The organism is Streptomyces sp. 35G-GA-8 (genome assembly GCF_023534745.1).
In the GTDB taxonomy this organism is placed as follows: domain Bacteria; phylum Actinomycetota; class Actinomycetes; order Streptomycetales; family Streptomycetaceae; genus Streptomyces.
Window position 1 is genome coordinate 1 of record NZ_JAMHJQ010000019.1, and the last position, 115,343, is coordinate 115,343.

Sequence of the window (115,343 nt, forward strand, 5' to 3'; positions counted from 1 at the left end):
CCGATCCCCATCACGCAACGCCGCACCCAACGACTTCACCACCACCGTCACCACACCCTCCCCCGGCACAAACCCATCCGCACCCGCATCAAACGGCCGCAGGGCATTGGAGGGGGAGAACGACCGGAGTCGCGCGCCCAGTTGGAAGTACTGCGGTGACATCGCCAGGTGCACGCCGGCGACGATGGCCTGCTCGCACTCGCCGTCACGGATGCTCCGCACCGCCGTGTGCAACGCGACCAGCGACGACGAACACAACGTGTCGATCGTCATGCTCGGCCCATGCAGATCCAGAAAGAAACTCACCCGGTTGGCAAGGATGGCGTTGTGGTTGCCCAGCCCCGCCGCCGTCTGTACGACGTCCCCGACCACCATGTCGCGGTAGTGCTGGTAGCTGGCGCCCACGAACACACCGGTGGACCGCTGGGTGTCACCCGCCAGGCCGGCGTCCTCCATGGCCCGCCAGGCGGACTGGACGAGATGGCGCTGCTGGGGGTCGATCCACTCCGCCTCGGCGGGCGACAGCCGGAAGAACCCGGCGTCGAAGTCGGTCAGCCCTTCGACGAAGCCGGCTCGCCTGAGATAGACGGTGCCGGGCTTGCCCTCCGTGCCGTAGTACGAGTCGATGTCCCAGCGGGACGCGGGTACCTCGCTCAGGCAGTCGACGCCCTCCAGCAGTACCCGCCACAGCTCGTCGATGTTCGCGGCGTTCGGAAACACCCCGTCGAAGCCGATGACTGCGATGTCGTGCAGGTCCTCGTCACCGCGCACCGGGGCGACGGGCGGCTCGACCACCTGCGCCTGCGCCTGGGCAGGGCCCCGAGCCGCGTCCAGGGCCCGCGCCGGCTCCGGGGCCGAGGCGGGCTCGGGGTGTTCCTCGGGTGTGGCGGCCCGCGGAGCACCGTCGGTGCCCGGGGAGCTCGGGCCCTGGAAACTCGCGTCCGTGGAAGCCGCGTCCGGGGAACTCGCGTCCGGGGAAACCTCGTCGGCGGGCGCCGCGGTGACCTCGTACTCCTCCTTCAGCTCGGCCGCCAGGCGATCGACCGTGCCGACCTCCAGGACCAGCGTCACAGGGATGTCCACATCCAGCTTGGCCCGGATGTCCTGGGCCAGCGAGACCGCGAGCATCGAATCGAGCCCCTGCTCCTGAAGCGGCCGGTCCGTCTCCAGCTCGTCGACGTCCAACTCCAGGGCGGCTGCGACCCACTGGGCAAGGGCCCCGTCGAGACCTCCGGCCGCCGGGCGGCCGGGGGCCGGTACGGGACGAGCCCCGTTGGACCCGCGCGCCGGGGTCGGGGCCGGGGCCAGGGCCGGCGATGAAGCCGTCGGGGCACGGTGACCGTTGCGCGAGTCGCCTCCCGTGGCCTCCGACGACGGCGCCGGGGAGAGCCGCTTCCAGGTGATGCCGCGGGCTTCCAGTACGGGTTCGTCGCCGTCGAGGACCACCAGGCTCGCAGTCAGCAGACCGGAGTCCGGCCCGGTGTCCCGGTCCCGCCGGGCGTACACCCGGGCGGTGTCCGGAATCGGGCCGAGGACGGTGAGCCGCTCGATGGTGAACGGTACGTACAGTCCCTGGGCGCCGCACGCGGCGAGCGCGATCTGGAAGGCACCGTCGAGGAGCCGGGCGTCCACCACTTCGGCGGTCCGCCTGTCCACCGCGTCGGCGGTCCGCGCGTCGGCGCGCAGCACGCCCATCGCCTGCCCGGCCGCCACGGACAGTGTGGACACGGTCCGGAAGCCGGCGCCGTAACTGAGTCCGGCGCGCTCGAACGCCGCGTACATCGCGTCGAGGGCGACGGCGGTGAGGCCGTCGGTGGTGGCCGGAGGGGTGAGTGTCGACTGCTCGGGCCCGGTCACCTCGCCGGTGCAGACGAGGGCGCCGGTGCCGTCGCGGAAGGCGACCGCGGCGTTGTCGCGTTCGCCCGTGAGGGTCGCGGGGGCCTCGACAGCCGCCCGGAAGGTGAGATCCCGCAGGCCGAACCGGTCCTGGCCGATGAGCTCGGCCACCTTGCCGGGGTACCCGGCGCCCGGCAGTGTCGGCTTGCCGAGCACCACGTGCTCGGCGGCCTCGGGGTGTTCCGTCCACATGCTCTTCGTACGGCCGGACGCGCCGTCGTGCACGGGCGCGTCCGGCTGCTCGGCGGGTTCCAGCCAGAGGTACTTCTCCGCGTGCGGCGCGGTCGGGAACCGTACGCCCGCCCGGCGCCGCCGCCCGGCGGGCAGGGTCGCCCCGGCGACGAAAGCGCGGGCGGCCTCGGCGAGAGTCTCCCTGCTCGCTCCGGCGTCGATCGGCTCCGTGGCACCGGTCGCGGACGCCACCCCCACGTGCAGGGAGCGAATGTCGGTGACCCCGGCCAGGAACAGCCGCAGCTTGTCCTCCAACTGCTCGACGCTGTCCGCGACACAGGCCAGCCGGTGTGCCGCGGCGGGCCGTCGCCGGCTCGCCTCGCTCAGCTCGTCCAGGGACGGGCAGTACGCGGAGCGCAGCATCAGCACGAGCCGCTGGGCCAGGGTGCGCAGCGCCTCGTCCGATCCCGCCGAGAGGATCAGCAGCCGCGGACCGGGCTCCGTACCGTCCGGTGCGCCGACGGGTCCCGCCTCGACCACCGCGTGGGCGTTCGCCCCACCGAAGCCGAAGCTGCTGATGCCCGCGACGCGCGGGCCGCTGCCCCACGGCAGCGGCCGGTCGGCCACGAACAGGGGCGAGCCGTCGAAGTCGAAGGACTGGTTCGGGGTGCTGAAGTTCAACGACGGCGGGATGTGTCCCGCCTGGAGCACCAGGATCGTCTTGATCAGTCCGGCGATGCCCGCGGCGGGCTCCAGATGACCGATGTTGGTCTTCACCGAGCCCACCGCGACCGGCCGTCGGCCGGCCGGCTCGCCCAGGACCGCGTGCAGGGCTTCGAGTTCGACGAGGTCGCCCAGCTGCGTTCCGGTGCCGTGCGCCTCGACGTAACCGATGTCGGCCGCCGTACGCCCGGAGCCGGCCAGCGCCTTGCGAAGCACCGCTTCCTGGGCCGGTCTGCTGGGTGCCGTGAGGAAGCCGGCGCTTCCCCCTGTGTGGTTGACGGCGGTGCCTCGGATCACGGCGAGGACGGGGTCGCCGTCGCGTTCGGCGTCGGCGAGCCGCTTGAGGACGACGGCGCCGGCGCCCTCTCCTCGTACATAGCCGTCGGCGGCGTCGTCGAAGGCGCGGCACGCGCCCTGCGGGGACAGCATCCCGTTGCGGGCGAAGGAGCGCGTCTTGGTCGGGGTGAGAACCAGGTTCGCGGCCCCGACCACGGCGGCGTCCACGTCGCCCGCCCGCAGATGCATGGCGGCTTGGTGCAGGGCGACGAGGGAGGACGAGCAGGCCGTGTCGACGGTGAAGCTCGGCCCCGACCAGTCGAAGACGTGCGAGAGCCGGTTGGCGATCATGGAGGCGGCCGTGCCCGTGGCCACGTGCGGGTCGCGGTACCCGATGCTCCGCGCCACGATCTCCGGGAAGTCGCTCGCGATGGCGCCGATGAAGACACCGGTGGCGGCGCCGAGGGACATGTGGTCGTGGCCGCAGCTCTCCAGGGCCTCGGCCGTCACACTGAGCATGGTCCGCTGCAAGGGGTCCATGCGGCGGGCCTCGCGGTCGTTCAGTCCGAAGCGGGCGGCGTCGAAGTACTCGACACCGTCCACCCAGGCCATCGGCACATCGTCGGCGGCGCCTTCGGACCACAGGTGGGCCCAGCCGCGCCTGCCGTCCGGGGCGTGCCGGACACTGGACACCCCGCCGACGAGGTTCTGCCAGAACTCGTCCGGTGTGGCGGCGTCGGGGAACCGGCACGCCATGCCGATGACGGCCAGGGCGCCGTCGTCGGCCGGCCGGGCGGACGCCGCGGGCACGGACTCGGTCGGCGCGGACTCCGTCGAGACGGGCTCCGCGAACGTCGACGCAACGGGGATCGAAACGGCAGAGGTCGACACGCCAGGGGTCGACACGCCAGGGGTCGACACGGCAGGCGTCGACACGGCAGGCGTCGGTTCGGCGGGCGTCGGTTCGGTGGGCGTCGGTTCGGCGGAGACGGTCACCACGGGCTCGGGATCGGCCGACGCCCGTACGGTGACGGCGTCCTCGGTCCCCGGGTCGAGCAGCCGTACCACGCCCTCCGCACCCAGCAGCCGGGCCAGCTTCACCGGGGTACCGGAGGCGAAGATCGACGGGGCGGTGAGGGTCGCACCCAGCTCACGGCCGAGCTGTACCGCGGCCAATGTGACGTTGACCGAATCGCCGCCCAGGTCGAAGAAGTTGGCGTGCACGTCGAAGGCGGGGTGGCCCAGCGTCGCCGCGAACACCTCCGCGATCGACTCCGCCAACGCCTCCACCGTCACACCGGTCACCGACGACTCCGAGGGCTCCACGGACTGGGCCGGTGTCGCGGCGGGCCCGGGAGCAGAGCGGATGATGGTGTCCCTCGTCGGCAGCGGCAGCTTGGCGCGCGCCACCTTGCCGTTGTCGGTCAACGGCAAGGCGTCGAGGGCGACATAGGCGTCGGGCACCATGTAGCCGGGCAGGTTGCCGCCGACGAACGCGTCGAGCCCGGACTTGGTCGGCGTACCGTCGCCCACCAGGTAGGCGGTCAGCCTCGGTTCGCCGCGTCCCTCGAACCGCGCCGCGACGACCACGGCCGCGGTGACGCCCTCGAACGTCTCCAGCACCCGCTCGATCTCCGCGGGCTCGATGCGATTGCCGCGCACCTTCATCTGGGCGTCGCCGCGCCCGAGCCACTCGATCGCGCCGTCCGCGTGCAGACGTACCTCGTCACCGGTCCGGTAGAGCCGGGCGCCGGTCACCGGGTGGACGATGAAGACGTCCTCCGTCAGATCCGGCCGGCCGGCGTAGCCACGGGCGAGTCCGGTGCCCGAGAGGTACAGCTCGCCGGTCGCTCCCGCCGGGCACCGCTCCAACTCCGCGTTCAGGACGTGGAGTTCCATGTTCGGCAGGGGTTCGCCCAGCGGCAGGAAGGTGCCGACCGAGGTGACCTCGTGGCACGAGGCCCAGATCGTCGCCTCGGTCGGGCCGTACAGGTTCCACAGCGCACGGGCCGGTCCGTGCAGACGCTCGGCGGTGGCCGGCGGCAGGGCCTCGCCGCCGGAGAGCACGGTGAGCTCCGCGTGCGGGGTCCAGCCGGTGCCCAGGAGCAGCCGCCACAGACTCGGTGTCGCCTGGGCCATGGTCACAACGCCGGTGAGTTCGGCCAGTCGGGACGGGTCGCCCGCTGTCTCACGGGACGCCAGGACCACCGTCGCGCCGACCGTCAGCCCGAGGAACAGCTCCAGCAGGGAGATGTCGAAGGCCACGGTGGTGTGTGCGAGCACGGTGTCGTCGGGCGAGACGCCGAGGCGTTCGCCGATCCCGGTGAGGAAGTTGGCCAGCGCCCCGTGCTCGACCTCCACGCCCTTCGGGCTGCCGGTCGATCCGCTGGTGAAGAGAAGATAGGCCAGGTCGGAGGCGTTGACCTGGGGCGGCAGCGCCTGCGCCGAACCGTCCGGCTCGGGCACGCTACGCGCGTCGCCGAGCGACATGCCGAGGGCATGCGTACGGGCGTCGGTGAGGATCAGGTCGCACCGCGAGACCTCCACGTACCGCCGCAGCCGCTCCACGGGGTATCCCGGGTCCAGGGGCAGGAAGGCCGCCCCGGCCCGCAGGATTCCGAGCATGGCGGGGAGCAGTGGGAGGTCCCGCTCCATCAGTACGCCGACCACAGAACCGGACTCGATGCCCTGGTCGTGCAGGTGGGCGGCGATGGCGTCCGCCCAGGCGTCCAGGCGGGCGTAGTCCAGCGCCCGGGCGCCGCTGCGGACGGCGGTGGCACCCGGTCGGTGGGCCACCGTGGCCGCGAACAGGTCCAGTACCGTCCCGGCCGCCGACCCGGTGGCGGAGCCGTCCGGCCGCGCCGTGACCGGCTCCGGGGAGCGCCCCTCGGGACGTGTCGCGGGGTCCGGATCGGAGTGGGGCTTCTCGACGTCGGGCTCGACGTGGGGCACGGCCTGGGACTTCTCGGCGTCGGGCTCCTCGGCGTGGGGCTCCTCGCCGTAGAGCAGGGCCGTCAGGACCAGGTCCTCGACCTGCTCGGTGAACTCCAGCGCCTCGTCCTCGCCCATCGCGGTCTCGCGTACGAACACGGTGGGCGGACCGTCCCGCAGGCACAGCAGTGCGATCTCGGTGTGCGGTTCGGCGGACGCCTCTTCCCCCGCGCCGCGGTCCAGCACCATGACGCGGGTGAAGCTCGGCTCGTCGGAGCCGAGCGGGCGGCCGGCCAGGCCGAGCCGGAGTTCGAGGTCGCCGGCATAACCCCGGCGGACGGCCGCCTCGTCCAGCTTGTCCCGCAGGGACCGGGTGGTGTCGCCGTCGAACCGTACGGGGAAACGCGCGGCCGCGATGCCATGGGTCCGCTCCGCGAGGACCCGCGCGGCAGCGGGCGACCAGGCGAAGTCGAAGGTCCGCTCGCCGGTGCGCTCGGCCACGACGGTGAGGAAGGCGCGGACGACCGCGACGGCCTCCTCCCGCGAGCCGGGGGTGAAGGCCAGCTCATAGCGGCCGTAGTGGGCCGCGGCGGCGGAGAAGTCATCGGCGGGCAGCGGGGCGGGGCGCAGCCCCTCCAGCCGTGCGCGCCACCACGGTTCGTGTACCCGCAGCGCCTTCTGGGCGGCGGCGATGTCCGCCAGCCGCTCCGCCGAGACGGCGGGCAGCGGCGAGCCCGGGGTGATGCCGAGCCGCTGCGCGGCGGCCTGGCCGCTCAGCGCGCTCCCGTCGACGGCGGTGCAGTCGCTCAGCACGAGGTCGGCGTCCGGCGCGGCCAGGGTGATGGCCGACGTGGTCACCGACAGCACGGTCGTCTCGGTACGGGGGTCCTCGCGCGGGATCAGCCTGACCTGCCGGGTGAAGACCGCGCCCTGCTCGGTGACGAGGGTCGGCACCCCGAGCGGGTTCGGGAAGGAGCCGTAGTCAAGGGCCTTGGAGAGCCGAACGGCCTCGACGGCTGAGGTGCCGGCGTGGATGAGTCCGCCGGACGCCATCCGGGCGGACCGCCGGTAGAAGCGCCGCTCGCGGTCGCTCGTGTCGACCGGCTCGGGCAGGGTTCGCGCCACCACATGCGGTACGAGATCGGCGAAGAGCGCCACGCCCACCTCGGCCGTCTCGTACGTCAGCGACAGGGCGGTGGAGTGGTCGCGTACCGGGAACCAGCGCTCCAGCAGCACACTGCCCGCGTCCACGGCCTCCGTCATCCGGTGCCAGGTCGCCGCGTGCCGGGACGCGCCCTCGTACAGCGCCCAGGCGGGAACGTGGCTTCCGGAGTAGCGGGGCAGCGGCCCGTCGTGGAAGTTGATCGCGGCCGTTGTCGGCAGGTCGAGGATCGCGGCGGGCAGGATCCGGAAGTTGACCATGCTGAAGAGGTAGTCGAACGGCTGCGCCGAGAGCGTCGCCGACAGATCGCCGCCCGGGTCGAGTACGGGTATCGCGTGCACGTCCGCCCAGGCCGCCACGGCCGGGTCGTCGCTGAGGACTCCCTCGATCCGGACGCCCGCGTCGAGGAGTTGTGCGGCGCACTGGGTGAGGACCCGGGTGCCGCCGATGATGAAGCAGTTGGCCGCCATGCTCACCTCGTGACCTTCCCGGTCTCGGAGGTGTGCGTGCCGTTCTCGGTGCTCGCGGCGGTGTCCGGGCTCTCCGCCGTCTCGGCGGAGACCCAGGAGTCGATCTGCGAGACGACCTCCTCGTCGAGCGAGAGCTGCCCGGGGGTCCAGAGCGGGTTGGACAGGCCGCGGTGGGTCCGCTCGCACATCTCCCAGTCCTCGTAGTTCGCCTTGTCCCACAGCGCGAACACCGCCTCGTGGGAGAAGTCGGTCTTGGCGGTCTCGGAGGGGTGGAAGAGCCAGAAGTGCCGGACGAAGCAGGTGCCGGGGCTTTCGGGCCAGACCCACTGCATCATCACGTAGTCGGCCGTGAACCCGAACAGCAGATTGGGCAGGATCGTGATCCAGTTGATCTTCTGCCGGTCCGCTTCGGGGACCAGCCCCATCGGTGTCCGGTCGCTGCGTCCCGTCATGGAGACGGAGTTGTAGGCGTTGCGGATCGACTGCCACGCCCCGACGATGTCGCCCTTGAGGTCGTAGGTGCCGGCGTCGTCGAAGTCGGTGATGCGGTGCAGGTCCTTGTGGGCCGTGGGGAAGTGCAGGCTCTCGTTGACGTTGTGCGCGACGAGCTTCCAGTTCGAGGCGACCGGGTAGTCCTTCGCCTCGACACACTCCAGATCGGCGAGCTCATAGACGCGCGCGAACTCGCCGAACTCGCCGAGTGAGGCGTCGAGATCGGGGGCGTCGTCGGACAGGGCGATGAACACGACCCCGAACCGGATCTCGGTCCGCACCGGCAGCAGACCGTTCTTCTCCTTCTCGAAGAAGTGGTCCAGGTAGGTGCCGTTGAGGCTCTTGAGCTTGCCGTTCCGGTCGTACACCCAGCAGTGGTAGAGGCAGACCAGGCTCTGCCGCTTGCCGGTGGCCTCCTCCACGAGCTTGTAGCCCCGGTGCCGGCAGTAGTTGTGATACGCCTGGATCCCGTCGTCCCCGTGGATGATCAGAATGGACCCGGTGCCGATGTTCAGTGTGACGTAGGCGCCCTTCTCCTTCAGCCGGGAGACATGGTCCACCGGGAGCCAGCGTCGGCCATAGATACGGGACATCTCCCGGCGGTACTGCTCCTCACCGGTGTAGAACTCGTGCGACCTGCCGATGCCACCCGTCTCGAAGTACGGCCTTTCATCGCCCTGGTCACTGATGAGATCGAACATGCTGGACGCACGCGTCATCTTCTGGTCTCCCTCAGAGGGTCAAGCGCCTGGAATGCGGTGCGGGGATTACCGAGGGCGTCGGGGCCCGCGAAAGGCCGCGCCGAGCCCCGAGAACGGTGGGACTGCGTGATGGGTGATGGCGGAGAAGCGATACCGGGCCGGCCCGGGTGAGGCGCGGGGGCCCGGCAGACGAGCGGGCGGCTGCCGAACGGATACGGACAAGCGAGCCGTTCGTCTTCGAAGGGACTTCGGGGACGACGCACGCGGAGCGCGCACGACTCTCCGGGTGAGGGGTGCGCGAAGCACCGGTGTGGGGCCGGTGACGGCACGCTCAACTCACTGCGCCAGGCGCGGTGCCCTGGCCGGGGCAGGTGCGGCGGGAACCGCCGGCCGCTATCCGGCCGGGTCGTAGATCCGTTTGTCCTCCGGCACACCGGCGGAGTCGTAGAGCCGCTCAAGGGCGTCCGGCGCGTAGACCTCGTAGTCCGGTACGACTCCGCCGATCAGGCCGAGCATCTTGTTGGTCCACTCCTGGGTGGCGCTCATCGCGGACATCGTCGCCTCGAAGAACGGCGGGAGTTCGGTGAGTTCGCCGAGCGTCGTCGTGAAGTCGTAGACGCCCGCGCTCTCCTCGTCGCGCAGCTTGTTGTACTCGGCCAGCGCCTCTTCCATCGGCCGCTCGCCGGCGAGGCCCTGGTGGACGCGCTCGGCGAGGAGTTCACCGTGGATGAAGGCGTCGGAGATGCCCCACCCGGTGTAGGGGTCCTTGTGATAGCCGGCATCGCCGACCAGCGCCCAACCGGGGCCGTGGGAGCGGCGATAGTAGTTGTCCGGGTAGCGCATGGGCTTGAAGGCCTCTTCACGCCTGCCCTGCTCGCGCAGTTGCGCGCCCATCTCCGGTGCGACGTCGTCGAACACACGCTGGAAGCAGGCCTCGACGTCCTGGCGGAACTCCTTGAGCTGGCGCTTGGTGCAGATGACGGCGAGCATGTTCACATCGCCGTTCGTCGGCCAGGTGCCGAACCATCTCTCGTTGAAACCGGTCTTGTGGTGCAGACCCCAGTCGAGACCGGTGTAGTACGAGTAGTAGATGAAGCCCGCGGCGGGGCGGACGTTGTACAGCTCCGCGCCGACCTTCTTGGCGACCGTGGAGTGAAAGCCGTCGGCGCCTATGACGACGGTGGCACGGAACTCCCGCTCCGGCCCGTCCCCTTCACGCCCGCGGATGCCCGTCACACGGCCGTCGGTGAAGACCAGATCGGAGACGGTGAACCCTTCGATCACCTCGGCGCCGGCCCGGCGGGAGGCGTTGACGAGGATCTCGTCCAGCACGTTGCGGCGCGGGCAGTAGATGGCGTCGATGCCGTCCACCGGGTCGGCGAACCCGTTGAGTTCTATGCCTCGGTAGGAATAGTTCATCTTCCGCAGCGCCGGGGTCTTGGCCGCGATGATCTCGTCGAGCAGACCCCACTCCTGGAGCCGCAACAGTCCCGCTTGGTGGATGTAGTGGGTCGACACCGCGTCGCTGGGGAATGAGGCCCGATCCACCACGAGGACGCGGTGCCCCTGTCTCGCCAACAGCATCGCAACCGGCGATCCGGCGCAGCGTCCGCCCACAACGATGACGTCGTACATACGATCCCCCATCAAATTAGGTGTGAAGTACTGACGCACCGCGGTCAGCGGCAAGAACACGATGCGGAGGGTATGAAAATCGACAGATGAAGGTCAAGTACTGGCAATGATGGGGCAATGCGCGAGCATCGACATCTCGCCAGTCGAATGATCCATTCCGCCCAACTACCGCCCTGTGTAACCCATTTCGCCCCCCTTCATCCGATCAAAAGTGTGGCGTGCATCACACCCCTATAGGGGTTCGATTCCGGCCAGCCACTGCAAAGGATTCAGCCCTTCCGGTAAAGCAAAGTTTTAGTGCTGAACTAAAATAACGACCCGGGCGTGAGCGGCTTCCTGAATAATTGACAAGGCCGTAGGTTTCATGAGCATGGCCACGTGAATTCCCACGCCACGGCCATGTGCCACCGCGCCCACACCCCACTGCCCCTGCCGCGGCCGAGGCGGCGTCGGCCATACACACCGCGCGTCCGCGGACCGCGAGGCTCCCCGGTGGCCGGAATTTCCTCCACGAGCCCGTTGGCGACCGCGAACACGGCTCCGTGGCCGGCTAGGGCGTGTTGTGCCCCCATGGACGCAGCTTCTCCGGGTTGCGGACCGCCCAGATCCGGGTGACGCGCCCGTCGGAGACATCGAACGAGGCTACGGTCATGACGGCGCCGGCACGAAGAGCCACCAGGCCGGGCACACCGTTGACCGACCGCTCCAGGAGTTCGAGTCCCGGAGCCTTGTCGGCGATGGCGACCATGTACTCGGCGATGCGCACGCCGCCCTCGACCGGGCGCAGGACGGTGCCGACCATCCCGCCGCCGTCGGCGGTCATCACGGCGGCCGGGTTGAGGAGACCGACGAGGGCCGCGATGTCCTTGGTCTCCCATGCCGCTTTGACGTGCCTCACCACATCGGCACGGCCGGCCGCCGTCACCGGAGCGCGCGCCATGCCCAACCGCCGCCGGGCGGAGGACGCCAGCTGCTTGCAGGCCGCGGGGGTCCGGTCGAGAACGGCGGCGATCTCGGCGAACGAATACCGGAAGACGTCGTGCAGGACGAACGCCACCCGCTCGGCGGGCGTCATCGACTCCAGGACGACGAGGAAGGCCATGGTCACCGACTCGTCCAGGACGATCTGGTCGGCGGGGTCCACGGCGCCGGCGGGGTCGGCGCCGCCCGCGTGGTCCCACTCGGTACGGTCGGGCAGTGGCTCGGGCAGCCACGCGCCGACATAGCGTTCACGGCGGGCCCGCGCCGAGCCGAGCAGGTCCAGGCAGATGCGGCCGGTCACCGTCGTCAGCCAGGCCCCGGGGGACAGGATCTCCTCCCGCCGGCTCCGCGGCAGCGCGTACCAGCGTGCGTAGGCGTCCTGTACGGCGTCCTCGGCCTCGGTCACCGAACCGAGCAACCGGTAGGCGACATTGATCAGTTGGCGTTGCTCACCGGCTATGTGCTCCGCGCCGGCCCCGACAGTGCCCATGATTCCGGCCGCCCCTCGCCTTACCTTTCGCAGGCCCGCGTCGTCGGGCTGGTGAGACCTTATCGATCTACTGCCCGAGGGCGGACAAGGGGATTGTGACATGGCCACTCAGGAGACAGTGACGGCGGGCGCGCGGGGCGGCTCCTCGTTCCTGCGGATCGCGATCGCCCTGCAGACCCTGACCCTCTTCCTTCAGGCGGTCTCCGCCGGACTGCTGCTCGCCTCGTCCTACGGAGAGACACTGCACAGTGCCGGAGCCCGTGTGATGTACGGGGCGTCGATGCTGTACGTGCTCGCGGCGGTGTTGGCGTGGAAGCCGGGCGGCGGCTCGCCCCGGCCCGTCCTGCACGCGTCGGGTTTCCTCGTACTCGCCTCGGTCCAGGTCGTGCTCGGCATCGCGCATGTCCCATCGGTCCATGTTCCCCTGGGTGTCCTGATGTTCGGACTGAGCGTGCTGGCGCTGGCCCGGCGCTGAGGTCCGACACGGCGCCCGCCCGGATCGGCTCGGCCGCTTCCCGCGAAGCAGCCGGGCTTCGGTGCCGCCCGCCCGGCCACGTAACCCACCTGGTTTGAGGGAAACTTGCGCAGGCTCCGAAGCCTCTGGATGAACAATCGCGTCCCGCCGTTGAACATTCACTGACCAGCCTTTTCGCCGGGCCCGCCGGTCCCGACCATGGGAAGTCGTCCATCTCCACGACCTCCTAACGAAGGACCGCCGTGCCCCGCCTGAGACCCGTTCTGGCCACCCTGCTGGCCGCGTTCGTGGGGAGCGCCTCGCTGCTCCTCGCCCCGCCCGCACAGGCCGCCCCCAGCGACGCCGACCTGGCCTACCGCTGGGCTCCCGTGCACTACCAGGACAGTTCGGCGAACTACTACACCGCCGACTACCTGGCGCCGGTGAACTACGACGGCGACTGGAACACCCTCAACAACTGGGACAACCTCGACGCCAACACCACCCGGCTGACCGGCACCGTGTACTACTCGGTGGCGGAAACCGCGACGCACTGGTACATCACATACGCGTTCTTCCACCCCCGGGACTGGAAGGACTACCCGCTGAACCTCTTCTCGCACGAGAACGACATGGAGGGCCAGGTGGAGGTCGTCCGCAAGGACGGCGGTCAGTACGGCACCCTCCAGGCCGTCGTGACGCTCGCCCACGACAACTTCTACTCGTACACCCCGCCCGGCAGCCCCTTCACCAGCGGCCGCGAGAGCATCGACGGCTCCGTGGTCATGCAGAACCACGACGGTGCGGCGCACCCGACGAGCTTCCAGGAGGCGCGCGGTCACGGTGCCTACGCCTGGAACGGCGGCGAGTTCCCCGGCGGCGACGGCATCGTCTACAAGCCGAGCCGCACCGGGGGCTCGGTCCCGACGGGCGGCAACGACCGCGACGCGCGGTACGGACTGGTCGATCTGACCGCCTCCGACAGCCTCTGGGGCCGTCGCAACAACGCGGAGACATACGCCTCGTGGGGCGTGTTCCGGGGCGACAACGGCAAGGACAACTCGGCGCGCGCTCCGTGGACCTGGGACGACATGAACGATGGCAGTGACCTCCAGGCGGGCGCGCTGGTGACGGACCCCGCGTACCTGGTCTCCAAGTACTTCGGCAACACGGGCGATCTGAGCCTGACGTACCTGCGCAACCCCTACCGCGGCTGATCCCCGGCGAGACGGTCGGCGGGCGAACCGCCAGGAACAACGACGGGCGACGGGGCGTGAATCCGTCCCGTCGCCCGTCGGCATTCCTCCGATGTCCCGCGCCGTCCTCTGCCGTCCGGCGGTCCGTCGGCGGCCATCACCGGGCGGCCTTGACGAGCGGCCATCAGGACGTGTGGCCGGGTGGCGTACCGAGCCAGCGGTGATAGGCGTCCACGTCGACGTTACCGCCGCACACGATGGTGACGACATGCCGGCCGGCGAAGCGGTCACGGTCTTCGAGGACCGCCGCGATACCGAGCGCGGCCGATGGTTCCACGACGAGGCCGGCATGGTCGAGGAGCATCCGCATACCGGCGATGATGGATGCCTCCTGGACCAGGACGGCGTCATCAGCGACCAGGAGGAGGTCGTCCAGGACGGCCGGGATGGGACGCCGGCCGGCGACGCCGTCGGCGATGGTGTCGGTCGATTCGGTGGTGACGACACGCCGCCCGCGCCACGAGCGCGTCATCGCCGGTGCGCCCAGCGGCTGAACGCAGATCACCTCGACGTCGGGTGCCGATGTCTTCAGCACATGCCCGACGCCGGTGGCCAGCGCCCCACCGCCGAGAGCGATCAGCACGGTGTCGAACGACGGTGCGGTGCCGACGAGTTCCAGGCCGATGGTCGCCGCGCCCTCGCAGGTCTCGATGTCCAGGCTGTCTTCGAACAGCCGGACACCGTCGTACCGCGCGATGGCCGCCGCCCGCTCACGGGCCATCTCATGGTCGCCGTCCACCAGCTCCAACCTGGCGCCCAACGCGCGGATACGGTCGAGCTTGACGGCGGGCGCGGAGCGGGATGCCACGACGGTCACCTCAAGCCCCCGTCCGCGACCAGACCAGGCGAGTGCCTGGCCGAGGTTGCCCGCGCTGGCGCACACCACGTCACGCGAACCACTGTCGGCGAGCAGGCTCGCGAACAGCTCGGTACCGCGAGCCTTGAAGCTGCGCACCGGGTTCGCCGTTTCGAGCTTGATGCTCACCGCGCACCCGAGACCGGGCTCCAGCGCCTCGCAGCGGTACAGCGGTGTGTCGAGGAAAACCGGGTCGATCACCCGGCGGGCCGCCCGGATCCGAGCAGTGTCAAGACGCGTCTCCAGCACAGCCGGCAGTCTACGCCCTGTCTGACAAATCCCGCCTGGCTCGCGACGCCTGGCACGCGCGCTCGCTGCGTTGTCGGGTCACCCCAGTACGTCCAGTACTGGGGAGACCCTCCGCCTTGCGATCGCACGCACCAGACGCCGCCGGGCCCGCCCTCCGGGCGGACGGCGCTATTTGTCAGACAGGGCCTAGGCCCTGTCTTCAAAGTCCCGCCTTCCTGGCGACAGGGAACCCCGCCGTACGGAAGACCCGCTGCCCCTCGTCCACCGCGAACACCTCGCAGCCCTCCCTCGACGCCGCCCATTCGATGCCCTCCGCGCCCATCGCGAACGCCGCCGTCGCGGTGGCGTCCGCCTCGGTCAGCGACGCGGCCACGACGGTCAGGCTGAGCAGACCGGTGACCGGTCGGCCGGTGCGGCCGTCGAGGATATGGTCGCCGCGCTCGTAGCGGGCGGAGGTGGCCACCGCGCCGTCCGCGATGTCCAGTACCGCGCACAGCCGGTCCGCGCGTTCGGGGTGGCGCACACCGACGCGCCAGGGGCCGCCGGCCGCGACGACATCACCTCCGGCGTTCACGCAGAACCTGGTGGCCCCGGCGGCCGACAGCACTTCCGCCGCCTTCTGCACCGACCAGCCCTTCACCACCGCGCAGGGGTCGAGGCCGCGCCCGGGCAGACGGACGTCGAAGGCGCCGCGAGTCGCTACCCGGTAGTGCTCGCACAGGCCCAGGATCTCCGACAGCTCCGGGCTGAGCTCATCGGCCGGCGTCTCTCCCCGGTCCAGCCGGGACACCTCACTGCCGGGCCTGAACGGACTGAATCTCAGGTCGACTTGGCGCAGCCACGCGAACACCTCGGCCACGGCGGTCTCCGGGTCGGCGGCCCCCGCGTCGACGCGCACCGAGACGGGAAAGCCCATGACGTGCTCAACTCGCAGCACTCAGGCGCCCTTCGCGTCGATCGCGGCCTGAAGCGACTCCCGGTATCCGTCGCTGGTGATCGTGGCACCGGAGACCGTGTCGATGTCGGCGCTCTGCGCGGCGAGGGTGTCCTCGATCAGTCGCGGTACGGCGGCCGTGGTCTGCGGATGGTCGGGCTGCCGGAGCATGCGTACGGTGCTGATCTCGTCCCCCGCGAAGGTCACCTCGACCTGCACGGGGCCCTTCTCGGTGTTGACGGTGGCCCCCTGGACGGTCTTCGCCGGGGTGCCGCCGGGCGACGGCGCCGTATCGGGCGAGGAGGCCGGCGGGGGCGGCGGCGAGGGGGCGGCCTCGACCGATGTCGTTGTGCCGAGGGTCGGTTCGTAGCGCCACAGCGGTATCAGTGCGGCTGCGGTGAGCGCCAGGACGGGCAGTGCTCGCTTCATCGTGTTCGTTCCCCCTTTATCCGGCCAGGCTGAAGCGCTCGGCGTGGATCTGTGGTTTGGGCACGCCCAGTTGGCGCAGGGTGCGCAGCACGGCGGTGGTCATGCCGGGCGGTCCGCAGACGTAGACGTCCCGCTCGGTGACGTCGGGTACGAGGCGCCCGAGCTCGTGCGGGGCCAGTTTGTCCGGGGTGGACGGTCCGGTGATCAGATGCAGCTGGGCGCCCTTGGCGTGGGCCAGTTCGGTCAACTCGTCATAGAGGACGGCGTCCTGGTCGGTGGCCACCCGGTAGATGAGCACGACATGGCCGTGCAGTTCTTCGAGAAGCGCGCGGACAGGGGTGATACCGACGCCTCCGGCGATGAGCAGAGTGTCCGGGCGAGTACGGTGCATCGTGGTGAAGGCGCCGTACGGGCCTTCCGCGAACACCCTGGTACCTACCGCGAGTTGGCGCAGCGCCGCCGTGCCGTCGCCCGCGGTCTTGGCGGTGAGCCTGAGCCGGTTGCCGTCGGGGGCGGCCGAGAGCGAGAAGGGGTTCGCCTGCCACCAGCGGTCCCTGGTCAGGAACCGCCAGAGGAAGAACTGTCCGGCGCGGGCGGGCAGCCGGTCCAGGTCACGGCCGGAGACATAGACCGAGACGACATGGTCGGACTCGGGCACGACGGCCGTCACCCGCAGCTGGTGACGCAGGTTGCGACGGAGCGGAAGCACCACACGGCCGACGAGGACCGAGGCGAGGGCGGCGCCCCACAGCGTGTACCAGTACGCCGTGGCCGTGGGCGACGCGGTGAACGTCGAGCCCGCCGCGATCTGGTGGGTGAAGGCCAGCACCACCGCGAGGTAGGTGTAGAGGTGGATGAAGTGCCATGTCTCGTAGGCCAGTCGGCGGCGGGCGGACCGGGCCGAGACGGCGCCGACCATGATGATCAGGGCCAGTGCGACAACGGCGCGCAGCACGCCTTCGACGGTCTCCGCGAGATCGACGAGCTGGTCGACCGGGCCCATCGACGATCCCTGGGCGTAGCCGAAGACGATGAACACGCCGTGCGCGAGCAGCAGCCACAGGAGGCCGAAGCCGACCCAGCGGTGCCAGGAGGTCAGCCGGTCCATGCCGATACGGCGGTCGAAGAACGGAAGCCGGGCGACGAGCAGCAGTTGGAAGGCCATGAGCAGGGCGGCGTAGAGCCCGGTCAGGCGCCCCATCACGATGAGTGCGTTCGAGGCGAACCCGGCCTGGAGGAAGAACACGGTCACCACGGCCACGTTCGCCGCGAGCAGGACGTACAGCCCGGCGCGGGCCACCGCTGTGGGGCGGACCGCCGTTGGGGGTGGCTGGACACGGTGAAGGGTCGTCACGGACTGCAACTCCTTGATCGGCGCCTGGGTACTCCGAGCCTGCCTGCCCGGAGCTGTCGTTTTCCTGTCGCTCGACTTTCAAGTGCTTATCGATGTGGCCCCGGGCCCGACCGCCCGTATGGCGTCGGCAGGCGCGTACAGCACTATGGACGGGTGGAAAAAGTGCGCCTTCTCGTCGTCGACGACGACCCGCCCATCGCCGACCTCGTGGCGACCGTCGCCCGCTACGAGGGCTGGGAGGCGGTCACCGCGCACTCCGGCGAGGAGGCGTTGCGCCGGGCAGCGGAGTTCCAGCCGGACATCGTGGTGCTCGACCTGATGCTCCCCGGCCTGGACGGCTTCGCCGTGCTGGACCGGCTCCGCTCGTCGGGGACGATGGTGCCGGTCGTGTTCCTCACGGCGCGTGACGGCGTCTCCGACCGGGTCGCGGGCCTCACCCGGGGCGGCGACGACTACCTGGTCAAGCCGTTCGCGGTGGAGGAGCTGATGGCCCGGCTGCGGACCGTGCTGCGCCGCAGCGCCGGGCCGGGGTTTCAGCGCTCCGTGCTGCGGGTGGCGGATCTGACGATGAACGAGGACACCCGCGAGGTGCGCCGCGGTGACCGGCTCCTTACGCTCACCCCCACCGAGTACGAGGTACTGCGCTATCTGATGCGCAAGTCGCCGACCGTACTGACCAAGGCGCAGATCCTCGATCATGTGTGGGAGTACGGTTTCGGAGGCCGCTCCAACGTCGTGGAACTGGTCATCAGCCGGCTGCGCCGCAAGCTCGACGAGCCGGACGACGGCGGCGGACCGCTGATCCACACCGTGCGGGGCGTCGGATACGTGGTGCGGCAGGTCGCCGGGTGATCCGCCGTATCGCGCGCGGGTACCGCGGACTGCGCCTGGGCACCCGGCTCGCGCTGGGCCTCGGCGCGCTCGCGCTGATCGTGTTCGCCATCGTCGGCACCGCGTTGTCGACGTATATGCGGGACTATCTGGAGCACCAGCTCAACAACCAGATGGAGCTGGTCCAGGGCACCCAGGCGCAGGACGCCAAGGCCCATGGAACGGTGGAGCGGCAGCCCTATTACCGCTGGTACACCGCGGTGTTCGACGTCTCGGACGACCGGGCCGTGCTGCGCAGGCCCAGTGACGTACCGACCGACGCCGGAAAACTCTCCGCCGTCGCCGAAGTACAGCGCGACTCGGGGGAGAAGGAGGTCTTCCGCACCGCGTACATCGAGGGACAGGGCGCGTACCGGCTGCGTGCGTGTGAGGTCAGCCCCGGGGTGGTCCTGGTCACCGCGGCCCCTCTGGAGGACATCGAGAAGACCATGGACCAGCTGATCACGGTCCAGCTCATCGGTTTCTCGCTCGCCCTGGTGGGGCTTGTGGTGCTGGGCCGTGCGCTGCTGCGGCGCGGACTCAAACCGCTCAGCGACATGGCGCGCACCGCCCACGACATCACCTCGCACGATTTCACCGAGTCGGCACGGCTGCCGGTGCGTGTCGATTCCGACGACGGCGGTCCGGAGGTCGGGGAGTTGCGCACCGCGTTCAACACCATGCTGGAGCACATCGACGATTCGCTCGCCGTGCGCACCGAGGCGGAACGGCGCTTGCGCCGGTTCGTGGCGGACGCGTCGCACGAGCTGCGTACACCGCTGATGTCGGTACGCGGCTACGCCGACCTGTTCCAGTACGCGGCGGCCAACGAACCCGCCGAACGGGACAGGCACTTGAGGCGTCTGCGCGCCGAGGCGGCCAGGATGGGTCTCCTCCTCGACGATCTGCTGCTGCTCGCCCGCCTGGACGCCGCCGACGCGGAGACCCCGCTGCGGCTTGAGGAGACGGACCTTGCGGAGCTGCTGAACCAGGCGGCGGACGCGTTCCGCACCGTACGGCCGGAGCATCCGCTGTCCGTGAGGGGCGACGGCGAACCGGTGCGCATGCGTCTCGATCCCCTCCGTATGCGACAGGTCCTGGACAATCTGCTCACCAACGCGGCCGTGCACACCCCTGCCCGCACGCGGGTGTCGCTGGAGCTGTCCGTCTGTCCGGACGCCGCGGTGATCCGGGTCGCCGACTCCGGTCCCGGAATCCCGGCCGCCGACCAGGAGCGGGTCTTCGACCGCTTCTACCGCGTGGACAAGGCCCGCACGCGCGATCGCGGCGGCAGCGGACTGGGACTGGCGGTCGCGCGGTCACTGATAGAGGCTCACCACGGCACCACCGAGCTTGTCAGCCGCCCGGGTTCGACGGTCTTCACCCTCCGGATCCCCCGCCGGACTCAACGGATCGCTCCCTGACTCGCTGCCTTGTCCTTGATGCCCGGGATTCCGCGTATCGCGGGCGTTCTCTGTATCGCGGGCGTATCGAAAATCGCATACGCCACCGCAACGGCACTCCGTATCCAATGGGCGCATGAACCACAACGCATCCCTGTCGGCACTGCCCCGCCGCACGCGCGGGATCATGCTTCTCGGCCTGGCGATCCTCGGCTTGGCGAGCGCCGTGTTCGTCCTGCGGCGGCCACTGATGATGTCCGCTCCGATGTGCGTGGCCGGGCGGTGGCACGGCTGCTTCGACACGTTCAACGGTGTGGTGCTCATGACGTTGGTCACTCTGCCGCTGGCCGCGCTGGTGGCGTGGGCTCTGGCGCACCGTCGGCGTGCCGCCGGTGTCACATCGGCGTGGCGGATGTCGCTGGCCGAGGTGGGCATGGTCCACGGGACGGTGCCGTTCATCTGGCTGACCATGATGCCGGGCGCCGGGGCCGGCACCGTCCCCGGCCGGGTGAGCCTGGTGCCGCTGCGGGATCTGGTCACGATGGGGCCGGGCGGGATCGTCGGCAATCTGCTGATCTTCGCGGCGCTGGGGTTCTCGGCCCCGATACGGTTCGCGGCGCTGGCGTCCGTGCCGCGGATCCTGGCGCTCGGGGCGGGCTGCTCGGTCCTGATCGAGACCGCGCAGTACGTCCTGCGGCTGGACCGGGTGTCCTCCGTGGACGACGTACTGGTCAACGCCTCCGGCGCCGTGCTGGCCGCGCTGGCGTCACGCCGCTGGTGGCGCACCACGGCGGACGCGTCTGCCCACACGCCTTCGCATACGTCGGCGATACGTCGTGCTGCTTAGGCTTCGGACATGCGCGTACTGATCGTGGAGGACGAGCCCTACCTGGCCGAAGCCGTACGGGACGGTCTGCGGCTGGAGGCGATCGCCGCCGACATCGCGGGCGATGGCGACTGCGCCCTGGAACTGCTCGGCGTCAACTCCTATGACCTCGCGGTCCTCGACCGCGACATCCCCGGCCCCTCCGGCGACGAGGTCGCCCGGCGCATCGTCGCCTCCGGCAGTGGCATCCCGATCCTCATGCTCACCGCTGCCGACCGGATCGACGACAAGGCTTCCGGGTTCGGGCTCGGCGCCGACGACTACCTCACCAAACCGTTCGAGCTACGGGAGCTCGTCATGCGGCTGAGGGCGCTCGACCGCAGGCGCGCGTACGCCCGGCCCCCGGTCCGGGAGATCGGGGGCCTGCGGCTCGACCCCTTCCGCCGGGAGGTCTTCCGCGACGGACGCTACGTCGCGCTCACCCGCAAACAGTTCGCCGTGCTGGACGTCCTTCTCGCCGCCGAGGGCGGTGTCGTCAGCGCCGAGGAGCTGCTGGAACGGGCCTGGGACGAGAACGCCAACCCCCTCACCAACGCCGTGCGCATCACCGTCTCCGCACTGCGCAAACGGCTCGGCGAACCGTGGATCATCGCCACGGTGCCCGGCGTCGGCTACCGTATCGACACCGCTACGGACACCGTCACCCCCGGCGGGGACACCACTGACTCCGGCGGTACGCATGCGTAGACGCCCAGGGCTCAGCGCCCGGCTGAAACTCACCCTCAGCTACGCCGGGTTCCTCGCCGTCGTCGGCACTCTCCTGCTGACCGTGGTGTGGCTGTACCTGCTGCGCTACGTACCCGACAACCCCAAGGGCCTTCTCGGGATCTCGCCCAATCGCTACCTCCTTGTGCGCACCTTCGCCCCCGCCGCGGCCACAAGCCTGGTCTTCCTGCTCGTCTTCGGCCTGCTGGGAGGATGGATCCTCGCCGGCCGGATGCTCGCGCCCCTCACACAGATCACGGATGCGGCACGGATGGCGGGGAACGGCTCGCTGTCCCACCGGATCCGTATGAAGGGCCGCCACGACGAGTTCCGTGAACTCTCCGACGCGTTCGACTCGATGCTCGGACAGCTTGAGTCCCACGTCGCCGAGCAGCGGAGATTCGCCGCGAACGCCTCCCACGAACTGCGCACCCCGCTGGCGATCTCGCGAACGCTCCTCGACGTCGCCCGCAAGGACCCCACACGGGCCCGGGGCGAACTCATCGAGCGCCTGCACACCGTCAATACGCGGGCGATCGACCTCACCGAGGCCCTCCTGCTGCTCAGCCGCGGCGACCGCGGAAACTTCACCCGCGAGAGCGTCGACCTCTCCCTCAGCGCCGAGGAAGCCGCCGAAACGCTCCTACCGCTCGCCGAACAGCGCCGGATCACCCTCGACGTCACCGGCGGAGCGGCCCGGACCAACGGCTCCCCGGAGCTCCTGCTGCGGATGGTGACGAACCTCGTGCAGAACGCCATCGTCCACAACCTCCCCGCCGGCGGCACCGTGACGGTCCACACCGAGGCGCACGGCGACGCGAGCGTGCTGCGCGTCGAGAACACGGGCCACCGGCTGCCACCGGAACTGATACCGACCCTCACCGAACCCTTCCAGCGCGGAACGGAACGCGTACGCACCGACGAGCACGCCGGTGTGGGTCTCGGCCTGGCCATCGTGCACAGCATCGTCCGCGCCCACGACGGAACCCTCGACCTCGCCCCCCGCCCCGCCGGCGGCCTCCTCGTCACGGTCCGGCTGCCCGGCACACCGCGGGATCAGATGAACGCCGGATCGTAGGCGCCGTACCCCCTTCGCTCGGGGTCGAGGGCGAAGCCGAAGTAGTTCTTGTAGAAGGTGAAATGCCTGCTGAAGCGGGTGTTGACACGCATCAGCGGGCGAGGCGCCCCGTCAGGCTCCGCGTAGGTGCCGATCAGGCCGCCGAAGGTCTTCCGCCCTGAGGCGACCGCCAGTACATGGCTGTAGGAGGCCAGGATCTGTCTGCGGAAGTAGAGCTTCAGCTCGCCGAAGGTGATCTCCACCTTCCGGTGGTCGGGGAAGGTGGTGCCCAGCATCGCGCTGAGGTTGTCGACGTTCGCCCGGGTGAGGTTGCGGAAGACCAGGACCTTGGTGTCGGGCAGGCCCGCGGAGCGGTAGTCGGGGTGGTGCTCCAGCTTGTGCAGGATCTCGTTGACTTCGTACTCGAAGGCGCATCCCCAGCTCCAGTTGTAGCCGTCGGGATGGTAGGCCGCCCGGAAGGCGGCGAACTCCGCGGGCCGCATGTTCACCTCGTGGAAGTCCTTCACGCGCGGGTCCTTGTCGTCGGGGTCACGTCGGTTGCCCAGACGCAGGAAGAGGGTCTTGACTCCGGCGGAGTTGAGCCGCTCCGCCTGTTCGTCGTCGAAACTGTTCACCAGGACCGGGCCGCCGGCGAAGCCGTGGGAGAGGAAGCTCAGCTCCATCAGAGTGCCGGGGGCGCGGACTCCGATCGTCTGGACCGCCGCGTAGACGTCCACGACCGACATCACGCCGTCCTGGCCGTCCTTGAAGGCGTTCCCGTCGTAGTGGGCGCGGGTGACCCGGTCGTAGGAACGGACCGCGGCGACCGACTCGGTCCGCGTGCCCCCCGGGTAGGTGAACGTACGGACGACGACTTCCCCGCTGCCCACATCGAAGATCTGGAAGACCAGATCCTCCTTGGCCCTGTTGGCCGCGACATGCTGCCGGACCCGGTTCTCGCAGTACGCCCGGAACGGGAGGTTCTTGGGCGGCTGTTCGTATCCGGCCACCAGGACGAAGTGCTTCATCGGTTCAGTCCTCAGTCCTCAGTCCTCAGTCCTCAGTCCTCGACCCACTCGCCGTCGGCGTTCTGCACCCAGCGCGGCAGGTCGTCGTCGGCGCGGAGCCGTACCAGGTTGGTGGGGATGCGTACGGTCCACTGCTCGCCCTGGGGGATCTCGTCGCCGGGGCGGTCGAGACGTTCGGCGATCTCGTCGGCGATCGGCAGGAAGAGGGGGCTGGAGACGGTCGGGAGGGGGCCGCCGTTCCACAGCTCGCCGAAGTTCATGAAGTGGTCGATGGCGCCTTCGAAACCGAGGCGGGCGGGGACCGAGACCCGGCAGTACCCGGCCTTGAGGAACTGGTTGAACAGCGGGTCGGGGTCGTCGTAGGCGAGTCGCTCGTCCCATTGGCTCTTGCGGCCCCAGAAGTACGGATACGCGACCCACGTCAGGTGCTCCCACTCGAAGGCCTGCTCGAAGAAGCGGACATAGGCGCCCTCGGCCGCCGCCTCGTCGATGTCCATCTGCGGGGCCTTGCCGGTGCGTTCGCGCATCGCGTCGAAGAGGTCGAAGTGCTGCTTGGTCAGGATACTGACGCAGTTCTTCCGCAGTTCCTGGGCGATCAGCTCCTGGTTGGCCAGTGGGTTGCGGCCCTCGATGGCGACACCGGCCTCCAGGGTGAGCGCGGCGACCTTCTCCTCGTAGTCCGCGAGGCGGGCGCGGTAGGCGGTGGTCAGCTTGGCGTGGGTCTCCGCCCGCCATTTGTCCAGCGCGCGCTCGGTGCGCCGGCACCTGATCTCGACGGCGACCGCCACCTGCGAGAGGCGGAAGGTGTCGACGGCGACGGGGATCGAGCCCTGCTCCTCGTCCAGCATGGTGATCCACACCCAGTCGCTGTCCGGGCCGAACCGGTGGGTCCTGCGGCCCACGGCGACATCCAGGGAGTACTGGCCCTCCCAGATGTTGCAGAGGTGGGCGACGGACCCCTGGAACGCCTGGTAGCCCTCGTCGATGGTGACCTGACCGGAGTGGTTGTAGTTGGTCTTGCTGTCCCCGCCGCCCGCCTTGAAGTCGAAGGACTTGGTCAGATACATCTCGGGCGGCGGTGTGACGTCCGTCGCCTGGTAGAGCCGCACCCAGTAGTGGTAGTTCGTCGCGTCGATCTGATTCGCCTGGAGGGTGAAGGCCGGCGGCTTGTCCAGCTGGACGGCGCCCGCGTGGGACGACTGGAGGGTGTGGATGAGGAACGCGGCGGGTTCCGGGATCATGAAGTCGAACATGGTACGCAGCCCGTAGTTGAACATCTGCGCCCGGTAGACCTTGTTCACCCACTGGTAGACGCCGGAGATGTGCTTGATGCCGGGGCTGTTGTCGAGAGTGTGGGTGTTCTTCTCGGTGACCTCGGTGGTGATCCGCAAGGTGGTGCGCTGCAGCACCCGCTCGGAGATCTTACTGGCGCTGCGCTGAGTCACGTCCTGGGAGAAGGTGGACGCCGACTTGGTCGCCTCCTCCTTCGACCGGGAGGCGGAGCCTTCCGCGGAGGCCGAGAACTCCACCGTGGGGCCGTACTTGCCGGTGACGGTGAGTCCGGCCTTCAGCTCCGCGTCCTCCTTGATGACGGCGCTCGCCTCCCGGCTCATCTCGAAGCGGTCGGTCGACTCAAGCTCGCGTTCCTCGGAGGTGATCGTCTCCGTTTCGGTCACGGTGGTCTGTTCGGTCTCCTCCCGCCTGGTGTGCTCGCGCAGTTTGGTCTCGCCCTTGAGTACGTTCTCGATATGGGCGATGTCGGCGCCCTCGTAGCCGATCAACTGCTGGCGGACCACGAGGAGGTCGGCGACGCCGGACGGCTTCACGCTGCCCCGGGTGGTCGGGATACGGCCCGCCTCCAGCGGGATCTCCTCGATCGGATCCAGGTCCCCGATGGTGATCGCGTTCCACACGGAGGGCAGCGGTGTGGCGGTGGTGACCAGCGTGTCGCCGATGCGCCGCACACTGCGCCTGACGGGTTTGCCGAACAGTTTCTCCAGCTCCGCGGCCGTGCGGTCGACCTCGCTCTGGAGGAGGGCGACGATCCGGTCCAGCGGCTGGGCCGACACGATGATGCCGCGTGCCGTCAGCAGGGCACGGGTGGCCTCCGACACCTGCCGTACTGCGTCGGGCCCGAGCCGGAAACCCAATGCGTTCAGGACCGCCGGGACGAAACCGGGGCTGCCGGCGAGCAGGTCCGGCCTGGCCCCGAAGACCTGCCCGGCGAGTTCCGCGGCGCCGGCCACGGGAAGCTCCGGTGTGGGGGGTTCCTCGGCCGCGGCGCCGGGGACGGCGCCAGGGGCGGTGCCGCCGCCAGTGCCCCCGCCGGTGCCGCCGCCTGATCCGGTACCACCGGCGAGGGCCCGCAGGTTGGCCTCCGAGAGACGGCTGTGGAAGCTGATCTGCCGGGCCAGTTCGGCATGCGGGGTGTATTCGGTGGGCGGGATAACCTGCTCCGACCCGTGCTGCGGGGAGACAGTGAAGTGCTCACCGCCCAGACCGGTGAGTTCGCCGATCGCCGTACGCAACTGCTGGTAGAGGCGGAGCAGTTGCTCGGCGCGCTCGCGCCGGACCCTGGCGGCCTCGGCCTCCTTCTCCCGCCGCACACGCTCGGCCTCGATGGTGGAGGTCACGGGTCCGAGGCCCGTCTCGTTCGGCAGCCGCAGGGGGCGTCTGCGGGCCCGCCGCAACTCCTGCGCGCCGGAAGGGAAAACGGTGTGTGTCACCAGCCGGGCGACGATCTCCAGGTGGCGCAACTGGCGGACGAGTTCCTCCAGGGCGCGGGTGTGCTCGGCGGGCAGGTACTTGATGGCCAGCACGCTGTCCCGGAGGCGGGCGACAGCGGCCTTGTACGCGGCGCTCTGCACGACGTCCGCGGGTACGGCTCCGTACGCGTCCCGAACGGCGGCGATCACGGTGTCCCGCAGTGAGGGCGGGAAGGGCGGGGCGGCGCCCGGGCGGGCGGCGGGTGCCGCTCGCCCGGGAGGCGGCGCGGGCAGCCGATCCAGCGCGGCCACGAACCTGGCCGTCTCCTTGGCCAGCGGAGTCTGGTCGGGTCCGGCGATGAACAGCGCGCCCGCGACGTACCCGCCCACCACCCGCCGCAGTTCGGTCCGGGGGTCCGCCGCACTCGAAGCGGCGGCCAACGCCTGCTGGAAGTCCGTCTGCTGGGCCAGTTCGACACTCGGGTTGTCGGGGTCCTGCGCGACCGCGGGCCGCAGCAGGGCGAGGCGGAAGAGCGGCTCCATGGTGAGACTCCTGTGGGGGCGGCAGTACGGGCGGCGTCCCGATCCCGCGCGCCGCCCGCTCCTTCACTATGAGGGCGAACTGCCGTGGCCGGAACCGACGTTCACTCTCCTGAGTGGTTCCCCGTACGAAGAGGCCCGCTTCCCTTGACAGGTCTGCATCAATCCGCCCCCCAGGCGCTCATGGGTGCGCCCTCCTCGGGATCCGGTGGATCCGGGTGATCCCGCCGGAGCCCGGGGAGGGCGTCGATTACTCGCTCGGGGAGGCCGCGTGGCTCAGATCGTCGCCGTGTCGATCACAAAGCGATAGCGCACGTCCGAGGCGAGCACACGTTCATACGCCTCGTTGATCTGGCTCGCCTCGATCAGCTCGATCTCGGCGCCGAGGCCGTGCTCGGCGCAGAAGTCGAGCATTTCCTGGGTCTCGGCGATGCCGCCGATCGCCGAACCGGCGAGCGTCTTGTTGCCACCGATCAAGGAGAACAGGTTCAGGGCGACAGGCTCCTCGGGGGCACCGACGTTCACCAGGGCACCGCCGGTCTTCAGCAGGCTCAGATACGCGCCGAAGTCCAGGGGCGCCGACACCGTGGAGAGGATGATGTCGAAGGCGCCGGCCAGGTTCTCGAAGGTGGCCGGGTCGCTGGTGGCGTAGTAATGGTCGGCGCCCAGCTTCAGGCCGTCGTCCTTCTTGCGCAGCGACTGGGAGAGGACCGTGACCTCGGCGCCGAGGGCGTGCGCGATCTTGACGGCCATGTGGCCGAGGCCGCCCAGGCCGATCACGGCGACCCTCTTGCCGGGGGCCGCTCCCCAGTGCTTGAGCGGGGAGTACGTGGTGATGCCCGCGCAGAGCAGCGGCGCGGCCACGTCCAGTGACAGCCCGTCCGGGATGCGGACGGTGAAGTTCTCGTCGACGACGACCTTCTGTGAGTAGCCGCCGTAGGTGGGCTCGCCATCGTGGCCGATGGCGTTGTACGTGCCGACGTTCCCGCGCAGGCAGTGCTGCTCCTGCCCGGCCAGGCAGTTCTCGCACTCGCGGCAGGAGTCGACCATGCAGCCGACGCCGACCCTGTCGCCGATCTTGAATTTCGTCACGCCGGGACCGACCTCGGCGACGACGCCTGCGATCTCGTGACCGGGCACCATCGGGAAGATGGCCTCGCCCCAGCCCTCGCGTGCCTGGTGAATGTCGGAGTGGCAGATGCCGGCGAACTCGATGTCGATCAGAACGTCGAACTCACCGACCGTGCGGCGCTCAATCGTGGTGCGCTCCAGCGGTGCCTTGGCGCTGGGTGCGGCGTATGCGGCAACAGTCGTGGTCATGTCTTCGAGAGTGCCTTCTCGCGGCGTGTTCACCCAGGTCACCGCTTTGCGTACGTCCAGTGGTCCTACTACTGGCGGGGTCAGGCTCCTGGTCGTACGAAGGGGAATACTGGAGAACATGGACGACACTCCCTCCGCGAACGGCCTCTCTGCGGATGATCGCTCCGCGGACGACGGACAGGCAGCCCTCCCCGACGTGCTCGACGGCCGGGCCGAACTCAGCGAGTTCCTGCGCACCCGGCGGGCTCGGCTCAAGCCGGAGGACGTGGGAATCCCCTCGCACGGGCGGCACAGGCGGGTGCCGGGGCTGCGGCGGGAGGAGCTGGCGCAGCTGGCCGGGGTCTCGGTGGCGTACTACACACGCCTGGAGCAGGGCAACGGGCGCAATGTGTCGGCGGAAGTACTCGGCTCGATCGCGCGAGCCCTGCGTCTGACCGACGCCGAGCACGCGCACCTCACCCATCTCACCAAGCCGAAGCAGCAGCGGAGGAAGTACCGCGCGCCCAGGCGGCAGCAGGTGCGGGTGGCGCTGCGGCAGCTGCTGGAGTCGATGGAGGGCGTGCCCGCGTATGTCGGCGGGGCGCGCTCGGAGATCCTTGCCTGGAACCGAATGGCGGCGGCGCTCTTCGGCGACTGGGGCAAGCTGCCGCCCGCGGAGCGCAACTGGGCGCGGCTGACGTTCCTCTCCCCCGACTACCGTGAGCTGTTCCTGGAGTGGGACTCCAAGGCATCCGACATGGTCAGCTATCTCAGGCTGTACGCGGGCCAGCACCCGCAGGACCCGGAGCTGTCGGCGCTCGTGGGGGAACTCTCCGTCAAGAGCGAGGAGTTCAGGCGGCTCTGGGCCACGCACGATGTGAAGGAGAAGGGCCACGGCGTGAAGCGGATGCGGCATCCGCTGGTCGGTGACCTCACCCTCGCGTACGAGACGTTGTCTCTCCCGGACGACCACGAACAGTATCTGTGCGTGTACCACGCGGAGCCGGGCTCCGCGTCGGCCGAGGCTCTGCGCATCCTCGCGAGCTGGGGCACGGACACGGTCCGCGCGGAGAGCTGGACATCAGGGCCCTGAAACCACGCGGCGAACGGGCCGGCTCGGGCCCCGGCCGGGTTGCCCGCGGGTCTCGTGTCGGATCTCCTCCCGGATCCCGTCCCGGATGCGGTCCCGGGGCCCGCGGTCTCGCGTTCGGCGTCGGCAGCGGTCACACTCGACAGTCATGGACGCAGGATTAGCCGCGGTCTGCGGCGCGTTGGCCGCTACGGTCGCCACCATAGGAGCCGCGTTCGCCACCGGCCGCTCCCAGCGCGAGACGGCCCGGATCGCGGCCCACACCGAACACCACAGACAGCGCCGTGAACCACGCCTCGCGGTCTACCGGGCCTTCATCGCCGCGACGGAGGGGCTGCGGAAGGCGATCGGACAGCGGGAACCCGGGCCCCACGCACTCGCCGATTTCACGAGCGCCTATGTGCGTGGCTGCCGGGACCGGGCGTCGGACATGAAATCCGTATGGTTCGACATCGCCCTGGCAGGTCCCAAGCATGTGTCGACGCTCGCGGAGGAACTGGCCCAGTCCGCCGACGTGATCTCTTCCCTCTGTGTGGAGCTGGGACATATCAGAGAAGATCACGAGGAGGATCCGGCCGCGAAACTGCCACCGCACACCGATGCCCTGCTCATCTCGTTCGAGCAGACGGTTCAACCTCTGATGGAGAGCCTGTCGGCATTCATCGAGGCCGCCCGGGACGCCCTGGACGACAATGGACTGAGGGACCTCCACCCCCCTTCCGGCCGGTGACGTCGGCGCCTGATCCGTCAAGTTTCGGGTCCTCCGCGACGGGGTTACGGTGAAGGCTGTACGTCATGTCGAATGCGGGCGGCGGCCAGAGCGCCCTGTGCCCCGAAGCCCTTTCGCATCTGACTGCGCGTCAGGAGTACACGAGGAACCGGAGACGCGGAACCGCGCGGAGTCAAGCGGCCGGCGCCGGACCAGGCCACCCGGGCGGGATGAGGAGGCCGTGGTGGAGAAAGCCGTGGGGAACGTGCGGGAAACCGCGGTGACCGGCCGGCCGCTCAATCGCGTCGACGGCCCGCTGAAGGTCACCGGCCGCGCCACCTATGTGTACGAGGAGTGGGAAGCTCAGCAGCGCCAGGAAGCCGGGCCGACGCTCTACGGGTACATCGTCGGCGCGACCATCGGCAAGGGCCGGATCACACGCATCGACACCGCGTGCGCCGAACGCCTCCCCGGCGTACGTATGGTGATGACCCATCACAACGCCCCGCCGCAGGGCGTCTGGAACGACTCCACGTTCCTGGAGTTTCCGCGCGCCTTTCCCGCCCTGACCAGCCCCGATATCCACTTCCACGGTGAACCCGTGGCGCTCGTCGTCGCGACCACCCTCGAACAGGCGCGGGCGGCGGCCGGCGCTGTCGACGTCTCGTACGCCGTCGAGCGGGGACACTACGATCTCGCCGCGCGTCTGGATCAGGCCCACCCGCCGCACAAGATGAAGATCGGCCTCGCGGCCGACACGGCGGTGGGTGATATCGAGAGCGGGTTCGCCGCCGCGGAGGTCAGGATCGATCGGTACTACACGACGTCGTGCCAGTCCGCCCAGCCCCTGGAGCCGCACGCGTGTCTCGTCGTGCCGCGCGGCGAGGATCTGATCGTCCACACCAGTGTCCAGATCGTGGAGTCGGCCCGTACGTCCATCGCCACCACGCTGCTGATGGACGAGGAGCGGATCCATATCGCCAGCCCGTATGTCGGCGGGGGATTCGGTTCCAAGCTGCGTGTCCACTACGAGACGATCCTGGCGGCGATCGCCGCCCGCGCGCTGGGCCGGCCGGTCAAGATCGCGCTGACCCGGCAGCAGACCTTCCCCCTCGTCGGGGTGCGCCCCGCGTCGCACCAGCATGTCCGCCTCGGCTCGGGGCGGGACGGCAGGCTGGTCGCGATCGCCCACGACATCACGATCCAGACCAACCCCGACGTGGAGTACGCGGAGCAGATCGCCGCCACGACGCGCAGCCTCTACGCGGCCCCCGACCGGGCGACGAGCCACCGGCTGACATCGCTCGATCTGCCCCGGGGGGAGGACGTACGCGCCCCTGGTCACGGGCCGGGGCTGCTGGCGGTCGAGTCGGCGATGGACGAACTGGCGCATGAGCTGTCGATGGACCCGGTGGAGCTGCGCATTTGTAACGAGCCGGAGCTCGATCCCGAGCGAGGCGTGCCGTTCAGCGAACGTCATCTCGTGGACTGTCTGCGCGAAGGGGAGCGCCGCTTCGGCTGGAAGCACCGCGCGGCGAAGCCGGCGAGCCTGCGGGAGGGTCAGTGGCTGGTCGGTTACGGCGTCGCCTGCGCGATCCGTCCGCATCCTCAGGCGGCGACGAGGGTACGGGTCCGCGTGGCGGCGGACGGCAGCGCCCTCGTGCTGTCGGACATGACAGACCTGGGCACGGGGACGTACACGGCGCTGACCCAGGTCGCCGCCGACGGGCTGGGCCTGCCGCCCGAGCGGGTACGGGTGGAGCTGGGGCGTTCCGAGTTCCCTGTCAGCGCGGGGTCCGGCGGCTCGTGGGGCGCGGGCAATTCGAGCACCGCGGTCTTCCACGCGTGCGCGGCCCTGCGCGCGAAGCTGCTGGCCGCGGCGTGCGGCGACGAGCGTTCCCCGCTGTACGGCCGGGACCCGTCGGCCGCGGTGTTCGCGGACGGCAGGGCGCGTATCGATGGTGTGTCGGAGGGGCTGGGCGAGATCGTGGCGCGTGTGCGGCCGGGGGGTGGGGACATGGAGGCGGAGGGCGTGACGCCGTCCGCGAGGGAGGATCCGCACTACGCGGCCTACTCGATCAACACCTACGGAGCCCAGTTCGCGGAAGTCGGCGTCGATGTCGACACGGCCGAGATCCGGCTCCGCCGGATGCTGGGCGTCTTCTCGGTGGGCCGCGTCCTCAACGCCAAGACGGCACACTCGCAGCTCATGGGCGGGATGATCTGGGGGCTGGGGATGGCCCTTGAGGAAGCGTTGGTCGTCGACGTACGCTCCGGCGCGTTCGTCAACCGGGATCTCGCGCAGTACCTGGTGCCCGTCCACGCCGATGTCCCCGAGATCGACGCCGTCATCCTCGAAGGCTCCGACGACAAGGCCAACCCCCTCGGTGCCAAGGGCGTCGGCGAACTGGGCATCTGCGGCGCGGGCGCGGCGGTCGCCAACGCGGTGTTCAACGCGACGGGTGTGCGCGTCCGGCACTTCCCCGTCACGCTGGAACAACTCCTGCCGAGCCTGCCGCCGCAGGACGGGTGAGCCGGCGCGTTCGGCCGACCGGCCGGCCCGCCTCCGTCCGCCCCCCGCCCTGCCGCTCAAGCCCGTCCGTCAGCCTCCGGCCGATTCAGGCCAGCGCCTTCTTCAGAGCGCTGATGGCGAGTTCACGGGCCACATTGGTGGCGTGGCACCCCCGGAGGCTGTCGAGCATCATGAAGTCGTGGACGATGCCCTCCACACGCACCGCGGTCACGTCGACACCGGCCTCGCGGAGCTTCGCCGCGTAGGCCTCGCCCTCGTCGCGCAGGACGTCGGCCTCGTCGGTGATGACAAGGGCCGGTGGCAGGCCCTTGAGCTGGCCGGCGCTCGCCCGCAGCGGGGAGGCGTAGGGCTCTGCCCGCTGTTTCGGGTCGGTCGTGTACTGGTCCCAGAACCAGATCATGCCGTCCCGCGTCAGGTAGTAGCCGTCCGCGAACTGGAGGTACGACGCCGTGTCGAAGCCGGCGTTGGTGACCGGGTACAGCAGCACCTGCGCCCTCAAGCCCACGTCACCGCGGTCCTTGGCCATGAGGGCGAAGACCGCGGCCATGTTGCCGCCCACCGAGTCACCGCAGACCGCGATGCGGGAGGCGTCGAGACCATGCTCGGCACCGTGCTTCACGACCCACTCGCCGACGGCCCAGTTCTGCTCGATCTGGGTCGGGTACTTGGCCTCGGGTGCCCGGTCGTAGACGGGGAAGACCGCGGCGGCGTTCGCTCCGGTGGCGAGTTCCCGTACGAGACGGTCGTGGGTGTTCTCGTCGCCGAAGACCCAGCCGGCCCCGTGGATATAGAGGATGACCGGCAGATCCCCGGCGGCGCCCTTGGGACGGACGATCCGGGTGCGGACCCTGCCGTACTCGCCCGCCTCGACCGTCACCCACTCCTCGTCGATCTCCGGCTTGTCGACGCCTTTGCCGGTCTGGAGCCCGGCGAGGATGTCCCTGCCCTGCTCCGGGGGGACCTCGTAGATCCTCGGATGCGGCGATGTGGCCTCGGTGAGCTCCTTCGCGGCGGGTTCGAGGACTGGGGTGGGCGGAGGGGGCAGCTCGGCCATGACGGTCTCCTGTGTGGTCGCGCGAACGGATGGTGAGGAAGCCCGGCTCACCGGCCGCCACCGATGGGCGGGGCCCATGGCACGAGGATCACGCGGCCGACGTCGGAAATTCGCTCCTCTCGCCATGTTCCAGGGGGCCACGCCCCGCGCAACTCGAACGCGCCGGGCGTGGCCCGGCCCGGAGAACCACCCGCCGTGGCGGGGCTCCGGCTCCCCAGGCGAGCCCCGGCCCGGCGGGTGGTTCTCCGGGCCGGGCCCCGCCCCGCGCAACGCGCCCGCGCCGGGCGGGCCCCGGCCCGGAGAACCACCCGCCGGGCCGGGGCTCGCCTGTGGAGCCCGAGCCCCGGCACGGCGGTTTGGTCAGATGCCGAACGGTGCGGCGGTTTGGTCAGATGCCGAACGGTGCGGCGTAGTGGACGGTTCCGCCGGGCAGCGGGTGGTCGGCGTCGAGGGTGAGGGCCATCATGGCCTCGTCCGGGACGTCGATGCTGAGTCCGATGCCGTACGTGGACGCGCGGGTGAAGCCGAACCGCGGGTAGTACTCCGGGTGCCCGAGGACAGTGACGAAGTGTTCGCCCAACTGCTCGGCGGCCCGCAATGACGCGCGGATCGCCGCGGAGCCCGCGCCGGTCCTCTGGTACTCGGGCCGAACGGCGACAGGACCCAGACACAGGGCCGGGGTGTCGTCGATGTGGCAGCGGGTCAGCAGCGCGTGGCCGATGAGAGCGCCGTCGTGGTCGGTGGCGACGATGGACAGACCATCGATCCACGAGGGGTCGGCGCGCAGGGCCTCGACGAGGTCCGCCTCCAACGGAGTGTCGAACGCGGCGAGGTTGATCTCGCGAATGGCCGGGATGTCGGCGCTGGTCTCAGCGCGTGTGATCCAGTTGATGCTCACGGTGGATGGAGATCCGTTTCATGGTGGGTTCGTATGGGTACCGCCCCGCGAGCTCACGCTCCCAGCGGGACGAATCCGGATGAGGGTCAGGCCAGGGCCCGGGACGTGAGGACGGTCCGGGCGGAGCGCATGGCACCGGTGGCCTTGAGCGCGGTCATCAACCCCACCTCCCCGCTTCCTCGATCTGGATCCAATACGAACGCGGGTAACCATATCATCGGGGCATTGGGCCCCTGTGAACGGGCGGTCCGCTACCCACTGTTGCGCCGCATGACCCACGGGCACACCCGTCGGCCGCGGGGGGACACTGGCCGACGGTGCCGAGCAGTTCGCGCGGCAGCTCGCCTCGGCCGCCGAGCCGGGGCTGATCCCCGACCCGGACGCGCACAGGACCTGACCTCCTATTCCGTGCGCAGGGCCGTGGCGGTACGGGTCCTGGCGGCCCAGCCGGCGGGCAGGAGTGCGCCCAGGGTGGCGATGAGCAGGCCGCCGAACGCGAGCGACAGCAGTTCGGCACCCTGGTAGACGGCCATGACGGAACCGGGGAGGCGGAGCCCCACACTCTCGCCCATCGCGGGGAGGACCCAGCCGTGCAGCGCCACGCCGAGCGGCACGCCCAGCGCGCCCGCGACCAGTCCGGTCACCACGACAGAGGTGAGGATCATCGCGACGGTCTGCCGGGGGGTCATGCCGAGCGCCTTGTGGACTCCGATCTCCCGGACGCGCTCGCGGGTGTCGAGCAGCACACCGTTCAGAACGCCGAGCGCGGCGACGGCGACGAGCATCAGCGTGAGGATCGCGGACAGCGCGTTGAGCGTGACGACCATGTCGCCGCCCGCGTCGAGCCCGCCGGCCCGGGCCGTGGCCCCGAGCGGTGCCAGATCCTTGTTCAGCGCGTCGACGTAGCCGGTCACGTCGGTGCCCGACGTGACCGCGATGTGATGGCTCGTCTCCGTCAGGTCGGGATCCGCGGCGGTGAGGGTCGAGGCGTCGGTGAAGACCTGCATGCCGTCGTTACGGGGGTCGAGGACCTCACCGACGATCCGGACCGTGACCGGCTCGGACAGGCCGTTCAGGGTGACGGTGTCGCCGACGCGGGTGCCGGTGGCGGTCAGGAAAGGGGTGGGGACCACGCCCTCGCCCGGCCTGTCGATCCAGCGGCCCGAGACCATCGTGTAGCCGCCCCAGGAGGCGTCGCCGGTGAAGGCGATCACGTCGATGGTGCCGGACAGGCCGGACACGGTCGTCCGTACCGTCGCGGCGCTGTAGTACTTCCCGGTTCCGGCGGCGGCCTCGACGGCCGCGGCGACCGCCGTGGGATCGGCCTTGGGCTGCTTCTCGGGGCGAGGGCCTTGGAGTCCGAAGTCGGGAAAGGGTGCCGGCACGACGACATCGGCGACGTCGTGGGCCCTGGCTTTCATCACCTGGCCGAGCGAGGCGCTCATTCCCACGGTGAACGTGACGGCGATGGCGCCGAACAGGATCGCCGTGCCCGCTGCCAGCGCGCGGGCGGGCCGAGCGAAGGGCCGGGCCAGGCCCAGAGCGACCGGCCGCGGCAGCGGCAGCCGTCCGGCCAGCCGGGCCGCCCATCGGCCGCGCCCCGTGGCAGCGGTACGCCCGACGGCGAGCGCGTCCACCGTGCGCAGCCGCCCGGCCCGCCAGGCACTCGCCCACCCGGTCGCCGCCACCAGTGCGAGCACCCCGCCGATCACCGTCAGATCGACCCAGGGGGCGACGGCCAGGGACGAGGTGCCGTAGACCTCCTCGGTCTCGGCCAGTACGGGGACGGCGAGCAGATGACCGGCGAGGACACCGAGGGCCGTGCCGACGGCGGCCGGGATCAGCGCCTGCCCCACGTAGGCCCGCACGACCTGGGCCGGGGTGAGTCCGATGGCCTTGAGAACGCCGATGCGCCGCGTGCTCGTGCCGACGGCCGACGCGACCACGTTGCCGACGATGAGCACCGACATGACCAGGCCGAGGGCGCCGAACGCGATGAGGAACGGGACGTAGAGGGCGGTGTCGCGCTCGGCGGTCTTCTTGACGGCGAGCCATGACTGTTTGCCGAGGGTCGATCCCGGCGGCAGCTGTTCCGTCACGGCCTTGCCGCCCGCGGTGATCCGCGCGGCGGTGTCCGCGTCGGTGAAGCGGTAGAGCATCTGGTAGCCGCCGCTGCCGGGCGCGGTGAGCGCCGGCATCTGGGACGGAACCACCCAGGCGTCGGCGGTCCGCGTGACCGAGCGGGCCACACCGACCACCGTCAGTGTGGGACCGCCGGCCAGATCGGGGAAGTCGATCTCCATGCCCATGGTCGGGAAGAGCGAGGAGTCGGCGGACAGCACGATCTCGCCGGGGCGCGTGGGCCATCGCCCTTCGAGCAGTGCCACCTCGTCCACGTCCCGGCCGGGATCGCCCCTGCCGACCACGGTCATCATCGGCCCCCCGGGGCCCGCCCCGTTCGCTCGCGGGGCGACCGTCGCCGTACGGAACGGTCCGGCCGCATCGCTCACCCCTTCGGCTTCCTTGGACTTCGACAACTGACCGGCACTCACCTTGCTCGCGTCGAACCGCATGGACAGATGCGCGCCGTGCTGCTTGGCGAAGGCGTCGTCGAAGGGCGCGCCCGACACCACGAGCAGCGTTCCGCCGAGAACGGAGGCGGCCACCGCCATCATCGTGGCGAGCCCGATCACCAGCGTCTGCACCCTGCGCCGGCTCACCCCCGAGCGCACCACCTTGCCGAGCGCGCTCATCGGACGGCCTCCGAGGTGACGGCCCCCGGCCGGGTGTCCTCGGTGATCCGGCCGTCGGCGATCCGGACCGTACGGTTCGTGCAGGACCGGGCCAGAGCCAGGTCGTGGGTGACCACGACGATGGTCTGTCCCTCGGCGTTGAGTTCGGTGAGCAGCCTGCTGACGTCCTGTCCGGCGGCCGTGTCCAGGGCCCCGGTCGGCTCGTCGGCCAGGAGCAGCGCCGGCCGGTTCATCAACGCCCGGGCCACCGCGACGCGCTGCCGCTCACCGCCGGACAGCCGCCCCGGGTAGGCGCGGGCGTGCCGGTCCATGCCGAGCAGTTCCAGGAGTTCCGCCGTCCGGCGTTCCGCCTCGCCACGTGCCATACCGGCGAGGCGCGCGGGAAGGGCGACATTGTCGGTGACGGTCAGATCGTCGAGCAGGTTGAAGAACTGGAAGACCATCCCGATCTTCGACCGCCGGTAGAGCGCGGAGCCGGCTTCGCCCAGCTGATCCACCCGTACCCCGTCCACGGTGACGGCCCCCGTGTCGGGCCGGTCCAGGCCCGCGATCAGATTGAGCAGCGTGGACTTGCCGCTGCCGGAAGGGCCGAGGATCGCGACGGCCTCGCCGGGCCGCACGCTCAGCGACGCCTCGTGCAGAGCGGGCGGGCCGTCGTCGTACCGGCGGCTCACCTCACGCAGTTCGATCAACGACATGGTCATAAAAGGCTCCTTGGACAGGGGCGGTTGGCTGCGTGAACGCTAGGAGCGGGCCCGGCCCGCACGCGTCGCCCGCCCGGACCCTTTGCGGTACCGCGCTGGGATGAGCCACGGAAACGTCATCCCTGCGATGTACGCGGGTGATGTATCCGGGGCGGTGGGAATGGCCACCGGGACGGACGCCGCGGGTCCGCGCGGCGGCGACAATGAACCGGTGATGGACGTGAGTACGACGCTGGAGCGGCTGCGGGAAGCCGCCCGCCGGACGGTCCGCGACGCCGGGCTGCCGAGCGCTCCACCGCTACGACCCGCCCGGCGCGCCTGGCAGTTCGACACGCTGGTGGCACTGGCGCTCGGAATCGCCACCGTCTACTACGGCATCGACAACGCCGACAACGTCGTGATCCGTGAGATCGCGCCCGGCGTGCTGCGCGTCGTGCCGCGCCCGTCCGGCCACGGCGGCATGGCCTTCATGGTGACCCTCGCGGTCATCGCCTCGGGCGCGCTGGCGCTGCGCCGCCGCTACCCGCTCGCCGTGCTGTGCGTCGTGACGGCCGCGACACTGGCGACACCGCAGAGCGTTCTGCGGCTGACCTTCTACGCGTTCGTCATCACCGTCTACAGCGCCGCCGTGTACAGCCCGTACCGGGTGGCGACCCTGGCGGCACTGCCGGTGTCGGTCATCCTGGTCGGCACCTCGGGGAACTCGGTGACACCGATCGTCCCCAACGAATACATCGCCCTGCTGATCCTGGTCCCGATGGCCGTGGCCGCCGTCGGCCTGCGTACGTGGAAACTCCGGACCGACGAGGGCCGCACCCGGCTCTCCGCCCTGGAACGCGAACAGGCCGAGGCGCTGCGCCGGGCCGTCGAGCATGAGCGGGCCAGGATCGCCCGTGAACTGCACGACGTCGTCACACACAACGTCAGCGTGATGATCATCCAGGCGGGGGCCGCCCGCAAGATCATGGGCACCTCCCCCGAGCAGGCCGGCGAGGCGCTGCTCGCCGTCGAGGCGGGCGGGCGGGCCGCCATGACCGAGCTGCGCCATGTCATGGGACTGCTCACCATGGCCGACGAGGGCGCGGAGACGGACGGAAGCGCGGACCTGGCCGCCAGGGAGGCGGAGTTGACCCCGCAACCCGGCCTGGGCCAGCTGGAAACGCTGGTCGGGCGGGTCCGGGACACCGGACTGCCCGTCGATCTGACCGTGACCGGCCCGCCCCGTCCTCTTCCGCCCGGCCTCGAACTCGCCGCCTACCGCGTGATCCAGGAAGCGCTGACCAACACCGTGAAGCACGCGTCCGGCGCCAGCGCCGCCGTGACCGTCGAATTCGGCCCGGAACGGCTCCGGGTGGAAGTCACCGACACCGGTGGACAGCCGGGCACGGGCGCGCCCAGCGGTAACGGCCGGGGTCTGATCGGCCTGCGCGAGCGTCTCGCCGTCTACGACGGAATCCTGAACACCGGCCGACGCGTGACCGGTGGCTACCGTGTGGAAGCACTGATCCCCCTGGAGGCCCCGTGACCGAGCCGCTGCGTGTGCTCCTCGCCGACGACCAGACACTGGTCCGTACCGGATTCCGGATGATCCTCAACGCCGACGGCGTGGACGTCGTCGGCGAGGCGGCCAACGGAGCCGAAGCCGTCGAAGCGGTCCGCCGCGGCCGGCCCGATGTGGTCCTGATGGATGTCCGGATGCCCGAGATGGACGGCTTGGAGGCCACCCGCCGCATCCTCACCGGCGCCCCGGGCGAACCCCGGGTCATCATCCTGACGACCTTCGACCTCGACCGGTATGTCTACGCGGCACTGTCCGCCGGGGCCAGCGGCTTCCTCCTCAAGGACGTCACCCCCGAGCAGCTGACCGCGGCCGTCCGCACGGTGCGTACCGGCGACGCTCTCCTCGCGCCCGCCATCACGCGCCGCCTCGTGCAGCGGTTCACCCAGCGCGGCGGCGAGACCGCCGCCCTCCACCGCAACCTCGCCACGCTCACCCCGCGCGAACTGGAGGTCCTCGGCCTGCTCGCCCGAGGACTGAGCAACGCCGAACTCGCCACGCGCCTCCACCTGGCCGAGGCGACCGTGAAAACGCACGTCGCCCGCATCCTCGCCAAACTCGGGCTCCGTGACCGTGTTCAGGCCGTCATCGTCGCCTACGAGACAGGGCTGGTCAGCGCCGGCGCACACGAGGCCGCCCAGCGGTCGACGGAGCAGACATAGACCCGAGCGGACGTGGACCCGAGCAAGACGTGGACCGAAACCGAGACGGACGATGTTCCTCCTGGACACCCGGAGCCGGTCGCGTACGACCGCTTGCCCCGTCCCGTACGAACTGACCGCGGCCGAACAGGTTCCGGAGAAAGCCGTGTTCCCGCATGATGTCCAAGGCGAGGCACGACGGACGGCACGTGGCCGACGGCGCCGGCCCGGTACAACCGCATACCGAGGGAGCAGGCACGAATCATGGGTGCGCTCAACGAACAGTCCGCCGTCCGCTCACTCACGCTGGGCGATACCCGCCTCACCTATGTCGTCGACGGGGCAATGGGCATACTGCCGGAGAGCTTCTTCCCCTCGATACCCGCGGAATACTGGCAGGAGCATCCGGAGACGCTCGACGAGCACGGCTTCGTCGCCATGTCGGCGGGAGGACTGCTCGTGGAGCGCGACGGCCGCCGTCTGCTCATCGACGCCGGTCTCGGACCGGTGTCCGGGCCGACCAGGGTCTCCGGAGAGCCTGTCGGACACACGAATTCCGGCGCGCTCCCGGAAACCCTTGCCGCGCTGGGTGTCGCCCCGCAGGACATCGAGAGCGTCGCCTTCACCCACCTGCACGTCGATCACACCGGCTGGGCCTTCACACCACGGAAATTCTTCCCCAACGCGCGGTATCTCGTCGCCGCCGAAGAGTGGGCTCCGCACGGCCGTGGCGAGACAGTTCCCGGCGCACCGGCGCAGGAGACCATCGAGCCGATGAAGAACGGCCACGCCCTGATCTCCCACGGTGACGAGATCTTTGATGGCGTGCATGCCCTGGTGACGCCGGGACATTCTCCCGGCCACACCTCGTATGTGATCACCGCCGGGGACGAGCGGGTCGTGGTCTTCGGCGATGTCTTCCACATCCCGGCGCAGATCGCGCATCCGCACTGGGGGTCGCGCCCCGACTCCGACGCCGCCGCGGTCATAACGGCGCGCGAGCGCATCGCCGGGGAACTCGCGCGGTCAGGGACGATCGGCTTCGCCTTCCACTTCGGTGACCAGGCGTTCGGGCGCCTGATCGGCACGCAGTGGGTGCCCGTTGAGACAGAGACAGTGCTGCCCACCCCCAGAGCACTCGCATGAGGCCCGTCTCACGGACGGAGCCCCCCACGAGTCCGGCGGGCCATGGCGAGGCCGCCGCCGGCTGATCCGCGCAGAGCGACCGGATACGCCTCAGCCGCCCGCGATCACGGCCTTGAGCTCGTCCAGCGACTCCCGCATCACCTGCGCCATCTCCCGTTTCTCGGCCGGCATGATCCAACGTTCGAAGCCCACCTTGAAGACGGCGACCCCCGCCTCTGCGGCCAGGCTCGCGGCCGGCTCCGCGACACCGCGTCGGCGCAGGGTGTCGCCGAGCGCGGCCGAAATCGACGCGAGCTTGATCAACTCGCGCTCCAGGAGCTCCGCGTTCGCCACGATGACGGCCTGGCGCTTCCGCGCGAACTCACGGCGGTCGACGAATACCCCGGAGACCGCGTCAAGTCCCAGCGCCAGCGCGTCGATCGGCGCCGCGGACTCCGGGGCGTCGGCGACCGCCCGCACGAACAGTTCCCGCAACTCGCCGGAGCCCGCGAACAGCACCTCACGCTTGTCCGCGTAGTGCCGGAAGAAGGTCCGCTCCGTGAGCCCCGCCCGTTTGGCGATCTCCGCCACGGTGGTCTGCTCGAACCCATGCTCGCTGTAGAGCCCCAACGCCGCTTCCGCCAGGCGCCCCCGTGCGTTCGGCTCCCATCTGCCCATGCGGAGATCCTACGCGATGACAGTGGATGACATCAGGTGTACCGTCGATGACAGCAACTGACATCAACAGTTTGGGGCTCCTCCCATGCGTATCTTCATGACGGGCGCGTCCGGCTTCATCGGCTCCGCCGTCGTACCCGAGCTCATCGACGCGGGGCACCAGGTCGTCGGGCTCGCCCGTTCCGACGCCTCCGCCGCCGCGCTCACCGCCGCCGGGGCGGAGGCCGTCCGCGGCACCGTCGACGACCTCGGGGTCCTGCGGGACGCGGCCACCGCGTCCGACGGGGTGATTCACCTCGCCTTCAAGCACGACATCGCCTTCACCGGCGACTTCCAGGGCGCCGCCGAGGCCGACCGTCGGGCCGTCGACACCTTCGGCGACGCGCTCGCCGGCACCGACCGTCCCTTCGTCGTCGCCTCCGGCGTGGGCGGCGTCACGCCCGGACGCCTGGCGACCGAGCGGGACATGCCCGCCCTCGACGGCTCACCGGTCTCGCTGCGCGCGGCCACCGCCCAGGCGGTGCTCGCGCTCGCGCCGCGCGGCGTGCGCTCATCCGTGGTGCGGCTGTCCCCGACCTGCCACGGCGAAGGGGACCAGGGCTTCATCGCGACCCTCGTCGCCATCGCCCGCGCCACAGGCGTCTCCGGCTACATCGGCGACGGCGCCAACCGCTGGCCTGCCGTCCACCGCCTTGACGCGGCACGGCTGTTCCGTCAGGCCGTCGAGAAGGCCCCCGCCGGATCGGTGCTGCACGGTGTCGCGGAGGAGGGCGTCGCGATCCGCGATATCGCCGAGGTGATCGGCCGCCACCTCGACGTGCCGGTGACCTCCGTGACCCCCCGGGCCTCGGCCGAGCACTTCACCTGGCTGAGCGCCTTCGTCGGCCTTGACACCCCGGCGTCCAACACCCTGACCCGCGAACTGCTGGACTGGCGGCCGACCCGACCCGGCCTCCTCGAAGATCTCGACAAGGGCCACTACTTCCACACCCCGGCCACCGCCACCTGACCGGCGGCGAGGACACACCACGTCGGGGCGGCTGCTCGGCCGTGGTGACGGAGACCCGGACCCGCCTGGCGGAGGGGCCGGGACAGGACGGCTTCACCCCTCCCCCGGCCCCCTCGGGGCGTCACGCGCCGATGGAGACCTCACTGACAGCCCAGAACCAGTTGTTGCCGCCGGTGTAGCGGAAGTGGACGCGCGCGCTGGTGGCGCCCGCCGGGACCCGGAGAGCGATCCTCTCGACGCGTGAGGTCGCGTCGGCGGTGTACGTCCTCACGGAGACGGGGGCGCCGCCGTCGTAGGACACGAGCACATCGCCCTTCTGGGGTGCCTCGTGCCGATAGAAGGTCGTGTACGTGAGTGTGGCGGTGGCGCCGCCGTCGACCGGGTACGCCCGGCTGATCAGGGTGGAGTCGAAGGTGCCGGAGACCGCTTTGTCGGACCACTCGTCGCCGTCGGCGACCGCGAAGACGTTCCGCGCCCGGACATGGCACTCGCGCTGCTGATCGCGTTGTGTCGCGGTCCAGAACTCGTCGGTGGTGAAGGACCAGCCGCGCCACTCGGTCACCCCGCCCGTGCCCATCCTGGAGTTGTCGATGGACCAGCCGCTGGGCGGCGTATGGGTGTAACCGAGGACGTCCGCCCCGATGCCGGTCTCGTCCGTACGCGTGCGGAGCGAGCCGCGCAGTGCGGCGAAGTCGTCGGGGCCGGGCTGCTGGAGGGGGCGCCCGTCCAGGTCCCAGGCGGGGTCGATGGCGATGCCGAGGTGGGCCAGCGCGCTGGCCGCGACATCGGGCATCCGGATGTCGTGGCGCGTGGAACCCGCCGTGATCGTCGGTCCGGTGGCGATCAGGAAGGTCTCGCGCTCGGGCCGGCTCGACCCGCCGTGGCCGCCCGCGTCGGTGTGTCCGTGATCCGTGGTGACCATGATCAGCCAGTCCTCGGAGCCGTACGTCGACCGGCCCTCGACCGCGGCCAGCAGCTGGCCGATCTGGCTGTCCACGCCGTGGATGGCGTCCAGATACTGCCGGCTGGCGGCACCGTACGAATGGCCCGCGTGGTCGACGTTGTCGAGTTGTACGAACACGGCGTCCGGATTACCGGAGCCGAGTTCGGCGACGACGCGTGACGTGGTGCCGGTGTCGTACTCCGCTCCCGGGGTGGAGATACGGGTGTCGACCTTCGACGAGAAGACGGTGTCGGTGAGAGGCGCCCAGGACGAGACGGCGCAGGTGCGCAGGGCGGGGCGGGCGGTCTCGATGCGGGTGAGGAAGTCGGGGTACCGGGCGAACTGCTGCCCGGTGAAATTGTTGTCCTTGACCTTGTGCTTGTCGGGCCAGACACCGGTGGTGATCGTGGACCAGCCGGGGCCGGACATCGTGGGAGCCATGGGGTTGGCGTAAAGGGCGCTCGGCGCGGTGAGGCCGGTGGCCATGAGCCTGTCCAGGTTCGGCGCGTCGGCGTCCTTGATTCTGCTCAGCAGCGCGCCGTCGACGCCGATGACCAGGACCTTGGGGGTCTTGGCGGCAGCGCGGGCGACGGCCGGGAGCGGCCCCGCGAGGGCGGCCAGGGTGGCGGCGCCGATCAGCACCGAGCGACGGGAGACGCCCGAGGTCCTGGGTGAGGTCGTAGGAGAGGTCGTAGGAGAGGTCGTAGGTGAGGTCACGGGAGAGGTCACGGATTCCTCCGGAATGAGGGAAGTCGGGGGGAAGAGCCGACGGGCGTAGGCCCGCCGGGCGCGTCCGGCCGGAACCGAACCTGGGAACGGTGCGTACGCGCCACCCAGGCCCGGCCCCAGCACTTGGGTCCAGACCCGTTATCTTTCCGTCATGCGCGGCCGAGTTGCCAGAGCGCTCCGGTGAACTCCGGTGGGCTCCAGTGAACTCCCTTCGACCGCAGGTGAATTCTCGGACCGCACCGTGAACTTCCGGCCTACGAAGGCCGACGCTCCGCGGCCGGTGCCACCGTCGGCCACGCGACGGTGGCACCGTAAGGCCCTCAGCAGGCGCAGTGGGCGGCCCCGACCGGCGTCGTCAACGGATCGGCCGCGCGCCGGATCACACCGCTCTCACCCTCGACCGGGAATCCCTCGCGGATCCAGTACTCGACCCCACCGATCATCTCCTTGACGTGGTAGCCGAGTTGGGCGAGGGCGAGCGCCGCGCGGGTCGCGCCGTCGCATCCCGGACCCCAGCAGTAGACGATGACGGGAACCGCGGCGTCCAACAGGTCCGGGGCGCGCTCCGGAATCTCGGCGGTCGGCAGGTGCACCGCACCGGGCACATGCCCCTGCGCCCAGGCTTCGTCCCCGCGTGAGTCGACGAGCACGAAGCCCGGATCGCCGGACTCCAGCGAGGAGTGGACATCGGACACGTCCGCCTGGAAGGCGAGGCGTGCGGCGAAAAAGTCGGCTGCGTCGGCCGGCGCTGCGGGCGGGACCCGCAGGGCGGCGCTGATCTGGGTCTTGGTCATGCCCTGGACACTAGGCTTCTCGCCCGTACCTCAGAACCCGAGATCAACGGCTTCTCCTTCCGATCGCCGTGGAACTCGTGGTATCACTCCAATATGGCCGCTGATTCCCTTGACACCACCGATATACGCATCATGGAAGCCCTGCAACACAACGGGCGTGCCAGCTACGCCGAGTTGGCCCGTAGCGTCTCCATGTCCCCGAGTGCCGTCACGGAACGCGTCCGACGGCTGGAGGAGTGCGGCGTCATCTCCGGCTACTCGGCCACCGTGAGCCCCGAGGCCCTGGGGCTCGACATCCTGGCTTTCGTCCGCCTCCGCTACCCCACGGGCAACTACAAGCCGTTCCACGACCTGCTCGACACCACACCTGAGATCGTGGAAGCCCACCATGTGACGGGTGACGACTGCTTCGTCCTCAAGGTCGTCGCTCGCTCGATGCGCGACCTGGAGCTCACCACGGGCCGCATCGCCGCCTTGGGCTCCGTCACCACGAACGTCGTCTACTCCAGCCCGCTTGCCAGCCGCTCGGTGACGACGGCTGTGTCCCGGAACCGGCCGGTCGTTTCCGGCGACTGACCCATCGGGCAGGGCGCGGATCCTGGATCCTCCGGACCCGCTGACCGGACCCCCTTCGGGGGCTACGGTGTTGCGCGGCAGCCGAGTTGGTCGGCGAAAGCGGACATGGAGGGGCAACGGATGAAACGGCTACGGGGGTTCGGTGTGGCGGTGGCCGCCGGGGCGGTGCTCCTGCTCGCGGGATGCGGCGTTCCGACGGATTACAGCGAGATCGTCACCTTCACCGACGAGCACGGCCGCGCATGCACCGCGGCGGTGGTCGTCGACCAGGAACAGAACGAGGGCAACGACTACGAGGTCTCCAGTCTCGACTGCGACTACGCCCCGGCGGGCCGCACTCCGGGGCCCACGCGCTACTCCCCCATGCCGGAGCGGGACACCAAGTGACGTCGGGGCGGAGGGACGGGGTACGGGGTACGGGGAAAAACCCCGCCCCTCACTCCGCCTTCCTGAACACCTCCGACATCCCGTCTCCCGTGTCATGGGCCAGCAGCCCCGTCGCGTCCGGGGCGATCAGGCCGACGCGGGTGGCCAGTTCCCTCCCATGTACGTCGACGGCCGCCTCGATGAGGCCCGCGAGCGCGTCCAGTCCTGTCCGGGCGCGGGAACGGGCCACGGCCCCGCAGACGACGGCGACCAGCGCGGCCGGCCACCACCAGCAGGCGAGGAGGGCATAGCCCACGCCCCAGGCGGCGAGGCGGGCCGCGGCGCCGAAGGAGTCGCGTGCCGACTGGATCTGGCGCCCGGCGGGTTCGGGGAGGATCAGCCACAGTCGCGGCCACAGGGCGGCGAGGTCCACACCGTAGGCGGCCTCAACACGGTCCGCCGTCGCCTGCATGCGGTCGCCGTACCAGGTGGGGCGTGCCGGTACGCGCAGCGCGACGCGGTCGCGGGCCTCGGTGAGGGCATGGATCCGCGCCCAGGTGCCTCTCGGGATCGTCACCGTACCGTTCGCTCCGACGCCGGTCGGGCCGGCGTGCGCCACGGCCTCCTCCACCCTCGCGTCCCTTTCCCTCCACCGCCGCTCCCGCCGTGCGGTGAGGGCACGCGAAAGCGGGTCCCGGCCGAACCGCAGCCAGTACTGTTCGATCGCACCGCCGAGGAACTGCGCGGCGAGCGAGGCCGCGGCGGCGGTGAGCAGCACGAGCGCCACGAGAATCGCGGCGGTACCGGTCCGGTCCAGGGCGGGGCGGGCGGCGAGGTCGTCCAGAGTGCCGCGCAGCCGGTCGACGTCGTGCCAGTGGCGATGCCCCAGGGTGGCGCCGACGGCGGTGACCGCGAGGAAGAGGGCGCCGGGCAGCACCAGCAGGTTCAGCCAGCGCTCGGTGAGTTTGCCGCCGAGGGTGGCGAGGAGGGGGTTCATGAGGTCGGGAGGCCGGAGGCGGTCACTGTCGTCACTGTCCGGGGTTCAGCCGGCTCTTGCGCATACGTGTTCCGTTGACCGCGCAGTGGGGCGCGGGCAGCAGGTCGCGGGCCCGTTCGAGCCGCGTGCAACGGGCCGGTCCCGGGCACACGGCCACCTTGATATGGATCGCGACTCCGGGAGCGCCGGCACCGCGGGATTCGTTGAGCAGCCCGCCCGCGACCCCGGCCAGGCGCAGCGCGTGGTCCAGGTCGTCGTAGCAGGCCGCCAGCGCGGCGGCGTCCTCGCCCGACCGCAGCAGTTCCCGCGCGCGCTCGGCGGGCTCCTGTACCCCGGGCTGCCGCATGTCGTGCGACGAGCCGAGCAGGGCGCACAACGCCGCTGTCCGGTGGGCGAGTTCGGGGTGATCAGGCGATACGGTCATGCTCCAAGTGTGCCGGAGAGCGGGCCCCGTCGAGAGTGAGTCGCCGCGCTACCGGAGTCGACAACAGGGGGAGCGACAAGGTGAGGGACGACCGGGACGGGCTGGTACAGGCGATCCGTGCGCGCCTCGCACGGGCCGGGACCGCGGACGGAGGTGTGCGCGGGGACGTGGTGTTCGGCCCCGGGGCCGATGCCGAACTCCGGGCCCTGCTCAGGACCGCCGACACCAGGACCGACCTGGAGGCCCGGCACGCGGCCGGCTGGCTCTGCGTCGCTCGCGCGGCGGCCGCGACCGACACACGCGGCGCTGTCCACGGAGCCATGGCGGGAACGCTGCTCTTCCCAGTATGGATGGCCGATCCCGGTCTCGTGCCACCGCCGTTGGCGGCCGGCTATGAGTCCACCGACCCCGCGGACCGCCCCGATCCGGCGAACGCCGACGGCCCCGCCGAGTGGTCGGCCGACTGTGCCGCGGCCGTGATCGCGGCCGAGGGCCGACAGCACCATCCGCCGCGCGACGCTTCCGAGAACGAACTCCGGCTGTACGAACTGGCCGTGCGGGTGGGTGCCTCGCTGCCCACGCGTGAGCTACTGCTCGGAACGGCGGTGGGGATGGGCAGCCTCGCCGTCCTCGCGACGCCGGAGCACGACCCCACGTACGCGACCCGGGTCGCCGATCTGACCCACGCGCTGTCCCTCGCCGGGCAGCACGGACCGACGGCCGACGAGGGACCGACGGTCCACGACCGGCCGATGGCCGACGAAGGCCCCGACGCGGCGCTCCGTCTCACCCACCACGCCCTCAAGCGCGTTCCCGCCGACTCCCCCGACCGGCTGGTCACACTGAGCAACCTGGGCATCCAGTTCCTGGATCGGTACCGGCAGTCGTACGACCCGGACGACCTGTACGAAGCGGTGGGCATCGGGCGCGACGTACTGGCCCAACTGCCCGCGCAGAGCCCGCATATCGCCCAGTGCCTCACCGCCCTGGGCGTCGCGCTGCTGCAGCTGCGGCAGCGGGAGGGCGGCACGCCGGAGGAGTGCGACGAGGTGGTGGACCTGTTCCGCCGGGCGGCTCCCGGCCATCCCCAGGGGCCGACGGCGGCAGGACTCAACCTGGGACTCGGGCTCGTCCTGCGGTACCAGCGCACCGGTCGGCCGCACGATCTGCACGAGGCGGTCGGCGTACTGACCGGCGCGCTGGAGGCGTCGCGGGACCCGGAGCAGCGCACCGGCGCCCGCGCCGCGCTGGGCAACGCGCTGCGCGCCCGCTACGCGCTGACCGGTGATCCGGCCGATCTGGACGCGGCGATCACACAGCTGTCCGCGGTGGTCGGCGCTTCCGGGGAGCCGACGTCCCGCACCGCGACGCGGCTGCTCGCACCCGCGATGGCCCTGCACGCCCGCCACGCCCTTGATCCGGAAGGGAACAGTGCGGATCTGGCCGAGGCCCTGCGACTGGTGCGGCGGGCCGGGACACTTCTGCCGCCGGGCCACCCGGAACGGCCCGTCACGCTCGGCGATCTCGGGCTGCTGCTCAGCACCAGCTACCAACGCTCGGGAAACCGGGAGGAGTTGAACGAGGCCGTCCTGGCTCTTCGGGAGTCGGTGGCGCTCACCGCCGAAGGGCACGAGATTCTCGGCGTGCGGCTGCTCAATCTCGGCATGGCCCTGGGCCTGCGCCACCAGCTGACCGAGGACGGCGAGGACCTGCGAGAGGCCCGGGAGTGCCGGCGACGGGCCATGGAACTGCCCGGTCTCGGCCGTGCGCATCGCGCGATGCTGCTCGGCTCGACGGCCATCAGCCGAATGACCGGTTTCGAGCGTGCCGCCGACCCGGGCGCCCAACTCGACGAGGCGATCGGCCTCTTCAGGGAAGCGCTCGCCCTCACCCCGGCGGACGACCGCCTCTTGCCGCGTCGGCGCCACAATCTGGCCGTGGCCCTGATGGCCCGCTTTCTGACGGCACAACGGCTCAGCGACGCGCGGGAGGCGCGCGAACTGGCCGACTCCGTGGTCGCCGCGCTGCCCGCGGACTCGCCCGAACTGCCCGGAGTCCTGGTGGTGGCGGCCGGCGCCCGGCTGTCGAGCCTCGGCGCCGTGTTGTCCTCGGCGGTGCGCAACGAGGCGATCGCACTGCTCCGCCGGGCGGTCGAGATCACCCCGCCCGGCCACGCGAAGCGCACACAACGCCTGGCGACTCTCGGTGACGTCCTGCGGGACCGGGGGCCGGGCCGCCGACGCCGTCGATCCGATCTGGTCGAGGCGGCCGAGGTGTACCGGGAAGCGGCCCTGGAGCGGCAGTGCGACCCCTCCCAACGCCTGGACGCCGCACGGGCCTGGGGCGCTGTGCGGGCGGAACTCGGTGACTGGGCCGGCGCTCTGGACGGCTACGCGACGGCGGTCGACCTGCTGCACTCCGTCGCACCCCGCCATCTCGTCCGCGATGACCAGGAATTCCTGCTGAGCAGGACCGTCGGGCTGGGGGCCGAGGCGGCGGCCTGCGCGGTGCGCAGCGGCAGGCCGGGGCTCGCGGTGGGGCTGCTCGAACAGGCCAGAGGCGTACTTCTCTCCCACGCCTTCGACGCCGACAGCGATCTGACCCGGCTCCGGGAGACGGCCCCGGAGCTCGCCGACCGCTTCGAAGAACTCCGGGACGCCCTGGACACGGCTACCGACAGCCGGGATCAGGGACTTCTCGAAGAAGCGCCGGAAGGACGCCGGGGCGACGCACACGGCCCCGAAGCCCGCGCCGACGTGCGGCAGCGGCTGGCCGCCGAGTGGCGGGAGCTGACCGGGCGGATCCGCGCCGAGCACCCGGAACTCGGCCTGCTGCGGCCGGTGAGGGAGTGGGACGAGCGGGAACTGCGCGCGGCGGCCACGGCGGGCCCGGTGGTGCTGGTCAATGTCTCCTCGTACGGCGGCGAAGCACTGATCGTCACCGAGCACGCGATCGACGCCGTACCGCTCCCCGGACTGGACCCAGGGACGACAGCGGCCCGCCGGCGGGCTCTCCAGGACGCGCTGTTACGTATCGAGACGCCCGGCACCTCGCGCGCGGAGTCCCAGCGCGCACAGCGAGTCGTCCGCGACACGCTCACCTGGCTCTGGCAGGCGGCCACCGGACCTGTCCTCGACCATCTGGGCATCCCGGCCGTCCCCGCCGGACCGTTGCCCCGTGTGTGGTGGTCGCCGGGCGGCGTCCTGGGCACCCTGCCGCTGCACGCCGCGACCCCCCAGGACGGCGCGCCCGGGGCGTTGGGCCGGGTCGTCTCCTCGTACACGCCGACTCTGCGGGCGCTGCGACACGCCAGGCAGCGCGTCGCCCGGCCGGCGGGCACAGGGGCGCTCGTCGTCGCCGTCGGTGAGGCCGCCGGGCTCGCACCGCTGCCCGCCGCGCGCCGCGAGGCCGAACGGCTCGCCCGGCTGCTGCCCGGCTCCGAGGTGCTGACGGGCGCGTCCGCCACCCACTCCGCGGTGGTCTCCGCCCTGCCCCGGCACGCGTACGCGCACTTCGCCTGCCACGCCCGGGGGGATCTGGAGCGCCCGTCCGGCAGCCGGCTCGTTCTGCACGATCACACCGAACGTCCGCTGACCGTCCGCGACCTCGCCCGGCTGCGGCTGCCGTCGGTACGGCTCGCCTATCTCTCCGCCTGCGACACCCTGCGGACCAGCCCCGAACTCGCCGACGAGTCCGTCCATATCGTCAGTGCCCTCCAGATCGCGGGCTTCCCCCATGTCGTCGGCTCACTGTGGCATGTCGACGACACGATCGGAGCCGGTGTCGCCCAGAGGGTGTACGAGTCTCTGAGCGCGGGCGACGGCGCGCTGGACGTCGGCCGCACAGCCGAGGCCCTGCACGCCACGGTGTGCGCGCTACGTGACACGTATCCCCTGACCCCCAGCTTGTGGGCCTGCCAGGTGCACGCCGGTCCCTAATACCCTCCCCGCCCCAGGGTCACGACCTCGGCGAAACGGCGGGTGAATCCCTCCCAGGCCGCCGACGACGCCGGTTCGTCGGCCACCGCCCGCTCATAGACCGTGTCCGGGTCGAAGCCCCGCGATGTCAGCCATTCCCGGTCCCAGCGACGGACATCCGCCGCCACTGCCTCGGGGTGGAACTGCACGCCCCAGGCCCGCTCCCCCAGGCGGAATCCCTGATACCGGCACCGCTCGCTGTCCGCCAGCCAGACCGCCCCCGCCGGGAGTTCGGTCACGGCGTCCACATGGCGCTCCATGGCGGGCACCACGGGAGACAGCCCGCCGAAGAGAGGGTCCTCGCGCGCCTCGGCGCGCAGCCGGATCGGCGTACTCCCGCACTCCGGCTCGCCGGAGCGGCCACGCACCGTGCCGCCCCCGACATGAGCGAGCAGCTGACCGCCCAGACAGATGCCCAGCACCGGATTGCCCTGCTCCAGCGCCTGTCCGGCAAGACGCCGCGCCGCGGGAAGCCAGGGCGCACGCGCGTCCTCGTCCGGGAGGAATCCGCCGCCGAGCACGATCAGCGCCCGTCGCCCGAGCGTCTCGGGCAGCGGCTCGCCGGTGTACGCGTGGACCGTCTCCAGGCTCAGTCCGGCCTCCCGCAGCCAGCGGCCGACGCGGCCGGGACCGCCGTTCGGCGTGTTCTGCACCACGAGCACACTCTGCCTCGTCATGCCCCGCACCCGACCCGCTCACCGGACCAGAGATGAGTGGCGTCCTCCGGCACTCCGCGCCGTTCGGCCCCGCCGTCGTCGCGGTACTCCCACTCGAACGGCACGCCGTGCGCGGTCGCCACATCGGGGCCGTCCATCAGCTGGAAGTGCAGGTGAGGTTCGGACGAGTTCCCGGAGTTTCCGCACTCGGCGAGGTGCTGCCCCGCCGTGACGCGGTCGCCCACCGTCACGAGGAGGGAATCGCGCCGCAGATGGGCGAGGACCGCGTACACGTCGTCGCCGATGTCCAGCACGAGGTAGTTGCCCAACAAGTGGCGCGGCCACCCCAGGTCGCGCAGAAAGCCCTCCAGACCGAGGAAGGCGAAGCCGGGAAGCGACATCCGGCTCAGATGGTCCCGCTGCCGGCTCGCGGCCGCGACCACCACTCCATCGGCGGGAGCGAGAAGGGGCCTCCCGAAGGAGGGATACGACCGCGGAAGCCGACCGACCGGCCAGACCCAGTTGAAGGGCGGGGTGTGCGGTGCGCCCGCGGCGTCCCGCGGCGGGTCGTACTTCAGGTCGATGGCGTAGGTCTGGGCGTGGCTGTGCGTATGGCTGGGGATCTTGGTCGCGGGGCCGTTGAGCGCTGTCCAGCGCCCGGTGACGGGCAGCCGGACCAGCACGGGCCGCCGGTCCCCGGCCGGACGCTGGGTCCGTACCAGGGCCCAGCGCAGAAGGATCGCGACCGCGATCAGCGCGACACCCACGTACCACAACGGCCCGATGCCCCGGACGTTCACCACAACGCACAACGTCCCGGCGCCGAACAGCAGGCCGTGGCGCTTCCACAACAACACCGGCGGACACATCCCTCGTTCCTTCCCGGAGGCAGGGCCGCCCTCCGGCCGACGGACGATCCGTCAGTTACGGGCCGAAACCGGCCCCACCATCAGCAATACCATCCGATGTCCCGGTCGTGCCACCACGGCCACCACGTATCAGACCGAGGTGTCCGATATCTCGCGCAAGCTGCGGGGACGCATGTCGGTCCAGTGCTCGTTGACGTAGTCGATGGCGGTCTCACGGTCCACGTCGCTCAGCGCGGCCGTCCAGCCCGCGGGGGCCGGGGCGAAGGCCGGCCACAGGGAGTACTGGCCCTCGTCGTTGACCAGGACGTGGAAGACGCCGTCGACGTCGTCGAAGGGGTTGGTGCTCATGGAGATGCGTTCCTTTCAGGTGTTCGGACAGGGCGTGGAGAGAAGGCGGAGAGAAAGCAGGGGCAGGGGGCAGGGGCGCTCACGGCTCACGGTTCGGGGCTGAGCAGGCCGGCCACCGCGTCGTCGGGCGCCGCGGCGATCGCCCCCAGCAGACGTTCCAGCTCCGTGGCCATCCGCTCGGCCCGGGGACGCTCCACCGCGTCCGGGCGGTGGCCGAGCCGCAGCGTCAGCGGGCCGTCGCCGGCGAACGCCGCCAGCGTCAGCGGGTAGTGCGTGGCGTCGCGCCCCTCGCTGTGGACGAGCCGCAGGCCCGGGGTGGCGCGTGCCAGGCTCACACGGTCGAGCGGGTAGTTCTCGAAGACGACGTGCGTGTCGAACAGTTCACGTCGGCCGACCAACCGCTGGATGTCTCCCAGCCCCAGATGCTGGTGCGGCAGGAGCGCGGCCTGCTCGTCCTGGAAACGCGCCAGCAGGTTCAGCACGGTCTCCGCGGGGTCGATCCGCAGACGTACCGGCACGGTGTTGATGAACAGTCCGATCATCGATTCCATCCCGGCGATCTCGGGCCTGCGGCCCGAGACGGTGGTGCCGAACACCACGTCCCGGGCGCCGCCGTGCCGGGCGAGCAGGAGCGCCCAGGCGCCCTGGACGACGGTGTTGAGCGTGAGACCGTGCACGCTCAGGTCGCGCAACGCCGCGGTCAGCGCCTCGGGCAGGGTGAACTCCACGGACCGTACGGGCACGGCGCCACCACGGACAACGGTCCCGCCGTCGGTCTCCTGGAGGAGCGACGGCGCCCGCGCGCCGGCGAGAGCGGCCCGCCAGGCGTCCCTGGCCGCGTCACCGTCCTGGGCCGCCAGCGCGGACAGATGCTCGCGGTAGGGCGTCACGGCGGGCAGCGCACCGGGGGCGCCCCCCTCGGCGTACAGCGCGAACAACTCACCGACCAGCAAGGACACCGACCACCCGTCCAGGATCAGATGATGGTGCGTCAGTACCAGCCGGTGCTCGTCCGGACCCCACGCGAACAGCGTGAAGCGCAGCAGCGGCGGCCGGTCCAGCTCGAAGCGCCGGCGCAGATCGGCGGCCGCGAGCCGGTCGAAGACACGCTCGCGGCGCCCGGCCGACACCACCCCGAGATCCAGCTCACGCCACTCCGGTGCGAGTGTGCCCGGCAGCACCTGGACCGGACGGGGCAGCTCGTGATGGACGAACGCCGCCCGCAGATTGGGGTGCCGCTCCAGCAGCCCCGACGCCGCCGCGCGCAGCGCCTCCCCGTCCATCTCGCCCCGTAGACGCAGGACGAGTTGCGCCTGATAGACATCAGGACTGTCCGGGGCGTAGAGCGAGTGGAAGAGCAGTCCCTGTTGGAGCGGCGTCAGCGGCAGGACGTCCACGAGACCGGGGTAGGCCGACTCCAGGTGGTCGATCTCCGTCTGCTGGAGCGGGACCAGGGGCAGATCGGACGGGCTGTGTCCGCCCGCCCCCGGGGTTCTGGCGTGCACGACCAACGCGTCGAGCGCGGTGAACCACAGCGAGGCCAGTTCCCGGATCTCCTCCTCCGTGAACGTCGTCCCGGCCCAGGACCACGCGGCGTTCAGCCGCGGTCCGGCCGGACCGTCGACGGTCACCGCGTCGAGGCCGAGGACATGTCCACCGGGCGGCGCGAGTGTCCCGTCCGTGTCGGGCAGCGTGGTGAACTCGGCGGTGATGTCCCAGTCCTCACGGCCCTCCGCGGCGATCCGGCCCAGGTAGTTGAACCCGGCCCGGGGCGCCCCCAGGGCGGACAGCTCCGGCGCCGCCACCGGGTCGAGATGACGCAGTACGCCGTAACCGATACCCAGGTCGGGCACGGCCCGCAATCTCTCCTTGACCCGCTTCAGGGCCCGGCCGAGCGCCGGGCCCGCGGTCCACACATCCGTCCAGACACATCCGGTGTTCTCCAGCCGGACCGGGAACATGCTGGTGAACCAGCCCACTGTCCGCGACAGATCCAGCTCGGGCAGTTCCGGACGTCCGTGGGACTCCAGCTCGACGACCACACCACGGGAGTCCCCGCCGGGCGCGCGGCCCCGGCGGCGGCGCCACTCCTCCATGGCGAGGGCCAGCCCGGTGAGCAGTACGGGCTCCACACCGCACCGGAAGGCCGCGCCCACTTCTGTCAGCAAGGGGCGGGTGCGCTCCGGCGGCAGCGTCGCCGCGAACCGCCGCGTCGCTCCTGTCGTCACTTCCTCCGGGGCGTCCGTCAGCGCGTCTCCCCCGGACAGTGCCTCTTTCCACAGGGCCAACTCGCCCTGCCGCGCACCGGTTTCGCCCTGCCCGGCGAGATATCCGGCCCAGTCGCGGAACGAGGTCCCGACGGAGGGCAGTACGGGAGGGCGGCCGTCGGCAATGGCCCGGTGAGCGGCGGCCAGGTCCGGCAGCAGAATGCGCCAGGAGACCCCGTCGACGGCCAGATGATGTACGACGAGGACCAGTCGGCCCGGCCGGAGTGGCCCGCCGTCGAGGAACACCGCCGACACCATCCCTCCCACGGCGGGATCCAGGCCGTCCCGGGCCGCGCGGGCCGCGTCGGAGAGGAGTACGGGCAGCCGAGCCCAGTCGTCGACGGCGTCGACCCGGCGTATCCGGTCCTCCGCGCGGACGGTTCCGGGCGGAAGGGCCTCCAGTGCCCAGTCCGCCGTATCGGCCGAACGATCCGCGTCACCCGCGCCATTGGGCCGGTTGTCGCCGCCCGTGCCGTCCGGTTCGGCCGGACCGCCGGGGCCCATGCGCAGTCGCAGCCGCAGTGCCGCGTGGTGGTCCAGCAGAGCCTGGAGGGAGTCGGCCAGTTGCCCGCGGGTCAGGCCCGGCGGGGTCCGCAGCGTGACGCACTGGCTGAAGGCGGCCGGATCGTCACCCGGCTGATCGCGCCACCAGCGCATGATGGGAGTCAGCGGGAGCTCACCGCTTCCGTCGCCCTCCCCCGACGGCACCGGGGCGGCACCCGCCTCGAACACCTCTGCTCTCTCGGCCAGTTGGGACATGCTGGGGTAGCGGAAGACATCGCGCACGGTGATCCGCAGACCGGCGTCGCGGGCCCGGCTGACCAGCTGAATGGCCATGATGCTGTCGCCGCCGAGGCGGAAGAAGCCGTCATCGACGCCCACCGACTCCTCACCGAGCAGCTCCGCGACAATGCCGCACAGCACCCGTTCACGCGCGGTTCGCGGCGCCGCGGAACGCGGCACGGGCCGGGGCGGTGCGGGGAGTGCGGCCCGGTCGAGTTTGTGGTGGCGGGTCAGTGGCAGCCGGTCCAGGAGGACGAGTGTCCCCGGCACCATGTACTCGGGCAGCACACCGGCCACGTACTCCCGCACCGCCGCCTCATCAACTCTCCGGCCCTCCTCCGGGACCACATACGCCACCAGCCGCCGGTCGCCGGGCCGGTCCTCCCGTACGACCACCGCCGCCTGGCCGATCCCGCCGTGTCCGGTCAGTACGGCGGCGACCTCATCGGTCTCGATACGGAATCCGCGCAGCTTCACCTGGCCGTCGACACGGCCCGCGAACGCCAGCACGCCGTCGGGCAGCCACCGGGCGCGATCGCCCGTACGGTACATCCGCGTCCCGGGCGGGCCGAACGGGTCGGCCACGAACCGCTCGGCCGTGAGTCCTGGACGGTTCAGATAACCCCGTACGACACCCGCACCCGCGAGATACAGCTCACCCGTCACACCCGCGGGCACAGGCCGCAGGAAGTCGTCGAGCACATGGACGCGGACGCCGTCCAGCGGGCGTCCGATCGGGACCCCCGACCGGTGGGTCCGGTCCTCGGGACCGGCGGGGGCGGGGCCGGTGATCGGGTGCCGGGTCGCGAACGTCGTCGCCTCCGCCGGCCCGTAGCCGTTCACCACGAGGGTGGAGGGGCAGTGCCGGCGCACCGCGCTCACGGCGCGCGGCGCCACCACGTCTCCCCCGGTCCACACCGTGTCCAGCTCACGCAGACACCCGGGGTTCTCCTCGGCGACGAGGTGGAAGAGACCGGCGGTGAGCCACAGCGTGGTGATCCCCGTGCCCGTGATCAGGCGCTCCAGCGTCGCCAGGTCCAGTTCGCCGGGCGGGGCGATCACCACCTCCCCGCCGTTCAGCAGCGGGACCCACGTTTCCAGGGTCGACGCGTCGAAAGAGAGCGGCGAGTGCATCAGGACGCGCTGCGGCCGGCTGCCTTGCCAGCACCTGTCGAGGGCGAGGGCGAGCACATCGCCATGGGTGACGGCCACGCCCTTGGGCACCCCGGTCGAGCCGGAGGTGTAGATGACCTGGGCCAGACCCGCCGGACTCGTGGTGCCGCCCACCGGAAGCGTCGGTCGTGGATCGGCGGCGGCCGGAGCGGTGTCCCGTACGTCGACGATCCGCGGACCGCCGGCGGGCCCGCCACCCGGGAACGCGTCGTCGGGGGGCACGACATCGAGGGGTGTGCCCTCGCCCGTGATCACCACCCGTGCACCCGACTCCGCCATCACCCGCTCCCGTCGTGCGCGCGGCGACCGCGAGTCCAACGGCACATACGCGCCACCGCACTTGAGGACCGCCAGCACGGCCACCACGAAATCCGCGCCCCGCTCCATCAGCACCGCGACCGGGGTCTCGGCCCCGACGCCGAACCCGGCCAGCCGTACGGCCAGCCGGTCGGACCGGGCGTCCAACTCCGCGTAGGTCAGCACCTGTCCCGAGGCCCGGACCGCCGGGGCGTCGGGCGCGCGACGTGCCTGCTCGGCGAATCTCGCGGGCACGGTGTCATGCGTGAGCCGCGCGGGTACGGGCGAGGTGCCCCAGGTGGTGAGCAGCCGATCGCGCTCCCCGCCGGCCAGGATGTCGATCAGGTGCACGGGGAGGTCGGGACCGGCGGAGACGCCCTCCAGCAGACGCGCGAAGCGGTCGCTGATCGCCTGTGCGGTCGCCCGGTCGAACAGTCCGGTCCGGTAGTCCAGCACCCCGTCCATGCCCAGGCAGGCGCCGTCCGGGCCGCGGTGTTCGTACAGACTCAGGGAGAGGTCGAACTTGGCGGCTCCGGTGCCGACCGTGTCAATCTCGGCCGACAGTCCGGGGAGTTGGAGCCGCCGCGGCGGCGCCGGGGTGACGACCAGCATCACCCGGAACAGCGCCTGCCCGCTCGCGGAGCGGTGCGGCGCGAGCGCCTCCACCACGTGGTCGAAGGGGGTGTCCTGATGGGCGAAGGCGGCCAGATCGGCGTCCCGGACCCGCCCGAGCAACTGACGGAACGTCAGCGTGCCCAACGCGTCGGAGGTGTCGGTGCGCAGCACCAGTGTGTTCACGAAGAATCCGACGATCCCGTCCCAGCGCGCGTCGGCGCGCTCCGAGACCGCTGTCCCCACGGGGATGTCCGTACCGGCACCGAGCCGGGTGAGCAGCGCCGCCAGCCCGGCGTGCACCACCATGAACACACTGGCGCGCTCGGTGGCGGCCAGCTCCGCGAGCCCGCGGTGCACCGGTGCGGGCACGCGGAACGTCACGGTGTCCCCGGCGTCCACCGCCTCCTCGCCCGCCGTCCCGGCCGTCCGGTCGGCGGGCAGCTCGATCCGTTCCGGCAGTCCGTCGAGTACGCGGGTCCAGTGGGTGAGCCCGCGCCGCGCCAGAGGCGTGGGCTCGCCGTCCGTACCCAGTGCCCGGCGCTGCCACAGGGTGAAGTCCGCGTACCGCACCGGCAGGGGCGCCCAGTCGGGCGCCAGGCCCCGCAGGCGGGCTGTGTAGGCCGTACGGAAGTCGGCCAGCAGCGGGGCGAGGGAGGCGTGGTCGCAGGCGATGTGGTGCAGCAGAAGCAGAAGCACCTGTTCATCGGAGCCTTTGCCGGAGCCTTCGCCGGACCCTTCGCCGGAGCCGGTGAGGAACAGCTCGGCCCGCAGCGGGCATTCGGCATCCAGCCGGAAGGCGTACCGGGCACTCGTCGCCAGTGCCTCCGCCAGCTCCCCCGGGCCGGTCCGGGTGACGGTGAGCGCGGAGCCGGCGTCCGCCGGCGGCAGGATCCGCTGGACCGGCCGGCCGGCCGCCTCCTGGACGACGGTGCGCAGCGTCTCATGACGCTCCGTCAGATCAACGAGCGCCGCCCGCAGCGCTTCCTCGTCGGCCTCGCCGGTCAACCGCATGACCAAGGGCACGTTGTACGCGCTGTCGGGCCCGGTGAGCGAGTGCAGGAACCACAACCGCCGTTGCGCGAAGGAGAGCGGCATGTGCTCGGGACGGCCGTCCGATGCCTCGGTGTCCTCGGCCCCTTCGACGCCGCGGGTACCGCCCCTGTCCGTGGCCGTGTCCGTGTCCGTGGCCGTGTCCAGGGCGACGTCCGGAGTGTGCCGCCACAGGTGGGCGGCGAGTTCCGCCACCGTCGGACGCGCGAACACGTCCCGTACGTCCACCTCCACCCGGAATCGCTCGCGCACGGCGCTGACCAGCCGCGTCGCGCGGAGACTGTCGCCACCGAGATCGAAGAAACTCTCCTCGGGCCCGACCCGCCCCGTACCGAGAAGCTCCGCGTACAGGGAGGCGAGCCGCCGTTCCTGATGGGTGCCGGGCGAGCCCGCGGCACGTACCGGCGCCGCCGGGACGGGAGCGGGCAGGGCCTTCCGGTCCAGCTTGCCGTTGGCGGTGAGGGGCAACGACTCCAGGACCACGAACAGCGCGGGGACCAGATGGCCGGGCAGCCGCTCCCGCAGGTGTTCCCGCAGACGCGCGGTGAAGGGGCCGGGATCGCCCACCGCCGCCGTCCCCTCGCGCGCGGGAACCACGTAGCCCACCAGCCGTGCGTCACCGCCGTCGCCACCGGGGCCGTCTTGGGCGTCGTCCGGTACGGCGGTCACGACCGCCTGCGCGACCCCGGAGATGCCCAGCAGCGCGCTCTCGATCTCGGCGGGCTCGATACGGAAGCCGCGGACCTTGATCTGGTCGTCGGACCTGCCGAGGTACTCCAGGCCACCGTCCGGCCGCCACCGTACGAGGTCACCCGAACGGTACAGCCGCGATCCCGGCGGGCCGTAGGGGTCGGCGACGAAGCGCGCCGAGGTCAGGCCGGGCCGGTCGAGATACCCCCTGGCCACCCCGGGGCCCGCCACATACAGCTCCCCCGCCGTCCCGGGCGGGACCGGACGCAGCCGGCCGTCCAGTACGTAGAGGCGGGTTCCCGGCAGCGATGTCCCGACCGGGCTGCCCTGTTCACCGCCGTGACGGGCGGCCAGATCGAGCCGGGTGGCGTGAACCGTGATCTCGGTGATGCCATACATATTGACCAGGACCGGAGAGGCGTCACCGCGCCGCCGGAACCAGGACCGCAGCCGTGCGGGCCGCAGCGCCTCACCACCGAGGATCACCCAGCGCAGTGTCAGGTCCCGCCCCCGGTCCGGCTCCTCGCCGTCGGCCGCCGCCAGCGCGTGGAAGGCGGACGGCGTCTGGTTCAGCACCGTCACCCGCTCCCGGGCGAGCAGGCCCAGGAACTCCCGGGGCGACCGGCTCACCTCATGGGGAACGACGACCAGCCGCCCGCCGTGCGCCAGGGCGCCCCACATCTCCCACACGGAGAAGTCGAAGGCGCAGGAGTGGAACATCGTCCACACGTCACCGGCGTGGAACCCGAAGTCGGCCGCGGCGCCTTCCAGCAGCGACACGGCGCTGTGGTGCTCCACCACCACGCCCTTGGGCCGGCCGGTGGAGCCCGAGGTGTAGATGACGTAGGCGGCGTGGCCGGGCGTCAGCGGCCCCGTTCGGTCCGCGTCCACCGGATCGGCGGACGAGAACTCGTCCAGAGGCCCGGCCGGATCGTCCGGAGTGACCACACACACGGGCCGCGCGTCCGCCATGATCGTGCCGACGCGGTCGGCGGGCCAGGCGGGGTCGATGGGGACATACGCCGCACCCGTCTTGGTCACCGCGAGGATCGCCGTGATCAGTTCGACCGAGCGGGGCAGCAGGACGGCGACCGTGTTCCCGGGGCCGGCGCCGCGCCGGATCAGCGCCCCGGCCAGCCGGTTGGCACGGGCGTTGAGCTCGCCGTACGACAGGAGGTCCGGCCCGCAGGTGACCGCCGGGGCCCCCGGGGTCCGCGCGGCCCAGCGCTCCACCAGCCTCGGCAGTGTGGCGGCGGACCGCAGTGGTGGGGTGCCGGCACGGGGCACCGTCCGCCGTCGCTCCCCGGCCGACAGAAGTCCCAACTCCCCTACCGGGCGGTCGGGTTCGGCGAGCAGGCCGGTCAGCAGCCGGACGAACCTGCGCGCCTCGGCGGCGGCCTCGCGCGGGCCGTAGCGGGCCGGGTCGGCGTAGAGGTCGACGCGCAGACCGGAGCGCCCCGTCTCCGGGTGGACGGTGACGGACAGATCCTCCACCGGGCCGACGGCGAGATGGTGCATCGTCATCGGCCGGCCCGCGAACCGCCGTCCGAAACTGAAGGGCATCACGTTCACGGCGAGCCCGTACAGCGCCTGCCCGGTGCCGGTCAGGCCCAGATCCCGGTGCAGATCCTCTGCACGGTAGTGCTGATGGGCGAGTGCGGATGTCATCTCGGCGTCCACGGCACGCACCAGCTCGGCCCCGGGCCGGTCCACGCGCACCGGCACCCGCAACGGCAGTACGTTCGAGGTCATGCCGCCCACCGCGCGGGCCACGGCGCCCGTACGGCCGGCGACCGGCAGCCCCAGCACCACCTCCTCGCCGGCGCCCGCTCCGGCGCGCGCGTGGGCCAGCAGGGCCGCCGAGGCCGTGGCCACCACCGGCCACCGGACCCCCAGCCGCCGGGCCAGCAGCCGCAGTTCGGCCAGCCCCTGCCCGGGAAGCCGGGCGACGCCGCGCGCCGCCACCCCGCTCAGGGCCTCACCCGTATCCACCGCGTCCACCGCCCGGGCGGACACGGGGCGCGGGTCGGCCATCCTGTCGGTCCAATAAGCACGGTCGGCGCCGAACTCCGGTGAGGCCCGGTAGTCGGCCTCCGCCCGCAGCAGCGCCTCCAGCGGGACCCGGGGGCCGGGCTCAGGGTCCTCCCCGCGCTCCAGGGCCGCGTAGACATCGCCGAGGCGCCGGGCGAAGAGCGCGCCGCCCAGACCGTCCATCACCAGGTGATGACAGAGCAGATACCAGCACACCCGCCCGTCCGAGAGCCGGATGAACGCCGTACGGAACAACGGCCCCGCCGCGAGGTCGAACGGGCGTGCCGCGTCGGCCCGCATCCACTCCACCGCCGCGGCCATCGGGAACCGCTCCTGTCGCAGATCCACCACAGGCACACGCCACGGCGGCAGCGGCCCGACCCGCTGCCGGGGCTCCTCGCCCTCCCCGGCGGGAAACCGGGCCCGCAGTGGCTCCGCCTCCGCCACCGTGAGCCGGAAGGCCGTCTCGAAGAGCCCGGGGTCCAGAGTCCCTGACACCTCGAAACCCGCCGCCACGTGGTACCGGGCCGGCGGGGCGAACTGCTGCCCCAGCCATATCCCGTACTGCGCGGTCGAAAGTGGGACGGAGCCGGGGCGGTCCGCAGTGTTCCCCGGCTCCGTACCCTGCCTCATACGACATTCCCCGGTGTGGCCGGACGGGCCTTCAGCCGCTGGGAGAGCACCTGGGCGACTTCGCCCAGCGGGCCGGGCCGCCCCAGCTCACCGTGGGTGCAGTCGATGGGCAGTATCTCCATCCCGCCGGCGTCCACCAGCGGGCGCCACAGGTCACGGGCGACGTCCGGTGAGGTCTCCCGGGCGGTGAAGATCAGTGGGTCGCCGGTGAACCGGCCCGGCTTGTGGGCGTACGAGAGGGCAGAGTTGTTGGCGAAGATCCGGGCGACGGCCGCGACCCGCTGCTCGTCGAACGAGGCGAGCAGCCCCGTCTGTTCGCGGGCGATCTCCACGAACCGCGGATAGGTCAGCGACTCGCCCGCCCAGCCGGCGGGGTCGTACCCGAAGAACTCCAGCACCATCGCCAGCACATCCCCGCCGGTCACCCGCGCCGTGGGCCCGCCCGCGCTGTCCTTGGCCCGGTCCGCGGGAAAGGCGTCCAGAACGGCCAGCAGTCCGACGCTCTCGCCGCTCAACTGGAGCTGTACCGCCATCTCATGGGCCACCAGCCCGCCGAACGACCAGCCCAGCAGCTGGTACGGGCCGGTGGGCTGCACGGAGCGGATGTGATCCACATAGTCCGCCGCCATCTCCTGGAGGGACGCGGGCAGCACCTCCTCGCCGTCAAGTCCTCGCGCCTGGAGGCCGTACACCGGCTGGTCCGTACCCAGCGGTCCGGTGAGCCCGGCGTAGGACCAGGCGATCCCCGCCGCCGGGTGGACGCAGAACAGGGGCGGACGCCCACCGGACTCGCGCAGCGGCAGCAGGACGCCGATACCGCTCCCCGGGTCCCGCTGTGTGCCCGCGAGCAGCACCTCGGCCGCCGCCTCGGTGCCCCCGGCGGACTCGCCGGCGCTCTCGCCACCCGCCATGAAACCGCCGACGCTCCGGGTGGGTTCGGTCGCCGCCGTGGTCAGCAGCCGGACGAACCGGTCGGCGAGCGATTCCACCCGCTCGCGCTCCATCAGATGCGGACGGTAGTCGAACCGGAGGAGCAGCCGCTCGCCGCGCGCGGACACCACCAGGTTCAGCGGGAAGTGCGGGGCGTCGTCCCCGTATGCCCGCGCCAGTTTCAGACCCGGCGCGGGTTCCGCCAACTCCTCCGTGTCGAGCGGGTAGTTCTCGAACGCCATCACGGTGTCGAACGGGTTCCCCACATCCGTGATCCGGCGGATCTCACCGAGGCTGATGTGGTGATACGGCAGCAGCCCGGCCTGCTCCCGCTGGAGCCTCACCAGCAGCGCGCCCAGCGACTCCGCCGGATCCAGCAGCACCCGCGTCGGCACGGTGTTGATGAAGAGCCCGACCATCGTTTCCACACCGGCGAGTTCCGCGGGCCGCCCCGAGACCACGGAGCCGAACACCACATCGGTGTTCCCGGTCTCCTGGCCCATCAGAATGCCCCAGCCCGCCTGGAGCACCGTGTTGGTCGTCACGCCGTGCCGGCGTGCCATGTCGACCAGGGCCACGGTCGTCTCCGCGCTCAACTGCACGGTGACATTGCGCGGCGCCATCGGCTCCGCCGTACCCTCTTCCAGCGCGACCCGGGTCGACGCCGTCAGCCCCGCCAGCGCCTCGCGCCAGGCGGCCTCCGCCTCCGTGCTGTCGACCCGTCCGAGCCACGACAGATACTCCCGGAAAGGGGTGGTGGCCGGAAGATCCACCGGCGGAAGGTCCCCGGCCGTGACCGAACCCTCGCCGCCCGCCTCCCGGTAGAGAGCGAACAGCTCCCGCAGCACGATGGGCAACGACCAGCCGTCCATCAGGATGTGATGTGTCGTCAGGACGACCCGATGACGGTTGTCGCCCAGCCGGATCAGCATCATCCGCATCATCGGTGGAGCGGTGGGGGTGAACCTGCGGCTGCGCTCCAGATCGAGCAGGCGGTCGATCGCCGACTCGCGCGCGTCCTCCGCGAGCGCGCCCAGATCCTCCTCCCGCCAGGGCAGTTCGGCCGCGGCACCGAACACCTGGACCGGCTCGGCCAGGCCCTGGTGGACGAAGGCGGCGCTCAGGTTGGTGTGACGCCGCAGCAGTGCCCGGCCCGCGGCACGGAGCCGGTCGGGGTCCAGATCGCCGACGAGTTCCAGCCACACCTGCACGGTGTAGACGCTGTGTTCGCCGACCGGTTCGTCCGCCGCCCCCGCTTCCTCAAGGGCGCCCTCGTCCGTCTCCGTATCGGTGCCCAACCCGCTGACCAGAACGTGGTACAGCAGCCCCTGTTGCAGCGGCGACAGCGGAAGGATCTCTTCCAGGCCCGGGTAGTCGCGCTCCAGCCGCTCGACCTCGTCCTGACTGAGGCTGGTCAGCGGGAAGTCGGAGGGCGTACGGCCACCCGCCCCGGGCTCCGCGGCGTGCGCGGCCAGCGCGTCCAGGATCTCGAACCAGGTGTCCGCCAGCTCTTCGACCAGCCGCTCGTCGAGAATGCCGTCGGGCCAGGTGAAACTGACGCCGAGTTCGGGTCCCCGCGCCGTGTCCTGGGTCAGTGCGGTGATCTCCAGCGGATGCGCCAGCGGCATGTCCGCGTCGGCCCCGGCGCTCATGCCCGTCTCCGGCGCGGGACCCCAGTCCGCCTCCCCCGACGCGGCGGGCAGCAGGAACCGGCCGAAGTAGTTGAATCCGATCTCCCTCGGCGCGGCGGCGGCCAGGGCGCCCGAGGTCTCCGGGTTCAGGAAGCGCAGCAGACCGAAACCGATGCCCTTGTCGGGGATCGCACGCAACTGCTCCTTCACCCGGCGCAGCGCCCGCCCCAGCTCCTGACGGGAGTCACGCCGGTCCTGGGGGCCGACGGCGCCGGGCGCGAGCCGTATCGGATACATGCTGGTGAACCAGCCCGCCGTACGGGACAGATCGGCGCCCGGAACGACCGGCTCACGGCCGTGCCCCTCCACATCGATCACCACATCGCTCTCACTACCGGCACAGCGCTGCACCGCCAGCGCGAGCGCCGTCAGCAGCACATCGTTGATCTCGCAGTGGAAAGCCGCCGGAATCGTGCTGAACAGATGCCGGGCGCGGTCGGCGCCGTATGTCACCGCACGGGAACGCGCGCGCCCCGTGGTGTCCACGGCCGGGTCCAGTGGCCGCTTCGCCAGCCGGGGCCCCGGCGTGGCCAGTATGCCGGTCCACAGGGGGAGTTCGGAGGTGCGGCGCTCCTCGCGCGCCTGCGCGGACAGCGCACGGCTCCAGTGCCGCAACGAGGTCTCCACCGGACGCAGCGCGGGAACCCGGCCCGCTTCGAGATCCTGGTACGCCCCGACCAGATCGGGCACCAGAATGCGCCATGACACCCCGTCACAGGCCAGGTGGTGTGCCATGAAGATCAGCCGGCCCGGTACGTCGTCGCCCGCGTCGAGCCAGACGATTCGCACCATCGTGCCCGCCTGGACGTCCAGTTGGCCCTTCGCCCGGCCGGCCTCGTCGGTGAGGAACCGCCCCAGGTCATCGACGCCCCTGACATCGACACGCCGCACACATGACGCGCCGGACACCGAGCCAGGGGGCCGTACCGAGAGCCGCCACTCGGCCGACGACCGGTCGAGCCGCAACCGCAGGGCGTCATGGTGGTCGAGGAGCTTCTGTACGGCGGCGACCAGCCGGTCCTCGCGCACCCCGCCGGGGACCTGGAGCAGTACGGCCTGGTGGAAGCCGTCGACCGGGCCGTCCAGGTCATGGAGCCAGCGCATGATCGGGGTGAGCGGTATGTCGCCCACGCCCGAGGCGGCGCCCCCGGACTTGGTACGCGTGGTCTCACGGGCCGCGGCGGCCAGCGCCTTGACGGTCTTGTACTCGAAGATGTCCTGCGGGGTGAGCACCAGCCCCACCTGACGCAGCCGGCTCACCAGCTGGATCGACATGATGCTGTCGCCACCGAGGTCGAAGAAGCTGGCGTCCAAGGGGACCTCGGACTGCCGCAGGACCTCGGAGAACACCCGCGCGACCTGCTCGACGCGGGTTTCGGCGGGCGTCACCACAGGCGCCGGCGGGGCCGTCGGCTCCGGCGCCACGGGCGCGGCCGGTCGGGCGGGAACGACGGGGACGAGGGCTCCGGCGGGCTCCGCGGGCTTCGTCCGCTCGACGGGTCCGGCCGACGCGGCGGGCTCGACGGCCGGTGCCGTGGCGGCGGGCTCCGGTGCGATGGCGGGTTCGGTGTCGCGGTCGAGTTTGCCGCTGGGGGTGCGCGGCAGCGACTCGGCGAGCCGTACCTCCGCCGGGACCAGATACGCGGGCAGTCGCTCGGCGGCCCACTCCCGCAGCGCCTCGGGCTCCGGACGCCCGGCTCCCGCCGCGGGCACCGCGTGGGCGACGAGCCGTGCGTCGCCCGCCGCGTCCTTCCGTACCGAGGCCATGGCCTCGCTCACCCCGGGGTGAGCGGCGAGTACGGTCTCCAGCTCGCCCAGCTCGATCCGGAATCCGCTGATCTTGACTTGTGCGTCGGCCCGCCCCAGGTAGCGGAGCTGTCCGTCCTCGCGCCAGAGGGCGAGATCCCCGGTCCGGTACATTCGGCTGCCGGGCGGACCGAACGGATCGGCCACGAAGCGTTCCGCGCTCAGTCCGGGCCTGCGCAGATAGCCGCGGGCCAGCCCGGCACCCGCCAGATACAGCTCGCCCCGCCGTCCCGGCTCCACCGGCTGGAGCGCCCCGTCGAGTACGTACGCGCGCACATGCGTCAGCGGACGGCCGATGGGCGGCGCACCGCCGGCCGCCGAGTCGCCGGCCTGTGAGTCATCGGCCGGGGACTCGTCGGAGGACCAGGCGGTGGCGTACACGGTGGCCTCGGTCGGTCCGTAGACATTGAGGAGTCTGCTGCCGGGCATGGTCCGCGCCACACGGTCGGCGAGGGCGGCGGGAAGCGCCTCCCCGGCCATCGCGAGCGTCTTCGCCGACAGTTCGACGCCGCCGAACTCCATGAGCTTCGCGAACACGGAGGGAATCGCGCACAGCAGCCCGCCCGACCAGCGCGGCGGGTCACCGTCGAGCAGTGACAGCAGATTGCCGACCACCTCGACACTGCCGCCGGTGGCCAGCGCGGGGAAGATCTCGGCCACCGACACATCGAAGCTGAACGAGGTCGCGGCCAGCGTGTGGGCGAGGGCCCCCGCGCCGAACTCGGCGGCCACCCAGGCGATCAGCGGCACCACCCCGCGATGAGCGACCACGACGCCCTTCGGCGTCCCGCTGGATCCCGACGTGTAGATCACATACGCCGGATGCGCGGGCAACAGGGGCGCCACGCGGTCCGCGTCGGTGGGCGGCTTCGGCGAGCAGCCCACCAGCTCGTCGGCGGTCTTCGCGTCGTCCAGTACGAGTATGTCGACGTCTCCCGGCCGGCCGTCGATGCCGAGGTCCGCGCCGGCGGCGTCGGTCACCACACACCGGGGGCGTGCGTCGTCGATCATGAAGCGGAGCCGCCGCGCCGGGTAGGCGGGGTCGAGCGGCAGATACGCGGCGCCGGTCTTCAGCACCGCGAGCATCGCGACGATCGCCTCGGCCGACCGCGGCAGCAGCAGCCCCACCACCTGCTCGGGTCCCGCCCCGCGGCGGATGAGCAGATGGGCCAGGCGATTGGCCCGCTCGTGGAGTTCGCCATAGGTGAGCCGCGTCGTACGGTCCCGGACGGCGATCTCGTCCGGGTGCCGGGCCGCCGCGCTCTCCAGCAGTTCCGTGAGCGTGCCCCGCTGGGGGCGCCGCTCCGGCGCCCCCGTCCAGCCGTGTACGGTCGCCCGGAGACCGGCGTCCAGCAGATCGAAGGAGCCCACGGGCAGGCCGGGGGCGGCCACGGCGGCGGACAGCAGACGCCCGAAACGCCGGGCGTGGGCAGTCAGTTCGGCGGCGGTGTAGCGGGCCGGCGCGCCCAGGAAGGTGATCCTCGGACGGCCTTCGCCGGGCTGCTCGTCCACCACCACGCGCAGATCGTGTACCGGTTCCTGGTCCACCCTGCGGGCGACGGCGATCAGCGCCCCGAACCGGATCTCCGGGCCGGGGGTCCGGATATCGGCAACGGGCCCGTAGAGCTGTGGGCGAGTGCCCGGCACTCCCAGCTCCCGGCACAGTTCGTCGTGCCGCAGCCGCTGGCGGGCGCGGACGCGGCGGCTCTCCTGGGCCGCCCGCTGGACGAGTTGGCCGAAGCCCATGGCGGGACGCACCGTCAGCCGTAGCGCCGCGATGTCCTCGGCCGCGCCCGGCACGCGCCGGGAGACCCGGCTCTGCCGTCCGTCGACCGGCAGGCCGAGCAACAGGTCCGTAGCGCCGTTCAGCCGGTGCGCGTACGCGCCGACGGCGGCCAGCAGCACGGCCCGGGAGGCCGTTCCGCTGTAGCGGGCCGCCGCGCGCAGCCGGTCGGTGTCGGTGGTGCTGAGGACCACCGGGGTCGAGGGCTCGGCCGGAGCCCGGACAGCGGCGTCGACGGCGCCCGGCGCCGATTCCCCGGCGAGGGTCACCGGCTCGGCGCGGCCCGCGACATATCCACGCCAGAACGTGAGATCCCGGCCGCGGTCGTCCGACGCGCGGTACTCGGCCTCCTCCGCGAGCAGCACCGCAGGTGACGCCAACGCCGAATCCTGTGGCGGCCATCCCTCGGCGCGTGCGGTGTAGACCTCCGCCACCCGGCGGGTGATCAGCGAGCAGCCGTAGCCGTCGAGCACCGAGCGGTGATGGCGGTGGAACCAGTGGAAGCGGTGCGCCGAGAGACGGATCAGCGCCTGCGCCGACGCCGCGTTCCCGGCCGGGCGGGGCGAGCGGGCGAGCTCGGCCCGTACCCACTCCTCTGCCGCGGTGACCGGGGCGGGGTCGGTGCTGAGGTCGACCAGGGGAAGCGGCAGGCCCTCGGCGAGTTCCAGGGCCGGCGGCCCCTGCGTACCCGGATCGCTCCCCGGCAGCCGCACGCGCAGCGCCTCGCTCTCCCGGACGACCTGGGCCAGCGCCCTCTCGAACGCCGGGACGTCCAGAACGCCGTGGATCTCCACGACCTCCGCGACGAACCGGCCCGGCCCCCAGGGGTCGGCCGGCGAGTCGCGCCAGACCTCCCGGCCCGCGGCGGACATTGCGTGACGCGCACTCTGCTGGTCAGCCATGGCTGGCTCCTCCCCGCGAGACGAGATGGTGTTCCGGATGCTGCCTCTGCTCCGGGTACTGATAGAAACCGCGGCCGGACTTGCGGCCGACGCTGCCTTCCGCGACATGGCGGGCCAGCAGGGGGCACGGCCGGAAACGTTCGTCCCCGGTGAACTCGCGCAGCACTTCGAGTGAGTCGACCACGGTGTCCAGCCCGATGAGGTCCGCCGTACGCAGGGGCCCCATGGGGTGGCCGAAGCAGTCCTGGAAGACGCGGTCCACGGTCTCGGCGTCGGCCGTTCCCTCGCCCAGCACGGCGGCGGCCTCGTTGAGGGTCAGCATCAGCACGCGGTTCGTCACGAAGCCGGGCGCGTCACGGACCACGAGAGCCCGCTTGCCGAGTTCCGCGAGGAGGTCCACGGTCCGACGGACGGTCCACTCGCTGGTCCGCGGCGCGCGGATGACCTCGACGGAGTCCTTGAGGGGGGCCGGGTTCATGAAGTGGGTGCCGATCACCCGGTCGGGACGGCCGGTGACGGAGCCGAGCCGGGTGATCGGGATACACGAAGTGCAGGACGCGAAGACCGTGTCGGGACCGCACACCTGGTCCAGCTGCCGCAGGATCTCCTCCTTGATCGGCACCTTCTCGCGCGCGCACTCGACCACGAAGAGAGCCGGGGCCAGATCCGGCAGTTTCGCCGACCAGGTGACACGGTCCTCAAGGGACGGGGAGGGGGACGGGGAAGAGGGCGCGGGTGTCCCGGCGCCTGCCCCCGCTCCGGGTCCCGCGCCACCGGGCCCGGCTCCGGCTCCGGCTCCGGTCGACGGCGAGGAGCGCCGTCGTAACAGCCTCGCCATCCGCACCCCCGCGCGGAGGCGGGCCGGGCCGCTGCTGAGGGCCGCCGGATCGGGATCGACGACCACCACGGGATATCCGGCCTCCGCGAAGCACTGCGCCACGCCGACCCCCATGGTTCCGGCACCGACGACACCCACGGGCGCGCCGGGTGTCATGGCCGGCTCACTGTCCTTGCGTTCGCGCACGGTTACGGATCTCCTTCGGCTCTGTCCGGGATGTCAGTCGGCGAGTGACGCGGCGGCGCCGAACCACAGGCGGGGCAGTGGCGCGGCGGGCTCACGGAGGGCGGCGCGCAAGAGGGCGACCAGATCGTCGGCCAGGGCGGCGACCGTCGAGGCGTCGAACATCTCGGTGCGGTACTCCACCGAGATCTGCAACGCGTCCGGCCCGGGGCCTTCGACGACCGACCAGACCAGGTCGTGCCCCGCCGTACCGCCGGCCGGGGTGAGCCGTCCTGCCTCCTCCCCCGGCCACCGCACGGCACCGGCCTCGATGCCGGCCGCCGCGCCGAGCGCCGCGGGCAGGCGGTGGTGGGCGTAGACGACATCGAAGAGCGGCGCCCGCCCGGGCTCCTGAGGCACACCGGCCGCGCGGACGATCTCGGCGAGCGGCACATCCCGATGGTTCTCCGCGTCGGCGGCCACCTCTCGGATCCGCCCGGTGAGCCGGTCGAAGGAAGGCTCGTCGGCGAGCGCGATCCGCAGGGGCAGCGTGCGCGCGAACGGGCCGATCGACTCGCCGGCGTCCGGCGCCGGCGCCGTGGTGAGTCCGATGACCGCTTCCTCCGTCTCGGAACGCAGGGCGAGAAGCGTGGCGATACCCGCGAGCAGCCCCTCACGGGCTCCGGAGCGGCCCAGTCCGACGGCGAGTTCCGCCGGAACCAGGAAGGTGTGGGCGGCGCAGGCGCCCGTACCGGACAGCGGGCGCGGCCGGTCGGCGGGCAGGTCGAAGGCGCGCAGCCCGGCGAGGGTGTGCTTCCAGTGGTCGAGGCGGCCGTTGAGCGGAGCATCCGCACCCGGAGCATCAGCGCCCTGAGCATCACCGCCCTGGCCTCCAGCGCCCGGCTCGCGCCGCGGGCGCGCGTACTCGTCGTACGGGACGGGGGGTTCGGGCAGGGCGGGCAGTCGCGCCGGGTGTCCGTGCAGCCGCGCGCCATAGAGGGCGAACAGGTCCCGGAAGAACACACCGGGCTGCCCTCCGTCGTAGGCCGCGGGGTGGGTGGTCACCACGAGGATGTGCTCGGTGGGGCCAGTGGTGATCAGCAGCGCGCGCAGCGGACGGGCCGCCACCGGTTCCACTGGTCTCCGCGCTTCCGCCAGGGCGAGTTCACGTGCGGCGGCGGGCGGGTCGTCCCGGTCGGAGGTGTCGACCGCCGTGAAGAAGTCACCGCGTACGGGACGCAACACGGCGTGCCGCTCCGCCAGCTCCCGCAACGCGGTGCGCAACCGGGCCCCGTCCACCTCGCCACGCAGCTCCAGCCAGACGCTGACCGGGGCTCCGTGTTCTTCGTGATCTCCGTGGTCTCCGGAGTCGACGACCGGGGCCGGGGTGCTCGGGGCGGCGGACTCTGCGGCGGTCGGCTCGACGGGGATCTCCCCGTACGGCGTGTCCTCGTTCGCCGCGACGGCACCCAACAGCTCCATCAGCGAGGCCGACAGGGCCTCGACCGTACCGGCGTCGAAGAGCTGCGTGGCGTACTCGATCACCACGTCGAGCGACTCCTCGCCCGCCCGCTCGGCGACGACCACCGTGAGGTCGAACTTGGCCGTGCCCTTCGGCAGTCCGGGGAAGTAAGGACCGGTGTCCTCGTGTCCGGCGGGACCGAACAGGTCCTCGCCGAACGCGAGCCCCGCCGGAAGGGTCTGGTGGACGTACATCACATCGAAGATCGGGTTCCGGCTGGGATCGCGCTCCGGTGCGACCTCACGCACAATCTTGTCGAACGGGATCTCCTGATGGTCCAGTGCGCCGAGCACCACACCTCGTACCTGGCGCAGCAGCTCCCGGAAGGTGGGATCGCCGGAGAGGTCGGAGCGCAGGGCGATGGTGTTGTTGAAGAAGCCGAGCAGGCCCCACAGTTCGGGGCGGCTGCGGCCGATGGTCGGGGTGCCGATCACGATGTCCCGCTGACCGGACCAGCGCGAGAGCAGCACTTTGAGGCCGGTGAGCAGCACCATGAAGAGGGTGGCGGTCTCCCGGCCGCCCACGGCCCGCAGTCCGTTGACCAGTTCACCGGGGATGGTGAACCCATGGGAGGCTCCGGCGAAGTCCATCCGGGTGGCACGCGGCCGGTCGGTGGGCAGTTCGAGCGCGGGGGGATCGCTCAATCGCCCGCGCCAGTAGTCCAGTTCACCGTCGAGGCGGGAGCCCTCCAGCAGTTCGCGCTGCCAGCGCGCGTAGTCCCGGTACTGCACGGGCAACGGCTCGAACCGGTGTACGCGGCCTTCCAGGCGGGCCGTGTAGAACGCCAGGAACTCCTTCATCTGGATCTGGGGCGCCCAGCCGTCGTTGACCGCGTGGTGCATCGCCCAGCAGAAGAGATACTCGTCGGGCGCGACACGCACCAGGGTCACCCGGACCAGCGAGTCACGGGCGAGGTCGAACACAACGCCGGTCTCCACCCTGATGACCGCGCGCGCCGCGGCCTCGGGGTCCGGGTCGGCGGAGACGTCCTCGTACCGGAAGAAGTCGCCCAGCCGCGGGCGGATCACCAACCGGGGCCGCCCGTCGGCCTCGACGAAGTTCGACCGCAGGGTCTCGTGCCGCTGGGCGAGATCTTCCCAGGCGAGCCGTACGGCGTCGGGATCCAGCGGGCCGCGGTGCCGGGAGACGCCCGGCAGGTTGTAGAGCGTGGTGGTCGGGTCCAACTGGTGGTGGAACCACATGCGTTCCTGCCCGTACGACAGCACCAGTTCGTCGCCGGGGAGGATCGGCGGCAGCGTGGGGCCGTCGTCCCGGGCGGCGGGCTCGGCCGACAGCTCCGGCCATGTCCCCTTCTCCGGCGGGGCCTGTGGCAGCCGGGCCGAGAGTGCGTCCGCGAGATCGCCGACGATGGGGTGGTCGTAGATGTCGACCAGTTTGAGGTGGGCGCCGTAGCGCCGCTCCATTCCCTGGACGAGCTGGAGCGCGATGACGGAGTTCCCGCCGATGGTGAAGTAGTCGGCGTCGGCGGGGACTTCGTCCGCGCGAAGCAGATCGGTCAGGGATTCCTGGAGCCAGCTCAGCACCGTCTGCGAACCGGACGGCGCGGACGGACCGGGCTCGGGCACGGGCTCGGGCACGGGCGCGCGCACGGGTTCGGGGGCCGCGGGGACGACGGGTACGGGGACCGGAGCCGACGCCGGAACGGGCCTGGGCGCGGGAACATGGACTGGAGCCGGGACAGGGGCAGGCCCAGGGGCAGGCGCCGGGGCAGGGGCAGGCGCGGCGGTGGGCGCCGGGGATGTCGCCGCCTCGGTGGCCGCCGCCGTCGACACGACCGTCGACGCGGCCGTTCCGAACCCCTCGAAGGAGATGATGTCGCCCACGGGCCTGGCCCAGCAGCGGACGCCCCGGAGCGGGCGGCCGGGCAGCGGGACCCGGCGGCCGACGCCCCCGCGTTCGCCCGCCGCCGCTGCCAGCGCCGGCCAGTCGGGATCCCACCGCAGCTCGTAGAGCCGGGCGAGCACATCGAGTACCCCGTCCGTGCCGGATTCCAGAGTCAGGACGCGGGCGCCGGGGCGGCCGTCCAGATACTCCGACAGTCGCTCGCCCAGTTCCCCGCGCGCCGCCAGCTCGACGAAGACGACGGGACCGCTCTCCAACTGCTCGTCCGCCGCGGCCCGCAGCTGTTCCAGCCGGAGTGCCCGGCCGGCCACAGTCGGGTCCTGGCCGCTCGTCGCCCGCTCCAGCGCCGTGGTGTCGGCGGGCGTCAGGGTGTTCTGGAGATGACGGACGGTGTAGCGCGAGATCCCGGAACTCATCAGCCCGTCAGGGGCCACGCCGGCCCGGGTGAGCCGGGTGTACGCGGCGAGCTGGGCGCGCACCATCGCGGCGCGATCGGCCGGTACGGGCAATCGCTCGGGCAGCGGGTCCGGGGACGGGCCCGTCCCCGGCGACCGGCCGGGGTCGGCGTCACCGGAGAACAGGAACACCACGCGGGGCGCGGTGGCGCGCCGGGATTCGGTCCGGCCGACCCCCGGGGACGGCGCCGTACCGGGAGCCGCCAGCCGCTGCCAGGTGGCCTCGGCGGCCAGTGCGACGGCCAGTTCGGCGGTCCGGCGGGCCACGGCGCCGACGCGGTAGGGGTGGTGCTCCCGTCCCTCGTTCAGGGTCCTGGCGATATCGGCCAACGGCCGCGTGCTGTGGCGCAGTTCGAGCGAGAGCCGTTCACACTGCGCGATGAGTTCGGCGGGCGTACGGGCGGAGACACCGACCAAGCGCGCCTCGGCCGGGCCATCGCTCGTGTCGGCCGCGCGCCGTACGGCCGTCGGAGGCGCCTGCTCCACCACACAGTGGGCGTTGATGCCACCGAGGCTGAACGAGCTGACACCGGCCCGGCGCACCTCGTCCCGCCAGGGCCGGACCGATGTCACGACATCGAGGCGAGCGCCGTCGAGGTCGATCTCCTCCGGCGCCCGTTCGAAGTGCAGCGAGGGGTACAGCTCACCGTGTCGCACACTGAGGATGGTCTTGACCAGCCCGGCGATTCCCGCCGCGTGGTCCAGATGTCCGAGATTGGTCTTCACCGATCCGACCGCGAGGCCGCGTCGGTCGCCGGGGCGGGCGAGCGTCAGCCCCTCCACCTCGATGGCGTCGCCGAGCCGGGTGCCCGAGCCATGTGTCTCGACATACCCGGCCGTCGCGATGTCCAGGCCGGCGCCGCGCCACGCCTTGCGGATGACCTCGGCCTGGGACCGTGCGCTCGGTGTGCTGATGGTGGCGGAGTGCCGGCCGTTGTGTACGACGGCGCTGCCGCGGATCACGGCGTGGATGAACGCGCCGTCCGCCAGCGCCTGCTCCAGGGTGGTGAGCAGCAGTACGGCGCCGCCCTCGCCGCCGCCCGCCCCGTCCGCCGCGTGGTCGAACGCCCGGGACCTGGCGGTCGGCGAGCTGATGCCGGGAAAGTCCGCCACGGTGGCCGCGGGGGCGATGACATGGCGCAGGCTCACCCCGCCGGCCACCGCGTACCGCGCGTCGCCGTCGCGCAGCTCCCGGCATGCCTGGTGTACGGCGACGAGCGATCCGTTGCAGCCGGTGTCGACGCCGTAACAGGGCCCCGTGAGCCCGAAGATGTGGGAGACCCGGGCGGGCAGTCCGCACGGGATGTTGCCGATCATGCTCAGTGTGCCCTGCTCGCGGACGAGCGGCGCGTAACCGTTGCTCGGGGAGCTGAAGATCACGGCGGTCTGGCTGTCACGCAGGCCCTCGGGGGCGTATCCGGCGTTCTCCAGGGCCTCGTGGGTGAGTTCGAGGGCGAGCCGGTGCTGCGGGTCGGTGACCTCCGCCTCGCGCCGCGACAGACCGAAGTACTCATGGTCGAAGAGATCGATCCGGTCCAGATATCCCAGCTCCGGGTAGTCCACGGAGGGGTCCAGACAGGTGGACTCGACCCGCTCGGGCGGTATCGGGCGTACGGAGTCGACGCCGTTGAGCAGATTCGCCCGGAACGCGTCGAGGTTGTCGGCCCCCGGAAAGCGCGTGGCGATACCGATGACCGCGACGGCCGGCCTCGTCGGCGTCGCACCGTCTTCGCGCGCCGTAAGGTCGTTCGGCACCGCGCGGTCTTCCGGCGTCGCACCGTCGTTCCGCGTCGCACCGGTTCCGTACGCCACACCCGTCCCGGTCATATCGCCCTCCCGTTCATGCGGCTCCCTGCCTTCACAGCTCATAAGCGGTCGGGGGTGTGAGATCTTCTCGCCGAACGTTCACGTCCGCGTTCGCGCCCGCGCCCGCGCCCAAGTCCGTCCCCACGCGGCTCGTGATCGCCTCCGCCTGGGCGGAGATGGTGATGAGATCGAACAGCTCCCCCATGCGCAGCACCCCGGGCCACCGCTGGTTCAGCCGGGCGTGCAGATCGATGATCTTCAGGGAACTGCCGCCGACCGCGAAGAAGTTGTCGTCGGGCCCGGTCTCGGACTGTCTGAGGACGGCCGCCCAGATGGCACCGACCGTGCGCCGGTGGCCGGTCCACCGCTCCCAGGGGGAGTCGGCGCTCGTACGGCCGTCGTCCCGCCCCGCCACCGGGTCCCGCTCGTCTCCGCCCACCGGCGCGGAGTCGCGCAGCAGGGCCGCGCGGTCGGCCTTGCCGCTGCTGTTCAGCGGCATCCGCGCGACCGGCACGAACATCGTGGGAACGGCCTGTTCCACCAGATGTTCGAGGCAGTGCCGGCGCAGTGTCATGCCGCCGGGCGGTGTGATCCCGGGCCCGGCGGGCGTGACGAAGGCCATCAGCCGCAGCTCGTCGTCCTCGGCCGGTTCGGGGACCACCACGGCCTGGCCGATGGCCGGGTGGCGCTCCAGGACGCTCTCGATCTCGCCCAGTTCGATACGGGTGCCACGGATCTTCACCTGGAGATCCGTCCTGCCGTGGTAGTGCAGCGCTCCCCGTTCGTCGACGACGGCGAGATCACCGGTGCGGTACAGGCGCGCGCCCGGCCGTCCGAACGGGTCCGCGACGAACCGCTCGGCCGTTTTGCCGGGCTGTCCCGCGTAGCCGAGTGCCACGAACGCGCCGCCGATGTACAGCTCGCCCTCCACCCCGGCCGGTACCTCGCGCAGCCGGTCGTCCAGTACCCAGGCCTCGGCGCCCGGCCAGGGCCGGCCGATGGGGATCCGTGGCCGAGAGGCGTCCGGGTCGGGCTCGACGGTGCAGGAGATGATCGTTTCGGTGGGGCCGTACTCGTTCGCGAGTCGCACTCCGGGCAGCCGCTCCTGGTGGGTACGCACCAGCTCCGGTGTACAGACCTCGCCCGCGACCACCACCAGCCGCAGGGAATCGGGGAGCAGCCGGCTCTCGTCCAGCAGCGCGCGGTAGTAGGAGGGAACGACGATCAGATGGGTCGCCCGGTGTCGGCCGGCCAACCTGGCCAGTTCCTGAACCTGTCTCAGCTGCCGCAGATCGGGGAGCAGCAGGGTGTGGCCGTTGCGGAACGACCAGAACATGCCGCCGAGCATGCCGTCGAACGACAGCCGCATCGCCATCAGGAACGTGGAGGGTTCGGTGCCGTAGACCCCGGCGCGAGGGTTGATGGACGCCGCGAGCTGGGCGCGGCTGACCATGACCCCCTTGGGGAGCCCGGTCGATCCCGAGGTGTAGACGAGATAGGCGGGGGCGTCCTCGGCGACCGGCGGATACCCCTCGTCGGTGTCCGCGGCCCGCGCGCCCGTCTCGATGAGGTCGGGGATCCGGAGTCCGGCGGCGTCGATCCGCTCCGGCGGGTTCGCCAGGCCCGTCATCGCCGGGTCTTCTCCCGCGCTGAGCACCACCGCGCAGTCGGTGTCCCGGAACAGCGCCCGTACGCGCGAGACCGGCAGGTCCGGTTCGAGCGCGGCCCAGGCGGCGCCGGTCCGCAGGGCGGCGAGTACCCCGATCACAGCGAGCGCGCTCTGCTCGACGCGGATGCAGATGACCCGGCCCGGCCGTACGCCGCGCCGGCGCAGGAGTTGGGCGAGCCCGGCCGAGGCGTGGTCGAGTTCGCGGTAGGTGAGGGCCGTTTCCCCGATGATGAGGGCGGTCGTCTCCGGTGAGCGGGCGGCCTGTCGCCTGAAGGCGTCCAGGACGGAGGCCTGGTCCGCCGCGGTCGCGCTCCGCTCCCGCGTCCCGATCGCGCTCCGCTCACGGGTCCCGGACGCGCCTTGGGCCCGCGTCCCGGCGGCTCCGTCGCGGTCACGCGCGTAGCTGTACACCACGGTCGTCTCCCCCTCTCACTCCGCGCCGGTGATCACACGGGTGTGGCCCTGGTGCTCCGGGGCCGGGCGGTCCTGATCGACCGCGAGCACCATCCGGCCGTCCTCGGTGGCGACCGGCCGATACCCCGCGAATCGGAGAGTGACCAGCATGTTCCGGTTGACGTCGGTGGGTACGAAGTGCGCGACGGGCCGAAGGCCCTCGGCCAGTGCCTCCCGGACCAGATGGTTGAGGAGGACACCGCCCACCCCCCGTGACGCGACCCGGCAGGACATCAGCATCAGCCGCAGGACCGAGTCCGAGGGCGTGAGTTCGGTGACGGCGAGGCCGATGATCCCGTAGTCGCCGAACCGGTCACTGAGCCGGGCCACCCGCACCTGATGGTCCGGTGAGGCGCTGAGCGCCCGCAGTTCGTCCGCGTCGTAGGTCAGGCCGGTGCTGTTGAGCTGATGGGTCCTGACGGTCAGTTCACTGGCCCGCGCGAGATCGTCCTCGGTGGCCGGGCGCAGCCGCATCACCAGATCGAGTGAGGTGAGGAAGGCCTGCCGGTCCTCGCCGAACTCCTCTTCCGCCTCCCGGCGCCGCCACTCGGTGCGATAGAGCGCGCGCCGCCGGGACGCCTCCTCGGTGATCTGCTCCGGCTGGAATTCGGCGTGGTCCGGGAGGCGGCCGACCTCGTCGGCCGGGTAGCACCGGACCATGGGCAGTGCCGCCGCCACCTCGGCCCGTTCCGCGGGGTCGTTGTCGACGAACGCGAGAGTGTCCAGACCGATGTTGAGGGTTTCGGCGATACGGCGCAGCGCGGCGGACTTGGCGCCCCAGCCGACCTGGACCGCGCAGAACCAGTCGTCCAGGCCTCGGTCCGTCAGATGACGGGTGACGGCGCTGTGTTCGCTGCGGCTCGCGGCGGCGTGCAGGATACCGCGCTTGTCCAGGGCGCTGAGGGTTTCCAGGGCCTCGGGGAAGGGCTCGGGATCGTCGTTCTCCAGGACGACCCCGTCCCACAGAGTGTCATCCAGGTCCCACACCAGGCACTTGACGACAGGGGCGGTCAACGGGGCGTGCGTACGGGAGCCTTGGTCGGGTGTCATGCCGACTCCCCGGGGCTTCGTGTGCCGGAGGCGGGCGGAGGGCCGAACCGGCGCAGAAGGCGATCGGCTATGTGGAGTTCGGACACGTGCTGCGCTCCTTCGATGATCTCCATGACCTTGGCGTCCCGGAAGTGGCGTCCCGGTCTGCTGTCGGGTTCACAGCCGGCCGAGCCGAGGATCTGTACGGTGTCGCGGCTGACCGAGGCGGCGGCAGCGGCGGCCGCGTACTTGGCGACGATGGTCTCCGTGACGCCCCGGCCGGGTCCCGGCGCCCGGAACTCCGCCGCCCGGCGGGCCAGTTCACGCGCACCGGCGGTGTCCACCGCGCTGCGGGCCAGCAGGGAGCGGACCAGTTGGTGGTCGGCGAGCGGCACCCCGCCCTGGGAGCGGGTGGCGGCGTGGGTGGCGGCGTCGGCGAGACACGCCTCGGCCATGCCCACGCAGCCCCAGGCGACGGTGAAGCGTCCGTGGTCGAGCGCGGTGGCCGCGACATGGGACAGCCCGAGCCCCGGCGGGGCGACGAGATGGTCCCTGGGAACCCGCACGGCGTCGAAGGTGACATGGGCGATCCGCGCGGCGCGCATGCCCAGCTGGCCGGTCACCGGCTCGCGGCTCACGCCTGTACGGTCCGCCTCGACGAGGACGGTGGCAGGCTTGCCCCGGCTCTTGCCCAGCACCAGGAAGACATCGGCGACCGCCCCGAAGGTGATCCATTTCTTGCGGCCGCTCACCTCGATGTCCCCGCCGTCGCCTGGGTCGTCGACACGGGTCTCGACGGCCCCGAGCGCGCTGCCCGCCGCCTGCTCGGTGGCCGCGAAGCCGGCGGTCAGCTCTCCGCTCGCCAGTCTCGGGAGCCAGTCGGCGCGCTGCTCGCGGGTGCCCCAGCGCGCCAGCGCCGCCGCGACCATCCCCTGCACGGTCAGCAGCCCGCGCATCGCGCTGCACGCGCCGCCCAGATGCGCGGCGGCCTCGCCGAGCGCCGCGGGGCCGAGGCCCGCTCCGCCGTATCGCCGGGGCAGATCGGCGCCGAGCAGACCCGCGGCGGCCATGTCCTTGCGTACCGAGTCGGGCAGTCCGCCGGTCCGGTCCCAGTCGGCCGCCGGACCGCGTGCTCCGGCGGCGAGTTCGGCCGCCGCGCGTATCAAGGACCGTTCCGCGGCGGCCGGTTGGCCGTCGCCCGGCCGGCCGGCGAGCGCCGGGGGGTCGTGCATCAGGGTGTGGTGCGTCGGGGTGTCGTCCGGCGGCCCGGCTCCGGGCGGCGTGGCGTCAGGCACCCTGGTCATGGGTTTCCGTCAGCCGGTCGGCCCCGGTCTTGCGGAGCACGAATTCCGTGATGCGGTTGGCCGTGCGGAAGCTGTCCAGGTCGAGGTCCTCCACCTCCACGGTGAACGAGAAGCGCTCCTCGACGAAGGTCACCAGTTCCAGCGCGAAGAGCGAGTTCGCGAGGCCCATGGCGAAGTAGTCGTCGTCCGGGCCGATCGGCCGGCGGAGGGCCGCGGTCAGGAACTCCGTGACCTCTCCGGTGATGCCGGTGCTGCCGGTGCTGCCGTTCACGCCACACCCTCCTGTGGTCCTATCTCGACCAGCAGCAGACTCCAGGCGGCTACCGGACTGGCATTGATCAGTACGACGCGGTCCCCCGTGGCGAGTTCCTTGCGCTCCAGGGCCGTGTAGAGGTTCAGGAAGACATCGTTCGAGCCGAGGTGTCCGTAGCGCCGGAGGTTCTCCCGGCAGACGGGCAGGATGTCGATGCCGAGGGATTCCTCGGTGAAGGTGAAGCTGCCCGTGGACAGGTTGTGGCTGAGGTAGCCGCGGATGTCCGCCTGGGTCAGACCGTTGCGTTCCAGGACCTCGCGCAGCATCGTCGAGAGCGCGCCACGTGTCTCCATGGCGAGCCGGAAGGAGTAGGTGGCCGGGTCGCCGCACTCCTCATGCCACTGCGCGGTGGGCCGGTCCCGGTACTTCACCCGGAAGAGGTCCCAGTACTGGCCGTTGGTCCGCTGTGCGATGTCGAGGATCCGGACGGGACCGCGGCGGGAGAGCAACAGCGCTTGCCCGCCGTCGCCGTTGACCGTCACGGGGTGGCGGTAGCGCACCGCCGCGGCCGGCTTGCTGCCGTGTACGACCAGGACGTTGTCCATGGAGGGGTCCCCGGCCAGCAGCCCACGGGCGGTGAGCAGCGCGGCGCTGATCGAGACACAGCCGAGCCCGCCCACCGTGAGGGTGGTCGCCGTGTCGGCGCCGAGCAGATGCTGCAGCCGGGTCGCCTCGGAGCTGAGCAGGGTCTCCGGTGCCCGCGACTCGACCAGGACGAGGGCTCCCAACTCCCGGGCGCCCACACCGGATCGGTCGAGCACACGACGCGCGGCGCGCTCGCAGAGGTCCACCGCGCTCACCCGGTCGTCCGCATGTACGGTGTCGATCCCCAGACTCCCGCGGGTGTGGAGCTCGGTCTCGTCCCATGCCGCCAGTCCGGTGACCGGAACGACCGGCTCCGGCAGATACCAGGCTGCCTCACGTACGGCGAGCGGTGCCGTGTCACCGCGTTCCGCTGGATCGGTCACGCGCTCTCCCTCTCGGTCCTGGGCGGCGGGGAAGCCTGGGCTTCTGAGCATCGGCGCTGTTCGGCAGGGGAGTTGGGAGAGCGGCTGGGACAGCCCACGGGCCGTGTTCGTCGAGCCGATCACCACACCGTGCGGACGGATGTAAGCATCGACCCAACCCGGGGTCATATGACGCAGATCACAGTGAAATGAGGAACGAGAGCATCCATTTCCTGACATACATCACGCCCGGCCATGACATCCGTCATCCGGAGCCAGGGCAGCCCCTCTCTCGCACACACCCGCGAGAGGCGGCGATTTCCGGCACGCGCACCCACCCGGGACCAAGACTGTGACCCAAATCACTTACGGATGATTTGGCGTGGGCCGAATGCTCACCCTTGCTTCGTGCGCGCCGAGTCGCCCTCCGCGCCCGTGCCGCGTCGCTCACGCACCGGGACCGGGGGCGCGGGCAGACCGACGGCCACGACGCGGACCGCGTGATCCATCAGCTCGACGAGCGACCGCGCGCCGCCGAGCCGGTGCCAGCGACGCAGACAGGCGCGCAGTGCGCCGTCGGCGACGCAATAGAGGAGCGCGGGGTACGGGTCGTCCGCGCCGAGGCCGGTACGGAGGGCGATCGCCTCCACCACGCGCCGCTCGTCCCCCGCCTCCATGGCGATCATCCGGGAGACGAGCGAGGGGTGTTCCGCCAGTACGGACAGCCGGGCCAGCCACTCGTCCCGGTCCGCGTCGACGCGCTCCATCTCCGGCCGCCACGCACGGGCGACGGCGTCCAGCGGAGTGAGTCCTTCCGGGGCCGCGACGACGGCCTCCGCCACCAGGGCGGAGCGCTCGGCCCGGTCCGCGTAGGGCAGGACGAGCGCGTCCTCCTTCGTCGCGAAGTAGTTGAAGAAAGTACGCGAGGAAACGCCGACGGCGCCGCTGATGTCCTCCACCGTCACCCTGTCCAGGCCGCGTTCCACGACCAGACGCAGCGCCGCGGACGCCAGCAGACGGTGGGTCTCGCGCCGCCTGCGTTCGCGCAGCCCCTCGGGCCCGCCCGTCCGCCGCCTCGGTTTCGGTGTCACGCGATCGACTGTAGGCAGAACATTTCATGAGCTGCAAGGTATGCAGACACTGAAAGCTCTCCGGACGGGACTCGGCACCGCGCGCCCGAAAGGAGCGCCCCGCACCGGTGAAAGAAAAACTCCGCGGGCTATGGACCGGAAGGATCCTGTCCGTTTACCTTCTAGACATGCCTGGACAGGTACACAAGCACCATCGCATCGCCCGCGTTCTCGCCGACGAGATCCGCTCCGGCGTCCATACCGACGGCAGCAGGCTGCCCGGGGAGCACGCGCTCACCCAGCGGTTCGGCGTCAGCCGCACCACCCTGCGGCAGGCGCTCCAGGTCCTCGGCGAGGAAGGGCTGATCTCCACCCACGCGGGGATCGGGTCCTTCGTCACCTTCGACGGGACGCCGCTGGACAACCGGCTCGGCTGGACCCGGGCGCTGGCCGAGCAGGGCACCGAGCTGACGACCCGGACCCTCCGCTTCGAGGAGGTGACCGATCCGGAACTGGCCGCCGAACTGGGGCTCGCGTCGAGTGCGTTCATCGCGCTGGACCGGGTCAGACGGCTCCCCGACGGACAGGGCGTATCGCTCGAACACAGCAGGGTGCCCGCCACCGGGGACCTTGTGGGGCTGCCGGAGCGCGGCCTCGACGGCGGCTCCCTCAACCGGGCGCTGATCGCCGCGGGCCGTATCACCGACTCCGGCGAGGGCCTGGTGTCGGTCATCGGGCTCGACGCGGCGGAGGCCGCCGTACTGCACCGTTCCCCGGGCGAGTCCTTCCTGCGGCTCGCCCAGGTCTACCGGGCCGCCGACGGCTCGGTCATCGAGCAGGTCACGAGCCTGCTCGACCCCGCCAGATTCGAACTGCGTGTGCGCTCGGGCCGAGGAGGCCGACTGTGACCGACCGACTCGACCGTGCCCTCGGCGCGTACTACGGACTCGCCCTCGGCGACGCCCTCGGCATGCCCACCCAGGTGATGTCCCGTGAGGAGGTCGTACGGGTCTACGGCACCCTCACCGGCTTCGAGCCCGCCCTCCCCGACAACCCGGTCAGCGCCGGCATGCCGGCCGGCTCCGTCACCGACGACACCGACCAGGCCGTCATCGTCGGCCGGCTGATCGACGAGGGCCGCGGCAGCATCGATCCGCTGCGCCTCGCCCATGAGCTGCTGGACTGGGAGAAGGAGATGAAGGCCAAGGGCTCCTTCGATCTCCTCGGCCCGTCCACCAAGGCCGCTCTGGACGCGGTGGCCCGTGGCGTACCGACGCACGAGGCGGGGAGGCACGGCACGACCAACGGCGCCGCGATGCGCGTCACTCCGGTCGGGATCGCCTTCGCCGTCGAGCCGCTCGACTCCTTCCTCGACCATGTCGTGGAGTCCTGCCAGGTCACCCATGACACGACCGTCGGGATCGCGGGCGCGGCGGCCGTCGCCGCCGCCGTCAGCACGGGTGTCGACGGAGGCACACTGGGGGAGGCCGTCGCCGCCGCGGTGGCCGCCGCCCGGGCCGGCGCGCGGCGTGGGCACTGGGTCGCCGGGGCCGATATCGCGTCCCGGATCGAGTGGGCGTGGGAGCTGGTACGTGGCCTCCCGGAGGCCGAGGCGCTGGACCGGATCTGCGCGCTCATCGGCACCAGCGTGGCCAGCCAGGAGTCGGTGCCCGCCGCCTTCGCGGTGCTCGCCGTGGCCGACGGCGAACCCTGGCGTGCCGCCCTGCTCGCCGCCAACCTCGGTGGCGACAGCGACACCATCGGCGCCATCGCGGGGGCGATCGCCGGATCGGTCGCCGGGCTCTCGGCGCTGCCCTCCGAGGCCGTCCGGACCCTCCGTACCGTCAACTCCCTCGCCCTGGAACCCCTGACCGCCCGGCTGCTCGCCCTGCGCTGAGCCGCCCCGAGACACCCGTGCGCCGCGCGGACACCGGGCCCCCGGACACCTTGACCCCCGGGTCTCCTTCGGCCCGGAACCCGCTCCTCCGCCGTCATCGCTCGCCTTGAAGCACCGGCTTCGACGAGCCGCTTCCATCACCCGCCCCTTCGCACCTTGCTAGGAGGTTCCGTCATGGCCGTTTCGAAGACGAACGATCGCGTCGGTGCCATGGAGACCCGAGGGATCGAACCGGTCCCCGACAACGAGCGGCACGGCCAGGCAGGACAGATGTTCTGGACCTGGTTCGCCGCCAATATCAGCATCCTCGGGCTCCCGCTCGGCGCGACTCTCGTCGCCTTCCGCGGCCTGAACATCTGGCAGGCGGTGCTCGTCGCCGTCGTCGGCTCCTTCGGCTCCTTCGCCCTGGTGGGGGCCCTGAGCCTGGCGGGCAAGAAGGGCGGCGCCCCGGCGCTCACCCTCTCCCGCGCGGTCTTCGGGCAGCGGGGCAACGCGGGTCCGACCCTGATCACCTGGCTGAGCCGGGTCGGCTGGGAGACGATCACCACGACCACCGCGGCGTACGCGCTGCTCGCGCTGCTCGGCATCGCGTTCGGTGTCGGCCGCGACACCGTGCTCACGCTCGTCTGTCTGCTGGTCTTCATCGGCTGCACACTGCTCATCAGCGGTCTCGGCCACGCCACCATCATGTGGATCAACAAGTGGGCGACAGTCGTCTTCGGCGTCCTGAATCTGATCGTGATGGGCTTCCTGGTCGCGACCGTCGACTGGAGCAAGGTCCTCGACGCCCCGGCGGGCCCGACCAGCGGTGTCATCGCGGGCATCGGTTTCATCGCCGCGGGTACCGGTATCGGCTGGGCCAACGCGGGCGCGGACTACGCCCGTTATCTGCCCCGCGAGATCCCGGGCAGCCGGCTGATCGTGGCCTCGGCGTTCGGCGCGGGCATCCCGCTCGTGCTGCTGATCTCGCTCGGCTCGCTGCTCTCCGCGGGAGATCCGACGCTCGCCACCGCCTCCGACCCGGTCGCCGCCATCAACGCGATGCTGCCCTCCTGGATGGCGATCCCCTATCTGATCGCGGCCTTCGGCGGACTGCTGATGTCGAACCATCTGTCCACCTACTCGGCCGGGCTGACGATGATCACACTCGGGCTGCGGGTGCCGCGCCCCGTGGCCGTCGCCCTCGATGTGGTGCTGATGTTCGCCGGTGGCATCTATTTCATGCTGATCGCCGACGACTTCTACGGCCCCTTCTCCACCTTCCTGACGCTCCTGGCCGTCCCCATCTCGGCCTGGATCGGGGTGATCGCGGTGGACTCGCTGCGCGGCCGTACGTACGACCCGGAGGCGCTGATGGACACCACCCGCACCAGCCGGTACTGGTACGCGGGCGGCTTCCATCTTCCGGCCGTTCTCGGCTGGGCCGTCGCCATCGTGGCCGGTTTGCTCTTCACCAAGGCGTCGACGAGCGAGACCGACATCTGGTTCGCCGGCCCGCTCGCCGACACCTGGTTCGGTGTGAACGGGCTGGGCTGGGCGATCTCCATGGCCGTGGGCGCCGGGGTGTACGCGCTGTTCGGCCGTCGTACGGGCGCCACGGCCGGTACCGGGGACGAGCCCGTCTCCGACGCCCTCCAGGAGGCCGGACGGTGAGCGGCCGTCTCGTCCTCGCCGGGAATGTCATCGCCGATCTGGTGATCGAGGTTCCCGCGCTGCCCGAACGGGGCGGCGATGTCATCGGCACACGTACGGAACTGACCGCCGGCGGCGGTTTCAACACCCTGGTCGCGGCCCGCCGCCTCGGTACGGAAGCGGTCTTCGCCGGGCTGCACGGCACGGGGCCGTACGGCGACCTCGTACGCGAGGCGCTCGCCGCCGAACACATCGGAGTCCTGCTCCCGGCCCGTACGGACGGCGACACCGGCTTCACCGTGGCCCTGGTCGACGCCGGCGGCGAACGTACCTTCGTCACCAGCTTCGGGGTCGACGCGGAGCTGACACAGGCCGACATCGACGCGGTCAGCGCGCGGCTGCGGCCCGGCGATGTGGTGCAGCTCTCCGGCTATGGGCTGGTGATGCCGGTCAACGGGCCGCTGTTGGCACGCTTCACCGCGGGGCTGCCGACGGACATCACGGTCTGTTTCGACCCGGCGCCGCTGGTGGCCGACATCCCCGAGGCGGTCCTCGCCCCGGTCCTGGCCCGTACGGACTGGCTCAGCGGCAACGCCCGCGAGGCCCGGCTGATGACCGGCCACGACGATCCGCGCGCGGCGGCGGAGGCACTGCGGGCGCTACTGGCTCCGGGTGCGGGGGTACTCGTACGGGCGGACAAGGACGGCTGCTGGCTCGCGGCGCCCGATGAGGCGCCGCGGCATGTGCCGGGTTTCCCGGTCGAGGCGGTCGACAGCAATGGGGCGGGGGACGCGCATGTCGGCGCGTTCCTGGCCCTGCTCGGCCAGGGCCACGAACCGCTGACGGCCGCGCGCGGAGCCAACGCGGCGGCGGCGTACGCGGTGGGGCGCCGCGGCCCGGCCACCGCGCCGGACCGCACGCAGCTGGCGGCGTTCCTGGGCGGGGATCCCCTGGCGGAGCGGCTGTTCGGCGCGACGGGCCGCTGACGGCCGGGGCCTTACGCCGGGGCCTTACGCCGGCGCCGCCGCCGCGGCGCACGCCGGGTGGCCCCAGCCGTCCGGGTTCTTGGCGATGGGTTCACCCGCGGCATACGCGCGCCCACAGCGGCAGCGCCCCGGGAACTTGGCGTTGAGCGTCCTCTTCGAACTCCCCGAGGCGCGCTGCCGCGACGGGGCCGTCTTCGCCGCGCCGCCCGCACGTACGGTGTCGGGCGCGGCCGGCGGCTCCGGGGAGTCGTACGCGCTGCCCGCGGCCTCCTGGGCGATCGCCGCCTGGCTGGCGGCCCGGTCGGCGAAGTCATTGAACCGGTCGCCGTTGACCTGGTGCGCGGGCACATACCGGAACTCCACCGAGCGCCCCGTGAGCAGCGTGTCGATGCTGACGACCAGTTCCTGATTGGCGACCGGCTTGCCCGCGGATGTCTTCCAGCCCTTGCGCTTCCATCCGGGCAGCCAGGTGGTGACCGCCTTCATGGCGTACTGGGAGTCCATCCGGATCTCCAGCGGAACGCTGGGGTCGACAGCCGTCAACAGGCGCTCCAGCGCGGTGAGTTCCGCGACGTTGTTGGTGGCCGTGCCCAGCGGGCCCGCCTCCCACCGTACGGAGGTCCCGTCACCCTCGGCGATGACCCAGGCCCAGCCGGCGGGCCCGGGATTTCCTTTCGACGCCCCGTCACACGCGGCGATAACGCGTTCAGCCATGCCACCGATCATGCCAGTGCCCCGTGGCCCGCCGAGCACCGCACCCTCCTCTCCCCCGCCGACCGAGCCGCTTGCCCCTCCGGGGCGTGCTTCGGCCGCGCTGCGGTCGGACTCCGGTCAGCGGTCAGACTCCGGTCAGCCGCAGGACGACCTTGCCCATGGCATGTCCTCCCTGGCTGATCTCGTGGGCCTTCGCCGCGTCGGCGAGCGTGAACTCCGCGGCGATACGGACGCCGAACTTTCCCTCGCCGGCGAGGCGCGCCGCCTTGGCCAGGGCGTCGAACGCCGATGCCTTGGTGGTCATCCGTACGCCGTGCTCTGCGGCGGAGAGGTCGGCGACGGTCACCACCCTGTCGGGGGAACCGGTGATCGCGACGAGATCCGGCAGGGACCCTTTGCCGACGGTGTCGAGCGCGGCGTCGACCCCGTTCGGGGCGAGGGCGGCCACGCGCTCGGGCAGTCCCGGTCCGTAGGTGGTGGGCTCGGCGCCGAGAGAGCGCAGATACGCGTGGTTCGACTCACCGGCCGTGCCGATCACGGCGACCCCGTCGGCGAGCGCGAACTGCGCGGCGGCGCTGCCCACCCCGCCCGCGGCGCCGTCGATCAGCAGCGTCTGCCCGGGGGACGGATCAAGGATCTTCAGGGCACGTGCCGCGGTCTCCGAGGCGAACGCGAGCCCGGCCGCCTGGGACCAGTCGAGCGAGTCGGGCTTCGGAACGAAGTGATCCAGGACGGCGAACTGCGCGGAGGTCGCGGTGCCGAGCCCGAACACCTCGTCCCCCACGGCGACCGCGTCGACGCCCTCGCCGACCTCGTCGACGACACCGGCCGCCTCCACACCGGGGATCGCGGGCAGCTTCCGCGGCATCAGATCCTTGAGCCCGCCGGACCGCACCTTCCAGTCGACGGGGTTCACCCCGGCGGCGTACACCGCGATACGGATCTGTCCGGGACCGGCGTGCGGTTCGGGCATGGTGGCCACCCCGAGAACCGACGGATCGCCGTACTCCGCGTACTCCACTGCCAGCATGTCCCTGCGTCCTCTCGGTCCGGTCCCGCCCTCCCACATCTCCCACTCTGTGGCACACCTCTGGACGGCACATCTCGCGTGGCGGCCGTTCGGCGAGGGGCCCGTCCGTATGTACAGCCCGTACGGACGTCCCGTACGTACGTCCCGTACGGACGGCCCGTACGGGCAGCGCTCAGGAACGGCGCGCGTTGGCGCTGTCCAGAGCCGCGGTGAGCCTGCCGAGCGACTGGTGCAGCGCGGTGAGTTCACCCTCGTCGAAGCCGGTCGAGGCGAGGACCGTCTCGGGCAGCACCCGGGCGCGCCGCTTGAGCGCGGCACCCGAGGTCGTCAGCCGGACAGTGACCGAGCGCTCGTCGCTGCGGCTGCGCTCGCGCACCACGAGTCCGGCCGCTTCCAGTCGCTTGAGCAGGGGCGAGAGGGTCCCGGAGTCGAGCCGGAGCGCGAGACCCAGCTCCTTGACGGTCAGCGAGTCGTGCTCCCAGAGGGCGAGCATCGCCAGGTACTGCGGATAGGTCAGGCCCAGCTCGCCCAGAAGCGGCCGGTAGAGCGCGTCGAACGCGCGGGAGGCCGCGTGCAGCGCGAAGCACACCTGCCGGTCCAGGCGCAGCAGTTCCTCCGCGCGGGCTGCCCCGCGTACCGACGGGGTGAGGTGCCCCGCCGCCGCCCCGTCCTCCAGGGCCGTGTCCGCTGTGCGTTCCATAAAGCCATCGTACTCTTTAGTTGTGCACAATTGAATTGCGCTACACTCTTCTCGTGGAGGTCGGCCGGCGCCCCCGTCGTCGGCCGCACTCCGAGCCATGCCGCGCCACTTATGAGGAGATCCGATGACCACGACGCACTACACCGCCATCGCCACCGCGAACGGCCGCGACGGCCGGGCCGTCAGCTCCGACGGACTCCTGGACGTCCAGCTGGCGCCGCCGCGTGAGATGGGCGGCAGCGGCAAGGGCACCAACCCCGAGCAGCTCTTCGCCGCCGGCTACGCCGCCTGCTTCGCCAGCGCCCTGGGCGCGGTGGGCCGTGCCGGCGGTCATGACACCAAGGACGTGTCCGTGACGGCCGAGGTCGGCATCGGCGGCGATGTCGCCTCGGGCTTCGGGCTCTCCGTCGTCCTGCGGGTCGAGCTGCCCGAGCACCTCGAAGGCCCGCTGGGTCAGGGACTCGTCGACCAGGCCCACCAGGTCTGCCCGTACTCCAACGCCACCCGCGGCAACATCCCGGTCGAGCTGGTCATCGAGTAGCGACCCGGCCGGAGGCGCGACCGTACGGTCATGGGTTCCGGCGCTCCAGCCACGCGCGGGTCTGCGCCGCGGTCAGAGCGATCAGGTCCCCCTGGGCCACATTGAAGTCCATGGCGTGCAGACCGGTCAGTCCGGCGGGCGCGGAGGCGGGGAAGTACGAGAGATCCCCGCCGACCTGGAGCCAGTCGGCGCTGACCGCGCCGTCGGTGGCATGGACACACTCGCCCATGAGGGCGCCGGGGTGGTGCGCGAAGCCCGTGGCCAGGTTCGGGAGTCGGTAGCCGTTCAGGGGCACGGCCAGCGGTCCGTTCGGCAGGAGTGCGCTGCCACCGATCAGCCGCCGGGTGGGCAGATACAGGTCGAGCGGTACGCGGGCGTCCCCGGCCTCGCCGCGCAGCAGCGCCGCCGGGTTGACGCAGACCACGCGGTGGCCGGGGCTCGCCGTTCTGCCGATCACGGCGGGCAGGGCGCCCTTGGGCAGGGAGTAGGTGGCGTACGAGACGACGCAGCCGGTGGGCATCGGGGCGCCGGCGGGGCGCCGACAGGCGGGGATGTGCTGGAACGTCGACGCGGGATCGGCTCCACCGCCCGCGTCCCGGCCCTCCGGCACCTCGATGTTCCCGCCGATCAGCGCGGCGGCGACAAGCTGCCGACGTACCTCGGGGTGTTCGTCCACGCGTTCCCGCATCAGTACGGCGGCGACGGCGGTCCCCTGGGAGTGGGCCAGGATGACGACCCCGCGCCGCTCACCGGTCTCCGGGTCACGGTTGTCATGGGTCCAGTAGTCGTCCCAGGCGTCCCGGATGTCCATGGTCGCCGTGGTCAGGTCGGCGCCCGAGCCGATGACGATCCCGGCGACCAGAGCGGGCAGCGGTACCTGGCGGTAGATCGGAACGAACATCCGGCACAGCCCGGCGAAGCGGGCGCTCTGCATGAGCGTCACGGCTTGGTGGACGTCCTGCGGCACCGGGGGCAGGCCCCCGATCCTGAGTGGTGGGTTGGGCAGCAGGTCCACCGTCGGGTAGGCGTAGAAGCAGTCGACGGGCGGCTTCTCGGTGATGGTGAACGGCTCGCGCTTCCCGCTTCCGTCGGCGGCGAACCGGGTGGCGTCCAGCAGCCGGGTCCCACCGCTCGGGTAACGGGTGACCAGCTCGGGGCCACCCGACTGGGGCATGCCCTCGGCGTCCTGCCCGCAAGGGTTGTCCACCAGCCCCGGCCGGCACAGCCAGACGGTACGGTCCAGCGGACGCGCGACCGGGTCGGCGGCTGCCCCGGTGGCCGGGCCCGCTTGCGCGCTCGTGGCCGACAGCACCATCGCGAGAACAGCGGCCACCGGAATCAGAAGTCTTCGCACAGCGTCCATACGGGACACGGGTGTTCCCTCCCATCCGCGGGCGCGCGGTCGCTGTCCCGGGGGACCCGTCCGGCCCGTCCCCCTCACCTTGATCCAAAGGGAGAGACTTCACACCTCAGACGCCGAGGATGGCGACAACCGGCCAACGTCAGGCGTCAGGCGTCAGGCGTCAGGCGTCAGGCGTCAGGAGTGAGGGGGAAGGCGTCAGGCCAGGACCTCCGCGAGTCGGCGCCACTCGGCGCGCGGCAGGGCGCCCGGCGCCCCGGAAGTGCCCTCACCCGTGACGATCTGAAGCGCGACATGGTCGGCACCGGCCGCGCGGAAGGCGTCGATACGGCTCCGGATCCGGGCCTCGTCGCCCCAGGCGTAGACGGCGTCGATGAGCCGGTCGCTGCCGCCGCCGGCGAAGTCGTCCTCGGTGAACCCCAGCCGCAGGAAGCTGTTGGTGTAGTTGGGCAGGGCGAGATACCGGGCGAGATAGCCGCGGGCGGTGGCGCGGGCGCTGAGGGGATCGGCGTCCAGGACGACCTTCAGCTCAGGTGCGAGCAGGGGGTCGGGGCCGAGGAGTTCACGGGCCCGCTCGGTGTGTTCGAGGGTGACGAGGTACGGGTGCGCGCCGCCCGCGCGGTCGCGGGAGAGTTCGAGCATCTTCGGCCCGAGGGCGGCCAGCACGATCCGCCCGGCCGGCATCCCCGCCGCGTCCAGCGCGTCGAGATAGCCGACCATCGAGGAGTAGGGGCGCCGGTACTGCTCGGCGAGCTGGGCGTGGCTGGCGCCGAGCCCGAGCAGGAAACGCCCCGGATGCCGGGATTCCAGCGTCAGGAAGCGGGCGGCCGCGTCGGCGGCCTCGTACTGCCAGATGCTGAGGATCCCGGTGGCGACGGTGAGCCGGGAGGTGGCCTCGATCAGAGGCACCGCGTGCTCGACTCCGCTGTTGCCGCCCAGCCAGACGGCGCCGAAGCCGAGCTCCTCCAGTTCGGCGGCGGCCTCGGGAATCTCCCCGCGCAGGGCGGCGTCCTCGGAGCGGAGCTCCACGCTCCAGATCCCGTAACGGCCCACGGATTCCCGCAGATTCACCATCGTGTTGTCTCCCGCTCGGACTCGAATCCAGTGATGACCGTGCCACCCCGTGACCCTGCCAACCCGGGTCCCACGCGGCCTATTCCTGGGACTCCTCAGACCGGGAAACAGCGCCCTTGCCATCATCACCGGCCGGGAAGGCCCCCGCCTCGTCCACGCCGCCGAACAGCTGAACGGGTCCGGGACGCGGGTCGCGCGGGCGCAAGGCGCGGGGGCCGCTCAGACACCCCTGGCGGAACGTGCCGTCGCGGCCAGCGCCTCATGTGCGGCGGCCAGCGCGGCGGCGCGGTCGGACGGTACGAGACCGACGCGGGTGCGGCGGTCCAGGAGGTCGGACACGTCGAGAGCGCCCTCGTGCCGTACCGCCCACACGAGTTCGGCCCGCGTGATGTCCACGCCGTCGGCCACGGGCGCGCGGAGGTCCGGGTTCCGCTCCCCCAGCGCGTGGATCGCGCTCGCCTCCGTTCCGTAGCGTTCGATCAGTCCGCGGGGGGCGGAAAGAGTCGCCAGAGTCGCCCGTGAAGCGGCGCCGACCAGGGGAAGGCGTGCGGTGCCACGACCCGGTGGGGCGTGGAGGTGACGGGCGGCCAGCGCGGTGTCGACGGCGTCCTGGGCCATCCGGCGGTAGGTGGTGAGCTTGCCGCCGATGACAGTCACCACGCCTTCCCGGGAGGTCACCACGGCATGCCGACGTGAGAGGTCGGCGGTCCGGGGGCCGCCCGCATCCGCGCCATGGGAGGTGTCCAGCAGAGGCCGCAGCCCCGCGAACGCGCCCACCACGTCACGGCGGCGAACCGGCGTGTCCAGCACGGTCCCCAGGATGTCGAGCAGGAAGCCGATGTCGGACTCCGGCGCCTCGGGCACATCGGGCACGGGCCCATCGACCGGCTCGTCGGTCAAACCCACGTACACCCTGCCGTCGTCCTGGGGGACGACCAGCACGAAGCGGCTCGTCTCGCCGGGGATGGGGATGTGCAGGCCGGTGTGGAGACCGGCCAGGCTCTCGGCGCGGAGCACCAGATGAGTGCCGCGGGACGGGCGGAGCCGGATGTCCTCGACGAGCCCGCCGGCCCAGACACCGGTGGCGTTGATGACCATCCGGGCCCGGATCCGGGTTTCCTGCCCGGTCAGCTCGTCGCGTATCAGGGCTCCGGTGCCGGTGACGGACAGCGCGCGCGTCCGGGTCAGTATCCTGGCGCCATAACCGGCGGCGGTGCGCGCTATCGCGGTCACAAGCCGTGCGTCGTCGACGAGTCGACCGTCCCAGGAGCACAGTCCGCCGCGCAGCCCGTGCCCGCGCAGGCCGGGCGCCGCCCGCAGCGTCTCCACGGCGGACAGCCGCCGTGGTCCCGGCAGCGTGCGCCGAGCCGTGCCGGCCACGGCGCGCAGGAGGTCACCCGCGCGCAGCCCGGCCTCCGCGAGAGCGGCGCTCCGACGCGAGGTGAGCGCGGTCAGCGGCATGACGAAGGGCTGGGCGCGTACGAGATGGGGAGCGGTGCGTTCCATCAGCACCCCACGTTCCACCGCGCTCTCGTGGGCGACGCCCACCTGACCCGACGCCAGATAGCGCAGTCCGCCGTGGACGAGCTTGGAGCTCCACCGGGAAGTGCCGAAGGCCAGATCGTGCGCGTCGATCGCCGCCACCGAAAGACCGCGTGAGGCGGCGTCCAGCGCCGTACCCGCGCCGGTGACCCCCAGACCCACCACCAGGACGTCGACCCGCTTCCCCTCGGCCAGTTCGGCCAGTTCCCCGGACCGGCGGGCCGCGTTGAGAGAGAAGTCGGGGGAGAACTTGAGGGAGAAGTCGGGGCGGGCGGCGGGGCTCATGGGGTCAGGGTCCTTTCGAGAAGGTGCCTGAGTTCGTCATGGAAGGCGGCCTCGGTGAGCTCGGGGTCGGTGTCGTCGGTCATGGTCCGCGTCGAGAACACGAACGACTGGAGCACCAGCAGCAGGCAACGCGCCTGCCGTACCGGATGGTCCGCGCGGATGGAGCCGTCCGCGTGCCCCCGCCGCAGTGCCTCCTCGATGAACTCCAGCACCCTGTCCTGGCTCGCGCCGCGCCGGTCGAAGAGGTAGGGGAGCAGCAGTTCGGGGTCGACGTCGAGGATCTTGCGCAGCAACGGGTGGCCGCGCAGCGCCCGGAGTCCGGCGACGAGGGTGTCGACCAGATGGGGCCGTACCTGCCGGGATCCGTCGTCCGGCGGAACCGCTCCCAGGGTGACCGCCACCCATTCACGTGTCATGACATCGCCGACGAGTGCGCGTACATCGGGCCAGCGCCGGTAGAGCGTCATCCGCGACACCCCTGCCCTGCGGGCGACATCGGTCAGGGTCGTTCGTCGCACACCGACCGCGAGGACGCAGTCCCGCGCCGCGTCGAGAACAAGATTGTCGTCGCGCGGGGTGTTTCGTTTAGGCGTCACATGTCACAGTGTAACGACGCCCAACGGCCGTGAGAACAGGCTGACAAGCCGGACAAGCGAGGAATCGGATGGATCCGACGCACATGCTGTGGAGCGGATGGGGCGACCCGGGCAGAGCGGCGCCGCTGCCCGGCCGGATCACCGACGTACTGGGCGAACTGCTCGGCGTACGGCCCGGCGACGGGCGGCGGGTGGAACTGGCGGACATCGAGCCGCGCGCCCACCGGCTGACCGCCGACGCCGAGGAAGCGCTCACCCGGATCGTGGGAGAGGGACATGTCCTCACCGACGCCGAGAGCCGGGTACGGCACACACGCGGCAAGTCCACCACCGACCTGCTGCGGATCCGTGCCGGCGCGGTCGGCGACGCACCCGACGCGGTGGTCGTGCCCGCCGACCACGACGAAGTGCTCGCCGTCCTGCGGGCCTGCTCGGAGCGTCGGGTCGCGGTCGTCCCCTTCGGAGGCGGCACCAGCGTGGTCGGTGGCCTCGCACCCGGCACGCCCGACTGTTTCATCGCTCTCGACCTGCGCGGAATGAACCGGCTGACCGCCCTGGACACGGTCTCCCGTACCGCGGTCCTGCAACCCGGGCTGCGCGGGCCCGAGGCCGAGGCGCTGCTCGCCGAACAGGGCTTCACCCTCGGCCACTTCCCCCAGTCCTACGAGTGGGCGACGATCGGCGGTTTCGCCGCCGCGCGTTCCAGCGGCCAGGCGTCGGCGGGCTACGGCCGCTTCGACGACATGGTGACGGCCCTGCGGGTGGCCACGCCCGAGGGGACCTGGGACATCGGGCGCGCTCCGCGCTCCGCCGCCGGGCCGGACCTGCGGCAGCTCGTGCTGGGCTCCGAGGGCGCGTTCGGCGTGATCACATCGGTGACGGTACGTGTGCGCCCCGCTCCCGAGACCCGCGCCTACGAGGGCTGGCGTTTCGGCTCGTTCGCGGCGGGCCGGGACGCGCTGCGGGCGCTCGCCCAGAACGGGCTGATGCCCACCGTACTGCGACTGTCCGACGAGACCGAGACCGCCGTCGGCCTGGCGGACCCGGCCTCCATCGGCGCCGCCTCCGGCGCGGGCACGGGGTGCCTGGCGGTCGTCGGCCACGAGGGCGGCGCGGCGGAGGTGTCGGAACACCGGACGCGTACCCATGCCGCACTGCGCGACCGGGGCGGGGAGTTCCTGGGCGAGGCACCCGGAAGGAAGTGGGCCGAGGGCCGCTTCTCCGCACCGTATCTGCGTGACGCCCTGCTGGACATCGGGGCGTTCGCCGAGACATTGGAGACCGCCGCGTTCTGGTCCGACGTTCCCGCCCTCTACGAGAACGTGCGGACCGCGCTCACCACCACCTTGACCGGCGCGGGCACTCCCCCCGTGGTCATGTGCCATGTCTCGCACGTGTACCCGACGGGCGCGTCGCTGTACTTCACCGTGCTCTGCGCACAGGGCGAGGATCCGGCGGCCGACTGGGCGCTCGCCAAACGGGCGGCGGGCGAAGCGATCCTCGCGTCGGGCGGCACCATCAGCCATCACCATGGTGTGGGCACCGATCACCGTGACGGGTACGCCCAGGAGATCGGCCCGCTGGGCGTCGAGGTCCTTCACGCGGTGAAGGACCGGCTCGATCCGTCCGGCATCCTCAATCCCGGCATCCTTCTGCCGCCCGTGCGGCCCCGGCCCACCGGAGCGTAGCCATGCGACAGTTCACGGCCGTCGTCAATCCGAGCGCGGGTGGCGCCGGATCGGCGGCGGCCCTCATCCCCCTCGCCGTACTGCTGCGCGAGGCCGGCGCCGGACTGGAAGTCGAGTACAGCCGCAGTCTCGGTCACGCGCGCGAACTGGCCCTGGGAGCCGCGGGACAGGGCCGGATCGTGCTGGGCGTCGGCGGTGACGGCCTGACGGGGAGGGTCGTCGGCGCTCTCGCGGGGACCGACGCGATCGGCGGGATCGTGCCCGCCGGCCGTGGGAACGACTTCGCCCGCGCGGTCGGCGTGCCCGGGGACCCGGCACGGCTCGCCGAACTGCTCCTGCGCGGCGAGCCGAGGGCGACGGATGTCATCGAGGTGGAGTCGGCCGTCCACGACCGCATGCCCGTCCTCGGGAGTGTCTACGCGGGCGTCGACGCGCTGGCCAACCGCCATGCCAACCACAGCCGTCTGCTGCGCGGCGCCGCCTCCTACTACGTGGGAGGGCTGCGCGCCGTGATGAGCTGGCGGCCGGCCGGTTACCGCGTCACCGTCGACGGCACCGTCCATCACCGCAGGGGGTTCACCGTCGTCGTGGCCAACTCCGGCTACTACGGCTTCGGCCGGCGCATCGCACCCGCCGCGGCCGTGAACGACGGACTGCTCGATGTCGTCATCATCCATCAGGCCTCACGCCTGTTGTTCTTCGCCGTGATGAACGAACTCAGAAGCGGCAGACATGTGGACCGGCGTCAGGTGGAGACCCTGCGAGGGCGCGAGGTGCGGATCGAGTGTGACCGGGACCTTCCCTACGGCGCCGACGGCGAGGTCGAGGCAGGTCTGCCGGTCACGGCACGGGTGCTGCCGGGAGCCCTGAACCTGCTGTCCTGACCCGTCCAGGCCCACTGGCCCGTCCCCGGCCCACTTCCTTCTCCGTGGGGACGGCCCCCGTAGGGACGGCCCTGGTGACGGGCAGACGGAAGGTACGGCGCAAAACGGAACGGAGGCAACTGGATCGAGCATTGGTCTACGCCAACCGCCCCTGTCCCTATATCCTCATCCGTGACCAGCGACACACAATCCCCCCCACCCAGGTTGCGTGCTGGCGCGGGCGACACCCACACGACTCTGCCCCAAGCAGCCGGGTTATCTCCCCACTCGCCGCCTCCAGGAGGATCACGGTGAAAGTTCGCACCAGAAGCTCGGCGATCATCGGCACCATCTGCCTCGTCGCGTCGCTCACGTTGGCCACGGCGTCCGCCGACGAGCCCGTCGCCCCACGTCAGGCGGCGGAGGTCACGCTGAAGCAAGTGGCCACGGCCCAGAATCCGATCGCCGGCGCCGCCGGGCCGGGTGGCACGGTCTGGATAGCCGAACGCGCGGGTACCGTACGGGTCCTGGGCGCTCAGGGGCTCGGCCGGCCGGTCCTCGACATATCCGACGAGACCACCACCGACGGCGAACGCGGCCTGCTGGGCATCGCGTTCGACAAGAAGTTCGCGCACTTCTACATCTCGTACACGGACCTCGAAGGCACGAGCACCGTGGACGAATTCAAGGTGCGGTACGGCAAGATCCAGCCGAACACCCGGCGCACCGTCATCACTCAGACGCAGCCGTACTCCAACCACAACGGCGGCGACATCAAGTTCGGCCCCGACGGCTACCTCTACATCGCGCTGGGCGACGGAGGCTCGGGCGGCGACCCGCACGGCAACGGGCAGAACCTCGACACACTGCTCGGCAAGATGCTGCGGATCGACCCGCGCGGCGGCGTGCCGTACGCGATCCCTTCGGACAACCCGTTCGTGAACGACCCGAACGCGAAGGACGAGATCTGGGCGTACGGGCTGCGCAACCCGTGGCGGTTCTCCTTCGACTCGGGCACGGGCGACCTGCTGATCGGTGATGTCGGCCAGAGCGAGTGGGAGGAGATCGACTGGGCCCCGGCGGACAGCGAGGGCGGCGAGAACTACGGCTGGGCCTCGATGGAGGGCAACCACCCCTTCCGGGGCGGCACGGAGCCCGCGAACCACGTACCGCCGGTCTTCGAGTACGACCGTAGCGGGCTGGGCTGCTCGGTGACCGGTGGATATGTCTACCGCGGCGACGCGATCCCGGATCTCAAGGGTCAGTACCTGTTCAGCGACTACTGCGACGGAACCGTCCGCGCGCTGCGCATGGAGAACGGCAAGGTCACCGGCGAGAGCGACCTCGGGGTCAACGGCGGCCAGATCATCTCGTTCGTGCAGGACGGCGACGGCGAACTGTACCTGCTCGACATCGCCGGCAAGGTCTCCCGCATCGACCCGGCGTGACCCTCGTATGACCACCGCGTGACCTTGTGCGTGACCTTGTGCGTGACCGCCGCTGGATGAGAAGAACCATCGAGCGGGTCGGGCCCGGTGCTGAGCGATCAGCACCGGGCCCGATGTGCTGGGCGCGGCTATGCTGCGGCTCCAAGCGCTCATACGAAACATTCAAACGAACAGAGCGCGGTGGTGGCGGCGAGGGGGCCAACAGTATGCGGGAGCCGGTCGAGCTCAGGCGTCAGCGGATCCTGGCGGTGGTGCGGTCGCGGGGCGCGGTCAAGGTGAGCGTGCTCGCCGCGGAGCTGGATGTCTCGGTGGTCACGGTCCGGCGGGACGTCGAGGAGCTGGCCCGCGCGGGGAGGCTACGACGCGGGCACGGCGTGGCCCGCCCGGTGGTGAGGGCCGTCGAGGAGGTCACGGTCCCGGCGGCGCGGGCCGAGGAACCGGGGCGGGACGGCGGTCCGGTCGCGCTGGTGGTGCCGGAGCGGCATTCGTATCTGTACGAGGCGGCCTATGGCGCCAGGCCCGTGCTGGAGGAGGCCGGGATGCGGATCGCCCTGCATATCGCGCCGCAGGCGCCCGGCGCCGAACGGCCCCTGGTCGAAGCGGCGCTGGCGGCCGGCGCGCGGGGGCTGCTGATCGCCCCGAGGTGGCGCGGCGCGGTCTCGGAGGCGGCGGATTACGGCTGGCTGTCCGAGGTGGCGGTGCCGACCGTGCTGATGGAGCGGCGGCCCCGGCCCGGCAGCGCGCTGCACGCCCTGGACTCGGTCTGTTCCGATCACTGGTACGGGACATATCTCGCGGTCGATCATCTGGTCGCGCTGGGCCACCGCCGGATCGTGCTGGCCGCCCGTGACGACAGCCCCACGGCGCGCTCCGTACGTCACGCCTTCGCCGAGATCGCCGCCGCCCGGCCCGAGGTGGAGGACTGGTCGGTGGTGCTCAGCTCGCCGGACGCGGTGCCGGGTCCTGAGGACGACGAGGCCGGGCTCGGCGGCGCTCCGCGTGACCGTACCCCTCTCGATCTCGCCGCGCTGCTGGCCGAACGCCGGGCCACGGCCGCCGTGCTGCACGGCGACGTGGACGCGCTGATGCTGGTGCAGCGGCTCACGGAGCAGGGGGTGCGGGTGCCGCGCGACTGCTCGGTCGTGGCGTACGACGACGTGGTCGCGGCGCTGGGCAGCACCCCGCTGACGGCGGTGTCGCCGCCGAAGGCGGAGGTCGGACGGGCCGCGGCCGAGTTGCTGCTGCACCGGCTGGCCCGGCCGCTCGGCGCCGCCGGCCCGGTACGCAGGATCGAGCTGCTGCCCACGCTGAAGGTACGCGGTTCGACGCAGCCGCCGGCGTCCCCGCCAACCCCCGGAGAAGACTGAGCGTTTGACCGCTTTGATTTTCTTCTGAGCGATCTATTGACCCCTTCCGATCAGCCGATCAGGATTCCCCGTGTCTCATACCGGAGCCGCGGGAGGCGCCCATGCCTGGTCGACAGAGCCGTCGATCCGTGCTCGCCACGATCGCCGCGCTGCCCCTGACAGGTGCGCTCAGCGCCTGCACCGGGGGCGGCGGGGAGTCAGAGTCGGGCAGCGCGAGCAAGATCAGCAGCAGGAAAGCCACACGCGTCACCTTCTGGTCCGCCCTGCGCGGCAGCCAGGAAGTGGTGGACGCGTTCAACCGGAGCCACGACCGCGTCCACGTCGACTTCCAGCAGATACCCTCCGGAGCCCAGGGCGGTTACGCGAAGCTCAGCAACGCCGCCCGCGCGGGCAACGCGCCGGACATCGCCACCATCGAATATCCCCAGGTGCCCGGCTTCGCCATCGACGGGGTCGCCCGTGACATCACGGACCTGGTCAGCGACGGACTGCGCGCCAAGCTGCTGCCACAGGCGCTCGGCCTGACCACCTTCGAGAAGCGTGTCTTCAGTCTGCCGCTCGACATCGAGCCGATGGTGATGCACTACCGCACCGACCTCTTCCGGGAGTACGGCCTCGAAGTACCCCGCACCTGGGACGAGTTCGAGGCCGTGGCCAGGACGGTACGGAGCAAGGCCCCCGACCGGCGGCTCGCGCTCTTCGCCACCGACGGCGCCCCGCAGCTCGCCGCGTTCGCCTGGCAGGCGGGCGCCCAGTGGTTCGACACCGCGGGCGGTGCCTGGAACGTCTCGCTCGGCGACGCGCCGACCCGCCGTGTCGCGGCGTACTGGCAGCGGCTGATCGACCGGGACCTGGTCTTCATGAACGCGGTGGAGAGCCGGCAGAGCGACGCCCAGATCGGCAACGGCAAGGTCCTGGTCCGGCTCAGCGGCGCCTGGGACGCCGGGGCGCAGATGAACGCCCGGCCGGGCCAGAAGGGCCGGTGGGCCATCGCGCCGCTCCCCCAGTGGGACCCGGCCAGGCCCGGCGTGGGCACCCATGGCGGCTCCACCTTCGCGGTCACCAAGGACAGCAAGCACCCCGAGGCCGCCATGGAGTTCATCGAGTGGCAGATCTCGCACCCCGACGCGCTGCGCGCCCGGCTCTCCAGCGGCACCAGCAGCCAGTATCCGGCGGCGCCGGGCCTCGTCGCCGTGGGCCGCGAGGCGTTCGACCGCTCCTACTACAGCGGCCAGGACATCTACCGCTTCTTCGAGGAAGAGGCGCGCAAGATCCGGGACGGCTGGATCTGGGGACCGCGGATGACGGCCACGATGAAGGTCATGCAGGACGGTTTCGCCCGGGTGAGCGGCGGCCAGGGCTCGCTGATCGAGGCCGTGCGCGCGGCCCAGAAGGGCACCATGCCGGATCTGAAGGCGCTGGGGCTGACCACCACCGAGCGCGGCAGCTGACGCGCGTCCCCCGTTCCGGCAGCAGAAAGGCAGGTGACACCCCATGAGCAACCCCATCAGCACCCCCATGAGCACCCCCGTCGGCAAGCCCCTGGCCGGCCCCACCGCAAGGTCCGCGCGCGGCGGCCGGAAGTCCGCCAGACGCCGTGAACTCGGCGCCGCCGGCGTCCTGATGACCCCCTTCTTCGTCCTTCTGGTGACGGTCTTCCTGATCCCCGTCGCGACAGCCGTGTGGCTGAGCTTCTTCAGCGACGACCAGCCGGGGCTGGGATTCGGTCCGGAGCGCACGGTCTTCGCCGGGCCGCGCAGCTACATCGCGGTCCTCACCGACCCGACCTTCCTCGGCGGACTCGGCACCGTCGTCCTGTACTGCGTGGTCTACATCCCCGTGCTGGTGATCGGCGCGCTGGCGCTGGCCCTGCTGCTGGACTCCGGGGTGGCACGCCTGCGGTCTGGGCCCAGCTCGGACTGTTCCTGCCGCACGCCGTGCCCGGCATCATCGCCGCCCTCATCTGGCTGTATCTGTACACACCCGGCATCAGTCCGGTGATCGAACTGCTCGGCAGGGCCGACATCACCATCGACTTCCTCGGTGTGCACACCGTGCTGCCGTCGATCGTGAATATCGCGCTGTGGAGCAATCTCGGCTACAACATGGTCGTCTTCTACGCCGCCCTCCAGGCCGTACCGCGCGAGGTCATCGAGGCGTCGGTCGTCGACGGAGCGGGGCCGGTGCGTACCGCCCTCCAGGTCAAGACGCCGCTGGTGCGCTCGTCGATCGTGATGGTCGCGATGTTCACCCTGATCTTCGCTCTTCAGCTCTTCACCGAACCCATGCTGCTCAGCCAGTCCACCCCGATGATCAGCTCGCGCTTCTCGCCCAGCATGTACATCTACGACGCGGCGTTCACCCGTAACAACTACGGCCTGGCGGCCGCCGCCTCCGTCGTTCTGCTGCTCTGCACGATCGCCCTCTCCTACGGCGTGACCCGCTGGACCAACCGCGCCAACGCCCAAGAGGAGGCCGCCCGATGAGCGCGACCGCCACCACCGGCACCACCATCACCCGCACCGGCGCCTCGCGGCGCCCGCGTCTGCTCGGCCGCTCGGTCGTCAATCTGGTCGTGGGCATCTCGGTGCTCTACACACTGCTGCCGGTGCTCTGGCTGGTACTGGCCGCCGCCAAGAGCCGCGACGCGCTGTTCAGCAGCGATCTGCTGTCGCTGAGCGACTTCTCCTTCCTGCGCAACCTCAAGGACCTGTTCGCGATGGACGGCGGGCTGTACAGCCGGTGGTACGGAAACAGCCTGCTGTACGCGGTCGTCGGCGCCGCGCTCGGCGCGCTGATCTCCATCGCCTGCGGCTACGCGTTCGACAAGTACCGGTTCCGCCACAAGGAGAAGCTGTTCGGTCTGGTCCTCGCGGCGGTGATGGTGCCACAGACCGTGCTCGCGCTGCCCCTCTATCTGATGGCATCGGGCACCGGTCTGGTGAACACCTTCTGGTCGGTCTTCATCCCCGTGCTCTTCAACCCCTTCGGTGTCTATCTGGGCCGGATCTTCAGCCAGGGTTATGTGCCCGACGAGGTCCTCGAAGCGGCGCGGGTGGACGGCGCCGGTGAACTGACGACCTATCTACGGGTCGCCCTGCGGATGCTCGGCCCCGGCCTCGTCACCGTCTTCCTCTTCCAGCTCACCGCGATCTGGAACAATTTCTTCCTGCCCATGGTGATGCTCTCCGACCAGGACCTCTATCCGGTGAGCCTCGGCCTCTACACCTGGAACAGCTCCGCCTCCGTCTCCCCGGAGTACTACCCCGTGGTGATCATGGGGTCGCTGCTCGCGGTCCTTCCGCTGATCCTCGCCTTCGCACTGCTCCAGCGCTTCTGGCGGTCGGGCCTCACCGCCGGCGCCGTCAAGTAACCGGCCGGGCCCACCCGCCGCCGTTCCCCCGTACCAGGAGAGAGATGCCCACCGCACCGACCGTACGTCACCGTCCGCGCGCCGCCCTCGCCATGAAACCGGATGCCGCCGCCTCGGTCCTCGGACCCGAGAGCCTGGCCGCCCTCGGCACGGTCTGCGATCTGACACCACCGCCCGTACTCGACGACTTCACCACCGACCGGGCCCGCGCCACGCTCGCGGATGTGGAGATCCTCGTCACCGGCTGGGGCTGCCCGCCCCTCGACGGGGCCGTACTGGATCTGGCGCCCCGGCTGCGCGCGGTCGCCCATACGGCGGGGACCGTCCGCGGCCATATCACCGAGGCCTGCTGGGAGCGGGGCATCGAGGTGTCCTCGGCCGCCGCCGCCAACGCCCTGCCGGTGGCGGAGTACACCGTCGCGATGATCCTGCTCTCCGGGAAGCGCGCGCTGGAACGGGCCCGTGACTACCGCGCCACGCGCGATCGCGACGACTGGCTGAGCATGGACGTGGGCAACTACCGCCGCACCGTGGGCATTCTGTCCGCCTCACTGATCGGCCGGCGCGTCATCGAACTGCTGCGGCCCTACGACTTCCGGGTGCTGCTGCACGATCCCTATGTCTCCGACGAGGAGGCGGCGGCGCTCGGCGTCCGGCCGGTCGGACTCGGCGAACTGTTCTCGGGCAGTGACACCGTGAGCGTCCACACCCCCCTGCTGCCCGCCACCCGGGGGCTGGTCAGCCGGGAACTGCTCACCTCCATGCGCCAGGACAGTGTGCTCATCAACACCGCGCGCGGCGCCGTCGTCGACCAGGACGCCCTCACCGATGTCCTCGAACAGGGCCGGATCCGGGCCGTCCTCGATGTCACGGAGCCGGAGTCGCTGCCACCGGACCATCCGCTGTGGTCCTGTGAGAACGCGCTGATCACCCCGCATCTCGCCGGTTCGCAGGGCAATGAGACACGACGGCTGGCGGATCTGGCGGTCGGCGAGGTCGAACGCTGGGCCGCGGGCGACGGCTTCGCCCATCCCGTACGACGCGAAAGGCTGGCGTTCCTCGCATGAGCTCACCCCTCGTACCGTCCATGCCCGCACGGCCCGCGTTCGCACTCCCCGCCGAGGACCGGACGCTGAGCCCGTACACCGGTTACACCCGCGCGCACTGGGAAGCCGCGGCCGACGGACTGCTGCGGGCCGCCTGGCAGTGGGCCACCCCCGGCCGCGCGCTGCTCGATCTGCCGGGACGGCCCTCCCGCTCGGGTGTACGGTCCGATGGTCTGGAGGGCTACGCCCGTACGTTCCTCGCCGCCGCGTTCCGGGTGGCGGGCGCGGGGGGCGAGGATCCGCACGGCTGGCTCGACCGGTACGCGGACGGGCTCGCGGCCGGCACCCGTACCCCGGGACGGGACGACACCGAGTCCTGGCCGCTGATCCTCGATCACCATGTCCAGGGCCAGCCCATGGTCGAGTCGGCGTCCGTGGCCCTCGGGCTGCGGCTGACCAGGGCCTGGCTCTGGGACAGGCTGGAGTCGGGGGTACGGGACCGTGCCGAGGAGTGGCTGCGCGGCGCCCTGCGGCACACCCCGGCGCCCAACAACTGGTATCTGTTCCCCTATTCGGTGGCCGGTTTCCTGGAGTCGGTGGGGCGCGGCGACGCGGAGACGGCACGCGCGCGGGAGCGGGCGCGTGACCTGATGGAGGGGTGGTACCGCGGAGAGGGCTGGTACTCCGACGGCGACGGCCGGGCCTTCGACCACTACAACGGCTGGGCCCTGCACCTCTATCCGGTGCTGGACACGCTGCTGGCCGGTGACACGGAGGGATCCGGCGCGGAGGCGTCCTCGGCCCCGCCGTACGGCGACCGGTTGCGCGAGCATCTGAAGGGCTTCTCCCTGCTGTTCGGCGCCGACGGGGCGCCGATCCACTTCGGCCGCTCGCTGACCTACCGGTTCGCGGCAAGCGCCGCGGTCGCCCTGGGGGCCGTCACCGGTCACACGCCGCTCGCCCCGGGCGTCTCGCGGCGGCTGGTCAACGGTTCACTGCGTTACTTCCTCGACCGCGGGGCGACCGGTAGGGACGGGCTGCTCAGCCTCGGCTGGCACGGTCCGCACGAGGCGACGCTCCAGTCCTACTCCGGTCCCGCCTCGCCGTACTGGGCGTCCAAGGCGTTCGTCGCGCTGCTCGCCCCTCAGGGCCATCCGCTGTGGACGGCCACCGAGGCAGCGGCGCCCAGCGAGGGACCCGACCGGGTGCTCGCCCTCGCCGCGCCGGGGCTGCTGGTGCACTCCACCCGGGCGGACGGGATCGTACGGCTGCACAACCACGGCAGCGACCACATCCGGCCGCACGAGGGCGAGTCGGGGGCGGCGGACGATCCGCTCTACAGCCGGCAGTCCTACTCCACCCGTACCGGACCGACGTCGGCGGCGAACGTCCCGGACAACCAACTGGTGGTGGAGATCGGGGGGGCCGCCGGCGGGCGGCGCCGGATCCGGCCGCTCGGCGCGGGGAACGGTGACGGATGGGGCTGGGCCGCCTCCGCCCATCTGCCCGTCTTCACCTCGGGCGCGCCCATGGTGCCCGGACTGCGGGTGGAGAGCGTCAGCGTGGTACGAGGCCGGTACGAACTGCGCGCGCACCGGGTACTCGGCGCGCCGCCCGGGGCGCGCGTACGGCAGACGGGCTGGGCGACCGGCCCCGGGGAGACCGTACGCTCCGCTCTGCACGCTCTGCACGGCTGGGGGACGCGGGACGAGGTCCGCGCCCCGCAGGGTACGGCGTACACCCGCTGGGCGGTCGTGCCCCGGCTGACCGGGGAAGCGGAGGGCACGGCGTTCTTCGTGGCTCTCGCCTCGCTCACCGCCGAGCCCGGCGCGGCGCCGTTGTCCGAGGCGGTGAGCGCGGTGACGGTGGCCGCGGATACGGGAACGGTCGAGGTGAGGTGGACGGACGACGGGTCGCGCACGCGGATCGCCTTCGACCCGCTGACGGTCGGGCATGGCTAGGGCGTGTATCGAAAGTAGCGCCGTCCGCCCGCAGGGCGGGGCTCGCGGCGTCCGGTGCACTACGTTCGCTGCGCTCTCTCTCTCGGCGCCTTGACTCTCCTTCGGATGCCGAGCGGCGATCGCAAGGCGGAGGATCGTCCTCGTAGCGGAGCTACTTGGACGACTCCGACAACGCAGCGAGCGTGCGTGCCGGGCGTCGCGAGCCAGGCGGGACTTTCGATACACGCCCTAGGGAGCCCGGTATCCGGCCGGGGCTGCCGGGTCATACAGGGCTCCTCGTGAGGTGCTACTTCCGGTTCAGATAGGCGAGGCCCGGATGCACACGCGTATAGCCGTCCACGAGACGGCGGGCCACGGTCACGGAATCNGAGCCCGGTATCCGGCCGGGGCTGCCGGGTCATACAGGGCTCCTCGTGAGGTGCTACTTCCGGTTCAGATAGGCGAGGCCCGGATGCACACGCGTATAGCCGTCCACGAGACGGCGGGCCACGGTCACGGAATCCACCAGCGGGTGCAGGGCGAACGCCTTGGCCGCGGTGGCGCGCGAACCGCTCTCGGCGGCGGCCAGGACCTCGCGCTCGACGGCCTTGACGGCGCACACCAGGCCGGTGGCGTGGTGCGGCAGGGGCGAGACGGCGAGCGGATGGGCGCCGTTGGCGTCCACGAAGCAGGGCACTTCGATGACGGCCTCCTCGTCCAGCACGCGCAGAGTGGTGCGGTTGCGGACGTTGAGGATGAGCGTGGTGCGTTCGTCGCGGGCGATGGCGCGCATCAGCGCGAGCGCGACCTTCTCGTAGCCGCCGGACTCCAGGTCGGGGGCGTCACGCTCGCCGACGCCCGCCGCCTCGCGGTTCGCCGCCATGTACGTGGCCTCGCGTTCGGCGCGGGTACGGTCCCAGGCCGCGAGCGCGGGGGTGCCGGGACGCTCCATCTCGTCGTAGAAGCGGGCCTGTTGGTCACGGAGGAACGCGCCGCGGGTCTGCTCCGCCTCCTGGTAGGCGCGTACCGCCTCCCGGTTGAAGTAGTAGTAATGGAGGTATTCGTTGGGGATCGCGCCGAGGGAATGGAGCCATGCGGTCCCGAAGAGCTTGCCCTCCTCGAAGGAACCGAGGGCTTCGGTGTCGGCGAGCAGCCGGGGCAGTTCGTCGCGTCCGGCGACGCGCAGCCCGCGCAGCCAGCCGAGGTGGTTGAGGCCGACGTAGTCGATCGACGCCTCGTCCGGGTCGGCGCCGAGGGCGCGCGCGACACGACGGCCCAGGCCCACGGGTGAGTCGCAGATACCGATCACGCGATCGCCGAGATGCCGGGACATGGCTTCGGTGACCAGGCCGGCCGGGTTGGTGAAGTTGATGACCCAGGCGTCGGGGGCGAGCCGGGCGACGCGTCGCGCGATGTCGACGGCGACGGGGACCGTGCGCAGTCCGTACGCGATGCCGCCCGCACCGACCGTCTCCTGGCCGAGCACGCCCTGGTCCAGGGCGACGCGTTCGTCGGCAGCGCGGCCTTCGAGTCCTCCGACGCGGATGGCCGAGAACACGAAGTCGGCGCCGCGCAGCGCCTCGTCGAGGTCGGTGGTGGCCGTGACCGTGGGGGCGTCGGGGACGGACGCGGCCTGCTCGGCCAGCACGCGGGCGACCGCCGTGAGCCTCGCGGCGTCCAGATCGTGCAGGGTGACGTGGGTGACGCGGCCCTCCGCGTGGTCGCCGAGCAGTGCTCCGTACACGAGCGGCACCCGGAATCCGCCGCCGCCGAGAATGGTGAGCCTCACGCCTGAACCGCCTTCGGTGCCTGAGCCGACTTCCTGCCTGACCCACTTTTACACCGGCCTTCCCCAGGGTGGCGCGGCCAGGGCCTGTCGTCGGACGGCGCGGCGCTCACTACCCGCTTCTCCGCGCGAGCACCGGCATGTCGCGCCGCCGGTTGTCGGGTCTGGGCTCGCCTTCCTCGGTATCTTCACCTTCGAAGGGCGGTGGCACGACGATGTCCGGCCGCCGCTCACGCTGATCCCACTGCTCGTCATGTTCTTCCTGGGTGCTCGCCAGATCATGGCGGACCCGGCCGAGGGGGCCAATCGCTGATGACCGGATCGCCGTTGACCGTACGTCCCTGGGAGTCCCCCGAACTCACCTCCTGGCGGCGGCTGCCCATGCATGCCGTGGACCGCCGCCCCGATGGCCTCCCGCTGGACGGTGCCTGGCGTTTCCAGTTGCTGCCGGCGCCGGACGCGCCGCTGTCGGAGGAGTGGGCGGAGTCTGCCGTACCGGGCTGCTGGACCATGCGGGACACCGGTGATCTGCCGCGGTACACCAACTGGCGCATGCCGTGGGGGGAGTTCCCGCCGCTCTGTCCCGCGGCCAATCCGACCGGGGTGTACGAGCGGGAGTTCACCGTCCCCGCCGACTGGGCGGGCCGCCGTGTCGCGCTCCATGTGGGGGCCGCGGAGAGCGTACTGATCGCCGAGGTCGACGGGCGCCCGGTGGGGATCGGCAAGGACTCGCATCTGGCGAGCGAGTTCGACATCACCTCGGTCGTACGCCCCGGCGCGGTGAGCACCGTACGGCTGACGGTGGTCAAGTGGTCCGACGCCACGCACATCGAGGACCAGGACCAGTGGTGGCACGGCGGCATCACCCGCTCCGTCTTCCTCTACGCCACCGATCCGCTCTGGCTGGCGGACGTACGGATCACCGCGCCCGTCGACGGCCGGCTGGTGGTCGACGCCCAAGTACGCGTGGCCGACGGCCCGCTGCCGGAGGGGTGGCGGGTCTCGGGCCGGCTCGAAGGGGCCGGTGGCCTGGTCCCCGACGAGGAGTTCGCCGAGCGGTGCGGCCGGAGGACACGGGTTTCGGACTTCCTCGGCGAGGCCCGGCTGCGGGCGACCGTACCCGACGTCCGTGTCTGGTCGGCCGAGACACCCGAGCTGTACGGGCTGACGCTCCGGCTGCACCGCCCCGACGGCTCGGTGGCCGACACCTCCCACCATCGGGTCGGCTTCCGTACGGTCGAGATCACCGGCAGGGACCTGCTGATCAACGGCGAACGGGTGTTCATCCGGGGCGTCAACCGGCATGACTTCCATCCGCTCACCGGACGGACGGTCACCGCCGCCGAGATGCGCGCCGATCTGGAGACGATCAAGCGCTTCGGCTTCAACGCCGTCCGCACCTCGCACTACCCCAACGATCCCGCGCTGCTCGATCTCGCCGACGAACTGGGGCTCTATCTCGTCGACGAGGCGAACATCGAGAGCCACCACCACGGCCTCGAACTCGCCGACGACCCGCGCTATCTGGCGGCCTTCGCCGAGCGCGTCTCCCGGATGGCGCTGCGCGACAAGAACCACCCGAGCGTCATCGTCTGGTCGCTGGGCAACGAGAGCGACTACGGCGCCAACCATGACGCGGCGGCCGGATGGCTGCGGCGCTACGACCCGACCCGTCCGCTCCAGTACGAGGGTGCGGCCAAGACCGACTGGTCCTCCCCGGAGGTCGCCAGCGACATCCTCTGTCCGATGTACGCGCCGCTGGACGAGATCACCGCGCACGCCGTCTCCGGTGAGCAGACCAAGCCGCTGATCCTGTGCGAGTACTCGCACGCCATGGGCAACAGCAATGGGACGCTCGCCGACCACTGGGCGGCCATCGAGTCCACCCCCGGTCTCCAGGGCGGCTTCATCTGGGAGTTCTGGGACCACGGGATCCTTCAGCGCACGGACGACGGGGACGGACCGGGCCGCCCGGCGGGCCTCGCGGGCGCGGGCGCGTACGAGGACGGGGTGACGGCGGAGGGCTATCGCTGGGCATACGGCGGGGACTTCGGCGACACCCCGAACGACGGCGCGTTCTGCGCGGACGGGCTCGTCTTCCCCGACCGCACGCCGAAGCCGGCGATGTACGAGCACCGCGAGCTCGCCGCCCCCGTCCGGCTCTCGCACGGGCCGTCGGCCGGGCTCGACGGCGACGTGCGGATCACCAACGCCCAGCACTTCCGCGATCTGTCCTGGCTGACCGCGCAGTGGGTGCTGGCCTCGGAGGAGGCGGCCACCCGCACCGCGCCGGCCGTCCTGCCCGAGGTGCCGCCCGGTGGGTCGGCGTACGTTCCCCTCCCCGACGGGCTCCTCGCCGGACCGGCCGGGGACGGCGGTGAGATGTGGCTGACGCTCCGTGTGACCACGCGGGACGATGAGCCATGGGCGCCACGCGGCACCGAGGTGTGCACCCCGCAGATCCAGTTGCGACGGCGGTACACCCCCGCCGTGTGGTCCCCCGCCGGGGGCGGGGACTGGGACGAGGACTGGGCCGTGATCGGCGCGGACGGGCTGCTGCGGCATCCGCTGCTGTCGTCGCCGCCCGCGCTGAGCCTGTGGCGCGCGCCCACCGACAACGACGTGCTGGGCGGCGCGGCGGACCATTGGCGGAAACTGGGCCTGGACCGGCTCGTGCGCGAACCGGCCTCGGTCGAGCGCGTCGGCGGCCTTGTCACCGTGCGCGCCATGTACCCGACGGCCGCCGGAGCGGTCACGCACGAGCAGGTCTTCACCCCACTGAGCGGCGCCGGACTGCTCGTCGAGGAGACCGCGGTCCTCCCGGAGGAGCTCACCGACGCCGCGCGCGTGGGCACGGTCTTCGAGACGGTGAGCGGTCTCGACCGGATGGAGTGGTACGGGCAAGGGCCCTGGGAGACCTACCCCGACCGGCGCGCGGGCGGCCCGGTCGGCCATCACCGCGCCTCGGTGGACCGGCTGTTCACCCCGTATCTGCGCCCGCAGGAGAGCGGCGGGCGCTGCGGTGTACGGTCCTTCTCGCTGCTCTCGGAGGAGACCGGCGACGGGCTGACCGTACGGCTCGACGCGCCCCGGCAGGTCTCGGTCACCCGCCATCGCGCGGCCGCTCTCGCCGCCGCCACGCACCACGACGAGCTGGTACCGCTGCCGCACTGCGTGGTCCAGCTGGACGCGGCCCACCGGGGTCTCGGCACCGCGTCCTGCGGTCCGGACACGCTGCCCCGCTACCGGCTGGGCGCCGGGACCTACCGCTGGTCATGGACGCTGCGCCCGCTGTGAGGGGCTTCGCGGGCCGGCGTGCCAGGGCCTAGTGCCCCTCCCGGCGATGTTTGCCCCGTCGCGGCACTAGCGGGCCGTGCCGAAGCCTCCCCGGACCTCGGCGGGCCGGCCCGAGCCGGTCGCGACCGCCGTGTACCGGTCGTCCCCGGCGTCCCGCGCGCCTTCCGCGTGGTTGTACTGCGCCGCGAAGACATGCTCGCCCGCCGGGACCGTCACGCCGTCCTTGAGCGTCCACCGGTAGACCAGCGCGCCGGTCTCGGGGCGTACGGAGACGGTGAAGTCCTCTTCGGGCAGCGTCCGCCAGGAGCCGGTGTCCCGTACCCCTCCGGTCTGCGCGACGCGTAGTTCGAGGGTCAGTGAGGTCAGTGGCCGGTCCGTTCCGATCGTGATGTTGCTCTGCGCCCAGTAGGCGTTGCTGTTCGGGTCGAGCACGCCGTCCGACCGGAGATAGCCGTCCCGGGCACCTACGGGCGGGCTGTCGGGCGTCTCGCTCGACGGGCCCGGGGTGGTCGCCACCGTCCTCGCCCGATCGGCGCCGTCGTCCATGACGGCGTCGAGGGCGAGCGCGCCGGCGGCGAGAACGCCGGTCGCCGCGGCCGCCGCCGCGGCGACCCGGACCCAGGACGCCGGGCGAGGGGCCGGCGATCGCGCGGGGCGCGTTCCCGGCCCGGCCATGCCCCGCTCGATGCGCGCGCGCATCCGCTCCCGGTCCGGGTGGTGGGCCCGCGCCGTCTCCTTCAGCCGTCTGTGCAACTCGTCCATCAGCCCCTGCCTTCAGCACGTGTCGAGGCGCGCGCGGAACCACGTACCCGGGTGGGCGTCACGGCACGCTGCGAGGCCACCGTCGCCTGGACCTCTTCGGCCGTGGCGCCCGGTCCGAGCAGCCGTCCCAGCTCTGCCATCCCCCTCGACGACTGGCTCTTCACCGTGCCCACCGAGATGCCCAGGGCGAGCGCCGTGTCCCGTTCGGAGAGGTCCAGGGCATATCTCAGCACCACACAGGCGCGTTTGCGGAACGGCAGCCGCCGTAACGCGGCCTGGACGTCGAGTACCGCCGGTACGTCCGGATCGTCGAAGCGCTCGCCCCGCTGCGACCAGAACAGCGAGACGCGGCGGCGCTCCCGCACCGCGCTCCGGATCCGGGAGCGGGCCAGGTTCGCGACCACCCCGCGGGCGTACGCGACGGGGTGATCGGCTGCCCGTACCCGGTCCCAGCGGCGCCACATCGCGAGCAGGGCGTCCGAGGCCAGATCGTCGGCCGTGTCGGCGTCGCCCGTCAACAGATAGGCCAGCCGGGACAGTTCGGCGTAGTGCCGCTCGAAGAACGCGTGGAACTCGGCAGCGGTGGCGTCATCGACCACTGTGCCCACGGAGCCGCTCCTTGTCCGCTGTCCGCTCCCGCACCGGCCGTTCCCGCCGCCGCGGGATGCGCGAGCCCAGCACTCGCGCGACTCCACCCCTTGTCGCTCCCGGCCTCATTAGCACAGCCGAGGGGTTCCTGGGGCAGAAATCACGCACTGATGGCTTGATCCGCGTTTCGTCGCACAATTCCGGCCAACCATCGGCGACTTGTGGGTCCGCGGGCAACCCGGAGTGACGTCCTTCTGATCTCACAGGTGACACATAGATGACGCATGGGGCTCATCACGAAACGTCGGGATATTCCCGGCCGGTGGACCCCCCGCCATCCGTGCGCACCACTGTTGTTGTGGCACTCGCAGACGAGGAACCGATGACCAGACCTCACCACCACAGCCGTACGCGCCGATCGGCGATCGCCGCCGGGGCGGCGCTCGCGGTGATCGCGGGCGTGGCGGGAGCCGCGCCGTTCGCCGGAGCGGCGACTCCGGCAGGCCCCGAGCTCTCCCTTATCGCCGCCTCCAACTCCGTGATAATCGACCGCTACGAGGACGAACCGGGGGTCTATCTGGACCTCGGTACGTATGTCACCGCCGAGGGCGGACCCCTGGAGTTCCGGGTGACACGCGCGTCCTACAAGGACCCCGTGGTCGCCAAGCAGATCATCCGCAAGGGGAAGAAGACCACGACCAAGACCCTCCCCAAGGGTCTTGTGAAGGACTTCTCCGGTCTGCCGGGCTTCCTCCAGGTGACCGTCACCGACGCGGCGGGCGCGGCGGTCGTGAAGACCACCGAGACGTTCTGCCCGAACAACGCCTCGGGCCGGATCCGTCCGGACGCCCCGTCCACCTCGAAGTATCCCGAGAGCTGCTCCACCAACCCGTTCACGCTGGGTTCGGTGTGGGGCGTCGAGAACGGCTGGGCGACCAACACCAACCTGGGCTACTACTCCGAGCCGGTCGACCTGGCGCCCGGGGAGTACACCGCCAAGGTGTCCGTCGCCAAGAAGTACCGCGACCTGTTCGGCATGGCCGGCACATCGAAGTCGATCAAGGTCACGGTGCGCGAGCGCAAGTGGGACGAGGGAGGCGGGGTCGGAGCGGCTCCCTCGGGAGCCAGGGCCGCCGGTCACGCGGGTCATGGCGGTGGTCATGGCGGTCATGGCGCGCCGGCGGGGCACTCCGGCGCCTCGGCGCATGTGAGCAGCAACGGCCGCGGGGCCGACGCCCCGGCGCCGCCCGCGCTGCCGAACGCGCTCATGTCCGGCAAGGCCGCGGCCCATCTCGGCGACGGCCCCGGGCACACCGACGGTTCGCGGATCGCGCCCGCGCTCAAGCCCAACGCGAAGCGTCC

75 protein-coding genes and 1 pseudogene (1 of these 76 running past the window's edge) are annotated in these 115,343 nt (G+C 71.4%); 33 read left to right on the plus strand and 43 right to left on the minus strand.

All coding sequences use genetic code 11. The features are described 5' to 3' along the window. The 4 genes from M1203_RS33160 to sigJ form a co-directional block, all read right to left on the minus strand. Positions 1–7,629, minus strand: a 7,629-nt coding sequence (locus M1203_RS33160; RefSeq protein WP_249953657.1) for an amino acid adenylation domain-containing protein, incomplete at its 3' end; no start/stop codon positions are given. A 2-nt stretch (positions 7,630–7,631) separates the two neighbouring features. Further along, positions 7,632–8,840 (minus strand): SRPBCC family protein, encoded by a 1,209-nt coding sequence (locus tag M1203_RS33165; RefSeq protein WP_249953554.1) that lies wholly within the window; start codon positions 8,838–8,840, stop codon positions 7,632–7,634. Between the two features lie 375 nt (positions 8,841–9,215). Beyond that, positions 9,216–10,469: an NAD(P)/FAD-dependent oxidoreductase gene (locus M1203_RS33170; protein WP_308404943.1), complete on the minus strand. Its 1,254-nt coding sequence runs from the start codon at positions 10,467–10,469 to the stop codon at positions 9,216–9,218. Positions 10,470–11,007: 538 nt separating this feature from the next. Further along, the gene (gene sigJ, locus M1203_RS33175) at positions 11,008–11,928 is read right to left on the minus strand and encodes an RNA polymerase sigma factor SigJ (protein ID WP_249953556.1); all 921 of its coding nucleotides are present in this window, start codon (positions 11,926–11,928) and stop codon (positions 11,008–11,010) included. A 100-nt stretch (positions 11,929–12,028) separates the two neighbouring features. Between sigJ and M1203_RS33180 the strand changes: the two genes are divergently transcribed. Further along, positions 12,029–12,403, plus strand: coding sequence for a hypothetical protein (locus M1203_RS33180; RefSeq protein ID WP_249953557.1), 375 nt, complete (start codon positions 12,029–12,031; stop codon positions 12,401–12,403). Positions 12,404–12,645: 242 nt separating this feature from the next. Beyond that, positions 12,646–13,599, plus strand: a complete 954-nt coding sequence (locus M1203_RS33185) for a hypothetical protein (RefSeq protein ID WP_249953558.1) — start codon at positions 12,646–12,648, stop codon at positions 13,597–13,599. A gap of 163 nt (positions 13,600–13,762) precedes the next feature. Here M1203_RS33185 and M1203_RS33190 read toward each other — a convergent pair whose 3' ends face one another. The 4 genes from M1203_RS33190 to M1203_RS33205 all read right to left on the minus strand — a co-directional run bounded on the left by M1203_RS33190 (position 13,763) and on the right by M1203_RS33205 (position 17,460). Next, the gene (locus M1203_RS33190; RefSeq protein ID WP_249953559.1) at positions 13,763–14,743 is read right to left on the minus strand and encodes a threonine/serine dehydratase; all 981 of its coding nucleotides are present in this window, start codon (positions 14,741–14,743) and stop codon (positions 13,763–13,765) included. Positions 14,744–14,942: 199 nt separating this feature from the next. After that, positions 14,943–15,680, minus strand: coding sequence for an FAD:protein FMN transferase (locus M1203_RS33195; RefSeq protein WP_249953560.1), 738 nt, complete (start codon positions 15,678–15,680; stop codon positions 14,943–14,945). Further along, on the minus strand, positions 15,681–16,106 hold the full coding sequence (locus tag M1203_RS33200; RefSeq protein WP_249953561.1) for an FMN-binding protein: 426 nt from the start codon (positions 16,104–16,106) through the stop codon (positions 15,681–15,683). 16 nt (positions 16,107–16,122) lie between these two features. After that, the gene (locus M1203_RS33205; protein WP_249953562.1) at positions 16,123–17,460 is read right to left on the minus strand and encodes a ferredoxin reductase family protein; all 1,338 of its coding nucleotides are present in this window, start codon (positions 17,458–17,460) and stop codon (positions 16,123–16,125) included. A 153-nt stretch (positions 17,461–17,613) separates the two neighbouring features. Between M1203_RS33205 and M1203_RS33210 the strand changes: the two genes are divergently transcribed. From M1203_RS33210 to M1203_RS33230, 5 genes are all read left to right on the plus strand, one after another. Further along, positions 17,614–18,312: a response regulator transcription factor gene (locus M1203_RS33210; RefSeq protein WP_249953563.1), complete on the plus strand. Its 699-nt coding sequence runs from the start codon at positions 17,614–17,616 to the stop codon at positions 18,310–18,312. After that, entirely contained in the window at positions 18,309–19,754 is a 1,446-nt protein-coding gene (locus tag M1203_RS33215) for a HAMP domain-containing sensor histidine kinase (RefSeq protein WP_249953564.1), read from the plus strand. Before M1203_RS33210 ends, M1203_RS33215 begins: the two co-directional genes overlap by 4 nt. 115 nt (positions 19,755–19,869) lie before the next feature. Next, complete coding sequence (locus tag M1203_RS33220; protein WP_249953565.1) at positions 19,870–20,580, plus strand: VanZ family protein; 711 nt, start codon at positions 19,870–19,872, stop codon at positions 20,578–20,580. Between the two features lie 9 nt (positions 20,581–20,589). After that, positions 20,590–21,306, plus strand: coding sequence for a response regulator transcription factor (locus M1203_RS33225; RefSeq protein WP_249953566.1), 717 nt, complete (start codon positions 20,590–20,592; stop codon positions 21,304–21,306). Beyond that, positions 21,299–22,402, plus strand: coding sequence for a HAMP domain-containing sensor histidine kinase (locus M1203_RS33230; protein ID WP_249953567.1), 1,104 nt, complete (start codon positions 21,299–21,301; stop codon positions 22,400–22,402). The genes M1203_RS33225 and M1203_RS33230 overlap by 8 nt, the downstream gene beginning before the upstream one ends. Here M1203_RS33230 and M1203_RS33235 read toward each other — a convergent pair. The 3 genes from M1203_RS33235 to M1203_RS33245 all read right to left on the minus strand — a co-directional run bounded on the left by M1203_RS33235 (position 22,381) and on the right by M1203_RS33245 (position 27,974). After that, positions 22,381–23,409, minus strand: coding sequence for a hypothetical protein (locus M1203_RS33235; RefSeq protein ID WP_249953568.1), 1,029 nt, complete (start codon positions 23,407–23,409; stop codon positions 22,381–22,383). The two genes, M1203_RS33230 and M1203_RS33235, sit on opposite strands and share 22 nt — an antisense overlap. Before the next feature lie 32 nt (positions 23,410–23,441). Beyond that, positions 23,442–26,657: a hypothetical protein gene (locus M1203_RS33240; RefSeq protein WP_249953569.1), complete on the minus strand. Its 3,216-nt coding sequence runs from the start codon at positions 26,655–26,657 to the stop codon at positions 23,442–23,444. A gap of 273 nt (positions 26,658–26,930) precedes the next feature. Further along, positions 26,931–27,974, minus strand: coding sequence for an NAD(P)-dependent alcohol dehydrogenase (locus M1203_RS33245; RefSeq protein WP_249953570.1), 1,044 nt, complete (start codon positions 27,972–27,974; stop codon positions 26,931–26,933). 118 nt (positions 27,975–28,092) lie between these two features. Between M1203_RS33245 and M1203_RS33250 the strand changes: the two genes are divergently transcribed. The 3 genes from M1203_RS33250 to M1203_RS33260 all read left to right on the plus strand — a co-directional run bounded on the left by M1203_RS33250 (position 28,093) and on the right by M1203_RS33260 (position 32,285). Beyond that, the gene (locus M1203_RS33250; protein WP_249953571.1) at positions 28,093–29,046 is read left to right on the plus strand and encodes a helix-turn-helix transcriptional regulator; all 954 of its coding nucleotides are present in this window, start codon (positions 28,093–28,095) and stop codon (positions 29,044–29,046) included. Positions 29,047–29,191: 145 nt separating this feature from the next. Beyond that, positions 29,192–29,773: a hypothetical protein gene (locus tag M1203_RS33255; protein WP_249953572.1), complete on the plus strand. Its 582-nt coding sequence runs from the start codon at positions 29,192–29,194 to the stop codon at positions 29,771–29,773. A 223-nt stretch (positions 29,774–29,996) separates the two neighbouring features. After that, positions 29,997–32,285, plus strand: coding sequence for a xanthine dehydrogenase family protein molybdopterin-binding subunit (locus M1203_RS33260; RefSeq protein ID WP_249953573.1), 2,289 nt, complete (start codon positions 29,997–29,999; stop codon positions 32,283–32,285). 85 nt (positions 32,286–32,370) lie between these two features. On the opposite strand, the gene M1203_RS33265 is transcribed toward M1203_RS33260, so the two are convergent. The 4 genes from M1203_RS33265 to M1203_RS33285 form a co-directional block, all read right to left on the minus strand. Then, positions 32,371–33,339, minus strand: coding sequence for an alpha/beta hydrolase (locus tag M1203_RS33265; protein ID WP_249953574.1), 969 nt, complete (start codon positions 33,337–33,339; stop codon positions 32,371–32,373). Positions 33,340–33,727: 388 nt separating this feature from the next. Beyond that, positions 33,728–34,237 (minus strand): GNAT family N-acetyltransferase, encoded by a 510-nt coding sequence (locus M1203_RS33270; RefSeq protein ID WP_249953575.1) that lies wholly within the window; start codon positions 34,235–34,237, stop codon positions 33,728–33,730. A gap of 401 nt (positions 34,238–34,638) precedes the next feature. Then, a complete protein-coding gene (locus M1203_RS33280) occupies positions 34,639–36,990 on the minus strand; it encodes an FtsX-like permease family protein (protein ID WP_249953576.1) in 2,352 nt (783 codons plus the stop codon). After that, the gene (locus M1203_RS33285; protein WP_249953577.1) at positions 36,987–37,694 is read right to left on the minus strand and encodes an ABC transporter ATP-binding protein; all 708 of its coding nucleotides are present in this window, start codon (positions 37,692–37,694) and stop codon (positions 36,987–36,989) included. Before M1203_RS33285 ends, M1203_RS33280 begins: the two co-directional genes overlap by 4 nt. Positions 37,695–37,908: 214 nt before the next feature. Between M1203_RS33285 and M1203_RS33290 the strand changes: the two genes are divergently transcribed. The 3 genes from M1203_RS33290 (at position 37,909) to M1203_RS33300 (ending at position 41,039) form a co-directional block, all read left to right on the plus strand. Further along, positions 37,909–39,219, plus strand: a complete 1,311-nt coding sequence (locus tag M1203_RS33290) for a sensor histidine kinase (protein ID WP_249953658.1) — start codon at positions 37,909–37,911, stop codon at positions 39,217–39,219. Then, positions 39,216–39,914 (plus strand): response regulator transcription factor, encoded by a 699-nt coding sequence (locus tag M1203_RS33295; RefSeq protein WP_249953578.1) that lies wholly within the window; start codon positions 39,216–39,218, stop codon positions 39,912–39,914. The genes M1203_RS33290 and M1203_RS33295 overlap by 4 nt, the downstream gene beginning before the upstream one ends. A gap of 243 nt (positions 39,915–40,157) precedes the next feature. Beyond that, complete coding sequence (locus M1203_RS33300) at positions 40,158–41,039, plus strand: MBL fold metallo-hydrolase (protein WP_249953579.1); 882 nt, start codon at positions 40,158–40,160, stop codon at positions 41,037–41,039. A gap of 90 nt (positions 41,040–41,129) precedes the next feature. Here the strand turns inward: M1203_RS33300 and M1203_RS33305 are convergent, their stop codons facing one another. Beyond that, positions 41,130–41,696 (minus strand): TetR/AcrR family transcriptional regulator, encoded by a 567-nt coding sequence (locus tag M1203_RS33305; RefSeq protein ID WP_249953580.1) that lies wholly within the window; start codon positions 41,694–41,696, stop codon positions 41,130–41,132. A gap of 85 nt (positions 41,697–41,781) precedes the next feature. Here M1203_RS33305 and M1203_RS33310 point away from each other — a divergent pair, with 85 nt between their 5' ends. Further along, the gene (locus M1203_RS33310; protein ID WP_249953581.1) at positions 41,782–42,705 is read left to right on the plus strand and encodes an SDR family oxidoreductase; all 924 of its coding nucleotides are present in this window, start codon (positions 41,782–41,784) and stop codon (positions 42,703–42,705) included. Between the two features lie 121 nt (positions 42,706–42,826). Here M1203_RS33310 and M1203_RS33315 read toward each other — a convergent pair whose 3' ends face one another. Then, positions 42,827–44,290 (minus strand): alkaline phosphatase family protein, encoded by a 1,464-nt coding sequence (locus M1203_RS33315; protein WP_374404642.1) that lies wholly within the window; start codon positions 44,288–44,290, stop codon positions 42,827–42,829. Positions 44,291–44,697: 407 nt separating this feature from the next. Beyond that, positions 44,698–45,171 (minus strand): rhodanese-like domain-containing protein, encoded by a 474-nt coding sequence (locus tag M1203_RS33320; RefSeq protein ID WP_249953582.1) that lies wholly within the window; start codon positions 45,169–45,171, stop codon positions 44,698–44,700. 93 nt (positions 45,172–45,264) lie between these two features. Between M1203_RS33320 and M1203_RS33325 the strand changes: the two genes are divergently transcribed. Both M1203_RS33325 and M1203_RS33330 read left to right on the plus strand, forming a co-directional pair. Next, entirely contained in the window at positions 45,265–45,747 is a 483-nt protein-coding gene (locus tag M1203_RS33325; RefSeq protein ID WP_249953583.1) for an Lrp/AsnC family transcriptional regulator, read from the plus strand. Between the two features lie 120 nt (positions 45,748–45,867). Then, a complete protein-coding gene (locus tag M1203_RS33330) occupies positions 45,868–46,134 on the plus strand; it encodes a hypothetical protein (protein ID WP_249953584.1) in 267 nt (88 codons plus the stop codon). A gap of 49 nt (positions 46,135–46,183) precedes the next feature. Here the strand turns inward: M1203_RS33330 and M1203_RS33335 are convergent, their stop codons facing one another. Next, a complete protein-coding gene (locus M1203_RS33335) occupies positions 46,184–47,110 on the minus strand; it encodes a hypothetical protein (RefSeq protein WP_249953585.1) in 927 nt (308 codons plus the stop codon). A gap of 31 nt (positions 47,111–47,141) precedes the next feature. Continuing rightward, entirely contained in the window at positions 47,142–47,534 is a 393-nt protein-coding gene (locus M1203_RS33340) for a hypothetical protein (protein WP_249953586.1), read from the minus strand. 80 nt (positions 47,535–47,614) lie between these two features. On the opposite strand from M1203_RS33340, the gene M1203_RS33345 reads away from it, so the two are divergent. Continuing rightward, on the plus strand, positions 47,615–51,472 hold the full coding sequence (locus tag M1203_RS33345) for a CHAT domain-containing protein (RefSeq protein ID WP_249953587.1): 3,858 nt from the start codon (positions 47,615–47,617) through the stop codon (positions 51,470–51,472). Here M1203_RS33345 and M1203_RS33350 read toward each other — a convergent pair. From M1203_RS33350 to M1203_RS33410, 13 genes are all read right to left on the minus strand, one after another. Beyond that, positions 51,469–52,188: a type 1 glutamine amidotransferase gene (locus M1203_RS33350; RefSeq protein WP_249953588.1), complete on the minus strand. Its 720-nt coding sequence runs from the start codon at positions 52,186–52,188 to the stop codon at positions 51,469–51,471. The two genes, M1203_RS33345 and M1203_RS33350, sit on opposite strands and share 4 nt — an antisense overlap. After that, positions 52,185–53,036 carry a M23 family metallopeptidase gene (locus tag M1203_RS33355; RefSeq protein WP_249953589.1) on the minus strand — a complete coding sequence of 284 codons (852 nt, stop codon included), beginning with the start codon at positions 53,034–53,036 and terminating at the stop codon, positions 52,185–52,187. Before M1203_RS33355 ends, M1203_RS33350 begins: the two co-directional genes overlap by 4 nt. A 129-nt stretch (positions 53,037–53,165) precedes the next feature. Then, positions 53,166–53,384 (minus strand): MbtH family NRPS accessory protein, encoded by a 219-nt coding sequence (locus M1203_RS33360; RefSeq protein WP_249953590.1) that lies wholly within the window; start codon positions 53,382–53,384, stop codon positions 53,166–53,168. An 86-nt stretch (positions 53,385–53,470) separates the two neighbouring features. After that, positions 53,471–62,923: a non-ribosomal peptide synthetase gene (locus M1203_RS33365; RefSeq protein ID WP_249953591.1), complete on the minus strand. Its 9,453-nt coding sequence runs from the start codon at positions 62,921–62,923 to the stop codon at positions 53,471–53,473. Further along, positions 62,920–70,035: a non-ribosomal peptide synthetase gene (locus M1203_RS33370; protein ID WP_249953592.1), complete on the minus strand. Its 7,116-nt coding sequence runs from the start codon at positions 70,033–70,035 to the stop codon at positions 62,920–62,922. The genes M1203_RS33365 and M1203_RS33370 overlap by 4 nt, the downstream gene beginning before the upstream one ends. Beyond that, entirely contained in the window at positions 70,028–71,059 is a 1,032-nt protein-coding gene (locus tag M1203_RS33375; protein ID WP_308404944.1) for a 3-hydroxyacyl-CoA dehydrogenase family protein, read from the minus strand. Before M1203_RS33375 ends, M1203_RS33370 begins: the two co-directional genes overlap by 8 nt. 33 nt (positions 71,060–71,092) lie before the next feature. After that, complete coding sequence (locus M1203_RS33380) at positions 71,093–76,702, minus strand: condensation domain-containing protein (RefSeq protein WP_249953593.1); 5,610 nt, start codon at positions 76,700–76,702, stop codon at positions 71,093–71,095. A 31-nt stretch (positions 76,703–76,733) separates the two neighbouring features. Next, entirely contained in the window at positions 76,734–78,764 is a 2,031-nt protein-coding gene (locus M1203_RS33385) for a non-ribosomal peptide synthetase (RefSeq protein ID WP_249953594.1), read from the minus strand. A 15-nt stretch (positions 78,765–78,779) separates the two neighbouring features. Then, the gene (locus tag M1203_RS33390) at positions 78,780–79,853 is read right to left on the minus strand and encodes an HAD family hydrolase (RefSeq protein WP_249953595.1); all 1,074 of its coding nucleotides are present in this window, start codon (positions 79,851–79,853) and stop codon (positions 78,780–78,782) included. Continuing rightward, entirely contained in the window at positions 79,850–81,136 is a 1,287-nt protein-coding gene (locus tag M1203_RS33395; protein WP_249953596.1) for an acyl-CoA dehydrogenase family protein, read from the minus strand. Before M1203_RS33395 ends, M1203_RS33390 begins: the two co-directional genes overlap by 4 nt. Next, positions 81,120–81,407, minus strand: a complete 288-nt coding sequence (locus M1203_RS33400; RefSeq protein WP_249953597.1) for a phosphopantetheine-binding protein — start codon at positions 81,405–81,407, stop codon at positions 81,120–81,122. The genes M1203_RS33395 and M1203_RS33400 overlap by 17 nt, the downstream gene beginning before the upstream one ends. Beyond that, positions 81,404–82,417 (minus strand): ketoacyl-ACP synthase III family protein, encoded by a 1,014-nt coding sequence (locus M1203_RS33405; RefSeq protein WP_249953598.1) that lies wholly within the window; start codon positions 82,415–82,417, stop codon positions 81,404–81,406. The genes M1203_RS33400 and M1203_RS33405 overlap by 4 nt, the downstream gene beginning before the upstream one ends. A gap of 374 nt (positions 82,418–82,791) precedes the next feature. After that, a complete protein-coding gene (locus M1203_RS33410) occupies positions 82,792–83,487 on the minus strand; it encodes a TetR family transcriptional regulator (protein WP_249953599.1) in 696 nt (231 codons plus the stop codon). A 167-nt stretch (positions 83,488–83,654) separates the two neighbouring features. Here M1203_RS33410 and M1203_RS33415 point away from each other — a divergent pair, with 167 nt between their 5' ends. From M1203_RS33415 to M1203_RS33430, 4 genes are all read left to right on the plus strand, one after another. Next, entirely contained in the window at positions 83,655–84,374 is a 720-nt protein-coding gene (locus M1203_RS33415) for a GntR family transcriptional regulator (RefSeq protein ID WP_249953600.1), read from the plus strand. Beyond that, the gene (locus tag M1203_RS33420) at positions 84,371–85,363 is read left to right on the plus strand and encodes an ADP-ribosylglycohydrolase family protein (protein WP_249953601.1); all 993 of its coding nucleotides are present in this window, start codon (positions 84,371–84,373) and stop codon (positions 85,361–85,363) included. Before M1203_RS33415 ends, M1203_RS33420 begins: the two co-directional genes overlap by 4 nt. Positions 85,364–85,537: 174 nt before the next feature. Next, entirely contained in the window at positions 85,538–87,016 is a 1,479-nt protein-coding gene (locus tag M1203_RS33425) for a cytosine permease (protein ID WP_249953602.1), read from the plus strand. Next, entirely contained in the window at positions 87,013–87,981 is a 969-nt protein-coding gene (locus tag M1203_RS33430) for a PfkB family carbohydrate kinase (protein WP_249953603.1), read from the plus strand. Before M1203_RS33425 ends, M1203_RS33430 begins: the two co-directional genes overlap by 4 nt. A gap of 24 nt (positions 87,982–88,005) precedes the next feature. On the opposite strand, the gene M1203_RS33435 is transcribed toward M1203_RS33430, so the two are convergent. The 3 genes from M1203_RS33435 to M1203_RS33445 form a co-directional block, all read right to left on the minus strand. Beyond that, the gene (locus tag M1203_RS33435) at positions 88,006–88,707 is read right to left on the minus strand and encodes a ribonuclease H (protein ID WP_249953604.1); all 702 of its coding nucleotides are present in this window, start codon (positions 88,705–88,707) and stop codon (positions 88,006–88,008) included. A 112-nt stretch (positions 88,708–88,819) separates the two neighbouring features. Beyond that, the gene (locus M1203_RS33440) at positions 88,820–89,725 is read right to left on the minus strand and encodes an NADP-dependent oxidoreductase (protein WP_249953605.1); all 906 of its coding nucleotides are present in this window, start codon (positions 89,723–89,725) and stop codon (positions 88,820–88,822) included. 172 nt (positions 89,726–89,897) lie between these two features. Continuing rightward, positions 89,898–90,425 (minus strand): MarR family winged helix-turn-helix transcriptional regulator, encoded by a 528-nt coding sequence (locus M1203_RS33445; protein ID WP_249953606.1) that lies wholly within the window; start codon positions 90,423–90,425, stop codon positions 89,898–89,900. 124 nt (positions 90,426–90,549) lie between these two features. Between M1203_RS33445 and M1203_RS33450 the strand changes: the two genes are divergently transcribed. Beyond that, positions 90,550–90,966: an organic hydroperoxide resistance protein gene (locus tag M1203_RS33450; RefSeq protein ID WP_249953607.1), complete on the plus strand. Its 417-nt coding sequence runs from the start codon at positions 90,550–90,552 to the stop codon at positions 90,964–90,966. 28 nt (positions 90,967–90,994) lie between these two features. On the opposite strand, the gene M1203_RS33455 is transcribed toward M1203_RS33450, so the two are convergent. From M1203_RS33455 to M1203_RS33470, 4 genes are all read right to left on the minus strand, one after another. Further along, positions 90,995–92,329 (minus strand): DUF3089 domain-containing protein, encoded by a 1,335-nt coding sequence (locus M1203_RS33455; RefSeq protein ID WP_249953608.1) that lies wholly within the window; start codon positions 92,327–92,329, stop codon positions 90,995–90,997. 195 nt (positions 92,330–92,524) lie between these two features. Further along, positions 92,525–93,400 (minus strand): LLM class F420-dependent oxidoreductase, encoded by an 876-nt coding sequence (locus M1203_RS33460; RefSeq protein ID WP_249953609.1) that lies wholly within the window; start codon positions 93,398–93,400, stop codon positions 92,525–92,527. Positions 93,401–93,619: 219 nt separating this feature from the next. Continuing rightward, positions 93,620–95,227 carry a glycerol-3-phosphate dehydrogenase/oxidase gene (locus M1203_RS33465; protein ID WP_249953610.1) on the minus strand — a complete coding sequence of 536 codons (1,608 nt, stop codon included), beginning with the start codon at positions 95,225–95,227 and terminating at the stop codon, positions 93,620–93,622. After that, on the minus strand, positions 95,224–95,823 hold the full coding sequence (locus M1203_RS33470; RefSeq protein ID WP_249953611.1) for a TetR/AcrR family transcriptional regulator: 600 nt from the start codon (positions 95,821–95,823) through the stop codon (positions 95,224–95,226). The genes M1203_RS33465 and M1203_RS33470 overlap by 4 nt, the downstream gene beginning before the upstream one ends. Before the next feature lie 68 nt (positions 95,824–95,891). Here M1203_RS33470 and M1203_RS33475 point away from each other — a divergent pair, with 68 nt between their 5' ends. From M1203_RS33475 to M1203_RS33515, 9 genes and pseudogenes are all read left to right on the plus strand, one after another. Further along, positions 95,892–97,511: an FAD-binding oxidoreductase gene (locus tag M1203_RS33475; protein ID WP_249953612.1), complete on the plus strand. Its 1,620-nt coding sequence runs from the start codon at positions 95,892–95,894 to the stop codon at positions 97,509–97,511. Between the two features lie 2 nt (positions 97,512–97,513). Continuing rightward, positions 97,514–98,395, plus strand: a complete 882-nt coding sequence (locus M1203_RS33480; protein ID WP_249953613.1) for a diacylglycerol kinase family protein — start codon at positions 97,514–97,516, stop codon at positions 98,393–98,395. A 290-nt stretch (positions 98,396–98,685) separates the two neighbouring features. Beyond that, complete coding sequence (locus M1203_RS33485) at positions 98,686–99,822, plus strand: PQQ-dependent sugar dehydrogenase (RefSeq protein WP_249953614.1); 1,137 nt, start codon at positions 98,686–98,688, stop codon at positions 99,820–99,822. Between the two features lie 206 nt (positions 99,823–100,028). Further along, the gene (locus M1203_RS33490) at positions 100,029–101,189 is read left to right on the plus strand and encodes a substrate-binding domain-containing protein (protein ID WP_249953615.1); all 1,161 of its coding nucleotides are present in this window, start codon (positions 100,029–100,031) and stop codon (positions 101,187–101,189) included. A 101-nt stretch (positions 101,190–101,290) separates the two neighbouring features. Next, the gene (locus M1203_RS33495) at positions 101,291–102,640 is read left to right on the plus strand and encodes an ABC transporter substrate-binding protein (RefSeq protein ID WP_249953616.1); all 1,350 of its coding nucleotides are present in this window, start codon (positions 101,291–101,293) and stop codon (positions 102,638–102,640) included. Between the two features lie 67 nt (positions 102,641–102,707). Next, positions 102,708–103,675 (plus strand): annotated as a pseudogene (locus M1203_RS33500) (carbohydrate ABC transporter permease). Then, a complete protein-coding gene (locus tag M1203_RS33505; protein ID WP_249953617.1) occupies positions 103,672–104,562 on the plus strand; it encodes a carbohydrate ABC transporter permease in 891 nt (296 codons plus the stop codon). Before M1203_RS33500 ends, M1203_RS33505 begins: the two are co-directional and overlap by 4 nt. A gap of 44 nt (positions 104,563–104,606) precedes the next feature. After that, positions 104,607–105,629: a hydroxyacid dehydrogenase gene (locus tag M1203_RS33510; RefSeq protein ID WP_249953618.1), complete on the plus strand. Its 1,023-nt coding sequence runs from the start codon at positions 104,607–104,609 to the stop codon at positions 105,627–105,629. After that, the gene (locus tag M1203_RS33515; protein WP_249953619.1) at positions 105,626–107,569 is read left to right on the plus strand and encodes a DUF2264 domain-containing protein; all 1,944 of its coding nucleotides are present in this window, start codon (positions 105,626–105,628) and stop codon (positions 107,567–107,569) included. Before M1203_RS33510 ends, M1203_RS33515 begins: the two co-directional genes overlap by 4 nt. A 421-nt stretch (positions 107,570–107,990) precedes the next feature. On the opposite strand, the gene M1203_RS33520 is transcribed toward M1203_RS33515, so the two are convergent. Further along, positions 107,991–109,337 carry a 6-phospho-beta-glucosidase gene (locus M1203_RS33520; protein ID WP_249953620.1) on the minus strand — a complete coding sequence of 449 codons (1,347 nt, stop codon included), beginning with the start codon at positions 109,335–109,337 and terminating at the stop codon, positions 107,991–107,993. 309 nt (positions 109,338–109,646) lie between these two features. Here M1203_RS33520 and M1203_RS33525 point away from each other — a divergent pair, with 309 nt between their 5' ends. Then, positions 109,647–112,631 carry a glycoside hydrolase family 2 TIM barrel-domain containing protein gene (locus M1203_RS33525; protein ID WP_249953621.1) on the plus strand — a complete coding sequence of 995 codons (2,985 nt, stop codon included), beginning with the start codon at positions 109,647–109,649 and terminating at the stop codon, positions 112,629–112,631. A gap of 66 nt (positions 112,632–112,697) precedes the next feature. Here the strand turns inward: M1203_RS33525 and M1203_RS33530 are convergent, their stop codons facing one another. Beyond that, positions 112,698–113,393, minus strand: coding sequence for a hypothetical protein (locus tag M1203_RS33530; RefSeq protein WP_249953622.1), 696 nt, complete (start codon positions 113,391–113,393; stop codon positions 112,698–112,700). Further along, positions 113,393–114,001, minus strand: coding sequence for a SigE family RNA polymerase sigma factor (locus M1203_RS33535; RefSeq protein ID WP_249953623.1), 609 nt, complete (start codon positions 113,999–114,001; stop codon positions 113,393–113,395). Before M1203_RS33535 ends, M1203_RS33530 begins: the two co-directional genes overlap by 1 nt. A gap of 362 nt (positions 114,002–114,363) precedes the next feature. Here M1203_RS33535 and M1203_RS33540 point away from each other — a divergent pair, with 362 nt between their 5' ends. Then, a protein-coding gene (locus M1203_RS33540; RefSeq protein ID WP_249953624.1) for a lysyl oxidase family protein crosses the window boundary here: on the plus strand, positions 114,364–115,343 show its 5' portion. The gene runs 721 nt beyond the window's last position; 980 of the gene's 1,701 nt are visible here — the first part of the coding sequence; it begins with the start codon at positions 114,364–114,366; its stop codon lies off the right edge, out of view.

Excerpts from the sequence above, each read along its gene's own strand:
- M1203_RS33505 (WP_249953617.1), top strand. The coding sequence starts at position 103,672 with ATGAGCGCGACCGCCACCACCGGCACCACCATCACCCGCACCGGCGCC.
- M1203_RS33250 (WP_249953571.1), top strand. The coding sequence starts at position 28,093 with ATGGACGACACTCCCTCCGCGAACGGCCTCTCTGCGGATGATCGCTCC.
- M1203_RS33305 (WP_249953580.1), bottom strand. The coding sequence starts at position 41,696 with ATGGGCAGATGGGAGCCGAACGCACGGGGGCGCCTGGCGGAAGCGGCG.
- M1203_RS33390 (WP_249953595.1), bottom strand. The coding sequence starts at position 79,853 with ATGACACCCGACCAAGGCTCCCGTACGCACGCCCCGTTGACCGCCCCT.
- M1203_RS33475 (WP_249953612.1), top strand. The coding sequence starts at position 95,892 with ATGGATCCGACGCACATGCTGTGGAGCGGATGGGGCGACCCGGGCAGA.
- M1203_RS33165 (WP_249953554.1), bottom strand. The coding sequence starts at position 8,840 with ATGACGCGTGCGTCCAGCATGTTCGATCTCATCAGTGACCAGGGCGAT.
- M1203_RS33225 (WP_249953566.1), top strand. The coding sequence starts at position 20,590 with ATGCGCGTACTGATCGTGGAGGACGAGCCCTACCTGGCCGAAGCCGTA.
- M1203_RS33300 (WP_249953579.1), top strand. The coding sequence starts at position 40,158 with ATGGGTGCGCTCAACGAACAGTCCGCCGTCCGCTCACTCACGCTGGGC.
- M1203_RS33170 (WP_308404943.1), bottom strand. The coding sequence starts at position 10,469 with ATGGGGGATCGTATGTACGACGTCATCGTTGTGGGCGGACGCTGCGCC.
- M1203_RS33350 (WP_249953588.1), bottom strand. The coding sequence starts at position 52,188 with ATGACGAGGCAGAGTGTGCTCGTGGTGCAGAACACGCCGAACGGCGGT.
- M1203_RS33455 (WP_249953608.1), bottom strand. The coding sequence starts at position 92,329 with ATGGACGCTGTGCGAAGACTTCTGATTCCGGTGGCCGCTGTTCTCGCG.
- M1203_RS33290 (WP_249953658.1), top strand. The coding sequence starts at position 37,909 with ATGGACGTGAGTACGACGCTGGAGCGGCTGCGGGAAGCCGCCCGCCGG.
- M1203_RS33365 (WP_249953591.1), bottom strand. The coding sequence starts at position 62,923 with ATGAGGCAGGGTACGGAGCCGGGGAACACTGCGGACCGCCCCGGCTCC.
- M1203_RS33525 (WP_249953621.1), top strand. The coding sequence starts at position 109,647 with ATGACCGGATCGCCGTTGACCGTACGTCCCTGGGAGTCCCCCGAACTC.
- M1203_RS33415 (WP_249953600.1), top strand. The coding sequence starts at position 83,655 with ATGCCTGGACAGGTACACAAGCACCATCGCATCGCCCGCGTTCTCGCC.
- M1203_RS33435 (WP_249953604.1), bottom strand. The coding sequence starts at position 88,707 with ATGATCGGTGGCATGGCTGAACGCGTTATCGCCGCGTGTGACGGGGCG.
- M1203_RS33180 (WP_249953557.1), top strand. The coding sequence starts at position 12,029 with ATGGCCACTCAGGAGACAGTGACGGCGGGCGCGCGGGGCGGCTCCTCG.
- M1203_RS33425 (WP_249953602.1), top strand. The coding sequence starts at position 85,538 with ATGGCCGTTTCGAAGACGAACGATCGCGTCGGTGCCATGGAGACCCGA.
- M1203_RS33370 (WP_249953592.1), bottom strand. The coding sequence starts at position 70,035 with ATGGCTGACCAGCAGAGTGCGCGTCACGCAATGTCCGCCGCGGGCCGG.
- M1203_RS33355 (WP_249953589.1), bottom strand. The coding sequence starts at position 53,036 with ATGTGTCCGCCGGTGTTGTTGTGGAAGCGCCACGGCCTGCTGTTCGGC.
- M1203_RS33220 (WP_249953565.1), top strand. The coding sequence starts at position 19,870 with ATGAACCACAACGCATCCCTGTCGGCACTGCCCCGCCGCACGCGCGGG.
- M1203_RS33490 (WP_249953615.1), top strand. The coding sequence starts at position 100,029 with ATGCGGGAGCCGGTCGAGCTCAGGCGTCAGCGGATCCTGGCGGTGGTG.
- M1203_RS33235 (WP_249953568.1), bottom strand. The coding sequence starts at position 23,409 with ATGAAGCACTTCGTCCTGGTGGCCGGATACGAACAGCCGCCCAAGAAC.
- M1203_RS33230 (WP_249953567.1), top strand. The coding sequence starts at position 21,299 with ATGCGTAGACGCCCAGGGCTCAGCGCCCGGCTGAAACTCACCCTCAGC.
- M1203_RS33200 (WP_249953561.1), bottom strand. The coding sequence starts at position 16,106 with ATGAAGCGAGCACTGCCCGTCCTGGCGCTCACCGCAGCCGCACTGATA.
- M1203_RS33340 (WP_249953586.1), bottom strand. The coding sequence starts at position 47,534 with ATGACCGTATCGCCTGATCACCCCGAACTCGCCCACCGGACAGCGGCG.
- M1203_RS33445 (WP_249953606.1), bottom strand. The coding sequence starts at position 90,425 with ATGGAACGCACAGCGGACACGGCCCTGGAGGACGGGGCGGCGGCGGGG.
- M1203_RS33255 (WP_249953572.1), top strand. The coding sequence starts at position 29,192 with ATGGACGCAGGATTAGCCGCGGTCTGCGGCGCGTTGGCCGCTACGGTC.
- M1203_RS33360 (WP_249953590.1), bottom strand. The coding sequence starts at position 53,384 with ATGAGCACCAACCCCTTCGACGACGTCGACGGCGTCTTCCACGTCCTG.
- M1203_RS33240 (WP_249953569.1), bottom strand. The coding sequence starts at position 26,657 with ATGGAGCCGCTCTTCCGCCTCGCCCTGCTGCGGCCCGCGGTCGCGCAG.
- M1203_RS33440 (WP_249953605.1), bottom strand. The coding sequence starts at position 89,725 with ATGCTGGCAGTGGAGTACGCGGAGTACGGCGATCCGTCGGTTCTCGGG.
- M1203_RS33465 (WP_249953610.1), bottom strand. The coding sequence starts at position 95,227 with ATGAGCCCCGCCGCCCGCCCCGACTTCTCCCTCAAGTTCTCCCCCGAC.
- M1203_RS33510 (WP_249953618.1), top strand. The coding sequence starts at position 104,607 with ATGCCCACCGCACCGACCGTACGTCACCGTCCGCGCGCCGCCCTCGCC.
- M1203_RS33495 (WP_249953616.1), top strand. The coding sequence starts at position 101,291 with ATGCCTGGTCGACAGAGCCGTCGATCCGTGCTCGCCACGATCGCCGCG.
- M1203_RS33515 (WP_249953619.1), top strand. The coding sequence starts at position 105,626 with ATGAGCTCACCCCTCGTACCGTCCATGCCCGCACGGCCCGCGTTCGCA.
- M1203_RS33280 (WP_249953576.1), bottom strand. The coding sequence starts at position 36,990 with ATGAGCGCGCTCGGCAAGGTGGTGCGCTCGGGGGTGAGCCGGCGCAGG.
- M1203_RS33530 (WP_249953622.1), bottom strand. The coding sequence starts at position 113,393 with ATGGACGAGTTGCACAGACGGCTGAAGGAGACGGCGCGGGCCCACCAC.
- M1203_RS33245 (WP_249953570.1), bottom strand. The coding sequence starts at position 27,974 with ATGACCACGACTGTTGCCGCATACGCCGCACCCAGCGCCAAGGCACCG.
- M1203_RS33325 (WP_249953583.1), top strand. The coding sequence starts at position 45,265 with ATGGCCGCTGATTCCCTTGACACCACCGATATACGCATCATGGAAGCC.
- M1203_RS33460 (WP_249953609.1), bottom strand. The coding sequence starts at position 93,400 with ATGGTGAATCTGCGGGAATCCGTGGGCCGTTACGGGATCTGGAGCGTG.
- M1203_RS33380 (WP_249953593.1), bottom strand. The coding sequence starts at position 76,702 with ATGACCGGGACGGGTGTGGCGTACGGAACCGGTGCGACGCGGAACGAC.
- sigJ (WP_249953556.1), bottom strand. The coding sequence starts at position 11,928 with ATGGGCACTGTCGGGGCCGGCGCGGAGCACATAGCCGGTGAGCAACGC.
- M1203_RS33395 (WP_249953596.1), bottom strand. The coding sequence starts at position 81,136 with ATGACCAGGGTGCCTGACGCCACGCCGCCCGGAGCCGGGCCGCCGGAC.
- M1203_RS33265 (WP_249953574.1), bottom strand. The coding sequence starts at position 33,339 with ATGGCCGAGCTGCCCCCTCCGCCCACCCCAGTCCTCGAACCCGCCGCG.
- M1203_RS33480 (WP_249953613.1), top strand. The coding sequence starts at position 97,514 with ATGCGACAGTTCACGGCCGTCGTCAATCCGAGCGCGGGTGGCGCCGGA.
- M1203_RS33450 (WP_249953607.1), top strand. The coding sequence starts at position 90,550 with ATGACCACGACGCACTACACCGCCATCGCCACCGCGAACGGCCGCGAC.
- M1203_RS33330 (WP_249953584.1), top strand. The coding sequence starts at position 45,868 with ATGAAACGGCTACGGGGGTTCGGTGTGGCGGTGGCCGCCGGGGCGGTG.
- M1203_RS33320 (WP_249953582.1), bottom strand. The coding sequence starts at position 45,171 with ATGACCAAGACCCAGATCAGCGCCGCCCTGCGGGTCCCGCCCGCAGCG.
- M1203_RS33335 (WP_249953585.1), bottom strand. The coding sequence starts at position 47,110 with ATGAACCCCCTCCTCGCCACCCTCGGCGGCAAACTCACCGAGCGCTGG.
- M1203_RS33310 (WP_249953581.1), top strand. The coding sequence starts at position 41,782 with ATGCGTATCTTCATGACGGGCGCGTCCGGCTTCATCGGCTCCGCCGTC.
- M1203_RS33285 (WP_249953577.1), bottom strand. The coding sequence starts at position 37,694 with ATGACCATGTCGTTGATCGAACTGCGTGAGGTGAGCCGCCGGTACGAC.